At 56.0% G+C, this 115,343-nt stretch carries 95 protein-coding genes, 1 tRNA gene and 1 pseudogene (1 of these 97 running past the window's edge); 56 read left to right on the top strand and 41 right to left on the bottom strand.

Translation table 11 applies throughout. The annotated features are described in order from the left end of the window. Both HPC62_RS00490 and HPC62_RS00485 read right to left on the bottom strand, forming a co-directional pair. On the bottom strand, positions 1-1,507 hold the 5' portion of the coding sequence (locus tag HPC62_RS00490; RefSeq protein ID WP_172353280.1) for a YcjF family protein. The gene continues 2 nt to the left of window position 1, outside the view; only the first 1,507 of its 1,509 coding nucleotides appear in the window; its start codon is at positions 1,505-1,507; only part of the stop codon is in view: it crosses the left edge, with 1 base visible at position 1. A 446-nt stretch (positions 1,508-1,953) separates the two neighbouring features. After that, complete coding sequence (locus HPC62_RS00485; protein ID WP_068508672.1) at positions 1,954-2,241, bottom strand: RNA recognition motif domain-containing protein; 288 nt, start codon at positions 2,239-2,241, stop codon at positions 1,954-1,956. A gap of 39 nt (positions 2,242-2,280) precedes the next feature. Here HPC62_RS00485 and HPC62_RS00480 point away from each other — a divergent pair, with 39 nt between their 5' ends. Further along, on the top strand, positions 2,281-2,619 hold the full coding sequence (locus HPC62_RS00480; protein WP_172353279.1) for a hypothetical protein: 339 nt from the start codon (positions 2,281-2,283) through the stop codon (positions 2,617-2,619). A 165-nt stretch (positions 2,620-2,784) separates the two neighbouring features. Here HPC62_RS00480 and HPC62_RS00475 read toward each other — a convergent pair whose 3' ends face one another. Together HPC62_RS00475 and HPC62_RS00470 are read right to left on the bottom strand one after the other, a co-directional pair. After that, complete coding sequence (locus HPC62_RS00475; protein WP_172353278.1) at positions 2,785-3,867, bottom strand: DUF1517 domain-containing protein; 1,083 nt, start codon at positions 3,865-3,867, stop codon at positions 2,785-2,787. Between the two features lie 158 nt (positions 3,868-4,025). Then, positions 4,026-5,210 (bottom strand): aminotransferase class V-fold PLP-dependent enzyme, encoded by a 1,185-nt coding sequence (locus tag HPC62_RS00470; RefSeq protein WP_172353277.1) that lies wholly within the window; start codon positions 5,208-5,210, stop codon positions 4,026-4,028. A 1,375-nt stretch (positions 5,211-6,585) separates the two neighbouring features. Here HPC62_RS00470 and HPC62_RS00465 point away from each other — a divergent pair. From HPC62_RS00465 to HPC62_RS00445, 5 genes are all read left to right on the top strand, one after another. Continuing rightward, a complete protein-coding gene (locus HPC62_RS00465) occupies positions 6,586-7,296 on the top strand; it encodes a DUF1995 family protein (RefSeq protein ID WP_172353276.1) in 711 nt (236 codons plus the stop codon). A gap of 508 nt (positions 7,297-7,804) precedes the next feature. Next, complete coding sequence (locus tag HPC62_RS00460; protein ID WP_172353275.1) at positions 7,805-8,581, top strand: metallophosphoesterase family protein; 777 nt, start codon at positions 7,805-7,807, stop codon at positions 8,579-8,581. A 232-nt stretch (positions 8,582-8,813) separates the two neighbouring features. Continuing rightward, positions 8,814-10,466: an ArnT family glycosyltransferase gene (locus HPC62_RS00455; RefSeq protein WP_172353274.1), complete on the top strand. Its 1,653-nt coding sequence runs from the start codon at positions 8,814-8,816 to the stop codon at positions 10,464-10,466. A gap of 291 nt (positions 10,467-10,757) precedes the next feature. Further along, positions 10,758-11,291: a cyclic nucleotide-binding domain-containing protein gene (locus tag HPC62_RS00450; RefSeq protein ID WP_172353273.1), complete on the top strand. Its 534-nt coding sequence runs from the start codon at positions 10,758-10,760 to the stop codon at positions 11,289-11,291. 61 nt (positions 11,292-11,352) lie between these two features. Further along, positions 11,353-12,174, top strand: a complete 822-nt coding sequence (locus HPC62_RS00445; RefSeq protein ID WP_172353272.1) for a SirB1 family protein — start codon at positions 11,353-11,355, stop codon at positions 12,172-12,174. Here HPC62_RS00445 and HPC62_RS00440 read toward each other — a convergent pair. After that, complete coding sequence (locus HPC62_RS00440) at positions 12,171-12,707, bottom strand: cyclic nucleotide-binding domain-containing protein (RefSeq protein ID WP_172353271.1); 537 nt, start codon at positions 12,705-12,707, stop codon at positions 12,171-12,173. The genes HPC62_RS00445 and HPC62_RS00440 overlap by 4 nt on opposite strands. A gap of 572 nt (positions 12,708-13,279) precedes the next feature. Between HPC62_RS00440 and HPC62_RS00435 the strand changes: the two genes are divergently transcribed. The 3 genes from HPC62_RS00435 to eno all read left to right on the top strand — a co-directional run bounded on the left by HPC62_RS00435 (position 13,280) and on the right by eno (position 17,920). Then, positions 13,280-14,716, top strand: coding sequence for a TldD/PmbA family protein (locus HPC62_RS00435; RefSeq protein WP_172353270.1), 1,437 nt, complete (start codon positions 13,280-13,282; stop codon positions 14,714-14,716). A 179-nt stretch (positions 14,717-14,895) separates the two neighbouring features. Then, positions 14,896-16,233, top strand: a complete 1,338-nt coding sequence (locus HPC62_RS00430; RefSeq protein ID WP_390820400.1) for a TldD/PmbA family protein — start codon at positions 14,896-14,898, stop codon at positions 16,231-16,233. Positions 16,234-16,636: 403 nt separating this feature from the next. Further along, the gene (gene eno, locus HPC62_RS00425; protein WP_172353268.1) at positions 16,637-17,920 is read left to right on the top strand and encodes a phosphopyruvate hydratase; all 1,284 of its coding nucleotides are present in this window, start codon (positions 16,637-16,639) and stop codon (positions 17,918-17,920) included. 75 nt (positions 17,921-17,995) lie between these two features. Here eno and HPC62_RS00420 read toward each other — a convergent pair whose 3' ends face one another. Continuing rightward, a complete protein-coding gene (locus HPC62_RS00420) occupies positions 17,996-18,883 on the bottom strand; it encodes a tRNA (5-methylaminomethyl-2-thiouridine)(34)-methyltransferase MnmD (protein ID WP_228721679.1) in 888 nt (295 codons plus the stop codon). Between the two features lie 65 nt (positions 18,884-18,948). After that, complete coding sequence (ilvN, locus tag HPC62_RS00415) at positions 18,949-19,473, bottom strand: acetolactate synthase small subunit (RefSeq protein WP_172353267.1); 525 nt, start codon at positions 19,471-19,473, stop codon at positions 18,949-18,951. Between the two features lie 384 nt (positions 19,474-19,857). Here ilvN and HPC62_RS00410 point away from each other — a divergent pair, with 384 nt between their 5' ends. Beyond that, positions 19,858-22,554: a putative PEP-binding protein gene (locus HPC62_RS00410; RefSeq protein ID WP_172353266.1), complete on the top strand. Its 2,697-nt coding sequence runs from the start codon at positions 19,858-19,860 to the stop codon at positions 22,552-22,554. A gap of 209 nt (positions 22,555-22,763) precedes the next feature. Here the strand turns inward: HPC62_RS00410 and HPC62_RS00405 are convergent, their stop codons facing one another. Continuing rightward, complete coding sequence (locus HPC62_RS00405; RefSeq protein ID WP_068508908.1) at positions 22,764-22,946, bottom strand: YqaE/Pmp3 family membrane protein; 183 nt, start codon at positions 22,944-22,946, stop codon at positions 22,764-22,766. Between the two features lie 842 nt (positions 22,947-23,788). On the opposite strand from HPC62_RS00405, the gene HPC62_RS00400 reads away from it, so the two are divergent. Beyond that, positions 23,789-24,208 (top strand): phage holin family protein, encoded by a 420-nt coding sequence (locus tag HPC62_RS00400; RefSeq protein ID WP_172353265.1) that lies wholly within the window; start codon positions 23,789-23,791, stop codon positions 24,206-24,208. Positions 24,209-24,373: 165 nt separating this feature from the next. On the opposite strand, the gene HPC62_RS00395 is transcribed toward HPC62_RS00400, so the two are convergent. From HPC62_RS00395 to HPC62_RS00375, 5 genes are all read right to left on the bottom strand, one after another. Further along, the gene (locus HPC62_RS00395; RefSeq protein WP_172353264.1) at positions 24,374-26,173 is read right to left on the bottom strand and encodes a GMC oxidoreductase; all 1,800 of its coding nucleotides are present in this window, start codon (positions 26,171-26,173) and stop codon (positions 24,374-24,376) included. Between the two features lie 728 nt (positions 26,174-26,901). Beyond that, positions 26,902-27,588 carry a 5'/3'-nucleotidase SurE gene (gene surE / locus HPC62_RS00390; RefSeq protein ID WP_172353263.1) on the bottom strand — a complete coding sequence of 229 codons (687 nt, stop codon included), beginning with the start codon at positions 27,586-27,588 and terminating at the stop codon, positions 26,902-26,904. 24 nt (positions 27,589-27,612) lie between these two features. Continuing rightward, the gene (locus HPC62_RS00385; RefSeq protein ID WP_172353262.1) at positions 27,613-28,332 is read right to left on the bottom strand and encodes a hypothetical protein; all 720 of its coding nucleotides are present in this window, start codon (positions 28,330-28,332) and stop codon (positions 27,613-27,615) included. A gap of 93 nt (positions 28,333-28,425) precedes the next feature. Further along, positions 28,426-29,043 carry an SRPBCC family protein gene (locus HPC62_RS00380; protein ID WP_225906784.1) on the bottom strand — a complete coding sequence of 206 codons (618 nt, stop codon included), beginning with the start codon at positions 29,041-29,043 and terminating at the stop codon, positions 28,426-28,428. A gap of 317 nt (positions 29,044-29,360) precedes the next feature. After that, positions 29,361-29,600 (bottom strand): hypothetical protein, encoded by a 240-nt coding sequence (locus tag HPC62_RS00375; protein ID WP_205370842.1) that lies wholly within the window; start codon positions 29,598-29,600, stop codon positions 29,361-29,363. Between the two features lie 183 nt (positions 29,601-29,783). Between HPC62_RS00375 and HPC62_RS00370 the strand changes: the two genes are divergently transcribed. The 3 genes from HPC62_RS00370 to HPC62_RS00360 all read left to right on the top strand — a co-directional run bounded on the left by HPC62_RS00370 (position 29,784) and on the right by HPC62_RS00360 (position 33,222). Beyond that, entirely contained in the window at positions 29,784-30,023 is a 240-nt protein-coding gene (locus HPC62_RS00370) for a helix-turn-helix domain-containing protein (RefSeq protein WP_172353261.1), read from the top strand. Between the two features lie 251 nt (positions 30,024-30,274). Next, positions 30,275-30,475 (top strand): helix-turn-helix domain-containing protein, encoded by a 201-nt coding sequence (locus HPC62_RS00365; protein ID WP_205370843.1) that lies wholly within the window; start codon positions 30,275-30,277, stop codon positions 30,473-30,475. A gap of 548 nt (positions 30,476-31,023) precedes the next feature. Beyond that, a complete protein-coding gene (locus tag HPC62_RS00360) occupies positions 31,024-33,222 on the top strand; it encodes a hypothetical protein (protein ID WP_172353260.1) in 2,199 nt (732 codons plus the stop codon). 180 nt (positions 33,223-33,402) lie between these two features. Here HPC62_RS00360 and HPC62_RS00355 read toward each other — a convergent pair whose 3' ends face one another. Next, entirely contained in the window at positions 33,403-33,846 is a 444-nt protein-coding gene (locus HPC62_RS00355; protein ID WP_172353259.1) for a DUF1269 domain-containing protein, read from the bottom strand. Between the two features lie 189 nt (positions 33,847-34,035). Here HPC62_RS00355 and HPC62_RS00350 point away from each other — a divergent pair, with 189 nt between their 5' ends. Then, positions 34,036-34,512, top strand: coding sequence for a methylmalonic aciduria and homocystinuria type D protein (locus HPC62_RS00350; protein WP_172353258.1), 477 nt, complete (start codon positions 34,036-34,038; stop codon positions 34,510-34,512). 19 nt (positions 34,513-34,531) lie between these two features. Here the strand turns inward: HPC62_RS00350 and HPC62_RS00345 are convergent, their stop codons facing one another. The 3 genes from HPC62_RS00345 to HPC62_RS00335 form a co-directional block, all read right to left on the bottom strand. Continuing rightward, on the bottom strand, positions 34,532-34,909 hold the full coding sequence (locus HPC62_RS00345; RefSeq protein ID WP_172353257.1) for a hypothetical protein: 378 nt from the start codon (positions 34,907-34,909) through the stop codon (positions 34,532-34,534). Between the two features lie 124 nt (positions 34,910-35,033). Continuing rightward, positions 35,034-35,336, bottom strand: a complete 303-nt coding sequence (gene rpsN, locus HPC62_RS00340; protein ID WP_172353256.1) for a 30S ribosomal protein S14 — start codon at positions 35,334-35,336, stop codon at positions 35,034-35,036. A 103-nt stretch (positions 35,337-35,439) separates the two neighbouring features. Next, on the bottom strand, positions 35,440-35,943 hold the full coding sequence (locus HPC62_RS00335; RefSeq protein WP_172353255.1) for a hypothetical protein: 504 nt from the start codon (positions 35,941-35,943) through the stop codon (positions 35,440-35,442). Between the two features lie 248 nt (positions 35,944-36,191). On the opposite strand from HPC62_RS00335, the gene HPC62_RS00330 reads away from it, so the two are divergent. After that, positions 36,192-36,875, top strand: a complete 684-nt coding sequence (locus tag HPC62_RS00330; protein WP_225906785.1) for a TraX family protein — start codon at positions 36,192-36,194, stop codon at positions 36,873-36,875. 33 nt (positions 36,876-36,908) lie between these two features. On the opposite strand, the gene HPC62_RS00325 is transcribed toward HPC62_RS00330, so the two are convergent. Further along, on the bottom strand, positions 36,909-38,324 hold the full coding sequence (locus tag HPC62_RS00325; RefSeq protein WP_172353254.1) for a tetratricopeptide repeat protein: 1,416 nt from the start codon (positions 38,322-38,324) through the stop codon (positions 36,909-36,911). A 675-nt stretch (positions 38,325-38,999) separates the two neighbouring features. On the opposite strand from HPC62_RS00325, the gene HPC62_RS00320 reads away from it, so the two are divergent. Further along, positions 39,000-39,713: a MotA/TolQ/ExbB proton channel family protein gene (locus HPC62_RS00320; RefSeq protein ID WP_172353253.1), complete on the top strand. Its 714-nt coding sequence runs from the start codon at positions 39,000-39,002 to the stop codon at positions 39,711-39,713. Positions 39,714-39,787: 74 nt separating this feature from the next. Next, positions 39,788-40,459, top strand: coding sequence for an ExbD/TolR family protein (locus HPC62_RS00315; protein WP_172353252.1), 672 nt, complete (start codon positions 39,788-39,790; stop codon positions 40,457-40,459). A gap of 41 nt (positions 40,460-40,500) precedes the next feature. Here HPC62_RS00315 and HPC62_RS00310 read toward each other — a convergent pair whose 3' ends face one another. Together HPC62_RS00310 and HPC62_RS00305 are read right to left on the bottom strand one after the other, a co-directional pair. Further along, a complete protein-coding gene (locus tag HPC62_RS00310; protein WP_172353251.1) occupies positions 40,501-42,759 on the bottom strand; it encodes an AAA family ATPase in 2,259 nt (752 codons plus the stop codon). A gap of 169 nt (positions 42,760-42,928) precedes the next feature. Beyond that, on the bottom strand, positions 42,929-44,956 hold the full coding sequence (locus HPC62_RS00305; protein ID WP_255548889.1) for a DNA phosphorothioation-associated putative methyltransferase: 2,028 nt from the start codon (positions 44,954-44,956) through the stop codon (positions 42,929-42,931). A gap of 497 nt (positions 44,957-45,453) precedes the next feature. Between HPC62_RS00305 and HPC62_RS00300 the strand changes: the two genes are divergently transcribed. Together HPC62_RS00300 and HPC62_RS00295 are read left to right on the top strand one after the other, a co-directional pair. Continuing rightward, complete coding sequence (locus HPC62_RS00300; RefSeq protein WP_172353250.1) at positions 45,454-46,650, top strand: phosphoadenosine phosphosulfate reductase domain-containing protein; 1,197 nt, start codon at positions 45,454-45,456, stop codon at positions 46,648-46,650. A gap of 412 nt (positions 46,651-47,062) precedes the next feature. After that, positions 47,063-47,614, top strand: coding sequence for an IS5 family transposase (locus HPC62_RS00295; protein ID WP_172353249.1), 552 nt, complete (start codon positions 47,063-47,065; stop codon positions 47,612-47,614). A 446-nt stretch (positions 47,615-48,060) separates the two neighbouring features. On the opposite strand, the gene HPC62_RS00290 is transcribed toward HPC62_RS00295, so the two are convergent. After that, positions 48,061-49,121, bottom strand: a protein-coding gene (locus HPC62_RS00290) for an ISKra4 family transposase (protein ID WP_172353248.1) whose coding sequence is annotated in 2 segments (ribosomal slippage) — positions 48,061-48,965 and positions 48,965-49,121 — 1,062 coding nt in all. Because the reading frame shifts where the segments join, the coding sequence is not laid out codon by codon here. A gap of 181 nt (positions 49,122-49,302) precedes the next feature. Between HPC62_RS00290 and HPC62_RS00285 the strand changes: the two genes are divergently transcribed. From HPC62_RS00285 to HPC62_RS00275, 3 genes are all read left to right on the top strand, one after another. Next, positions 49,303-50,841, top strand: coding sequence for a polysaccharide biosynthesis protein (locus tag HPC62_RS00285; protein ID WP_172353247.1), 1,539 nt, complete (start codon positions 49,303-49,305; stop codon positions 50,839-50,841). Between the two features lie 370 nt (positions 50,842-51,211). Next, positions 51,212-51,646: a VOC family protein gene (locus HPC62_RS00280; RefSeq protein WP_172353246.1), complete on the top strand. Its 435-nt coding sequence runs from the start codon at positions 51,212-51,214 to the stop codon at positions 51,644-51,646. A gap of 158 nt (positions 51,647-51,804) precedes the next feature. Further along, positions 51,805-52,002: a hypothetical protein gene (locus tag HPC62_RS00275; protein ID WP_172353245.1), complete on the top strand. Its 198-nt coding sequence runs from the start codon at positions 51,805-51,807 to the stop codon at positions 52,000-52,002. A 39-nt stretch (positions 52,003-52,041) separates the two neighbouring features. On the opposite strand, the gene HPC62_RS00270 is transcribed toward HPC62_RS00275, so the two are convergent. Then, positions 52,042-53,355 carry an NF041680 family putative transposase gene (locus HPC62_RS00270; protein WP_172353244.1) on the bottom strand — a complete coding sequence of 438 codons (1,314 nt, stop codon included), beginning with the start codon at positions 53,353-53,355 and terminating at the stop codon, positions 52,042-52,044. 497 nt (positions 53,356-53,852) lie between these two features. On the opposite strand from HPC62_RS00270, the gene HPC62_RS00265 reads away from it, so the two are divergent. After that, the gene (locus tag HPC62_RS00265; RefSeq protein WP_172353243.1) at positions 53,853-56,489 is read left to right on the top strand and encodes a tetratricopeptide repeat protein; all 2,637 of its coding nucleotides are present in this window, start codon (positions 53,853-53,855) and stop codon (positions 56,487-56,489) included. 284 nt (positions 56,490-56,773) lie between these two features. On the opposite strand, the gene fabI is transcribed toward HPC62_RS00265, so the two are convergent. Next, positions 56,774-57,550, bottom strand: coding sequence for an enoyl-ACP reductase FabI (gene fabI / locus HPC62_RS00260; protein WP_172353242.1), 777 nt, complete (start codon positions 57,548-57,550; stop codon positions 56,774-56,776). A 571-nt stretch (positions 57,551-58,121) separates the two neighbouring features. Here fabI and ntcA point away from each other — a divergent pair. The 10 genes and pseudogenes from ntcA to HPC62_RS00205 all read left to right on the top strand — a co-directional run bounded on the left by ntcA (position 58,122) and on the right by HPC62_RS00205 (position 69,337). Further along, positions 58,122-58,793, top strand: a complete 672-nt coding sequence (gene ntcA, locus HPC62_RS00255; RefSeq protein WP_172353241.1) for a global nitrogen regulator NtcA — start codon at positions 58,122-58,124, stop codon at positions 58,791-58,793. 220 nt (positions 58,794-59,013) lie between these two features. Then, positions 59,014-60,438 carry a DUF3084 domain-containing protein gene (locus tag HPC62_RS00250; RefSeq protein ID WP_172353240.1) on the top strand — a complete coding sequence of 475 codons (1,425 nt, stop codon included), beginning with the start codon at positions 59,014-59,016 and terminating at the stop codon, positions 60,436-60,438. Between the two features lie 42 nt (positions 60,439-60,480). After that, positions 60,481-60,930, top strand: a complete 450-nt coding sequence (locus HPC62_RS00245) for a pre-16S rRNA-processing nuclease YqgF (RefSeq protein ID WP_172353239.1) — start codon at positions 60,481-60,483, stop codon at positions 60,928-60,930. A gap of 738 nt (positions 60,931-61,668) precedes the next feature. Then, positions 61,669-62,736: pseudogene (locus tag HPC62_RS23265) on the top strand (site-specific DNA-methyltransferase); the annotation flags it as partial. Positions 62,737-62,946: 210 nt separating this feature from the next. Further along, a complete protein-coding gene (locus HPC62_RS23260) occupies positions 62,947-64,761 on the top strand; it encodes a DUF559 domain-containing protein (RefSeq protein ID WP_225910659.1) in 1,815 nt (604 codons plus the stop codon). Between the two features lie 11 nt (positions 64,762-64,772). After that, positions 64,773-65,000 (top strand): type II toxin-antitoxin system Phd/YefM family antitoxin, encoded by a 228-nt coding sequence (locus HPC62_RS00225; RefSeq protein WP_172353238.1) that lies wholly within the window; start codon positions 64,773-64,775, stop codon positions 64,998-65,000. Continuing rightward, the gene (locus tag HPC62_RS00220; protein ID WP_172353237.1) at positions 64,997-65,380 is read left to right on the top strand and encodes a type II toxin-antitoxin system VapC family toxin; all 384 of its coding nucleotides are present in this window, start codon (positions 64,997-64,999) and stop codon (positions 65,378-65,380) included. The genes HPC62_RS00225 and HPC62_RS00220 overlap by 4 nt, the downstream gene beginning before the upstream one ends. 45 nt (positions 65,381-65,425) lie before the next feature. Continuing rightward, the gene (locus tag HPC62_RS00215) at positions 65,426-65,650 is read left to right on the top strand and encodes a DUF2283 domain-containing protein (protein WP_172353236.1); all 225 of its coding nucleotides are present in this window, start codon (positions 65,426-65,428) and stop codon (positions 65,648-65,650) included. A gap of 65 nt (positions 65,651-65,715) precedes the next feature. Further along, the gene (locus HPC62_RS00210) at positions 65,716-65,910 is read left to right on the top strand and encodes a hypothetical protein (protein WP_225906786.1); all 195 of its coding nucleotides are present in this window, start codon (positions 65,716-65,718) and stop codon (positions 65,908-65,910) included. A gap of 19 nt (positions 65,911-65,929) precedes the next feature. Next, positions 65,930-69,337, top strand: a complete 3,408-nt coding sequence (locus HPC62_RS00205) for a DEAD/DEAH box helicase (protein WP_172353235.1) — start codon at positions 65,930-65,932, stop codon at positions 69,335-69,337. 184 nt (positions 69,338-69,521) lie between these two features. On the opposite strand, the gene HPC62_RS00200 is transcribed toward HPC62_RS00205, so the two are convergent. Continuing rightward, the gene (locus tag HPC62_RS00200; protein ID WP_225910590.1) at positions 69,522-70,847 is read right to left on the bottom strand and encodes an IS110 family RNA-guided transposase; all 1,326 of its coding nucleotides are present in this window, start codon (positions 70,845-70,847) and stop codon (positions 69,522-69,524) included. 361 nt (positions 70,848-71,208) lie between these two features. Between HPC62_RS00200 and HPC62_RS00195 the strand changes: the two genes are divergently transcribed. Together HPC62_RS00195 and HPC62_RS00190 are read left to right on the top strand one after the other, a co-directional pair. Next, the gene (locus HPC62_RS00195; RefSeq protein ID WP_216655309.1) at positions 71,209-72,501 is read left to right on the top strand and encodes a site-specific DNA-methyltransferase; all 1,293 of its coding nucleotides are present in this window, start codon (positions 71,209-71,211) and stop codon (positions 72,499-72,501) included. A 5-nt stretch (positions 72,502-72,506) separates the two neighbouring features. Then, a complete protein-coding gene (locus HPC62_RS00190) occupies positions 72,507-73,379 on the top strand; it encodes a DNA methylase (RefSeq protein ID WP_172353234.1) in 873 nt (290 codons plus the stop codon). 63 nt (positions 73,380-73,442) lie between these two features. Here the strand turns inward: HPC62_RS00190 and HPC62_RS00185 are convergent, their stop codons facing one another. Together HPC62_RS00185 and HPC62_RS00180 are read right to left on the bottom strand one after the other, a co-directional pair. Further along, positions 73,443-73,703: a DUF3146 family protein gene (locus HPC62_RS00185; protein WP_068508581.1), complete on the bottom strand. Its 261-nt coding sequence runs from the start codon at positions 73,701-73,703 to the stop codon at positions 73,443-73,445. 461 nt (positions 73,704-74,164) lie between these two features. Continuing rightward, entirely contained in the window at positions 74,165-75,709 is a 1,545-nt protein-coding gene (locus HPC62_RS00180; protein WP_172353233.1) for a calcium-binding protein, read from the bottom strand. Between the two features lie 920 nt (positions 75,710-76,629). On the opposite strand from HPC62_RS00180, the gene HPC62_RS00175 reads away from it, so the two are divergent. From HPC62_RS00175 to HPC62_RS00160, 4 genes are all read left to right on the top strand, one after another. Then, positions 76,630-78,387 carry an ABC transporter ATP-binding protein gene (locus HPC62_RS00175; protein WP_225906788.1) on the top strand — a complete coding sequence of 586 codons (1,758 nt, stop codon included), beginning with the start codon at positions 76,630-76,632 and terminating at the stop codon, positions 78,385-78,387. Positions 78,388-78,933: 546 nt separating this feature from the next. Further along, positions 78,934-79,986: a peptidylprolyl isomerase gene (locus tag HPC62_RS00170; protein ID WP_172353231.1), complete on the top strand. Its 1,053-nt coding sequence runs from the start codon at positions 78,934-78,936 to the stop codon at positions 79,984-79,986. After that, positions 79,983-82,967, top strand: coding sequence for a type I secretion system permease/ATPase (locus HPC62_RS00165; protein WP_172353230.1), 2,985 nt, complete (start codon positions 79,983-79,985; stop codon positions 82,965-82,967). Before HPC62_RS00170 ends, HPC62_RS00165 begins: the two co-directional genes overlap by 4 nt. A 68-nt stretch (positions 82,968-83,035) precedes the next feature. After that, on the top strand, positions 83,036-84,616 hold the full coding sequence (locus HPC62_RS00160; RefSeq protein ID WP_172353229.1) for an HlyD family efflux transporter periplasmic adaptor subunit: 1,581 nt from the start codon (positions 83,036-83,038) through the stop codon (positions 84,614-84,616). On the opposite strand, the gene HPC62_RS00155 is transcribed toward HPC62_RS00160, so the two are convergent. The 3 genes from HPC62_RS00155 to HPC62_RS00145 all read right to left on the bottom strand — a co-directional run bounded on the left by HPC62_RS00155 (position 84,613) and on the right by HPC62_RS00145 (position 87,748). After that, a complete protein-coding gene (locus HPC62_RS00155) occupies positions 84,613-85,536 on the bottom strand; it encodes an Npun_R2821/Npun_R2822 family protein (protein WP_172353228.1) in 924 nt (307 codons plus the stop codon). The two genes, HPC62_RS00160 and HPC62_RS00155, sit on opposite strands and share 4 nt — an antisense overlap. A gap of 31 nt (positions 85,537-85,567) precedes the next feature. Next, positions 85,568-86,584, bottom strand: a complete 1,017-nt coding sequence (locus HPC62_RS00150) for an Npun_R2821/Npun_R2822 family protein (RefSeq protein ID WP_172353227.1) — start codon at positions 86,582-86,584, stop codon at positions 85,568-85,570. Between the two features lie 144 nt (positions 86,585-86,728). After that, positions 86,729-87,748: a glycosyltransferase family 10 domain-containing protein gene (locus HPC62_RS00145; RefSeq protein ID WP_172353226.1), complete on the bottom strand. Its 1,020-nt coding sequence runs from the start codon at positions 87,746-87,748 to the stop codon at positions 86,729-86,731. A gap of 489 nt (positions 87,749-88,237) precedes the next feature. Between HPC62_RS00145 and HPC62_RS00140 the strand changes: the two genes are divergently transcribed. The 5 genes from HPC62_RS00140 (at position 88,238) to HPC62_RS00120 (ending at position 92,520) form a co-directional block, all read left to right on the top strand. Further along, entirely contained in the window at positions 88,238-88,468 is a 231-nt protein-coding gene (locus HPC62_RS00140; protein ID WP_172353225.1) for a hypothetical protein, read from the top strand. Continuing rightward, positions 88,441-89,034, top strand: coding sequence for a DUF1643 domain-containing protein (locus tag HPC62_RS00135; RefSeq protein WP_172353224.1), 594 nt, complete (start codon positions 88,441-88,443; stop codon positions 89,032-89,034). The genes HPC62_RS00140 and HPC62_RS00135 overlap by 28 nt, the downstream gene beginning before the upstream one ends. Positions 89,035-89,230: 196 nt before the next feature. Beyond that, entirely contained in the window at positions 89,231-90,271 is a 1,041-nt protein-coding gene (locus tag HPC62_RS00130) for an adenylate/guanylate cyclase domain-containing protein (protein WP_172353223.1), read from the top strand. 179 nt (positions 90,272-90,450) lie between these two features. Continuing rightward, positions 90,451-92,082: a SpoIIE family protein phosphatase gene (locus HPC62_RS00125; RefSeq protein ID WP_172358687.1), complete on the top strand. Its 1,632-nt coding sequence runs from the start codon at positions 90,451-90,453 to the stop codon at positions 92,080-92,082. Between the two features lie 3 nt (positions 92,083-92,085). After that, positions 92,086-92,520, top strand: a complete 435-nt coding sequence (locus HPC62_RS00120; RefSeq protein WP_172353222.1) for an ATP-binding protein — start codon at positions 92,086-92,088, stop codon at positions 92,518-92,520. Here the strand turns inward: HPC62_RS00120 and HPC62_RS00115 are convergent. Together HPC62_RS00115 and HPC62_RS00110 are read right to left on the bottom strand one after the other, a co-directional pair. After that, positions 92,491-92,670: a hypothetical protein gene (locus HPC62_RS00115; RefSeq protein ID WP_172353221.1), complete on the bottom strand. Its 180-nt coding sequence runs from the start codon at positions 92,668-92,670 to the stop codon at positions 92,491-92,493. The genes HPC62_RS00120 and HPC62_RS00115 overlap by 30 nt on opposite strands. A 60-nt stretch (positions 92,671-92,730) precedes the next feature. Continuing rightward, positions 92,731-93,666: a ferritin-like domain-containing protein gene (locus HPC62_RS00110; protein WP_172353220.1), complete on the bottom strand. Its 936-nt coding sequence runs from the start codon at positions 93,664-93,666 to the stop codon at positions 92,731-92,733. Positions 93,667-93,925: 259 nt separating this feature from the next. Between HPC62_RS00110 and cax the strand changes: the two genes are divergently transcribed. Continuing rightward, a complete protein-coding gene (cax, locus tag HPC62_RS00105) occupies positions 93,926-95,044 on the top strand; it encodes a calcium/proton exchanger (protein ID WP_172353219.1) in 1,119 nt (372 codons plus the stop codon). Positions 95,045-95,049: 5 nt separating this feature from the next. Here cax and HPC62_RS00100 read toward each other — a convergent pair whose 3' ends face one another. Further along, positions 95,050-95,718: an ABC transporter permease gene (locus HPC62_RS00100; RefSeq protein ID WP_172358686.1), complete on the bottom strand. Its 669-nt coding sequence runs from the start codon at positions 95,716-95,718 to the stop codon at positions 95,050-95,052. Positions 95,719-96,241: 523 nt separating this feature from the next. Here HPC62_RS00100 and HPC62_RS00095 point away from each other — a divergent pair. After that, on the top strand, positions 96,242-97,756 hold the full coding sequence (locus tag HPC62_RS00095) for an alpha-amylase (protein ID WP_225906842.1): 1,515 nt from the start codon (positions 96,242-96,244) through the stop codon (positions 97,754-97,756). Between the two features lie 1,034 nt (positions 97,757-98,790). On the opposite strand, the gene HPC62_RS00090 is transcribed toward HPC62_RS00095, so the two are convergent. The 3 genes from HPC62_RS00090 to HPC62_RS00080 form a co-directional block, all read right to left on the bottom strand. Next, positions 98,791-98,863, bottom strand: a tRNA-Ala gene (locus HPC62_RS00090). A 123-nt stretch (positions 98,864-98,986) separates the two neighbouring features. Beyond that, positions 98,987-100,339 (bottom strand): pentapeptide repeat-containing protein, encoded by a 1,353-nt coding sequence (locus HPC62_RS00085; protein ID WP_172358685.1) that lies wholly within the window; start codon positions 100,337-100,339, stop codon positions 98,987-98,989. 134 nt (positions 100,340-100,473) lie between these two features. Beyond that, complete coding sequence (locus HPC62_RS00080; RefSeq protein ID WP_216655307.1) at positions 100,474-100,689, bottom strand: hypothetical protein; 216 nt, start codon at positions 100,687-100,689, stop codon at positions 100,474-100,476. A gap of 396 nt (positions 100,690-101,085) precedes the next feature. Between HPC62_RS00080 and HPC62_RS00075 the strand changes: the two genes are divergently transcribed. Together HPC62_RS00075 and HPC62_RS00070 are read left to right on the top strand one after the other, a co-directional pair. Next, complete coding sequence (locus HPC62_RS00075) at positions 101,086-103,503, top strand: CapA family protein (RefSeq protein WP_172353217.1); 2,418 nt, start codon at positions 101,086-101,088, stop codon at positions 103,501-103,503. A gap of 144 nt (positions 103,504-103,647) precedes the next feature. After that, the gene (locus HPC62_RS00070; protein ID WP_172353216.1) at positions 103,648-105,090 is read left to right on the top strand and encodes a carotenoid oxygenase family protein; all 1,443 of its coding nucleotides are present in this window, start codon (positions 103,648-103,650) and stop codon (positions 105,088-105,090) included. A 202-nt stretch (positions 105,091-105,292) separates the two neighbouring features. Here the strand turns inward: HPC62_RS00070 and HPC62_RS00065 are convergent, their stop codons facing one another. From HPC62_RS00065 to HPC62_RS00045, 5 genes are all read right to left on the bottom strand, one after another. Continuing rightward, positions 105,293-106,453, bottom strand: coding sequence for an IS110 family transposase (locus HPC62_RS00065; protein ID WP_172353215.1), 1,161 nt, complete (start codon positions 106,451-106,453; stop codon positions 105,293-105,295). 300 nt (positions 106,454-106,753) lie between these two features. Beyond that, positions 106,754-106,984, bottom strand: a complete 231-nt coding sequence (locus HPC62_RS00060; protein ID WP_172353214.1) for a hypothetical protein — start codon at positions 106,982-106,984, stop codon at positions 106,754-106,756. A 3-nt stretch (positions 106,985-106,987) separates the two neighbouring features. Then, positions 106,988-107,257 carry a hypothetical protein gene (locus HPC62_RS00055; protein ID WP_172353213.1) on the bottom strand — a complete coding sequence of 90 codons (270 nt, stop codon included), beginning with the start codon at positions 107,255-107,257 and terminating at the stop codon, positions 106,988-106,990. A 243-nt stretch (positions 107,258-107,500) separates the two neighbouring features. After that, a complete protein-coding gene (locus HPC62_RS00050) occupies positions 107,501-107,698 on the bottom strand; it encodes a hypothetical protein (protein WP_172353212.1) in 198 nt (65 codons plus the stop codon). After that, positions 107,667-107,858 (bottom strand): hypothetical protein, encoded by a 192-nt coding sequence (locus HPC62_RS00045; RefSeq protein ID WP_172353211.1) that lies wholly within the window; start codon positions 107,856-107,858, stop codon positions 107,667-107,669. The genes HPC62_RS00050 and HPC62_RS00045 overlap by 32 nt, the downstream gene beginning before the upstream one ends. A gap of 702 nt (positions 107,859-108,560) precedes the next feature. Here HPC62_RS00045 and HPC62_RS00040 point away from each other — a divergent pair. Continuing rightward, positions 108,561-108,839, top strand: coding sequence for a hypothetical protein (locus HPC62_RS00040; RefSeq protein WP_172353210.1), 279 nt, complete (start codon positions 108,561-108,563; stop codon positions 108,837-108,839). A 180-nt stretch (positions 108,840-109,019) separates the two neighbouring features. On the opposite strand, the gene HPC62_RS00035 is transcribed toward HPC62_RS00040, so the two are convergent. Further along, a complete protein-coding gene (locus HPC62_RS00035) occupies positions 109,020-109,583 on the bottom strand; it encodes a tyrosine-type recombinase/integrase (protein WP_225910658.1) in 564 nt (187 codons plus the stop codon). Positions 109,584-109,783: 200 nt separating this feature from the next. Here HPC62_RS00035 and HPC62_RS00030 point away from each other — a divergent pair, with 200 nt between their 5' ends. The 6 genes from HPC62_RS00030 (at position 109,784) to HPC62_RS00005 (ending at position 115,330) form a co-directional block, all read left to right on the top strand. Beyond that, positions 109,784-110,089: a glucose-6-phosphate dehydrogenase gene (locus HPC62_RS00030; protein ID WP_172353208.1), complete on the top strand. Its 306-nt coding sequence runs from the start codon at positions 109,784-109,786 to the stop codon at positions 110,087-110,089. Between the two features lie 4 nt (positions 110,090-110,093). After that, complete coding sequence (locus HPC62_RS00025) at positions 110,094-112,946, top strand: hypothetical protein (RefSeq protein ID WP_172353207.1); 2,853 nt, start codon at positions 110,094-110,096, stop codon at positions 112,944-112,946. Beyond that, positions 112,933-113,772 carry a hypothetical protein gene (locus tag HPC62_RS00020; protein ID WP_172353206.1) on the top strand — a complete coding sequence of 280 codons (840 nt, stop codon included), beginning with the start codon at positions 112,933-112,935 and terminating at the stop codon, positions 113,770-113,772. Before HPC62_RS00025 ends, HPC62_RS00020 begins: the two co-directional genes overlap by 14 nt. A gap of 96 nt (positions 113,773-113,868) precedes the next feature. Next, positions 113,869-114,393 carry a hypothetical protein gene (locus HPC62_RS00015; protein ID WP_172353205.1) on the top strand — a complete coding sequence of 175 codons (525 nt, stop codon included), beginning with the start codon at positions 113,869-113,871 and terminating at the stop codon, positions 114,391-114,393. A 9-nt stretch (positions 114,394-114,402) separates the two neighbouring features. Beyond that, positions 114,403-114,657 carry a hypothetical protein gene (locus HPC62_RS00010; RefSeq protein WP_172353204.1) on the top strand — a complete coding sequence of 85 codons (255 nt, stop codon included), beginning with the start codon at positions 114,403-114,405 and terminating at the stop codon, positions 114,655-114,657. A 364-nt stretch (positions 114,658-115,021) separates the two neighbouring features. Beyond that, the gene (locus HPC62_RS00005; RefSeq protein ID WP_172353203.1) at positions 115,022-115,330 is read left to right on the top strand and encodes a hypothetical protein; all 309 of its coding nucleotides are present in this window, start codon (positions 115,022-115,024) and stop codon (positions 115,328-115,330) included. Positions 115,331-115,343 lie beyond the last annotated feature (13 nt).

Raw genomic sequence — 115,343 nt, 5'->3', positions numbered from 1 at the left:
AGCCCTCCTTGTTTTGCAGCGGCTCTACCACACGGGCGATCGCCTCTTTGACGAAGCCCTTCATAAACTCGTCGCGGCGGTTAAGCTGGAACTGTTCCTGCACGACTTCGCTGATGCCGCCGTCGCCCCAGGTCTGATTGCGGCGAAAGTATTCGATAAAGCTTTTGCCTGCGATGCGAGTCAGGTAGGCGGCAGTCGCTCCCTGGATGGCGCGGCCAATGACAAAGGTTCCGGCATTGGTTTGCAGCGCCAGCGAAAAAATTTCCACTGTGCCCCGCACCACGCCCAAGCTGATGAGCGTTTTGGCGAGCGATCGCGCCAGTTCTTTGCCCTGGTCAAGATTCATCTCACAGCCATAGACCCGACCTAGTTCCACCACCATTTGCGCGTTGACAGCGGCGGCGGCCAGCAAGTCCACCATTGGCAACGGCGTGACCGACACCACTCCTGCACTAATCCACTGGAAGCGTTCCACCACTTTTTCTGCCTGGCGCAGCCGCTGCTGGTCGAGAATCTGGCGGGCTTCGTCGCCCAACTGCTGAGATTGCAGCAGGATATTGTCGGCAATCAGGTCTTCGCCCTCTTCGCGCAGCACGGCCGACAGACGGCGCAGCAGCGGCAAGATATCAGGCTGGGGCTGCACTCGTTCGCCGTTGGGCAGGGTAAACGGCTGCGGGCTGGCGGCTACCGCTACGATATCGGCAGGCGACAGCACCGACCGGAGGCGATCGCGCAACTGCTGCAAAATCGCCTGCAAATCTGCATCGCTGTACAAATCTGCTTTGTTCAATACTAGGATCGACCGCTTGCCAATGCTGGAGAGCGATCGCAGCGGGTCATATTCCGAGCGGCGCAGGTCGCCGTCGATGACAAACAGCAGCAGGTCGGCGCTGGCTGCCAGTTGTCGCGCCTGCTGTTCACGCGCCGTGCCCGCGATGCCTGCTTCCAAAATGCCTGGGGTGTCGGTGATCCAAATTTCTCGATCGACCCCCCGCAGCAAAAATCGAGCCGTCTTTTCCTGGGTCGTAGTGCCCATGGCTGCCCCGATATCCCCCACGCCCAGCCCCAAAATTGCGTTGATCAGCGACGTTTTGCCCGCAGATCCTGTCCCAAAGACCACCACCCGAAATTCGCCTCGCGCCATATTTTGCGCGATTTCGCGAGAGCGGTCGATCAGCGCTTGACGAGTTACCTCATCCTGAATCTGCTCGACTTGTTGCTGCACGGCTTGCAGGTTTACTTCGGCAGCTTCGGTGCGGTCGAGGGGCACTTTGACGTGCGATCGCACCGTTTTTGCCGGACGCAAGAATAGGTAAGCATAATAGCCCAACGCCACCAGCAGCCCCACCAGCAGCGCTACCACGCTCCCCACCACCAGATTTGCCAACGTCGCCGACACTGCCGCAAGCTGGGTGTAAAGCTGCGTCAGCGACGTGACCAGCCACAGCGCAAACCCCAGCCCTATCAAGAGGGCAAGAATGATGAGCAACAAGCGCGATCGCGTCATGGCAGCCAGTGCAAGAGAGACAGCAGCGGAGAATTGAGCGAAGTGGCGAAAATTGCGCCCGGTAGACCATTCAGGGTGTCTTGATTCTAGCCTCCGGGGAGGTGCAGCGAGGAAACGGCAAATGGCAAACGAGCAACGCCAAGGCGTGGGTTAAGCCCGGCAAAAAAATTGCTGCATGGCATTGCCATGCAGCAAGCTATACCTATGAAACACTCATGAAACCAAGCCCGAATTCAAGTTGCCGACAGAGCCTTCACCGGACGGAGAGTAGCCTCTTGGCAAAGGTGTCTGAAGCCATTGCAGCAAACCAGTGCCCAAGTCTTTCAAAAGCCAAAGACTCAAAGCTCTAGGCTGACGGAAACAGACTACACCTATGAAAAAACTCCAGAAGACCTGAAGTTGAAAACCGATCTATAGGTATAGAGAGAATTAAGAATTAGAAGAACCTACATTCCACCGTTGCGGGGTCGTCCGCCACCGCCACCGCCGCCTTCGCGAGGCTTGGCCTTGTTGACTCGAATCTCACGACCGAGCCACTCAGCACCGTCTAGATCGGCGATCGCCTTGTCTTCCTGTTCCTCGTCTTCCATTTCTACAAAAGCAAAACCTCTTTTTCTGCCAGTTTCGCGGTCGGTCGGCAAGCTCACGCGACTCACCTTCCCATACTCGGCAAACACTTCACGCAAATCTTCTTCGGTAGCCTGAAAAGACAGGTTTCCAACGTAAATAGTCACAATCCTCTCCAAACCTAATAACGCGGGGGGGCTCGTTCGATGGATAAACCCGCAACAGCAAAGCTGACACGCCTTAGTCTTCCATTAATCGAACGCTACTTCGCTGTCATCATAGCTGATCTATTAGTAAATGGCAGTAGCATGTCAGCAAAACGTATATATCTTTTGCCAAAAATTCCTAATGGGTGCTATGAGTACAACACCACTTTGTTTTTATCAGACTCTAGGAGTTGGGTCGGGCTTGCCCTGCATTGGCTACAGTCCTCTATCAGTAGGGCTGATGAAGATGTTACAGAAAGTTTTTCTGTGCCAAATTGGGCGATCGCATTTTGTATTCTAGGCAACATTAAAAACCGTCAAACTTTGGAGGCTGCTTGACAAATCAGGGCTGATTCTTTGTCGAGCGATGTAATCTTAGAACCCAGCTTCAACCCCGTTTCCTAGTTTTTCCGCTCGGCTAACCTAGCTAGGCGTTCGGGTGAGCGATCGCCTTTTCTGCCACTGTCTTGTTACTGTCTTACTTGTTATTGTCTTATCTCCCTCCTAAATCTGCATCAGATCAGGATAGCTAGCCACAAGTTCATCGCGGCTGAGACTAGAAGACTCGTCCTGCGGGGCCCATAGCAACTCATAGATCAGCAGGTAACTGGGCGGCAGGCTACCCAGGCGGCGTAGTGCAGCCGCTAGGGCTTCGGTCGAGCGGATTTCGCCAAACAGGGGGCGATCGTCTGCTGTGCCCACCAGCAGCGTCACCACGATATAGGCAGCGGGATCGCTATCAAGCGGCTGAGACGTGGCCTGCTGGCGCACCCGCCCGCCAATGTTCACCAGCGTTTCGGCGCTCAGCTTGCTGCGCTCAGCCAGCGACAGTTGCTCAAACAGGCGCGACCCCGCTTCTCGGCTCTGGACGGTTTGAGAGGTGGCGCGAACGTGCGTCCAATATTCGGGCGATCGCAGCAGCGCCAGCACCGTTTCTCGCAGCAGTTCTGACAAGCTCTCCTGATTGCCCCAGTTGGCCTGTTGCGCCAGCGCATTTAGGTCTCGCTGCAAGTCCCGTGCCCCCGCCAGCAGCCCGATTTGAATTTGGGACACCGTTACGATGTCGTTGTATAGCTCACGGGTTGACCCGGCTGGGGCGGCTGTGCTGTTGCCGCTCGACCCTGCCCGCACGTAGTTCAGCACCACAGGCAGCAGCGCAAACCCGACGATCGCCAGAATAAACACAAAGCCCAGATCAAACCCGCCGCCGCCCACAGGCACGACCACCGTTGGCGATGGGCGGTAGCCATAGTCGGGAATCGGCACGAACACGGGCCCCGGAATAGGCGTGGGATAGTAGCCGCCACCAGAGGGCGATCGCGGCATGGGGCGAGGGGCAGAAGGGGCAGGTGACGACCCAAATCCGCCACCCCGGGCCCGTCCACCTGCCACGGCTCCTTCCATGAGTGCCTCTGCAGTCAGCGCCGACCCGCTCGATTCCACCTGACTCAGCGCAGGCGGGTGGAGTATCTGACTGTGGGCATAGCGCGGATGGGGACGGCTAACGCTGTAGAGAAAGGCGACACTAACGACCAAAAGCAGGGCAGTGGTCAATAACAGGGCACGCAGAGGACGATTCTGCTGCATGGCAAATCTCCGGGAAATCGAGCAATTTCAAGGCTCTGGGGCATTAGAACTGGAGCATGGCTAGGATAGCACGCCCTCTATTCTGGCTGGTGTGCCCCCGGACTGAACTACAGCATTTGTAATAGATGTAATAGATCCCCTGGGAATGAGCTTGGGAATTAGCGAACTAGATGGGCGATCGCCCCTAACAGCCGCTCAATTTCCGACTCTAGCGTGAAATAGTGAACGCAGGCGCGAATGCAATCCGGATACAGCAGCATTCTCAGCAGGAATCCATTTTGCTCCAAAGTCTGAACTGCCTGAGCATGGCCACCATCTGCAAGCTGGAACGAAACCAGACCTGCTTCTGGGGGGGCAGTCCGCAGGCAGGAAACCTGCGGCAGTTTGGCCAGACCTTCCCACAGGAGCCGACTGAGATGACAGATGCGACGATAGCGATCAGCAGTGCTGCCCCAGCGTTGATGAGTGGCGATCGCCTCACTCATCGCTCCGTACAGGGGAACATCCGAAGTCGCCACTTCAAACCGCCGCCCGTCCGGCAGCCAGTCGATGGGGTTGCCCTGTGCATCTTTCGTCACGCCGCGCCAGCCGATGAAGGTGGGGCGCAGGTCGGCCAGCGCGTTGGGTGAAACGTATAGCCCTCCTATCCCTGCTGGGCCGCACAGCCACTTGTGCCCCGTAAAGGCGTAAAAATCAGCGGCGATCGCCCCCAAATCCAGCGGCAACACACCGACGGACTGCGCCGCATCCACCAGCACGCGCACCTGCCCGCGCCGCCCTGCATAGCCATGACACAGGGCCACAATCTCTGCCAGTGGTAACACCTGACCCGTGTTCCACAAAATGTGGCTGATCACAACCAGCCGGGTTTCGGGGCGGAGGTGTTGGGCGATCGCCTGCACCGGATCGCCATGATTGAGGGTGGACAACAGCGGGCAGATCGACACTGCCAGGTCAAACCGTCGGGCCAGTTCCCGCACAATACCCACCACGCCGGGATGCTCACAGTCCGACAGCAAGATGTGGTCGCCTGCCTGCCAGTCCAGCCCCCACAGGGCAATGTTGCAGCCGACGGTCACATTTTCAGTCAGCGTGAGCGTGGTGGGGGAAATCTGGAGTTCAGCGGCGATCGCCCCCCGCACCTGCTGCATCTGCTGATGAGCCCAGGCATTGACCGTGTTGGAAAACGGCCCGTGGGTTTGCATATATTCATGCCCAGACGAAATTTCGGCGATCGCCCCCTGAGGCATCGGGCCCTGTCCGCCATAGTTGAAATAGCACTGGGTAGACAATGCCGGAAACTGCTGCCGATGTTGTGCTAGGGATGAGTCCAGATTCAGCATTTCAGTTGTGTTGAGAGCCTTTTGTAAAGACTAGGACTGGAAAAAACGAAGGCGTGAGAGTCACCCTCCCACGCCGCGCATCTTCAAAACTATAATGACCTCACTAGTCATGCAACTATGCCTGCGATCGCCGTATTCTAGCCATCGCGATCGGCTATCCAAAAATCTGCTTTCAGGGCAGCCGATAATCTCTACAAGTTCTGACCGATGCTTGAGAGGGTTTTACACTCCAGGATGTGCTTTTAGGCTGACTGAAGGGAGGCTTTTTCCTGGTGCGAAACCTGGAAAAAAGATGCTAGAGCCTGTCCTAACCCTGGTTTCGATAGCGTTCTTCTGGCTGATATTGCCGACAAAGGCATCGCTCTAGATGCTGCACTCGATAAAAGCGTGAGAATCGATGAATGTCTAAGATAATAGGGCTATTCCGATCGAATACGCGCTGATTCAGGTAATGCCAGAGAACGGAGGAGAAGAAAGATCTGGAAGTCATAGGTCAGCAAACAGCTAAAAGAACTAGGGGTTTAGCAGACGAATGGAGAAACGTCAGGGAATAACGTCACCGAGGGAAAGTTCACCAGACCTCATTCGGCAAGCTGTTGCCAACACTGGAACCGCGACGGTCTAGCGGTTCTAGGGCAGCAAACAATTGCCTATCTGGTGCCTATCTGGTGCCTATCTGGTGATTGAGCGTTGCATACTTTAAGCGTTCCCACATCACTGGAGGAATCTCCCACGTCACAGAAGTTCACAAGTGGATACTTGTTTTCGTGCGATCGCAGCAAAAATCCGCCTGGCTATTCCAGCCGCACGGTCTGCTAGAACTGGGTTCCAGCCCTCCTACAAACCGATTGTGTTGAATAGCCTTGGCGCACACATCCTCCACCACGTAAATCTTAAAGAAGCCTTAAGACTCAATAAAACTGTCGCCAGACGGAGAATGCCCATCCCTTCAGTTACCTTTTCATCAGCTTAGGAGAGATTTCGGGACGGGACAGGGACAGATCTTTCACCGTCCGCTGACTACCACTTGCCATCGCTTTCGCTATACACTGGGGCTTCTGCCAACGATTTTGTGAATTTTCGTATATGTTCATTTTGTTGATTGGCTTGGATCGGCATTGATTGGCTTTGATTCGCTAGATCGTTCCTGCGTTGATCTGAACTTGTTTCTAAGGCGGGATGTGCAACTTTGCCGTCCTCCTCACCCTTTTCTGGTATGCCGAAGGCTTTAAGCCTGCTCCCAGAGCGGGAGAGGGGCTTCGAGCCTCTTTTGCTCCCCTTCTCCTGACTTGGGAGAAGGGGGTGGGGGATGAGGGTAGATTAGAAAGTCGCACATTGTGTTTCTAAAGCAACCGACTTGTTTCTAAAGCAACCTATGACCCAGCTTCCAGATTCTCTAGACGAGGCGATCGCCCAAGCGGTGCAATCGACCGAAGCCGCGATCGCCGATGGGCTGACTCGCCTTCAGGTAGAGCTATTGTTTCCCGAATTGCCTATGATGCCTGTGGCGCAAGCGTTTGTGGCCGGTTTTGCAGAACGAGGCAGCGGGCTACGGGTGTTTTTCCCCGATGCAGGGGCGGCTGCCCTGGCCCGGCGCGACTGGGGCGAGGTGCCCTACGCGGTTCGTGGCATTGAGGATGTAAAAACCGAGATTCAGCCGGAGGAAACGCTGATTCTCTTTATTCAGCCGTCTTCGGTGGAGGTGGGGAAGGTCGAGGCGCTGTGTCAGCAGGCGGGCGATCGCCCGGTGGTGTTCTTCAACCCCCGGCTAGAGGATGTAGCAACCATCGGCATTGGCTATGCCGGACGGCAACTCCGGGAGCGATTCCTGAACCAGTTCCAGCCCTGCTACTCGATTCGTCCGCTAGAGAACGCCGCCGTGTTTCGCGCGTATCCCGCACTGTGGCAGGTTTGGCTAGAGCAGGACGAGACGTATCAGCTTGTGGCTGAAGAGGCGCAGCGCCCTGCTGGAGAAGCGCTAGATACGATTCTGCTGCGAGCGATGGGGCAGGAACCCAGTTCGCCCGTCCCCAATCGGGGGTTGTTTGCGGAGTTGCAGCGGTTTTTGCGGGCCCTGAGTCAGTAGCGCCTCTGGAAATCACTGGGCAAGCTTCATGGGAACTTGTCAAAAAATTCACGGGCGATCGCGGCGAAAGATTAGCCTCTCTGGGCATAATGAAAGAAATACCCCCATTTTCCACCCATTTGGGATGCGCTGGGTATCGCTCTGATAGCAGCCTCACTCATCAGAGCGGGTCAAAAATTCCTTGCCCATCTCTGGTTCAGTTCTGGTTTAGTTTAAGTCTGTGAATCGCTGTGGTACGAAGGCTGGGCGGAGTGCTGATCTGCTGAGCGTGTTTCTGGCTCCGGAGGAAGATCGGTTTAGGCTGTATCTGTCTTTATGGAGCGTTTTTAGAAGTCCTTGCTTTGCCTCGCTGATCGCTTGGATTCAGATGAATGCTGAGTCAAAACGAAGAGTTCTTAGCGTTCAGCGCGTTCAGCATTGCCATCAGGGTGTGTCAGGGCGTATCAGGCAAATTCGAGCTTTGGTTTGAGCTTTGGGTGGTCTAGCCAATAGATTAGGAAGGTTTGCGGTGGGCAATCGGCGCATTTTTATTGGAGACGTACACGGGCACTATGATGGCTTGATGCGCCTGCTAGAGGTGATCGCCCCAGACGCAAGGGATCAGGTCTACTTTCTTGGAGATCTGATCGATCGAGGGCCCAAAAGCGCGCAGGTGGTTTCCTTTGTGCGGCGGCAGGGCTACGTTTCGCTGCTGGGAAACCACGAGCAAATGCTGCTAGAGGTCATGCCCCACGGCAAGCTCTCCTATCAGGCGCTACAGGCGTGGCTATTTAGCGGTGGACAGACCACGATGCAGAGCTATGGCAAATCTGACGACCTGCTGATGGAACATGTGACCTGGATGCGATCGCTCCCCACCCACCTCGACTTGGGCGACATCTGGCTGTCTCATGCAGGAATGCACCCCGCCCTGTCCGTCGCCGACCATACTGCCCAAGAATATTGCTGGGTGCGCGACGAGTTTCATAGCATGACCCGTCCCTATTTCCCCGACAAGCTCATTATTACTGGGCACACGATTACCTTTACGTTGCCCAACGTGCCGCCAGGGGCGATCGCCCAAGGGCAGGGCTGGCTTGATATCGACACTGGAGCCTACCATCCCCGCAGCGGCTGGCTCACCGGGCTGGACCATACCCACCAGCGGGTGTACCAGGTGAACGTGCAAACTCAGGAATCGCGAGTGCTGCCCCTAGCAGAAGCCTCTGTGCAAATTGACCCAGCCCGCGTGATGGCTCGCCGCCGCCAGCCGATGACCCTGGAGGCGCTGACTAAGCCTGTATAGCGCCGTTGTGTAGTCCGTTTGTAACCCGTTTGTAACCCGGAGCCAGCAGCGTTTTGCAAGCCCCGCCTGTCTGGAATTTCCGTAGGACTTACGCAGTTGGGCAATTTCTCGCGGGCGCAGCCCGCGAGAAATTGCCCAACACCCAGAGAGCTTATCGCAAGTGCGTAAGTCCTGTTCCGATTTGGGACAATCTCGGTGTCCGAGGGCGTGCCAATGTTGCGATAATGCTGGCATGTCTATTCTGAGCCACTCCGGTGCCAAAGCCAGTGCCTATCCCATCCGGCAAGATTGGGTATGGATAACTGCGCTGCTCATTGTGGCGCTGCTGCTGATGACGGTCAACCTGGGTAGCGTGCCGCTGCGCGATTGGGACGAAGGCACCGTCGCACAAGTGGCGCGGGAGATTTGGCGATCGCCCCCAGAAGCGCGGGCCTGGCTGTTTCCGACTCTGGGCGGTGAACCCTACCTGAATAAGCCGCCGCTGATGCACTGCCTGATGGCGATCGCCTATGGCATCGGCGGGGTTAATGAGTGGACTTCTCGGCTGCCGGGGGCGATCCTGACCGCGCTTTCGGTTCCGCTGCTGTACGCCATTGGGCGCGAACTGTTTCCTGGTCGCTTGCCCTCGCTGCTGTCGGCGCTGGTGTATCTTACCTGGCTGCCCGTTGTTCGCAACGGTCGGCTGGCAATGCTGGACGGGGCGGTGCTGTGCTGGCTGCTGCTGCTGGTGTGGTGCGGACTGCGATCGCGTCGAGACACGCGCTTTGCCCTGGGGATCGGCCTCAGCTTGGGGCTGATTTGCCTGACCAAAGGACTGATGCTAGGGCTGCTGCTGGGGAGTATTCTGCTCGTTTTCTTGATTTGGGACACGCCGCGTCTGTTGCAGCAGCCCTATCTGTGGGCGGGTATTGCCCTGGGCAGCGCTCCGGTCGCCTTCTGGTATGCAGCCCAGTGGGGGCACTATGGCAGGGAGTTTCTGGGGCGAAACCTGGTGCAGCAGTCCGCCAGCCGCATCTGGAAGCCCGTCGAGCAAAATGACGGCCCGCCCTGGTATTACCTCCTAGAAATTGTGAAGTATGGCGTGCCGTGGGTGGTGTTTTTGCCAGCGGGGATTCGCCTAGCGCAGAATAATCTGATTTTTGGCTGGGCAAAGCTGGCGCTGGTGTGGAGCGGTCTCTATTTTGCCGCCATTTCCCTCATGTCTACTAAGCTGCCGTGGTACGTGCTGCCGCTGTATCCGGCGCTGGCGCTGCTGGTGGGGGGCAAACTGGCTGACCTGTGGCGGGAGGGACGGCAGGTGGGCGTGCGGCAAATGCCAGGAGAGGGCTATTCGCCTCTCTGGTGGCAAGTTTTGGGCGGGCTGGGGCTGTTGGGCTGGATTGGGGCGGTGTATCTGGGATGGATTCAGCAGCCGCGCGAGGTGGATGTGGGGATTGTGATGGCTACGCTGGCGGCGGCGCTCACGGTGGCGGCGATGCTGGTAAGGCGGCAAAATCCGCAGTTTATCGGCGTGCTGATCTGGGGGATGTACCTGTCGCTGCTGCTGCTCATGCTGACTCCCCACTGGCTATGGGAGTTGGCGGAGGCGTTTCCGGTTCAGCCTGTGGCGGCGCTGGTGCGATCGCACACCCCGGCTGGAGAAACGGTTTATAGCTCCTATGGCGATCGCCGCCCGTCTTTGGAGTTTTATAGCGATCGCCGGGTTTTGCCGGCCAATGCCGAGCGGCTGCAAAAGCTATGGACGAACGAACCGCAGGTTTATCTACTGCTAGACGAGGCGGCGCTGAAGTCTTTGGAATTGCCCCAGAAACGGGTTTTGGGGCAGGCAGAGGGATTTACGCTGGTGCAGCGGGTGCGCCCGCCTGTGCAAACGCCGCCCCTATGATATTCGGCGATATTCAGCGATATTCGGCATCGCATTAGGGAATCGCCCAAAGAAAATCTCCAGAAAAATTCCCCGAAGAAATTCCCCAAAGAAATTCCCCAAAGTCGCTATGCTGAGGGAATATGGCTGAAAACGGGTTTATTCGTTCGTTCAACAGGTTTAGGACTCACGAAGTGGAACGATTTTTCGAGGTGTCGCCCGTGAAAAATCGTTCAAAATCCAAAAAACTTATCGCAAGTGCGTAAGTCCTGAGGTTAATTTTTAACAGGATTCTATTAGAAACTGAAGGGTATGAAAAAAGCGTTATATCTACTGGCGGCAATTAGCGATCGCGACTTTGAGTGGCTATTGCAGGCAGGGAAGCGGCAGGGCGTGCCCAAGGGATCGGTGCTGATTTCTGAAGGACAGCCGATCGACGCGCTGTATGTGGTGCTGAGTGGGCGATTTGTGGTGTCGGTGGCTTCGCCAGATGGCGATCGCCCCATTGCTGTGCTGTCCTCTGGTGAGGTGTTGGGGGAAATTTCCTTCATCGACTCGCGCCCGCCCACAGCGACGGTGAGAGCGGTTGAAAATTCGGTGGTTTGGTCAATTCCCCGGATGCAGTTGACGGCTAAACTGTCGCAAGATGTCGCCTTTTCGTCTAACTTCTATCGGGCGCTGGCGGCCTTTTTGAGCGATCGCCTGCGAACGACGGTCAGCCGATTGGGCTATGGGGGCGACTCGCCCAACGTGCCCGATGATGAATCGCCCGACCACCACAATCCCCAGGTGTTCGATAACCTGGATCTGGCAAAAGCCCGCCTAGAGTGGCTAGTGACGCATTAGCCCAGTGATGCATTAGCCCAGTGACGCATTAGCCCAAATGTGACCTTCCCGGCGTTGCCCTATGGATTTCCCGCCAGCGCGACAGCGGTTCTACCAAGAGATTCACCAGCCCGATGAAGCCATCGACTTGGCACGGGCCGCACTGTATATCGCACAAGAAGAATATCCCCCGCTCGACCCGGAAGAATATCTCAACGCGCTGGACGTGATGGCCGCAGAGGTTGAAGAGCGCTTGCCACCCGAACGCTATCCGCTGCGGGTCATCCAAGCGCTGAACCGCTATCTATACGAAGACCTGGGCTATGTGGGCAATGCCGCGCAATATTATGACCCGCGCAACAGCTACCTGAATGACGTAATTGAGCGGCGGCGGGGCATTCCGATTACGCTGTCGCTGGTGTATCTGGAAGTTGCAAAACGAGTTGGCTTCCCGATGGCGGGTGTGGGGATGCCCGGTCACTTTCTAATTCGCCCGACCGTGGCAGATATGGATATACTGATCGACCCATTTCATCAGGGTGCAGTGATGTTTGCTGAGGACTGTCAGGAGCGGCTGAGCCAGGTGTATGGGCGGTCTGTGGAACTGCGCCCAGAGTTTTTGCAGCCAGTCAGCAATCGTCAGTTTTTGGCGCGGATGCTGACCAATCTAAAGATGATTTATTTGAACCAGGAAGATCTGCCGCGATCGCTCTCTATGGTCGAACGTATCCTGATGCTGTTTCCCGATGCGCCCCAAGAACAGCGCGATCGCGGCATTTTGTACTATCACCTGGGTCGCTGGCCGGAGGCATCGCTGGATCTAGAAGCCTATCTTGACCAGGTTCCCACCGCCAGAGATGCCAAGTTGATTCGTAATCTGCTGGCGCAAATGAGCGGTTCTTAGGTCTGCCCCGCTGACTGAACCTGAAGCTGATTCAGCAGGCGCTCGAACCGCAGTTGGGCGATCGCCACGCCGTCTTCCTGGGAAACATGACCGTTGGCGGTGGGTTTTGCGCCCTCGTCGCCTAGCTGCTTCACCGTGCCCCGCAGTCGCTGCGACAGCAAAATCGCCAGCGCTCGATAAAAACGGCAGCCAAAGCCTTCATCCTGCTGGAGCTTTTCGGCGAGTTGGGCGCGAGGAATCGCCAGCACCGTAGAATCTTCCAGCGTTTGCACCGTCGCCGAAGGTGGGCGCGAGTCGATAAACGACATTTCTCCCACCAGCTCGCCACTCGATAGGCGAGCGATCTGTCGGCCGTCCAGCGCCGAAATCGACACCACCAGCGTCCCATCCAACAAGATATAGAGCGTGTCTACCGGATGCCCCTCGTAAATCAGGACGCTGCCCGCGGGCACCTGTTGCTTGCGACCGACCTGCACGAGCCAGTCAATATCGCGATCGCTCAACTCACCCAGAATACACAGAACCTTTTGCATGGGCTGCTTCCTTGATAATCTTCAATCCCAAATCGCGGTCATTTACAACAGATGATCAGAGCCATCGCTCTGCCACCAGTAGAAGCACCCAAACCGAACTCGGCATCGAACCTTGAATAGCTGTGTGCGACTGGTCAAAACAGCCTTAATCTGCTGGTTTGACCTCAGGACTTGGCTGGCTCCAGGGTTGTTGCCCTAACCAAACTCTGTAGTCGAGAGAGGCTTGTGAGTATCAATTTCTCACGTGTTTCTACATCTTATACTGAGGTGGCAGGGTGAAATCCGCAGAAGACCTTAAGGTTCTTCGTAAGGGCTTGACGAATCGAGCCATGCTGGTGCGAGAAATTACATGAATCTTGCTGTGCTGAACCCAGGTGTGGGCTGAGAAACATTCAGCTAGAAAATTCAGCTACTATGCAGTCAGATATGCTGTCAGATATGCAGCCAGACGCTTTCCTTCCCCTCTAGGCTGTCTAAATGGTTCGCTGGGCAGCGGGGCATTTCGGCGCGGGTCGAGCCTTCTGTCCCTTGACTGCATCAATCCTAATGAATCCTGAAACCCTGACAATTCTATGATTTCTGATCTGCAACATCTGCTCTCTACCCTAGACCTGGATGCAGACTGGATTGGACTCCGGGCAGTCAGGGAAACCGCTGCCAGTTGCTATGTCCGCGATGGGCTGCCAGAGGGCAATGCCAAGTCGCTGAATCAGGGCGTGATGGTGGAGGTCATGGCGCAGGGGCAGATTGGCTATGGAGCAGTCAATTCCTTTCAGCCGGAACAGATCCGCGCGGCCGCTAAAACCGCCTATCAGCAGGCGATCGTCGCCAGCCGCTGGGGCATTTATCCCGCTACGCCCGCCATTCGTCCCAAAGTGGTGGGGCAATATGCCTCGCCGTTTCAAAAGCCGCTGAATGCCCTCTCGCCAGGAGAGATCAACGAGCTGCTTGTGCGCCTCTGCAAGACGCTGAAGGTTTCGGAGCAAATTGTGCAGACGCTCGCCGTTGCCCGTCACGAAACCGTGGATTCCTGGTTTGTCAGCAGCAACGGCTCTGAGGTGTATCAGCAGTTGTCACTGATTGAAACGCACTATGGGGCGATCGCCCAAGACGGCCCCATCGTGCAGCAGCGCAGCAACAACGGCCACCTGGCGCACTGCTATCAGGGCGGCTGGGAGCTATTTCTAGATGACCAGCTTTGGAGCCGCGCCCAGCACATTGGCCAGCAGACGGTCGAACTGCTGACGGCCGAGGAATGCCCCACCACCCGCACCACGCTCGTCCTCGCTCCCGACCAGATGATGTTGCAAATTCACGAAAGCGTTGGCCATCCGCTAGAGCTAGACCGCATTCTGGGGGATGAGCGCAACTACGCGGGCGGCAGCTTCGTGAAGCCGTCAGACTTTGGCAGCCTCTCCTATGGCTCCCGGCTGATGAATGTTACCTTTAACCCTGCCGTGCCGAATGAATTTGCCAGCTACCGATTTGACGACACGGGCGCACCCGCCAGTCGGGAATACCTGATTCGTGAAGGCGTGTTGCAGCGGGGGCTAGGCAGCCTGGAAAGTCAGGCGCGGCTGGGGGTTCCGGGGGTGTCTTGTGCCCGTGCCTCGTCCTGGAACCGCCCACCCATCGACCGCATGGCCAATTTGAACCTAGAGCCAGGAGAAGATTCGCCCGCCGCGATTATCGCCGACATCGAAGAGGGCGTGTATATGGAGGCAAACCGCTCCTGGTCTATCGACGATCAGCGCTACAAGTTTCAGTTTGGCTGCGAATATGCCAAGCGCATCGAAAACGGCAAGCTGACCAAAACGCTGCGAAATCCCAACTATCGCGGCACGACGCTCGACTTCTGGCATCGGCTGAGCCGCATTGGTAATTCAGAAACCTGGGAAATCTACGGCACGCCCTATTGCGGCAAAGGAGAACCCAACCAAGCGATTCGCGTGGGTCACGGCTCTCCGGTATGTGCCTTTGAAGAGGTGGAAGTGTTTGGCGGTGGCTGATTTGACGTTGGACAGTTTCGTGAATGAGCAATTTTGCAGGGCTTTTGAACAGTTGGCCTTTAGATGGCTTTTGAATGGCTGTTAAACGGTCAAACTTGGACGGTACTACGCTAGAGGTTAACGTGACGCATCTCAACCTTGAAACCACACCTGAAACCACACCTGAAACTGGAGCGGCGATCGCCCTAGATGCGTTAGAAGCTGAGTTTTCTGACCTAGCAGCGGCGATCGCCGAGCGGCTATTGCCAGAGGAACAGTTCACGCTGGGGCTAAATGCTGAACAGAGCCAATTTGTGCGGTTTAACCACGCCCGCGTGCGGCAGACGGGCGGCATTGTGGATTGCCAAGTGGGGCTGACGCTGATGGCAAACCAGCGCACTGCGTCCTGGCGGTTTCCGCTGACGGGCAATTGGGACACAGACTGGGCGATCGCCGCCGATGCGCTGGCCGACCTGCGGGCCGACCTGCCTCATTTGCCGATCGATCCCTATCAAGTGTTGCCGTCGGGCGATGCCACCAGCCGCGACGTGCATCACGGTTGCCTGCTCGATCCAAATGCCGTGGTGGATGCTGTGCTGCCGGAGGTCGATGGGCTGGACTTTACGGGCATCTACGCGGGTGGGCGAATGCTGCAAGCCTACGCCGACTCGGTGGGGCAGCGGCACTGGTTCGCCACGGACTCCTTCTCGCTGGATTATTCGCTGTTTACCGCCGACGGGCAGGCTGTGAAGGGCACCCTAGCAGGCAGCGAGTGGGATGCGGCTGCCTACGCCGCCAAACTGGCGGATTCCAAACAGCAGCTTGAGCGCCTCGCCCTCACCCCCAAACCCATTCCCAAAGGCGGCTATCGGGTTTATCTGGCTCCGGCGGCGCTGGCTGATATTGTGGCGATGTTCTCCTGGGGCGGGGTCAGTGAGGCATCGCTCCAGCAGGGCGAAAGTGCCCTGGGCGCGTTGCAGCGGGGCGATCGCACGCTGTCTTCTCAATTCACCCTGCGCGAAAACTTTGCCTCTGGTCTGGTGCCCCGGTTCAACCACCTGGGCGAAATTGCCCCAATGGAGTTGACGATTATCGACCAGGGCAAGCTTGTTAACACGCTGGTCAACTCGCGCACCGCTAAGGAATATGGCAAAACCGCCAATGGGGCAAACAGCGCCGAATCGCTGCGATCGCCCGAAGTGTGTCCCGGCAGTCTGCCTGCTGCCGACGTGCTGACGGCGCTGGAGACGGGGCTGTACCTGTCTAATCTGCATTACCTGAACTGGAGCGATCGCCCAACCGGCCGCATCACGGGCATGACCCGCTACGCCTGCTTTTGGGTGGAGCAAGGCGAGATTGTGGCCCCGATTGAAAACCTCCGCTTTGACGAAAGCCTCTATCGCTGCCTCGGCGACAACCTGATTGCCCTGACGCAGCAAATTGAATTTATCGCCACTGTGGACACCTATGAGCGCCGTCGCCTCGGCGGAATGTGGGTTCCCGGTGCGCTGGTGGAGGACTTTACCTTCACGCTCTAGCGGGCGGTCGATCCAGCATCAAACGCTGAAGGGGTCGGCAAGTCTTTCCGGGCGGGGCCGCCGCCAGCGACCGTTTGGACGAAGCTTAGACCTTTCTGACTCGTATCTTTCACAACATGGCAAACTCAGCGCTCTGGCTTAGACTAGGCGCTAGTTTTTGCACCGTTTCACAGCAGTAGGACTTACGCAGTTGGGCGATTTCTCGCAGGCTGCGCCCGCGAGAAATCGCCCAAGACCCAGAAAGTTTATTGCCAGTGCATAGGTCCTGAGCAGATTAAAACACTCCAAAAGCTTTGAGAGAAATTCGGCTTCTTCTGGTTCAATGCTATGGGAAGCGCAACGTGTAACCTTCACGTCCATTTACGAATTGCGAATTCACGAAATTATTTGAGGATTAATCATCATGGCGGCGATCGCATCCATTAAAGCCCGCGAAATTCTCGACTCTCGCGGCAACCCGACGGTAGAAGTAGACGTGACGCTGGACGATGGCGGCTTTGGGCGGGCGGCAGTGCCTTCTGGCGCTTCGACGGGAACCCGTGAGGCCCTGGAACTGCGCGACGGGGACAAGGGCCGCTATGGGGGCAAGGGCGTGCTGAAGGCGGTGGCAAACGTGAACGGGGCGATCGCCGACAAGCTCAAGGGAGCCGATGCGTCGGATCAGAAGGCGATCGACCAGACCATGCTGGATATGGACGGCACCGAGTACAAGAGCAATCTGGGCGCGAATGCCATCCTGGGCGTGTCGATGGCGGTGGCGCGGGCCGCGGCCGATTCGGCAAACCTGCCCCTCTATCGCTATCTGGGCGGTGAAGCCGCTGTGCTGCTTCCTGTGCCCTGCTTCAATGTGCTAAACGGCGGGGCCCACGCCGACAACAGCGTAGACTTTCAGGAGTTTATGATTGCGCCTGTGGGTGCCCCCAATTTCCGCACGGCGCTGGAAATGGGGGCAGAAACCTATCACGCCCTCAAGTCGATCCTCAAGGGCAAGGGCTATAGCACGGGCGTTGGGGACGAAGGCGGCTTTGCGCCCAACCTGAAGGCAAATGTCGAGGCGGTGGATTTGATTCTAGAAGCCATTACGAAGGTGGGCCTAAAGCCCGGTGACGACATTGCGCTGGCGCTCGATCCCGCCGTTAGCGAGATGTGGCAGGAGGACGGCACCTACATCAACTTCAAGTCCGACAAGGCCATCCGCACCACAGAAGACCTGATTGCGATGTGGGAAAGCTGGGTAGCGCAGTATCCCATCGTGTCTCTAGAGGACGGTCTGGGTGAGCAAGATTGGGAAGGCTGGAAGGAACTCACCAAGCGTCTGGGCGACAAGATTCGGCTAGTCGGCGATGATGCCTTTGTGACCAATCCCACCATCATCAAGCAGGCGATCGCCGACGGCGTAGGCAACTCGTCATTGATCAAGGTCAACCAGATCGGCAGCGTCACAGAAACGCTAGATGCCATTGAGCTGTCTCGAAGTGCTGACTACACAGTCATGATCAGCCACCGCTCTGGCGAAACTCCGGACGACTTCATTGCTGACCTGGCCGTTGCAACCAATGCGGGTCAGATGAAAACGGGCGCACCCTGCCGGGGCGAGCGCCTGTCGAAATATAACCAGCTTCTGCGGATTGAGGAAGATCTGGGCGATCGCGCTCAGTATCCTGGGCTTGCGGCCTTCAAGAAGTAGGCAAAAGGGGCATTTTTCGGGTGTGACACGCCTGAAAAATGCCTGGAAAATGCCTGGAAGATGCCTGGAAAATTCCTAGACAATGCCCCATCGCCGCCGCCAGCTTGTGGTTGATTCCAGCGGAGCCTGCTGTTGCTCTTGCTGATGTCGCGTCAGGATGGCGGCGGCGCTGTCGCTGAGGCTGGGGTCGCGGTAGGGCACGGCGGCGCGGGTGTGCAGATGCTCTTGCTCCATTGGCGAGAGGGGCAGCAAGCCATCGGACGACCAGGCGGCCACCGTGCCCTGGGACCATTCGTGGGGTCGGCGTGCGGCTCCGGCGGGCAGAGGAATATTGCCAAGGTGTAGTCCCGCTGCCTGCATTGCCGCCCGCACCGAGGCCGAACGCGAATAGGTGGCTAGAACTCCCGTCGGACTGAGGCATGTCGCCACCTGCGCGAAAAACTCCACCGTCCACAACTGGGGGCAGCGGCGCGGCGAAAACGGGTCAAAGAAGATTGCGTCCGCCTGGAAGTGTTGTGCCACCACCTGCCGAATGGTCTGTCGTGCGTCGCCGATCAGCAGGCGGGCGCTGAGTTGGAAATCTTGGAATTCGGACTTTTGGGCGATCGCCCTCAGCACGTTTTGCACCGGGGGCGACCAGGCGGCGAGTAGATCCGGGGCGATCGCTGCCTGGGGAACAGTCGGGTCTAGCTCTAGGGCGATCGCCTCCACTCGACAGGTCGGATTTTCTGCCCACACCGTTTCCAGCGCAGCGGCCGTGTTGTACCCCAGCCCGTAGCACACGTCGAGCAGGCGGATCGGCGGCGAATCGGATTCCGTAAACTGCCGGGCCAACGCCGCCAGCCGCGTCACCTGGGCAAACTTTTCAAACGCCTCGGCTCGTGCCCCCAGCCGACTGTGAAACGCTTCGCCAAACGCTTCCGAAAAAAAAGTAAAAGAACCGTCTTCGGTGCGCTGGGGCACCCAAGCTAGTTCGTTTGGCAGTCTGTCATTCGGCTGCAACGCTCGTCAACCTAGCAAAACGACCGCTAGACCCGCGCTTCCATCGACTGGAGCTTGAGAAACTCGGTATTCACACCCGACTCGCGCACCAGCGCAATCTTGCCCGTGCGGGCCACTTCGCGGATGCCAAAACGACCAAGCTGCTGCACGATCGCCACCATTTTGCCGGGATCGCCCACCACTTCTAGCGTCAGCGAGTCTTCGCCCACGTCCACCACCCGCGCTCGGAAAATCTGCGACAGTTCAATAATTTCTGACCGGGTGACGCTAGTGGCGTTGACCTTGAGCAGCATTAGCTCTCGCTCGACGCAGGGCGTTTCGGTAATATCCTGCACTTTGAGGACATTGACCAGCTTGTATAGCTGCTTGGTCAACTGCTCGATAATCGAGTCGTCTCCGGGGACGACCATCGTGATCCGCGAAATGCCAGACTGTTCCGCCGGGCCAACCGCCAAACTTTCGATGTTGAACCCCCGTCGGGCAAACAGGCCCGCAATCCGGGTCAACACGCCCGCTTCATCTTCGACCAACACAGAGATAGTATGCTTCATGGGATGCGATGGGACTGCGAACCGCCGCCGGGGTTAGCGTTCGGGACTTGGATTAAACCGGGACTTGGATTAAACGTAGTATTTATCAATGGATTTGTGCTTATCAATTTTAGCCCGACCCATGCGCCCTATTCCTGTCTGAAAGTTAAGGGATTGCGAGAATTTTTGCACCAGTCTATCCAGAGCGAATTCAGAGCGTATGATGAAAAGATGTTAAGAAACACGGGAACGCAGTCTCATCCGCGTTCTAGATCACCCGTCTTAAATCACTTGTCTTAAATCACTCGCTTAAGTAACCCGTCTTAAGTAACCCGTCTTAAATAGGTTGACAGACCCCTCTACCAAGCCTTTTTCGCAACTACTCATCTCAAATGGCGACGGCGTATGCATGGGGACGCACTCAAAGACCTCTACGGGTTGGGGCAGATCCAGCCGGCTGACCGAACAGAGGTCGGAGACAAAGCCTATTATTTAGGACTGCTGGAGCAGCGGGGATTTCCTGTCGTGCCGGGGTTTGTGGTAGGGGCGCGAGTGCTGCGGCAGTTTCTGTCAAGTTTGGACTGGCAGGAGCCGCTATTTGCGGATTTGCCGGATTCGTCGCTGCATGTGGATGTCGATCGGCCGCAGCAGCTTCAGGCGATCGCCCAAAAGATCCGTCAGTCCATCCTCTCTGGGCCGCTCTGGGACGACTGGCTGGCGGAGGTCGAGGCGCGAGCGCAGCAGTGGCAGTCGCCGATGGTCGTTTTGCGACCGTCGCTCGGTCTGGCGGCAGGACTCGACCCGACCTTTAGCGGGCGGATGCGGGGGCTATTGGGGTCGCAAATTTGTGAGGCAAGTCGAGGGGCGATCGCCCTGGCGTTGCGGCTGGTGTGGGCAGATTTGTTTCGGGCCAAAAGCCTATTCGTCTGGCAGCGATCGCGCCTCCAGCTTCATCAGCTTCATCTGGGCGTGCTGGTGCAGCCGATTCAGGATGCGATCGCTGCGGGAACGGCTTGCGTGAGTCCAACAAGCTGCGAAACTCAGTCGATTTGGGGGCTGGGGGCCGCTCTAGCGTGGGGAGAACTGGCTCCCGACCGCTTTTTGTTCACTCATCCCCCTGCCATCCACATGCCTCCAGCCAGCCAGGAACCTGCCGCAGCGGAGCCTGCCCCTCGAAACCTGCTTCCGGTGGTTCGGCAGGTGCATCCCAAGCCCTATTGCTATCGGCTGTGTCAGGAGTCGTCTGCTTCTGCCCACAATGGCCTGCGGAGTTCTGTTTCGGGTTTGCGGATCGAACTGCTAGAACCGTCCCAACAGCAGCAGCCCAGCCTGAGCGAAGCGCAACTTCAGACATTGCTCGCACTGTCGCGCCAGGTTCAGCAAACCCTTGGCAGCAGCGTCGATCTAGAGTGGATGCTGGGGCCGCTTGAGTCCAGTGAACCGCCTCAGTTTCAACTGACTCAGCTCAATGTGCTGTTTCCTCGTTCGGTGGCGGCGGCTCCGGGGTCATCCGCTATCGCAACGGTTCCGGTGAATAACGCTCCAGCGAATAATGCTCCGGCGAATAACGCTCCGGCGAATAATGCTCCGGCGACTGAACCATTGCCATTGCGTGGGCTGGCAGCAGCAACGGGTCAGGTTTCGGCTCAGGTCTGGGTGGTGGAGGATCTGAGCCAGGTGCCGCCAGACTTTCCAGCAGGGCAACTGCTGGTGATGTCGCATGTGCCACCGAGGTGGCTGGGGCTGGTGCAGCGGGCGGGTGGCATTGTGACAGAGCAGGGTGGCATGACCAGTCACGGCGCAATTTTGGCGCGGGAAATGGGGATTCCGGCAGTGGTGGGCGTAGCGGGGGCGACGCAGATCTTGCGGACAGGCGAATGGGTAACGGTAGATGGCGATCGCGGCTTGGTGCATCGCCTGCGAACTTCGCCAGAGGGGGGGCGGGGGGCACTCCATCCAGAAATATCCCCAGAAGTATCCCCAGAAGTATCCCCAGGAATATCTCCAGAAATATCCCTAGACAGGGTTCCAGAAATTGCCCCAGACATGGCTCCAGTGTCTAGGGTTGGACTGGATTCTCCAGCGACCGACCCCCCGCCGCCCCGCACCCGCACGCAACTGCTGCTGGCGTTGGGGCAGGCTGCCGATCTCGATGCGATCGCAAACTTGCCCAGCGAGGGGGTTGGGCTGCTGCGGGCAGAGCATCTGCTGATGCCGCTGTTGCATCAATTGGCGAGCCAGACCAACCGCGGGAGAACGATTCCGCCGATTCCTCAAGCTGAGATAGAGATAGCTGAGATATCCGCGATATCCGCAAACTGGACTGGCCCGTTTCCGGCAGAATTCGGCAAGGAAGCGGCCAAGGAAGTGGCAGAGGCGATCGCCCAAAAAATCCTTCCCGTTGCCGCCGCCTTTGCGCCCCGCCCGGTGTTTTATCGGTCGCTCGACGTGCGATCGCAGGACTTGCTGGGTGCTTTCTCCAGTTCCCAGCCCGGTTCTCCGGAGCCAAACCCAACCCTGGGAATGCACGGTGCCTTTAGCTACAAAAACAGCCCCGCCTGGTTTGACGCGGAGCTTTTGGCGCTGCGACAGGTGCAGCAAGCTGGCTATGTCAATCTTCGACTCATTTTGCCCTTTGTGCGCGGGGTCGAAGAGGTGCGCTTTTGCCGTCAGCGGGCGCTGGCGACCGGGCTAGGGGATACCCCCGACTTTCAGCTTTGGATCATGGCAGAGGTGCCATCGGTGCTGTTCTTGCTGCCGGAGCTAGTGCAAGCAGGGGTGCAGGGCATCGCCATTGGCAGCAATGACCTAGCGCAACTGCTGCTGGCGGCCGATCGCGACCTGCCGCACTTCTCCGAGGCGTTTCCGCCGCGCCACCCTGCTGTGCAGCGTGCTATCCGGCACTTGGTTCAGACGGCTCGCCACCTCGGCATTCCCTGCACCCTCTGCGGCGAATTGCCCGGTCAGCACCTTGATTTGGTAGAAGAATGGGTGCGCTGCGGAATCACCGCGCTCTGCGTTGCGCCCGGTGCAGCCCGCAGCGTGCAATGGGCGATCGCCCGCGCCGAAACCGTCATCGCAGAGCGCGAACTGCTGGGATGAGCGCGAACTGGAGTAATTAACTGGGGCGATCAGAAGTTGCAATCAGACGAGATGCAGGCAGACGGTGCAATTCGGTGCAATTCGGTGCGATTAGTAAAGTGCAGCTAGAAAGCGACGGAGTGACGGAGGCGCAAAATCGCTTCAGCAACTTGCTCTAGCCCTCCAACACTCCAATCACTCCAATCACCCAACGCTACTCTTGCGTTCGACTACACTTCCTGATTTAGCTTTTCCTCATGCTTCATCACGGCCCAGAGTCCGTGAATTGCACCCGGCACAAAGCCTAGAAGCGTCAACAGGATATTGATCAGTAGCGTGGAGCTGAAGCCATAGGTCAGATACACGCCGACGGGGGGCAGCAGAACCGATAGGAGAATGCGTACTAATTTCATAAGCCACCTACTCAATCAAGGGAAACGGGAACGTTGCTAGAGCAGTTGTATGAACCTGTGGCCCATGATTTTAGAGCCAAGTTCAAGACTTCAGAAATCTAAAGAACTTTGAACAACAGGTGCAGTGAACTGTACTTTTCTATAGTAGCGAACTATTATCTTTGGAAACGATTCCAAAAGTAGATTTAGTGGGTAAAATCCGAACCTGAATGTTACGGAGATCACATTCATTGATTTCGTGCTTATTCGTTTCTATTTCTTTTCTATTTCTTTAGAAATGGACAAGAAATAGAAGGTCAGTATTCTCTTATGTCAAAGGTATGTCGAAGGTCGGAAATTACCCTTTTTGGCAGTTCGGCTGCGAATGATGAATGTGCTGAGTTTTACATTGTGGAGTTTTAAGTGGGGTTTTAATATCTGTCGAGATTCATCGAGCGATCGCCCAAAAAACTCTAAACTGCTTGACTGGAAAGCTTTTTGAGCTTTGCTCGACAGGCGGAGCGCAGAGAGTTAAGGGCGATAAGCATAAATTTTGACCGCGTGTAATTTAAAACAGGTCGTATTTTCTAAATCAGTTGAGTAGAGATGTCCATAAAGACAGGTGCTTTAGTGTGAAATTAATCGGTACTATACTGAATCTATGGGATGAAGTGACGTGAATGGAGTGAATCAAACGTTCACTAGTCAATGGTTATCTACGCCAGTTATCTGTTTAGTGATTCATCCTGTTGAACTATTGCGATCGCAGGATGTATGAGATAACAAAAAGCATTAGTGAAACGACGGTTCACAGATTCGATGAAGGCTTCAAGTTGTTTTGATTCAACCTGGATGGAACTGCTATGTTGGGATACTTGTTGACGACTCTGATTACAGCCCTGAGCCTGCTGGTGGTAGACATCGTAGTGCCAGGGGTGACTTTGGCGAACTTTCCCGCTGCCCTACTCGCTGGGGTGTCGATTGGTGTGGTGAATACGCTGGTAAAGCCTGTGCTGTCGCTGCTGTCGCTGCCGATTAACTTCCTGACGCTGGGCCTATTTGGCTTTGTGGTCAATGGGTTCTGCTTCTGGCTGGCATCGCTGTTTGTGCCTGGATTTGCGGTCAGTGGGCTGCTGGCCTTCCTGCTGGGGCCCGTGGTACTCACCTTCGCCAGCACCTTCCTAAACCGCTACTTTGCTGAGAAGGAAGCTGCTAAGACGCTGAATGCTGGCTCTACGCCTGCGGTGAAGCTGGAAACGAAAGAAGTTGAGAAGGCAAGCTAGACTGCTGTTCTGGCAAGGGGTGAAGCGATGAGTGGGGGCGATCGCCCTCCCTGCCTCCCCAATTCGAGGATTCGCGATAAAGCTGAAAAGCGGGATGGTTTGAGGCGCTGTGCCTGGCTGTCCCGCTTTTCGTTCCCAACTGTATTAAGTCTCCAACTCGAATCGCTAAACCAGCGTCACCTGCTTCAGATGCTCCGCCAAACGGATGGCCATTGCTGCCAGCGTCAGCGTTGGGTTGGCGGCGGGCGATGAGGGAAACACCGACAGATCGCAAACATAGAGATTGTCGTACCCCAGAAACTTGAGGTTGGTATCCACCACGCCATCGTTGAGCGCTATACCATCCTGTGTTTCGCCACTCATTCGCAGCGTGCCAACTTCATGGGCAACGCCGCCCAGTCCGGCGGGCTTGAGGCTGAGGTCGTTGCCCACTAGCGGCTGTCCTCCCAGCGCGGCAATCAGCTGATCTTTGAGCCGATTCATCTCGGCAAACAGCGCCCCCTCCACCGGGCAGGGCTGCATCTGCACCACAGGTCTGACGTAGGACGGGCCCAACTGCTGCACAGTATTTTGCTCCATCAGCGGCGCATCCAGCAAAAACACGATTTCGCAGAGCATGACGTTGCCCCGCTCGCGCCGATGTCGCTCCAGCAGTTCCAGATCTACATAGCGCCCCTGGTTAAAGTCGGCCCCAAACTCCAGAACAATGTTGAACGGATTGGGCCCTTCGCGATACTGACACAGCACCTTGCTGGAAGACGTGGGGTCGTAAAGTTCTGCGGTGGCAGGCAGGACAAAATGCGTGAAGAAAATGGGATGGTCGGTGATGCCAACGCCGATTTTGCCGTTTGGGTCGCTGAGCCTGCTGAGTTGGGCGATTTTGGCGCTTTCGATCGTCCCTGCGGCAAGCACCACCTGCTTTGCCTGATAGCGGCGCTCTTGCTGAGCAATCAGGTCGTAGGCAACCACCTGCGTCACCGATGTGCCCGCCGTTTCCACCCGCACCACGGGATGGTTGAGGTTGATCGAAAGGTTTTGGTTGCCTTGGGGGCCATTGGTCAGCATCGACTCCATCAGCAAATCCGCCGTGGAAAACATGCCCGTGGGAATGGTGCTTAGGTCTTGCGTGTTGGAATATTGCACCGCCATTGGCGCATCGAAGTGGTTGAATTGGTCGAGGGTCTGCTGCAAAAAGCGCTTGACCCGGCGGCGATAGGGCGTGGGGGGCAAGGGCACGCGGTTCATCAGGTCTTCGGCCTTTTGATAGCCGCCGTCTTCTAGGAACCAGCGGACGCTACGGGGCCAGGACTCCATTTCCCAGGTGGTCATGCGCGGAATCAGCCCGCCCCAAAAGAGCGATCGCCCACCCAGGCTAAAGGCTTGCCCACCGTCGAACTGAGAGCCATAGCCGTTGGCGTAATTGGTGACTTTGAATTCGTCGTAGAGGCTCCAGACGTGCTTGTCAAACTGACCAATGCGGTGCTGGCGCGGCAGGTTGGCGGTGTGGGTGGGAAATAGGTAGCTGCCCGCCTCCAGCACCAGCACGTCCATTCCCCGGTTTGAAAGCTGATCCGCTAGGATGCCGCCGCCAATGCCAGAGCCAATCACAATCACGTCAAACAGGTGCGCCTCGTCCAGGTTGGGCGGAAAGAACATCTGCTGGACGTGCCCATTTTCCACCACCATTTCCTGAATCGGCGGAAACTGGATATCCGGCTCTTGATAGAAAAAGTTGCTGCCTGCTTGGGGCTGAATAAACCGATCGGCTCCGGTCATCCAGTAGGTGCGCTCCAGCACAAACTTGAACGTGAGACCGTTGGGATACCGGGCTTCGGGCAGTTCAAACCGCCATTCGCCGCCGTCGTAGATGCCAGGGAGGTCTTTGTCCCAGCCGTCGATGTTATTTCGCAACGTGACCAGGCGATCGGGGCGATAGTTGACGGTTCTAAAGCGGATGGTAAACATGGGGGCTTGTTTCCTCCAGAGAGATTGCGTAAAAAGAGAGCGCTAGCCAGCGATGAACCCTTTCATGCAGATCTCCAGCGCGATCGCCCCACAATCCCGAAAGATAAGATAACTCTATGTCAAAAAGCAAAGACATTGGACCTGCTTGACTGACAAAACAGGTTAAAGCTGGAACGAAAGCCAGGAGGGAAGCAGAGCTTGATTTAGCTGAGAAGTAACTACAAAATAGTCAAATCAATGTCACCTACTTCCCGTCTTTATGATGCGTTGAATGTATGATGCGTTGAGTGATTTTCTGCGTCTATGTGACATTCAGTGGCAGGATGCTCGCCATCTGCAAACACTTTGCTGGATGATCATTGGCATGATTGGAAGCCAAAACGTTCATCTCAATGGATTTGGGGTGTATGTGAGTAGTCGCGCTCAAATGGCTCAATCCCACCAACGCCGGTTTCGCCGAAGGTCAAGCACGGGAAAATTGTCAACATTCATGCTCCCGATAAGTATGTTTTTGGTCAAAATGTTCATGAAGCCGTCAGCCTGCTGCTGAATAGTCTCGTCGTCTCCAAACCCGGAAAGCTAGAATTTTTGGTCTGTCGAAATCTGGGCTGGCCGGTTGAAACCCTGGAGGTTGCTTTATACAAGATCCTGCAATCTGGAAAGAACATTCCAATTAGCCTGCATCCTGTCCCAATCCAAAATCGCCAATCTAAATTCTAAAATCGCCATCACCCTTCCCACAGCCGGAGCTGCGTAATGGCGATATTGCCTGCAAAGCACACGTCCACATCTGCACCTGTATCGCGCTGGCGCTGGTTGTAGTTACCTGCGTAAATGAACGTGTCGCCCTCTATGCGATAATCCGTCGGCAAGGGCTGTGTACAGAGCGGGCAAAATACTAGCGTGGGGTCGGGTGCGCCCGGTTCCAGGTGGGGCAGGTTCACATTCCAAAACGTTCCCGGCAGCGTGCGAGCATTTAGCAAGCGATCCAGCACCAGCCGCACCAGTCGCGTAGACATCTCCCAGTCGATCTCCAGCCCGCGCCGCTTGTATTGCGAAAAGGCAATGCCCGGAACGCGATGCAGCGCCGCCTCGCGTACGGCTGCCACCGTCCCCGATACATAGATATCTGCGCCCAAGTTGCCACCTGCATTCACCCCTGATAGCACCAGCGATCCCTCTGGGCAGAGATGCCGCAGGGCAAGACGGGTGCAATCTGCGGGCGTACCGCCGACGGCAAAGGCGTGGGGCGATCGCCTCTCCACCGAAATTGGGCGATCGCTCGTCACCTGATGGCTACAGCCTGAATAGGGCTGCTGCGGTGCGACAATCACGCACTTCTGATCCAGCGCCCGCTGCAATGCCAACAGCCCCGGTGCGTCAATCCCGTCGTCATTGGTCAACACCACCGTCATGCTTGTCTACCCAGCCTCCAAGCCCTATCGGCCGCCAAGCCGCAGCACTTCGTCGGCCACGCCCGACTCCTGAATGCAAATGGCATAAAGCTGGAGTTCATTCAGCGGCAAGCGCGATTTCGCCTGTTCGACCGACATCCCCGGAGCCGTGCAAAACTCCCGCACCACCTGGCTATATTGCTCTGGGGTGCCCAGCAGCGTGTCAAGCGTTGTGGGGTCTTGCAGGCTGGGCAATAGCCGCGTCAGGACGGCATCGGTGAGGATGTCGGTAGATGCGGTCGCCGTGGCAGGCAGCAGTTCGCTCTGGGTAATTGCAGTTTGCACGGCCTGACGCAGCACGATTCCACCCTGGGGGCTGTTCACAAACATCCGCAGCATCTCCGGAGACACGCCCGAATTGGACTGCAAAACTGCCCGAAACCCAACCAGGCTGCTGGCCGTCAGCACGTCCGACACGGTGGCGACATAGGCAGCATAGGGAACGCTGGTTGTTGACCCATCGCCACAGCGCACCGCGCCGCTGCTGGTCGGCCCGGCGGCCACATCGACCTTGCCCTGCTCCAGACAGGCTCCAATGGTGGACTGGATTTCCGGCGAAAACATTTGCTCCAGGCGTTGCAGGGCGTTGCTGCGCTGGGGCGAGGGCGGATCGGCTGCAAATCCGGGTCGGAGAGCCAGACTGGGCAGCGCGAGGGCGCTCAAAACCGTCAGTGCGGGGAAAATCTTGGGAAGAGTCCAGGGCATGGTTCAGGAAGGTTGAGAAATATCTAGGAATATTGGGGTCTGTGCGGGAACTGTTTCATATCCAACTTCCCAAACGTAGCACATGGGCTAGAGCTAGGCGGCCGGGCGATCGCCCAACGCCCCGCCCCGGACATCGCCACACAGCACCCGCCGCATTTGCTGCATATTGCGCGGCAGGTCGAGACGCACGGCCTCCTGAATCAGCGGGGCCGGAATGGGGAGCGAGGGCGCGGCCTCAACGCTATAGGAAAGCAGCGCGCCAAAGCCCAGCGGCTCGATCACCAACTCCGCCAGAAAGTGCTTAAAACTGCCCCGTTCCTTCTGAAAGCGAATCTGACGGCGATCGCCCTGCATCCGCTCGATCACGTTCAAATACACCTCCACCTGCACCGACAGCATCAGAAACGTCTTGCTGGCCGCCTGAAACAGCGTTTTCATGCGCGACTCGGCACATTCGTGCAAGACCTGGCTCTGGGAGATGTCTGGAAAGTACTCTACCCAGCGGGGATATTGGGTCAACTGGCTCCAGGCGCAGTCGGGCGACAGGGGCAGGTGCATCTGTGCCGTCACGCCCGTGCCCCACAGGTCAATGGGATGCGGCGTAATCAAAATCTCGCCTCGCAGCAGGCGATCGCGCTCGGTCTTGGGGAGATGTTGGAAGTTGGTAGCCGCTAGCCCAGCCATCGAGTCCGAAAAGGGAAGAGTATTCAAAAGTCTGAGCCTCCTATTGAGTCTCCTTGAGTCTCCTGGAGCCTGCTATGCTATGCCTCCTAGCCAAACTCGAAACCCATCATGGCTCGAAATCTGTTGTAGAAAGCGTTTGTAGAAAGCGTTTTTCCAGCAGGCAGCACACATCATTCACACATCATCAATAGTGTGCAATGGGGATCATCAGGATTCCAGGGGGTAAACCCTGAAGATTGCAAGAAGATTTGGGCAGGTTTTCGCCCGTTGCGGTTGCAGGGACTAGGGGGCGGAGCGTGGGAGGGGCGATCGCGCTTCTCATTCCAGTCTCATTCCGGCTTGTCTCATTCCGGCTTGAAGTATCGCACCAAAATCCGAATCACCTCACCCTCCACAGGCGACGGCAGCGGCGGACTCCACTCGCCCGCTTGGGCAAAGCGCAGGACATGTAGCTCATGCACAATCCGGTTTACGCCCGCCGGAGCGCCGCAGATCAGCAGGCGAATGGGGATCCGATCCGCAGGCGCGTTGGGGATAGGCGCACGAATGAGATCGGGAACGGTGTTTTTGTTTTTCATCATCATGGTTTCTCACTAAGATTGTTTCTGCGTGTCAATTGAAATGACTAGTGAAATGACAAACTGAAGGAAAAGGCAGTCCTTTTCCCCAGAGCGACGCTGGAACTCTTGAATTAAGCAATGTGACTAATCATATTGTTTAGAAAGAGGCCGGTCAAGATGTCTAAACAACTTGTTTAGCTTTCGTCCATGCCCAAAAAGCCAGACCCCCCATCCCCTACAGAGATTTCACCCCTAAAACAACTCCGGGAAGAGTTGGGAATGAGTCAAGAAGATTTTGCTCGCGCTTTGGGCATCTCTGGACAAACCGTTAGCCGCTGGGAACTCAGGAAAAATGTCCCCACCTTTACGGTGCAGCAGATGAAGGCACTAGAGCGGTTGCTCCAGACCATTGGTAAGACGATTCTGGATTTGCCAGATCAGCTTTAGAGTCGCTGGGACGGCACACCTCATCCGCTTGGCGATCGCCCTTCAGGTTGTAGATCCGTAGGGGCGATCGCGTTTCAGGTTTGTCTGAGTGTAGAGCAAGTCTTTTAGAAAGTAAACCGCTAACGCTATTAAAATAGATTCTAAAGCCAAGAAAGCAGTGCCGGACGAAACCGAGTGATAGCATCACCGCAGACAGCGTGTGTTTGGGCAAAGCGGTAAAGGGCGTGATTCATTGGCGGTTAGCAGTCATCATGGCTGAACGGAATATCAGCAACAATGAATTGGCTGAGATGCTGGGGATGCATCCAACATCTATTTCTCGCATGAAAACTCGACGCCAGTTCACCCGCATTGACGAACCAACCCTGAACGCTCTCTGCGAAGCGCTCCAGTGTCAGCCTGGTGATCTCATGGTTTACGAACCCGACGATTCCAGACCAAACAAGACATAGCAATGTTCGATTTGTCTCTCCTTCTCCTACGAAAGGAGAGTCTGGGGGATGAGGGCAATTTGCAAAAATGACATGCTCCTTACTCTCGATAGAGGGCACCTCGAAAAATTCAGATCCTCTTGAGAATGGCTAGGAGAAAACAAGGGTTTCAGGCTCCTAAAATTCTCAATAAGGCAATTAATTGAGGTGCTCTCAGGAACGTTTCGTTGAACTACTTGAAAGATAGTGTCTAGGTCAATTCGGTGGGTGTATCCCACTTTTGTAACCCTCACCCTAAATCCCTCTCCCAAAGCGGGAGAGGGACTTCCAATCCGGCTCCCCTTCTCCCTTTTTTGGGAGAAGGGGCTGGGGGATGAGGGCAAACGTGCATAACTGGGATGCGCCCAATTCGGTCATATTGGTGAACAATGATATCTCGGATTCCAGCGATATCACTCCAGGGAAGTATTCTGGCGCTAACCTGGTAAAAAAAATCGTTCTCAACTCCGATTTCTGTGTTAACAAGAGTAAGTCTGACTTAATGCCTCCCGCCCTGCCAGGTCAAATCGATGAGCGAGCCAAACTCTTCTCAAAACGAACAAGCCCAAAACTCGGTAAATCCGCCCTCCCCTTCGAGCTGGTTTGCGGGCTGGGCAGAGTTTTCGACGGATCCGCCCGTAGAAGCCGCACCGGAATCCGTGCCCGCAGACCCGGACGTTCCGAATCGTGTTCATCATGTTCCGAGTAATGTTCCGACTGTTTCTAACCCTGAGGCGGCATCATCCCCGGTCGGGTCTTGGGAAGAGTGGCAGCCTGTGAATTTTCCAAACGCTATCAGCGCAGACGCGATCGAGCGGCAGTCTGTGTACTGCGAGGCGGCATACGGCGAGGCAGCGAGTCCGCAGGTGGGTCAGCCGCAGTCGGGGCGATCGCAGCCGGGGCGATCGCATTTTATCCAGCCCCAGCGCAATACCGAATCGCGCAATCCTAGTTCGCCCAATACTTCGCCCAATGCAGCGCCTCAATCGGGTCAATCAGTGCCGCCGACCACGCGCCGCATTGTTCCAGAGCGCCCCAGTTGGGATGTAGTGGCTCCAGCCGCCAGCGAACCGGAGGCCGCTTCTCCCAGCGTTGCCGATTTGATTAGCCTGATTCAAGAACTGAACCAGTGCAACAACGCGCTGCTGGATCGCGTGTCGATGCTGGAGGATGCCCTGGAGCAGCAGCAGGCTCGTGCGGCAACGGCGATCGCCGCTGATCAGGTGCAGACCACCATTCAGCCCTTGGAGCAGCAAATTGTTCAGCTTACGGAGCAACTGGAAGCGACCCAGCAGCTTAGCCATCGACAGCAGGTGTTGGCAGAAACCGTAACCCAGGAGCTAGCGCTGAGCCGAGAGCGAATTATGCAGCTTGAGCAAGAGAATCAGCTAGCCCAGCAGCGCTACGAAGAGCAGGCGCAGCGGCTGGCTCATAGCGAGGCTCTGGTACGAGATTTGCAAACGCGGCTCCAGCGGCAACAGCGCTATACGCTCCAGTTCAAGGCGGCGTTGGAGCGTTGTTTGGAGGTTCCGGCAGCCCTGCTGGATACACCCGGCGAGGCGATCGCCCAGCCCACGCCACAGTCCACGCCCCAGCCCTGGCAGTCCCCTCCTGCCGCCGAACTGCTCTCGGCTCCGTCGCTGTTGCCCAAAGCGGCGACGATCCGCCCGTGGTCAGCAGAATCCGCTGAGTCAACGGTTCCCCCCAAGCTGGTCAATGTATTAGCCAACCAGCCTGAAAATGCGGAGGAAACGGCGGCGTGGCTGGGTGATGTGGTTTCCGCAGATGCCCTTTTGCCCAATGCCCTTTTGTCTAACGAAGCGGAACAGGGCCGTGTGTCCCTGCCAGGTTCTAGCCTTGCTCAAGGAGGGATTGCTCAAGAGGGGACTGATCCAGACCTGATTAATGCCGAGGGGACGGAATCTGTCGCTCCTCTGGACGAAGGTAGCGATGCTGCAACGGTGACGACGAACGTCATTGCGTTTCAATTTGGAGCAGGAGCAAGCCACTCAAGGCCAGCGGCGGCCGGTGCGTCGCCAGCGCTAGACCCCACGAACGCGGCTGCTTTGGAACTGAACCCACAAGCCAGTGCGGAACTGCGGGCGGCTGACCTTTCGGCGGCTGAACTTTCGGCGGCTGAACTTTCGGTTGCGGACAATGTGCGCTCTCTGTTCCGAGAGTTCACCGACCTGGTAAACGAAGTCGGCAGCGCTCCCAGCACTGACCCAAATGCAGAAACGAGCCTCTGGCAAGACCTGGCAAAGCTGGTGGAAGTCTCTGCCGAAGACCTGGTGCAAGCAGGGCTGATCGACCAGTTGGCGGCGCTTTCGACCGAGGCGATCGCCCCCGATGGCGAAATTCACCCCACGCAGCCAGCAGGCGACCCCTCCCCAAACACGCCACCCCCCGCGCTGCATGGCGCTGAGGAATCCCAACTCCAGCCCCCGTCGGACAATTCGGTATCTCGATCTGCTGCTTCGGCACCGATTCCCCCCATGCCGCCCCGACCGGTGCCCGTGCAGCCCAAATTGCTGACCATGCCCTTTGAAGCCCATCGCTGGGCTGCTACGGCAGCAGAGTCTGCGGCTCCGGCTCGCCCGGATCGCAGCAATCCTGAAGCGACAGGTTCCGAAGCCGCAGCGAACCTCGCGCCCGTGGTTTACCCCACGCGCCCATCCAAGAAACTGTCGTCCCTGGCCGCCATTGACCTGCCTAACTTCCCCAAGTAAATCGATTAGGACTTACGCAGTTGGATGATTTCTCGCGGGCTGCGCCCGCGAGAAATCATCCAAAACCCAGAAAACTTAATCGAAAGTGCGTCAGTCCTATCGATTTTGGGATTTTGGATTTTGGATTGGCGATGTTGGATGGCTCGTCAAGCGTCTACGGGGTTTCTAGAGATAAAACCCTTAGGACACTGCCTGCTTGAGGGCTTCGCGTTTGGCATCCGGCAGCGGCGTTCTGATAACGATGGGGCTGAACGCAAACAGTTCTTCGACGACACGCTCTGCGGCTTCGGCGTGAACCAGTACCAGCAGCGCAGACGAATTGGGTTGGAGTGCCTCTTCAACCTGGATGAGGAAATCGGGGTTAAAGATTTCCTGGGCGATCGTCAGCGAGCGATGAAACACCACTGCGCTCAGGATGCCGCCCCACAGGTCGTTGCTCAGTTCGCCCACAGGCTCCAGCAGGTCGTGGTAGGCTTTGACCCGGATTTTTCCCTGTGCATTTTTGGTTACGACCACCGCATCTTCAAAATCTGCCAGATGGGACTGCTCGCGCCCCAGCAGATCCAGCAGCGCATGGTCGGCTGCCAGCTTTTGGTCAAACACCACGACAATTAATTCGCTCATAAGTTAGTAGTTCACTTGTAGCTTGGTAGCTTGGTAGCTTGTTCTCTGGCCGTTAAGGAGGCTCAGCCCGTGCTTTTGGGGGACCCGTGCAATAGGGTGAGTGATTCGCCTAAAATGGCGTAGCCCAGCGTTCTGAATCCTAACGGGTTTGTCTGACCCTTTTGGTAAAGACGGGTTTAAGAAAGTCTTGTGCAGTATTCCATCCATCCGCCCAGCGACTATATTTTGCAGCACCAGTCGCGGCTGCTGCCTGCCTGGCCGCAGGCGATTGCGTCGGTGCTAGTAATGCTGCAACCCAGCCAGTTTGCGCTGCTAGCGCGGACGCTCGACACAGAGCAAGAAAAGGAAAAGCTGCGATCGCACTTCCTGAACCAAGGGAGGGCGATCGCCCTGGCACTCCAGCAGCAGGGGTACCTGGCAGACCTGTTCGACCCGCGTACGGGCTGGCCGATTCTCTCTGCCAGGGGCACACTGCCGCTGGACGATGTGGCCGTAGTGCGAGCGGCCCTGGGCTACTCGACGGATCGCTGCGGCAACTGTCGCGTGATTTTGCATCCCTGCCTGGGGACAGCAGTTTATCCCTCTACGTTGGTGTCGTCGGCTCCGGTAGAGGTGCTAGGGGCGATCGCCCAGCAGGTCTTGGGAATTACGGCTCCACAGCGCTAGCACGAGGGGAGACTCGCAGCTAGGGAGAGCCAGAGAGATTGTTTTGCGCCGCCAATTCCTCAGGATTTGGAGATTTTAACTTTCGCGAATACCACCACTCGCGCTGCTCCGGCGACAGCTTAAGCCAGTACAAGGTCACCACAAACGGTTCATTGGCGTGTTCCTGACCCAGGATTTCCACCACGTAGGAGGGCGAAGAGCGGGCCCCCACGTCGGGCACTAGCCGCCGACCAATGCGCCGCCAGCTTGGCTCTTTGCCGCGCCACTCTAGCCGACAACAGGGGTAGGGCAACTCTTCCCGGTCAAACAGGCGACAGCAGGGCCCCAGAATGCGATAGGTATAGCAACAGCCCGGACTCGAAAAGACTTGTCCGGGCTGGAGTGGATGCTGATTCAAGACTTGTGCGACGAAATCTTAATGTCGTGTAACCTGACGGCAACGAGCCGCCAGCTATTAAGCCAAACAGTTCAGTGAAGCAGTCAAGCTAGAAAGAGTTGTCCGGGAAATATTCCCAAATGCTCTACCAGCTAGACTTCACCACGCCAGGGAGCAAACCCTGGTGCGCCATTTCTCGAATGACGTGACGCGACAAGCCAAAGTCACGGTAGTAGCCCCGGGGCCGGCCGGTCATCCAGCAGCGGTTGCGCTGGCGGGTGGGGGCGCTGTTGCGAGGAAGCTGCTGGATCTTCCGGTGAATTTCGAGCTTTTCTTGCTGCGATTCAGCCTTTGAAAATTCTTCCAAAAGGGCTTCCCGCTTAGCAGCATACTTTGCCGCTAGCTTTTCACGCCTTTTCTCACGCTCGATCATGCTCTTCTTAGCCATGAATACTCACATTCACCTTTTGATTTAGACAGCGTTCTCCATTGTAACAGCTTAAATCCCAGTCCTGCCAGAAAAATTTGAAGCAGCAAGCGATTCTGATGCCCTACTCTTCGGTAGAGGCGATCGCCGCAGGTGGCTTACTTTCGGCAGAGGCGACACTCTCAGCCGAAACCACAACAGGCGACGGAGCAACCACCGAGGGCCCACTAGACTCAGCAACAGGCGGGCTAGGCGGCGCTACAGGTTCGGGCGGCTTTTCGGACAACCCCAACTGCTTGCGGGCTGCGGCGACCACTGAATCCAGCGTTGATTTGCCCGAATCCAGCAGTTTTTTGCCTGTCTCAGGGGTCAAAAGCTGCTCTGGCGAGGGTTTTTCGGCGGTTAGGTCGTTCACCCAGGCGCGAGTTTTGCGACCAGCCGCGATGGAATTCTCCAAAAACCAATCAGTGCCGACTAGCGCTAGGCACAACACTAGCCAAAGAAAATTCCCAGTTTCCCTTAAAATTTTCCAGGAAACCTCTAGGGCTTCTCGATAGGTTTTTGCGGTGCTGGGTTCCGTAATCAACGTCCAGAGTTTGTTAGCCTGATTAGAAAGTTGTTTGCTCATGATTGCTCTAGGGGCGCATTAAGGGCGCATTGTCAAACCAGAAGGGGTCAGACAGAAGGGTGCGTTCAGGTCAAAATCGGGTCGAACTTAGGGTCTCCCCTAACTTAGGGTTTATAGGGTTTCACTATCGCTCCTCAAGTCCACGTATACACTAGCAGCCTTGTTTGAGGTTGCCTAGTAGCGAAACCCCTAATTTCCTGGCCAGACTTTCAGATTGGAAACTCTCAGGTAAATCTAGATTTAGCACTGTGTCTTCAGACCTTTCGGCACGTTTTGCAACGCTGACCAATTACCAGATCAAGCTGCTGGCGGCGGGGCTGATGGTGATCGATCACGTCGGTTACGTCTTTTTGCGCGAGACGGACTGGGCCATGCTCTGCTATGGCTTGGGACGGCTCAGTTTTCCGCTGTTTGCATGGCTGCTGGTGCAGGGCGAGTCCCACACGCAAAATTTTCGCCAGTATGCGCTGCGGCTGCTGGGGATGGCAATCCTGTCGCAGCCGATTTATCAACTCACCTTTGGGATTGCGCTATTTGAGGATTTCAATATTTTATTTACGCTGCTGCTGGGCTTGCTGTGTTTGCGGGCGGCGCGGCAGTGGCCCCGTTGGGCAGTGCTGATCTGGCTGGTGGGGGCGATCGCCGCTGAGTTGGCGACCTTTAACTACGATGCCTATGGCATTGCTTTGATTGCGCTGCTCGGCAACTACAAGCCAACGCCGCTGTGGTGGACGGTGTGGTGCATTTTCACCGCCCTGACGGTGGTGGTCATGCCGGGAAATCTTCAGTTTCTCGCGGGGTTTGCTGCCCTGATCTTCGCCTGTGCGAACCACGAGCGCGGCCCCAAGGCGCGATGGTTTTACTGGTTTTATCCCGCCCATATTGGACTGATTGGGCTAGCTGCGTTTGGGCTGAACCGTCCAGCAGGCTAGCCCCCAGCCCATCGCCTCCACCCCAGACCCAGCTCATTGGAGAGCTGACATTTCGGCGATCGCATTTCGGTAGCCCTCGGCGCGGCTCTGCTGGCGATATAGCTCGGCAGACTGGCGCAGGTCGGCCAGTGCCCCAGCGCGATCGCCCAGCCGCCGTTTGGCAATCCCCCGGTGATAGAAACTGTCGGCATCTTGCGGGTTGAGCCGGGTTGCCTGGTTGAGGTCGTTGAGGGCACTGCGGGCATCGCCTAGCCGCAGCCGCACTGCGCCGCGTTTGCCATAGACCTGGGCGTTATTGGGTTCGAGGGCGATCGCCTGAGTCAAGTCTTGGGCGGCCCCAGCAAAATCGCTCTGGGACAGACGGGCCTCGGCGCGGGCCATCATCAGGCTGGCACTGTTGGGCTGACGCTCGATGGCGCGGGTATAGTCGGCGATCGCCCGCTGCGGTTCGCCCATCTGCATCAGCACGTCGGCGCGGGCTTTGTAGGCGGGGGCATAGTCTGGCGACAGCGACACGGCCTGGTTGAGGTCGCTCATGGCTCCGTCCAGGTCGCCACCTGCAGCCCGCAGCACGCCCCGGTTCATATAGGCAGCCGTATAGCCCGGATCAAGCCGAATTGCCTGGTTAAAGTCGGACAGGGCAGCGCGGCGATCGCCCAGGGTTCCCGCCGCATAGCCCCGGTTGAAATAGGCCACGGCGGAGGTATTGTCTTTGGCGACGGCCTCGTTAAAGTCCCGCAGGGCCGCTTCTAGGTCGCCCTGGGCAAAGCGGGAACTGCCCCGGTTGAGGTAGGCATCGGCATAGTTCGAGCGCTGGCGGATCGCCTGGTCATAGTCGGCGATCGCGGCATCGTGGTTGCCCTGTCGCGCCCGCACCACGCCGCGATTCAGGTAGGCTTCGGGATAATTTGCCTGGAGCGCGATGGCCTGATTCAAGGCGGCGATCGCCCCGTCGAGGTCGCCCGTTGCCGCCCGGGCCCGCCCCTGGAAGAGAGATACCTCAGCCCGGTTTGGCGTAAGCTGGGCTGCCTGGTTAAAGTCGCTGAGGGCGGCGCTGGCATTGCCGACGCTGTAATATGCCACGCCGCGATTGAAATAGACATCGGCGTAGGTGGGGTTGAGTTGTAGGGCAGTGGTGTAGTCGGCGATCGCCGGTTCAAACTGACCCAACCCAGCGTAGGCCGCGCCCCGCATGGCATAGATGGCGGCGCTGCTGGGGCTAAAGCTGAGGGCCTGGGTAAAGTCGGCGATGCTGCCGCTGTAGTCGCGATTGTTGAGCTTGGCAACGCCGCTGTCGTAGGCCCGCTGCGCCGCCTGGGGCACGGGTTGGGCGATCGCCCCTGCCAGTCCCAGTCCGCCCAGCCACAGCGCCGCCAGCCCTGCAACCAGAGAACCGCGCACCCCTGACCGCTGGGTGGAAGGGCAGCTTCGATGGGGCGATCGCGTCAAAGCTGGTTGGAAGAATCGAGGCTGAGACGGGAGAGGTTGGGACGGTAGATGAGCAGGATAAAGTCGTTGCGCTCGATGCATCGCGGTTTTCCCCATGATATTTCCCCATGATTCAGTAGTGGCGAGTTCAGTTCAGGAGCGAGTCCAGTGAGCAAATTACCGCTTCCGGTCTGGCAATTGTCAAGCAGAAGCAGAAATGGTCAGGCAGGAATGGTCAGGCAGAAATTGTGAGGCAGAAATGGTTAAGCAGGAATGGTCAAATTCAGTCAGGCTGCACCCATACCCCAAGTTTTCTGCCCAAAGTTTCTGCCCAAAGTTTCTGCCCAAAGCTTCTGCCCAAAGCCTTCTGCCCAAAGTTTTCTCCAGAGTGCCCAGCTTTGCCCAAAATCTTAAAGGGTCGTCTAACCCAGAACTCAAGCCCCTTGCGTTACGTCTTGCTGCCAGGAGGGGGCAAAAGGGAGCGGTCGAAAGCCATCTTTGAAGGATGCCAGACTGAGAAAATCTCTGGAAAATCAAGCCCTTCAGCGCTTTTCATCGACTCTCTTGAAACCGGATTGGGAAAGGTTGCTAAAAATTCTCTAAAATTGAGACGGCCTGGAGCGGATACCGGATTTTAAGCCAGAACCCCTCCCGATTCGCGTACCCACCAGTCATGGATGGAGGACAAAAAATACTGTGAACATTGGTGAGCTTTTTTCTAAGGGCGGCTTTGTGATGTGGCCGCTGCTGCTGCTCTCGATCCTGTCGCTAACGGTGGTGATCGAGCGCGTCCTCTTTTGGTGGAAAATTTTGACCCGTGAACGAGAAACTGCCGGACGGGTGCTAGAAGCAGCCCAGCGCGACTGGCGATCGGCGGGAGATTTGGCCCGCAGCGCCATCGATCAGCCGATTGGGCGCTTTTTGAATGCGGGTCTGGAGCTAAAAGACCAGGAGCCGGACGTGGTGCAGTTGGCGATGGAAGCCAGCGCCCAGGAAGAACTCGCCGCCATGCACAAGGGCGACAAGATTTTGGAAGCCGTGATTGCGATCGCCCCGCTGCTGGGTCTGCTGGGAACGGTGCTGGGGCTGATCAACTCCCTCGGCTCGATTCGGCTGGGCGATCTGGGCACGACGGCGACAGAAAACGTGACGCTGGGCATTTCTGAAGCGCTGATTACCACCGCCACGGGGCTGATTATCGCGATTCTGTCGCTGGCTTTCTATCGCGTGTTTCAAGGGCTGATTGCTCAACAGGCCAAGATTTTCCAAAAGGCGGGCAACGAGCTAGAACTGCTCTATCGCAAAACCTGGAGTAGTCAGGATGCCGGACGCATCGCCAAACGGGTCAACTCCAGCGCGATCGCCCCAGACCCTTCGGGCACCAGCGCCGAAGCCGCAGAGCCGTCCTGAGGGTTTTAGCCCGCCCGTTTCAGCACAGGGGCTGTCTCACCCCATCTCCCTAACGTTTCTCCAAACCGCTGGCTATGAAAATCCTCAACCCCGGATCGCAGCAAGACGACGTGCGGATCGAGCTAATTCCGCTGATCGACGTGATCTTTTGTATCCTCACTTTCTTTATCTTGGCGGCGGTGTCGCTGACGCGCCAGTTTGCGATTAACACCGATTTGCCCAGGGCTTCTACGGGTGTCGCCCAGATGCGACAAACCAAAATTGTGACGATCGACCCAGTGGGCACGCTGTACTGGGATGAAGACCCGGTGGACGAGGCGCGCTTGGTGCAGTTGGTGCAGCAGTTTCAGCAAGAGTCGCCCGATGGAACGATCGTGCTGAATGCGCCGCCCTACGCCAGCTACGACAGCGTGGTGCGGGTGCTGGACTTGCTGCGGGCCGTGGGGGGCGATCGCGTGGCGCTGGCCGTCACGCCCAGTACCCAAGAGCCAACCGACCAGTTTGCACCGGGTCAACCTGGCTTTTCAACGCCCGGTGGAGCGTCAGGGTTGAATAATCCTGGTCTGGGAAATCCAGGAACGCCGCTCGATCCCTTTGGCTTGCCGACCGTGCCGGGTGATCCGCTGGGAACGCCTGCTGCACCGCTGCCCCGCAGCAATGGCGGCGGTCCTGCCCAACCGGGTGGCGCTGGCGCAGGTCAGACCACTCCTCGCACTCCGACGCTACCGCCTGCGGGTCAGCCCTAGATTTAGCCCTAGACACTTTAAATACACTTTAAATGTTTAGATTAGGGCTTGGGCTGGACTTGGGCAGGGCTTGGGCTGGGCTTTGACTGGGCTTTGACGAAGGCGATCGCTCCCTGCCACTGCACTGTCTGGTGGCTCAAGCATTGGCGTAATAGCGTCTGAATTTGGTTCAGATCTGCATCCGAGAGGAATTCGCGGATCTGTTCCGCATAGGTGGGCTTGGCACTGGCAGATGCAAACCAGCGGTCAATCAGCGCGGGTGAAATCAGCAGTTCCGTTTGCGTGTGTTCCAGCGCAATCTCTGCGGTGAACCCTGCTTGATCAAATAGCGTTTCCAGGTCTTGTACATTCCAGGTCATGCTCCAGACCGCGGCGCTTTCGTAAAGCTGTTCCTCCGCCTTGCGCCAGCGATTCAGTAGCCTGGATGGAATGCGGTCTGAGGGAATGAGCTGGTGCAGGCGCTGCGTATGACGAGGTATTGTCTCTGCCAGGAGCAGATACCCTTCAGGTTGCAGCAGCAATTTCCAGGCTTGGAGCCAGGTGTCGGGAGGGGCGATCGCATTCAAAAACACGTTCCGACCCATGAGCCGCTCGAAACGCAGGCTTGGACACTCGGCGTGTAGCACAGCGGGTAAATCGGCGATCGCGCTGTGCAGCACAACGGGACGCAGCAGTTCCGGCAGCGCGGCCGACTGTTCTTGCAGCGCGGCTGCATCCTGCTGCTGGGGCGCACAGGCGTAGACTCCGCCTTCGGGAACGAGCCGCACTGCCTCCCACGTCAACAAGCCACTGCCCGCATTCAGGTCGAGAATCAGGTGATGCCGCTGGGGCGGAGCCAGCGCAAAGAGGCGATCGCGCACCTGGGCCAGCCGTTCCCCAGACTGGCTCAGCGTCCGTTGCAGCCACCGCTCTACGCCCGCATCGGCCGGGCCAAAGGTCAGCACCTCCGGCAGCGCCACGCCCACACCCTCCACCAGCGCCGCCAATTGCGCCTCGCGCCGCCGCGCCACGTCCTGCTGAATGCGCCCCTCGTAGCCCTGCTCCGACGGTTGATAGAAGACTTGCCCCTGCAAGCTGCCTGGAAGATACTGCTGCGCCACCCAATGCTCCCGATAGGAATGGGGATAGAGATAGCCCTTGCCATGTCCAAAACCGTCTTTGTCTCGGTTGGCATCGCGCAGGTGGGTCGGCACTTCGGCTTCGCGTTCGCGTTCCACCGCCGCCAGCGCATCAAAAAACGCCATGACGCTGTTGGATTTGGGGCAGGTCGCCAGATACAACGCCGCCTGGGCCAGCGGATAGCGACCCTCCGGCATCCCCACCCGGTCAAAGGCTTCGGCGCAGGCATGGACAACGACCACGGCATTGGGGTCGGCCATGCCCACATCTTCGCCCGCCAGGATCAGCATCCGCCGAAAGATAAAGCGCGGATCTTCGCCTGCGTAGACCATGCGGGCCAGCCAATAGAGGGCCGCGTCCGGGTCGGAACCGCGCAGGCTTTTGATAAAGGCACTGATGGTGTCGAAGTGGGCATCGCCTTCCTTATCGTATAAAACCGCCCGTTTCTGAATCGATTCTTCAGCAACCTCCAGCGTGACGTGAATCGTCCCCTCTGAATTCGCAGGCGTGGTTTCAACGGCGAGTTCCAGCGCGTTCAGCAATGTGCGAGCATCGCCATTGGCAACGTTGATCAGATGCGTGCGAGCGTCTGGATCAATCTGAACCTGTCGCGTTCCATAGCCGCGATCGCCCTCCTGTAATGCCTGATCCAGCACTCGTTCCAAGTCCTGTTCCGTTAGCGGCTTGAGTTGAAACACCCGCGAACGGCTGACTAGCGCCTTATTCACCTCAAAGTAGGGATTCTCGGTCGTTGCGCCGATCAGGATCACCGTGCCGTTTTCCACCCAAGGTAGCAGCGCATCTTGCTGAGATTTGTTAAATCGATGCACCTCGTCCACAAACAGAATCGTGCGCTGACCGTACATGCCACGGGTCTCCTGGGCAAGGGCGATCGCCTCTCGAATCTCCTTCACCCCCGCTAGCACTGCGTTAATCGACAGAAAGCGGGCGCGGGTCGTGTTAGCAATCACCATCGCCAGCGTCGTTTTACCCGTTCCCGGCGGCCCGTAGAAAATCAGCGACGAAAGCTGGTCTGCCTGAATAGCACGGCGCAGCAGTCGCCCCTCGCCCAAGATATGCTCCTGCCCAATGTATTCTGCTAGGGTGCGCGGCCGCATTCGAGCCGCTAGGGGCGCTTCGGCGGCGGTGATCTGCTGTCGATGCTGCTCAAACAAGTCCATCGTCTACTGCGCCGAGGGCGATTAGTGCGGTTTTTTGGGGTGTTGGTCGCTTAGATCTGAGCTTTGTGATTGCGATCGTAAGTCAGGCTAGAATTTGCCATGCGACTGCGATCGCCTGACTCTAGACATGAGAATGCGCTCCACTTGCTCCGTCCTCTGTTCCAATTGATCATACTTCGCGGAATTGCCGTCTAGCAGACTGCATCAGCTTCACCCGATATGGATCAGCATCCTTCCGCCACACGACCCGATGACCCTTCAACGCCGCACAGTGTTCTTCCAGGCATTTCTGCCATCCCCAGCGATCTCGGATCTTACTCAAATCATCCAATAGCCCCCAATCTGCCTCCTGCTGACTCAGTTTGGCAAACTTTTCATAGAGCGGATAGTCGGGCTGCACCAGCAACTCCTTTTGATGCAACACAGGTGGGTTATCTTCTGGATCGTAATCCCGATAGCTGACGTGTAGATCTTGCAAGTCAATCTGCATACTGGTGCGGAGACAGGGGTGCGGGTCGCGATCGAAGTCTGGATAGAACAGGTAAGAAATTTTGGGCTTGCGAGTATGAAACTTGACCAATGTTGCTTCTTCGGGGCGACCAATCGTGCGAGAGGCACAGCCCTCGTAAAGCCGAAGCAGGGGATCGAGCGCATCCAAGGCAGAGACATGAACCCAGAGGGAGTTCGATAGCTTTTTGCCAATCGCGCTGGACTGACACCGCTCTGCCATCACTTCCCAATTCCCCAAGCGCAGCAGCATCAAATCTGCTGCGGTACAGGCTTGCTGGTAGCTGCCAAATAATGCCTTAATATCGTGCTGAACGATGGGGGCGAGATGGCGCAGTTTTGGGCGCGTGCCAAAATGACTGAGGGCAAGATAAACCAGCAAATCCTGGCGGCGCTTCTCGCTGATGGCATCCCATTCCTGACGCTCTGTTGCCTGAAGAACCAACTGGAAGGCGCGTCGTAGCGTTCCAAATTCCGATTGCAGCGCCGCAAACTCCTGAAGTTCCTCCTCAATGGGCAACCGTCCCCGGTCGGTGAAAAATGCCATCAGGGGAGCCAGCATTTCCTTATACTGCTCAAATCGCTTGACGCTGGCTTTGACTCTGGGAGTCGTGGCACGCGATCGCCATCGGGAAACCCGGAACGTCTGCGCCTGAGCCTCGTCCCGAAACACCAGGTAGATGCCCAGCGCAACCGGGATTGCGTCCACGCCCAGCACCTGGTCGATATAACTTTTCAGTTCCTCCTGACTGTAATTCTTCTGGAACGTATTGCGGCGGGTAATCACCCCATCCCCGTAGGCCATCATGCCGCGTGTCGAGTCTTCAATCAGCACTTGCGCGGCGACAATCAGCACCTTCCTGGTCAGTTCCCAGGCTTTGAGCAATGCCTCTCGTCGTTCTGCCGGGTCTTCGATGACGTTGATGACATAACCCAGGTTGACGATATCAGCCGATGTACAGGCAGAATCAGGACGATAGTAGGGGTCCCAGCCAGAACTGGTGTAGCCGCGATCGCCCACGCGCTCTACGTCGCTCCCATGCCCACAGCCATAGTCAAAGAAGGTCGCGCCAGGGGTAAATAATCCCGCCTCTAGCGCAATCCTCACGGGCTTGGAAAGCTCGTTGCGGACGAGGGCAGCTTTGTGGCGCTCGATTTTGGGCTGAGCAACTCCAGGGATTTGAGCAACCGGACAAGCTAGGACATGGCCATGAATCTCGATCCGGCAGTCCAGCAGACGCTTTGCCCAGCCCTCACGGGTGCCAATTTCCCGCGATTGATTGAGTAGCCCGAGTGCCTCTTCCTGACGAGTCAGTTCTACAAAACGCTCGTACAGCGGATAGTCAGCGGTGACAAAAGTCTCCTTGCGATGCAGCACTGGCGGGTTATCAGTGCGGCTATAGTTACGAATCGTGACTTGCGCTGTAGCTAGATCAACCTGAATGCTCCAGGATAAGGCGGGATGGGCATCGGTCTCAAACTCAGGGTAAGCCAGATAAGATACCTTGGGTTGGTCAGTATTGAACTTGACGAGCGTTGCCCCGTCTAGCTGAGTTTGGGGTTGCACCTGCTGACGCGCCAGGGTTTCATAATTTTGGAGCGATCGCTCTAGGGCTGGGAGCGCCGAGAGATGAACGTAGAGCGAAGTCGGAAGCCGCTTGCCAATTGGGCTGCGATTTACGCAATTCACAATTTCGGCAAAATCTGAAGCAATCGCCTGATCTGCTGGCTTTGAAACGTTTGGCTTTGGGGCGTTTGACTTTGGGGGGTATAGTGCTGACTCTAAGCGGTTCATGAAGCTCACCCAGTCGCTAAACCCAGCATAGGGCATTCCTTAGAGCTAATTTGTAAAGGAGCCTGAAAGCCTTGTTAATCAAGGATTTCCGAGAAACCGCTTTTCCTGGGCAAACATGACCTCAAAGCCACACATGCCAAGAGTTTCAGGCTTCTTAAGATTTGCTTCATAAATTAGCTCTTAACTTGAGGCGCAGTGCTTGCAGCGAATAACTGGCGAATGAGTTGGAAGGCACTTGAAATGCACGATGAATTTGAGTATACTTATACTTAAAACGTTCAGACTCCTCTAGCGCTTCAGAATTCATATTTAGTCTTCCGGACTCTATATCTAGCGCAAAGCTTCCAGTTTTTGCTATGGTTAGGGGGACAGAGGATGCAAAAGCGTGGTTGATGAACCCCCTGAGTCTATTTGAAGAAGAACGCCTGACCCTGTCGAAAAGCATTGCGCTATCGGTAGAGTCGCTGTGTCATTGCGGTTCGCTGTACAAGCACTGGGCAGTATCTTTTTCGGGCGGCAAAGATTCTTCTGCAACCGTCACCCTGATCGCCCACCTGATAGAGACAGGGCAAATCCCTCGCCCCAAAACCCTCACCATCCTCTACGCCGACACGCGCCAAGAGCTACCGCCATTACACTTGGCGGCACTGGAAATTCTGAAGGAACTGGAGCGGCGCGGGTTCGCGACTCGCGTGGTCTTGCCGGCTCTAGACTATCGCTACTTTGTCTATATGCTGGGTCGGGGAGTGCCACCGCCGTCGAACACGTTCCGCTGGTGTACGCCCAAGCTCAAGGTGATGAGCATGGAGCGGGAGCTAGAGGTGCTGCGACAGGAACGGGGCGAAAAGTTCCTAATGATGACGGGAGTGCGGATTGGCGAGAGCGCCGCCCGTGACCAACGCATCGCCCTTAGCTGCACCAAAGATGGTGGTGAGTGCGGACAGGGCTGGTTTCAGCAGAGTACGTCAGAGGCGATCGCCGATATGCTGGCTCCCATTGTTCACTGGCGCGTCTGCCACGTTTGGGACTGGCTGGTGAAGGCAGATGTCGAGCTAGGCTTTCCCACGTTTGAAATTGCCAAGGTGTATGGGCAAGATGTGAGTGATGGCGAGGAGCCGATCAATGCCCGTACGGGCTGTATTGGCTGTCCACTGGTGCAAAAGGATGCCGCCCTCGACCGCGTGGTGGCCCAGCCGGAATGGGCCTATCTCGCCCCCCTGCAACGGCTCCGCCCCCTGTATTGGGAAATCAAAAAGCCGCAATATCGCCATCGTAAGCATGGGGAGGTCAACAAAGACGGGTCGCTGGCGGCCAAGCAAAATCGGCTGGGGCCACTGACGCTAGAGGCGCGACGCTGGATGCTGGCGCAGGTGCTTGGCATTCAGGCTGAGGTGAACCAGACCGCAGAACGACTGGGGCGACCGACCCTTAGCCTCATTAACGATGAGGAACTGACACGGATTGAAGAACTGATCGCAGCGGGCACATACCCCGACAAGTGGGACGGCACAGAACCCCACGGTGATGCGTGGCTGCCGGAAATCCTGCCCGACGGCAGTGTTCAGCCCCTCCTTTTTGATCGGCTTTAGAATATGGGCTAGTGAAAGCCGCTATTGCAGTATGTCCTGGATGATATTGCTCAGATGACTTACAGGAGAAGACAATGCAAGAACACAAGTTTAAAGCGGGAACCTCGAAAAATTGGTTAAGTAGTGTCTTGAGTTGAGACAGGCATGAGGTCATAGTCAGAGAGGGAGTGAGGGTGACGACTGATAAGCCAAGCCGGATTTTGGGAGGGGGAAGAACGCCAAGCCAAACTGAGGCAGAAAAAAGATCTAAAGATCTATTGGTGCGGCTCAACTGGTGCGGCTCAACCAAATTGTTCCTTGGGAGAACTTTCGACCCACATTGGAGCAAATCCATAACAAAGCTCGAAAGAGCAATGCGGGACGCAAAGCAATCGATGTCGTGGTGATGTTCAAACGCCTGGTTGTGTAACAGTTGTGCAACATCAGCGATGAGGAACTGGAAGATCAAGTCAGTGACCGTCTGTCGTTCATGCAGTTCACGGGGTTTAGTTTGTCCGATGAAGTGCCTGATGCAACAACCGTCTGGTTATTTCGCAAACAACTGATTGAGCAGGGGTTGATTGAGGCGTTATTCGAGCAATTCGATGGTTACTTAATCAAGCAGGGCTATGCTGCCAAAGGAGGGCAGATTGTAGATGCGACCTTAATTCCTGTGCCCCAGCAACACAACAGCGACTCAGAGAACCAGCAACTCAAGCAGGGCGAAATCCCTCAAGATTGGCAGGACAAGCCGCATCGATTGGCGCAAAAAGACACGGACGCTCGATGGACGAAGAAACGAGGTGTGTACCATTTTGGGTACAAAAACCACGTCAGTATCGATGCTGAGTATGGTTTGATCCGGCAGTATCAAGTCACCGATGCAGCAGTGCATGATTCGCAAGTGTTGGGACATTTATTGGACGACGACAATGAGGCAGATAGCTTATGGGCAGACAGCGCGCCCACGCAGCGAGGCGATTGAGCAGGTGCTACCCAATTGTAAAAGCTTTATGATTCCGGCTTTTTTCAGCCTTTTATTTACTTGTATTACATGAATTTTTGTTAAGACAGGCAATCACTGAAGCTTCATAATTTCAGTTTTCTCCGTAAAGATTCGCATTCACTTGCACCACACGGATGCGTTTAGCAAATAGTGAAGCTAATAATTTTTGAACAAGGAGCTTTGTTCTCACTCCTCAAAGTATCTCCACGATGCCTCTTTATTAGATAAGCATCTTCAGAATTACATTTGGTCACTTCGATTAATTGCCTTATTGAGAATTTTAGGAGCCTGAAACCTTTGTTTTCTCGTAGCCATTCAAGAGGATCTGAATTTTTCGAGGTGCTCATTTTTATATTGTCAGATCTAAGTTATCGGATCTGCGTCGTCGGACGGCGGCATGTGGGTGCATCCCAGTCTTACAAGACTCAGGATGAGAATTGACCATTGAGATAAGCGCAGCGATGGCGAAGGACTTGTGGAACGTTGTCTTCCTTCCACTGAGCGCCTGAAATTTTCACCCGCCTACCAATTTGCTTGATAGTCGACTCCACGGCACCCGAGCCAATTGAAATCCCCTCAGCTTGGTAGTAGCTGTAGTTAACGATACGGAGCCGATGCTTAGCCAGATAGCCGATAAACTGGTCTACCCGCTCATGGGACCAGTCGTCGAATAGCCTAACCGCCCCATCCACATCCCCTTGCCACAAGCAGGCTTCGACGGCATCAAGACGCTGTTGAGACCCACCCACGTTACCCAAATTCTCCATCAGGTGGTACCAGTCCAAGATCTCAAGGCGCTCGCTGCGATGCCCGATCTGTGAAAACAGGTTCCAGATGCCGTCGTGACCATCCCCAAGACAAACGAGGGGATGCGCTAAGGGCTGCTGGTTGAGCCAGTTGACCAAGCTGTCGTTGTCTTTGTAGAAGGCGCTAATGCTGCACTGATGCAGGTTTACCCCCTTGTAATCGCGCCACTGGCAGGGCTGCCCCTGAGGAGTCCGCAGACGGACTTTGCCCCCGTCTAAGCTCATTTCCTTAACCCCGCTGTCCACCGCTGGTGGCTCTAGGTCTTGACGATGCACCAGCCGTTGCTGGGTACTCCCTGACACGCACACCCCGGTGAGCACAGCGATATCGTCGGCAGCTCGCGCATAGGCTTCGTTGGCACTCAGCAGCAAGCAGCACGTCTCAACCTGAGGACTCCACTGGGTGCGGGCCTTGACCTTAAGCCGCTGGCTCTGGCGCTGACTCAGACTTAAGCGTCCGACGATACTCTGGATGTGCCGCTTTCGCCCAGAGCTTGTGCCGCTGCTTGTGCAGATAAAAAATTTCCGATCTCAGGCCCCACATACTCCAGTAGGTGGTCACGAACGGCGACTTCGATCCCGGCCAATGTTTTGACTTGTTCAGGGTCTGTCTCGTCGTAAAGCAACTCCGCTAACGCCAGTGCATGGGCTTTGATTTGGGCTTCCTTGGTGGCATCCATCGCTTCAACTATCCTTAGAGCAACTGCTCTGAGCCTACGGCGTCTGCCCTTAATCTGCACTAAGCACTTCTACTCATTGCATAACTGGGATGCACCCGCGGCATGTCTGTTGCGAGGAACGTCCGAGGTCAAGAAGACAGGGAATCTACGCTTAACCACTCATTCAAGGAACTCTTTGACCATGCTGACATCGGTAGATCAGGGTTTCGCTTTGGGAACGAATGAAGCACCCGAAAAATGCCCGAATTCAGGCAACAATACAAAACCTTCTTTAAGATCAAGAATTGAGATTATCCATGACATTAAGATGCTTGTCCCTGCTGGTTCTCCTGAGCCAGAGGATGAACAAGTCTTGAGCCAGCTAGCAAACTTGACCCAGGAACTCACGAAGGTCTATCAAGCGGCTGGACAACTGAGGGAAGATCCCTTTGCAGATGCCTGGAACCGTCGGGTTCACTGCTACCGAGATTTGGTCGCAGAGCAGGTCAAGGGTCGGCGTATTCTGGTGACGGGTGGAAATGGTTGCGTCGGCAGTCAACTGATTCAGGAATTGAAGACCTTTGAGCCTGAGAAGATTATTTGCCTGGACTTATGGCTAGATGAATCGTCTTCTCTGAACGAAGATCATGATTCGGTTGAGCAATTCACATTCTATAACATCGACATCAGAGATCAGAATGAACTAGAGAAGGTTTTCCTCCAAGAAAAGCCCGACCTCGTATTTCATCTGGCAGCCATACGCCTTCCTGGAATGGCAGAGCAGCGCGTTAGAGATGCTGTTTTGACGAATATTATGGGAACTCATAATGTGATTCGATTCTGCGAAAAATATGGGGTCAAAAAGTGCATATTCTCCTCAACAGGGAAGGCATCGCGCTATGTTACTGGAGAAGTCTATGCAGCCACCAAAAAGGTGTGTGAGTGGCTCTTTGATCAGGCGGCTCGGTCAGGCTTAACCGTGTATGGCATGGTGAGATTTACCCACATGCTGGACAATAGCGCCGCCTGTGAACAGTTTGATCAAAAGGTCAGGCACGGGAAAATTGTCAACATTCATGCTCCTGATAAGTATGTTTGTGGTCAAAATGTTCATGAAGCCGTCAGCCTGCTGCTGAATAGTCTCGTCGTCTCCAAACCCGGAGAGCTAGAATTTTTGGTCTGTCGAAATCTGGGCTGGCCGGTTGAAACCCTAGAGGTTGCTTTATACAAGATCCTGCAATCTGGAAAGAACATCCCAATTTATTTTCAGGGTTCGCCGGTTGGCTATGAAGAGGGTTTCTTTCGGGGCAATGTAGACTGGGATGATCCGTCGGCGTTTAACTTATTAGTCAACGCGATCGAAAAAGTTTCAAGTCGAGTTGATGCGTCCGGCGACTTTATCGTTACGCCTGTTTTGCCCTGCTGTTTTGAGCGTCTAGAAGCTGAGTTGGCGGCTGTGCGGAAGGTTCTCAATGATCCTACAAGTGCCGATAGCCAAATCAAGCAAGCCCTTGCTGAATGCATTATGAAGGTTGCTTGCTCCATCTATTCTCAAGCACCGATTGAGTTGCTCTCGAAGGTGCTGAACTGGGGCACTGATCCTGAGTACCTTCAGTTGGACGGGGCAACGCTAGATAGCCATCAGCCCACGATTCGCTTGTTTATTGAAAGCCTATCTGCCAAGTATCGAAACAGCGCCAGTCATAGTGTTGGTCACAGCGGCAGTCTCAGCACTCGTTGAAGCGATCGCCAAGATTAAGCCTATAGTGAGCGCGCTTTAGTATGTCTGCGCCTTGATCAGGCTGAGTTTGACGTGTGCTGTGGGTGGGGCGAACGAGGCGTTTTGCAGTTGGCTCCGAGTGTTGGCAATTTCAACCGCGCTTTCAATCTGCGTTGAGATTGCCAACAGCCAAGGGGCGATCGCCTTTCCGTATTGGAAAGATAAAAGCAGTGGGGTTATGGTAAAGCGCTAACCGGACGGAGCTTTGAGCAAGATGTTAATTTAGCATCTGAGATTAAAGTTCAGTGTCTCAGCGTCAGTGATCGCATCAGTGATTGCGTTCCAACCCTGGCGCTGTCTCCTACCGTTTGCAACTCCCCCGCAAAGCACTATGGCAACCACTCTCTTTCACCTGGCGTTTCCCGTGAGTGATCTGGCCGAAGCCAAAGCCTATTATGCCGATGGGCTGGGCTGCGAGATCGGCCGCGAAAACGCCAGCTCGGTGATTATGAACCTCTACGGACATCAGATTGTAGCGCACCTGGCCCATGAACCGCTGATGCCCCAGCGCGGCGTGTATCCCCGGCATTTTGGCGTAATTTTTATCGACGAGGCCGATTGGGAAGCCCTTTTAGAGCGATCGCAGCGATTGGGACTTCGCTTTTATCAGCCGCCCAAGGAGCGCTTTGTTGGCACGCCGCTAGAACACCGCACATTTTTCCTGGAAGATCCGTTCTATAACCTGATGGAGTTTAAGTTTTATCGCCATGCCAGCGCGATTTTTGGGCAGGCAGCGTTTGCCCAGATTGGAGATACCGCAGGCTGAAGGCAGGCAAGCAGAAGGCAGGCAAACAGTAGTTTAGGCAAACAGTAGTTTAGGCAAACAGTAGTTTACTTTAGTTTGGACTAATGGTGAAGAGGAAGGCAGTCAATGAGAAGCACCGACTGCCGTAAGGTCAATGAAGTACAACCAACATTGACCCCATGATTTTCAACGAACTTCAGCAATTTCGCCAAACGTTGTATGCCAGCTTGGGAAACGCCAGAGATGCCCTGTTTGATCTGATGGATGCCGTGTTAGTGAGTGCGTGCATCGTGTCGTTTGTGACTTTAGTTTGGACTAACTGGCATCACAATAATGCTCAACAGGATGCCATAAAGAATCTGCTCAACCGTTCATAACAGTTGAACTTAAGGAATTGGATACAATCCTGCTCGCAGTTAAGCTGCTGTTGCAACCGGACTGTTCAGGGATTGTTCGGATGTCTTGCGTTTCGAGGCTCGTTTTTTGACCATCGGATAGCAGGGACGAGGAGTTGGCTTGTGCCCCTTGCCTCGTCCTGGCGATTTACCACGAGGTTTAGGCGCAGGAGCAGGGGTGCCAATCGCTGCCAAAATGCCTGCAAACGCTTGTGCGACCCGACCCGGAGTCAACGTTTCTTGCGGTGCCTGCCAGGGCAAGGGGTGGTCAGTACAGTCCTTTCGCGCTAACCACAACTGCCAACTGAGCAACGGCATCAGGCTGCTCCACTGTTCGGTTGCCGATACAGAACTGAACTGGGGATGTGTCCAATATAGCCTCTGCTTGGCAAAGCGATACCAGTGTTCAATGGCAAAGCGACGGAGGTAGTGCAACCACAGGGTTTCTAACGGAGGCATCTGCTCACCCAGCCAAACTAACCACAAAGGAGCCAAGCGTCGCGTGCTGCTCTGTGTCTCCAGCACCTCCACGCGCAACACTTCCATTGCCCGTTTGGGGGATTTGCGGAAATGGTATGCACTCCAACGACTGACCCGCACTCGTCCCCAGTTGGGATCATCGACTTCAACGGTTTCGACCGGGACACTCCAAGTGTCAGGGTCATTGAGTTTCATCTTATGTCCATGCTTGGCAGGTGCGCCTCGCCCTCGATACGCTGGGGGCGCGCCATAGACACATCGATTGGATGTAACCCGCAGCAGCAAGTCTGCCTCAATCCCTGCCGTTTGGTTGACAAAACTGGCATTGCCGTACCCTCGGTCGTAGATCGCCAACGGACGCACCGCTAACTGCCGAGTCACTTGTTTGAGTTGGAATGCCGCTTTACTGGCGGGTGTTTCAAAGCTGGTGATGCGCTCATGCCGCAATGGTAATGCCCAACTGCCCCTGTCTTCAGCAATCCAGGCTAAGGTACTGTAGTTTTGTCCGGCTATCGGGGCATGTCCTGTTCTGCCTGATAAGGTGCGGTCTTTCAAACGCCTGGCAGCAGGACGGTTCCACCGACTCGCATCACCTGCCAACAACGGTTGCTGCTGAGTCGGTATCTGCTGCACCAACAGCTTCAGCACCTTTGATCGGGGTAGGCGGCTATCGCGCAACGCTTCATAGGTGCTCGACCACTGGCGACGAAAGACAGGACTCTGCGATAGCCTCACAAACGACACGATGCACGCACTCACTAACACGGCATCCATCAGATCAAACAGGGCATCTCTGGCGTTTCCCAAGCTGGCATACAACGTTTGGCGAAATTGCTGAAGTTCGTTGAAAATCATGGGGTCAATGTTGGTTGTACTTCATTGACCTTACGGCAGTCGGTGCTTCTCATTGACTGCCTTCCTCTTCACCATTAGTCCAAACTAAAGAGTTTAGGCAAACAGTAGTTTAGGCAAACAGTAGTTTAGGCAAACAGAAATTCGGGCAAGCAGGAATTGAGGAAAATCGGTTTACCGCTTGCCTCGTCGAGAGGTGGCATTCAAGAGAATCGCGCCCCTCTCCCGCCTACACCAGTTCCAGCACCTCAAGACTCGCGAATCCCTAACGCGAATCCCTAAATTGCTTCAAGGTGTGTCAGGTTTCCTGATCCCAGCGACCCACAGCGGAAGAAGGAAAATATTACACACTGTTTTGGGACGATTCGCCTTGTGACGGCTGATCGCGGCTGATCACGACAGTTTAGCTGAAGGGCGATCGCCCCAAATTGGCAAGGTTTTCTGGCAGGATTTTCTGGCAGGATCTCCTGGCAAGATTTCACAGCATTGAGGGGCAAAGCGTGAGTAAACAATATCACTGGCTGGATCTGGCGGAGTATGCATCGCTGGTGGGCTTGGGCGTGGGTTCCGTCGCCTCTTTCACTACGTCGCAACTGGTCTACACCTCCGCACCCATTTCGCTGCTGGTATTGCTTAACCTGGCTAACCGCAGCCGATTCGAGCAATCCATGCAAAATCAGGTCGGCGTTGCCATCGACGAAATTGAAAAGCGCCTCTCGATGCATGTGGAGTTGCTGAATCAGCAGATTGGATCGCTGCCCACGCCAGAGATGATGGGCAGTTTGAAAAAGTCCATGCTGGTGAAAAGCCGGGAAGCGTCGGAGTCCTTTGCGGCTGACCTAAAAACCTTGCAGCGAGATCTGCAAATTCGGCTGGATGCGCTGGAAGCGGGCGATCTGGGCAGCGTGCGCGGCGAGGTGCGGCGGCTGCGCGACCAATATAGCCAGCTTTGCGACGACATGGTGCATATCACCGAGCGGCTGCACGACCTGTCGAGTTCCCGCCAGGTGGAGGAGTTGGAGACGGCGATCGCCCAGATTCGCTCTGACACGGCCCATCTGCAAACCAGCCTGCAAGTCTTCAGCGACCAAACGCGCCCTGCCCTCAACACGCTGCAAGAGCAAATCACTCGGCTGAATCGCCAGCTTCAAGCCCTGCCACCGCCCTTCGATGCCAGCACCCTGCGCCAGGATGTGTCGGAACTGATTCGCGTGGTGTCTGATCTGGTTCCCCGGCGCGACTGGACGGCGCTGGTGACCGAGATGCAGTCACTCCATGAACAGCAGGACTCGCAGGCGCGGGCAGAGGAACTGCTGCGGCGCAAGGTGCAAGACCTGACCCAACAACTGCGCGACCAGCCTAGCCGCGAAACGCTGCACTCGCTCCAGCAGCAGGTCAATTCCTTGAGCCAGCAGGTAGAAAACCTGCCGCCGCCCTTTGACCCCACCTCTTTGCGGCGGGAAATTGCCCGGTTGCTGCGAGTGGTGGGCGATCTGGTTCCCCAGCGAGATTTCAGCGGCCTCGTAGGACAGGTCAGCGCCTTGCAGCAGCAGCAGGAATTTCAAATGCAGATCGAGCAGGCGCTGCAAGCGGAACTTCAGATCATCAGCCAGCAGTTGCAAGATTTGATGGCTGAAACTCGTGGGGAGACGGGCGATCGCCCCCCTGCTTTAGCTCCCAGCGCCGACTCGACCGACTCGATCGAAACCGCCGAAGCGCTATTTGAGGCTCAAGTTGAAGCGATGCTGCGGCAAGAGCTACAGCGCATCAGCCAGCAGTTGCGATCGCTCCCCACGGGCGGCACCTTCCAGATGCAGGTCGAGGCAACAGTGCTGGGCGTGCTGCAAGAGCTAAACCAGCACCTCCGCACCTATCCAACGGGGCCGCGCTACGAGTTTGTTCTAGATTTTCGCGGTGGCCCGCCCGCCGAAGTCGAGGCCGCCACAGCCCTTCATCCGGCACTGTATGACGAGTTCACGGCGGCGGCGCTGCTCGATGTGCCTAGCAGTCGTCTGGTGCTGGAGCAAGCGCTAGATACCACGGGCGATCGCCTGCTGGTGACGTTGCCTTGGTCGAGCCAGTGCCCCATCGATCGCCCGATGGTGCGCCGCCTGCATGAGTTTTTGTCCCAGGGTCGGCAGTTGGCAATTGGCTGGTGCTATAGCGCTGACCAGGATTTGCCCCGCTTCCTCAGCGCAATGGTGCAGCGGTGGCACGCCCCGTCTGAGCAAGCCCGTAGCCTGCAAGAAACGCTGCAAAACCTGCTGGAACTCAAGCGGCAGTTTCCCAACCAGTTTCAGTTCAAGATTTTGGGAACGCGGGAGAACTTCCTCGTGTCGGACGACCGCTACGCCGTGCTGGGGCTGGACGAGTCGCTGGTGGACGATCTGGGCATTCCCCGGCTGGAACTCAAACTGCGGACGAGCGACCCCGCCACCGTGCAGCAGTTGACGCAGCGGTTTGAAAACCCAGTGCTGCACCCGACCGATGTGCAATCTCACTGGAACCGGGCCATGACGCGCTATGAATTGGGCGACCCGCAGGGGGCCCTCAGCGACGTAGAGCAAATCTTACGCATCCGCCCAGATCAGGCACTGGCATGGAATCTGCGTGGGCTGTGTCATGACGACTTGGGAGAGCGGCAGCAGGCGATCGCCGACTTTAGCACCGCCCTCCAGCTAGACCGCAACCAAATGGATGCCCACTGCAACCGGGGCTATCTGCGCTCGGAGCAGGGCGACCTGATCGGGGCGATCGCCGACTTTACCAATGCTCTGACGATCCAGCCCAACTGCGCCATGATCTACTTTTTCCGGGGGCTGGCCGCGCAAAAATTGGGCGAAATCAAGTCCGCGTTTCGCGACTATGCCGCCGCCATCCAGCTTGCGCCCGATGTGCCCACGCCCTACTACTACCGGGGGCTGGCTCGTTCCGGCAACCCCGCTGGGGCGATCGCCGATTTGCAGCAAGCCCTAGAACTCTTCGCCCAGCAGGGCAACGAAACCAACGCCCGCAAGGTCTTTAGCCACCTCCAGCGGCTCACCAAAACTCGCAACGGCAACTTGCCCATCTTTGACCCTGATGCAGTGCCCGATGCTGCGCCGATTCCCGTGGCGATCGCCTTTGAGGAGAACTAAAGACGGGCTATTATGATTGATTTTGGATTTGCGATTTTGGATTTGCGATCAGGACTTACGCACTTGCAATAAGCTCTTTGGGTTTTGGACAATTTCTCGCGGGCGCAGCCCGCGAGAAATTGTCCAACTGCGTAAATCCTGTTGCGATTTTGGATCTGCGATTTTGGATTGCTACAAGCGTCTACGAGGCTTCTGGCACTCTCGTTCGCAAGATGGGTTGATTGTGCTGCACGGCGCACCCCAAGAGCCAACCTCCAAAATACCGTCAAAACAAACCCTAGTCCTCACATTCCCATAATCTCGTAGCCCGCGTCCACGTACAGCACTTGACCCGTGATGCCCGTAGACAGGTCGCTACACAAAAACGCCGCCGCGTTGCCCACTTCGGTCTGAGTCACGGTGCGGCGCAGGGGGGCGACCTCTTCAACATGGTGAATCATGTCCAAAATGCCGCCGACAGCGGAGGAAGCCAGCGTCCGAATCGGCCCGGCGGAGATGGCATTGACTCGAATGTTTTGCGGGCCCAGTTCCGCCGCCAGATACCTCACGTTCATCTCTAGCGCTGCCTTGGCAATGCCCATGACGTTATAGTTTGGCACGACGCGCACACCGCCCAGATAGGTCAGCGTCACCACCGAGCCGCCCTCGGTCATCAGCGGCTTGGCGGCGCGGCAAAGCTGCACCAGCGAGTAGGCGCTCACGTCCAGCGCTAGGTTAAAGCCCTCACGGGAAACATCGCTGAAGTTGCCGCTGAGGTCATCGCGATTGGCAAAGGCGAGACAGTGGATCAGCACGTCCAGCCGCCCCCACTTTTCGCGCACGGTGGCAAACGCCGCCTCGACTTGCTCATCATTTTGCACATCGCAGGGCACAAACAGGCTGGGTTGGAGCGGCTCAACCAATTCCGCCACTTTCTTCTCTAGCTTGCCTTTGTCGTCGGGCAGGTAGGTGATGCCCAGGTTTGCCCCGGCTTTGTGGAGCTGTTGGGCGATGCCCCAGGCAATTGAGCGATTGTTGGCAATGCCTGTGACGAGCGCATTTTTTCCGGTGAGGTCAAGCATGGGTAACGGCATCCAAATTTCGAGGGCAATTCACAAAATACTCAAAAACGGGGCAGGACGGATAGGGGAGAGTGGGATAGGGAGGAAGGGAAGAGATGGGGGTGAAAGATGAGGGCGAGACGGGAAAATTTTTTCCTAAATTGTATCTCTTAGATACAATTGCGATATGCTGTCTGGAACGCAGGATTGAGGGCGATCGCCCAGTTTCCAGAACAGAGTCTGGGTTCTCTCATCCGGGTCTACCGATAGAGCAAACGCAGAAATTGGTATCAAAACGATCATTCTTCTTATGGAAGCGTGTTTTTAGATACAAAAAGCGGCCCCAAACTTAGTTTAAGTGTTCTAAGACTGCATTTATCCCGGTTTTTCGCCTCTTGGGCAAAATCTGGGTCTTGCTTTCATCTTTTGTTTCAGTTCGGACTTACGCAGTTGGACGATGTCTCGCGGGCACAGCCCGCGAGACATCGTCCAAAACACAGGAAACTTATCGCAAGTGCGTAGATCCTGTCAGTCATGTCTCGGTCATATTTCGGTCATATTCGCTCCCTGAGGGCGCTGGGAATCGGACGGTATGGTTGCCTCACATGAAAAGCCTTTAGCAGATGTGTTTCGCCAATTGAGCGGCGGTGCGTTTCCGCCGATGGTAGAAACCTTTGACCGGGGAAAGACCATTTTCTTTCCGGGCGATCCGGCTGAGCGGGTTTATTTCTTGCTCAAGGGCGCGGTGAAGCTGTCGCGAGTCTATGAGGCGGGCGAAGAAATCACCGTGGCGCTGCTAAGAGAGAATAGCGTGTTTGGCGTGCTGTCGCTGATTACGGGGCAAAAGGCAGACCGATTCTATCATTCCGTGGCGTTTACCCCGGTGGAGTTGCTGTCGGTGCCGATTGAGCAAGTCGAAAAGGCGCTGAAGGAAAATCCCGACCTGTCAATGCTGATGCTGAAGGGGCTGTCGTCGCGGATTCTGCAAACCGAAATGATGATTGAAACATTGGCCCACCGAGATATGGGGTCGCGTTTGGTCAGCTTTTTGCTGATTTTGTGCCGCGATTTTGGTGTCCCCACGTCTGAAGGCATCACCATCGACCTGAAACTGTCTCATCAGGCGATCGCCGAAGCAATTGGCTCGACCCGCGTGACGGTGACGCGACTGCTGGGCGATCTGCGCCAGGATCGGATGATCTCCATTCACAAGAAAAAGATCACGGTCTACAACCCCGTAGCGCTGAGCCAGCAGTTTACATAAAAAGCACGAATCAGGGGGCTGAGCTAAGGGAAACTGCTTCGCTCTGGGGTGCTTGGGAAACAGGGAGCAGGGGCGATAGCTAACCTAGTGGGGCGACTATCTATCTGGGCTGAGCCTGTCGGAGCATTTTTACGGTGTTGCGGTATCCGGGCAACTGCGAGCTACGCCGTTCAACGGCACAATTGCAGTATGGTGTAGCTGAGTGTGAGTTTTATCGGCGATGACCACCGGGCTGGTCTTGATTGCGGCAATTTTGGTGCTGGGGGCTGTGGTGGCCACGGTGGGCGATCGCCTTGGGATGAAGGTGGGCAAGGCTCGTCTCAGTTTGTTTGGCCTGCGTCCCCGCCAAACTGCCACGCTGATCACCGTGATGACGGGGATTCTCATCTCGGCAATGACCTTTGGCATTTTGTTTGCCGTAGATGACCAGTTGCGGACGGGGGTGTTTGAGCTAGAAGACGTGCAGCAGGAGCGAGACGCAGCGCTAGCAGAACTAAACCAAGCGCAGCAGCAAACCGCCGAAGTGCAGCGACAGCGCGATCGCGCTGAACGAGAACAACAAGCCGCCCAGCGCCGTCTGCGCCGCACCAACGAGTCCTTGCAAGCGGCGATCGCCCAGGAAACCCGCACCCGTGAGGAATTGCAAAGCACCCAGTCGCAGCTCAGCAGCGTCGCTGCCAACTATCAGCAGGCGCAGACTTTGCTAACAGACGTGTCTCAGCAGGCCACCCAGCTTCGCGCCGAGATTCAGCAGCTCCAGGCTGATCGCCAGCGCCAGCTTGCCCAGCGCGACCGAGATGTAGCCGAGCGCGATCGCCAGATTGCCGAACGCACCGCCCAAATCCGCGAAAAAGAATTGCAGTTGGATGACCTAGAAGCCCAGCGTAGCGCTCTGCTGGCAGAAGTGCAAACCCTGGAGCGCGAATTTCAAGGGCTGCGCCAGGGCAGTGTGGCAGTGTTGAGAAACCAGCCGATGGCCTCCGGTGTGGTGCGCGTGATTACCCCAGAGGCTGCTCCCAGCGCTGTCAATCGCCTCCTACTAGAGGCCAACCGCTTCGCCAGCCAGCGCATTCAACCGGGCACGGTGAATGTAGACAAGCAGGTGATTCAAATTACCAATGCCCAAGTAGAGCAATTGATCAATCAAATCCAGGACGGCAAAGATTATGTTGTGCGGATTTTGTCGGCAGGCAATTACATCATTGGCGAACCCTGCGTCTTGGCGGGCGAGGCTTGCATCCAGGTTTATGTCAACGCTGCGCCCAATCAGGTGGTGTTTCGAGAGGGCGATCTGGTGGTCACGATTGCGCTCGATCCCACCCGGATGCGAGATGAAGAATTGGTGGAGCGTGTCAATCTCCTGATTGCTAACGCTCAGTTTCGCTCGCGACAGGCTGGGGTGCTGGGCGATGTGCTGCAAATTGCGGACGGACAGACCGAGGCTGTGGTTAGGTTATTGCAAGATATTCGAGCCTACGGTCGCCCGGTAGAACTCCATGCGATCGCCTCTGAAACCATCTTCACCGCTGGGCCTGTCCGGCTCGACCTGGCCGCCGTACAAAATGGGCGGGTTCTGTTCAGTACGGACAGCAGAGTCAACACCACACCGCCCCCGCAGCGATCGCCCTTCGCGCCAACGAACTAAACCGCCCTGCTGCCGTTTGCCTTTCACCCCTGCCGTTTGCCCATGTCCTATTCCACTTCTGCACCTGAAGCCCTGGGGCAGCCCGTTATTCTGGGGTTCGATCCGGGTCGGCAAAAGTGTGGGCTAGCCGTGATGGGGGTCGATCGCAACCTGTTTATGCATCAAGTCGTCGCAGCAGAGCGGGCGATCGCCACAATTCAGGCGCTCCGCCAGCAATACCCGATTTCGCTGCTGGTCATGGGCGATCAAACCAGTGCCCGCCAGTGGAAACAATCGCTGAGCGAAGCCCTTATCGACCCAATCCGCGTGGTCATGGTTGATGAACGCTACTCGACGCTGGAAGCCCGCAATCGCTACTGGCAAATGTATCCACCCAAGGGACTCCAGCGCCTGTTGCCCCAGGGAATGCGAACGCCGCCACGCCCCATCGACGATATTGTGGCAATCTTGCTGATTGAGCGCTACCTCGATCGCCTGTCTGAGCCAGTTTAGACGCGGCCGGGCCAGGCAGCCTACGTACTGACCATGAAGATTTGCTGAGGCTATCGGCATAACATCCCTTGGCAAGCATATTATGCAGAACAAGATCCAGATAAACACCTCTATGAGGGTCATCATCACTACTTAATTCAGCATAACTGCCGAATTCGGGTAGATAGCCCGGCAGATTTCTGTATAAGACTCCGATCTGGTTAGTTATGCGGATAATATTCTGTATAACTGCTCCGAGAGGAGGTGATATGCCAGAAGTGTTGAATCTTGATAGTAAAACTTTACAAAAAGCACTCTCAAGAGGCGGATTATTGAGGATGGAAGCAATAAGTAGGTCATTACAGGCAGAATCATAGACCTTTTGTACTGGATTCAGCTATGAACTTGCCCTGCTAACATTGCGTTCAACACTTCTGGTGATATGCAACTTTGTTTTTGGCTAACTACTCTGCTACGGGGTGTTAGGCGGAATTTAGGAAGGAAAGTCAGTATAAGCAGTAGTTATCTCGCTTTAGTCCTGGGTTGGGGCAGTGCTTTAAGCCACTCATCCAAAGTGAAGACTCTCTACGATCGCCCCTGTCCCTTCCGCTAGAACGTTCGCCTTAGCGTGTCTGCCAGGACAATCGCCCCTATCACCTTACTCATCACACCCATTCCACCCTACAAAGAGCTTGATTTGGCGGCATTTTAGGCAGCGACTATAATTGAGCGCAGTCGTTTGCGCCTTCATGCCTTTCTATGACCCAGCAACCCACCTACGGCCCCCACAACCCCCACCCCCTCTCCCAAATGCGCACGGAACTGGTGTGGGAGGGCAAGTATGACGAGTATGGCCATCGGCGGGAGGTGGATATTGCCGGGTGTGCGATGCCGATGCAGAAGATTGAGAGTATTGATGAACCGCGACGGGCAGCGGCGGCGACGGGGCAGTTGGAGCTATTTGAACAGCAGAATCCCCGTGTGGATGACTTTAGGAATCGGCTGATTTGGGGCGATAACAAGCTGGTGATGGCTTCGCTGATGCGGTCGTTTAAGGGCAAGGTGGATCTGATTTATATTGATCCACCGTTTGATGTGGGCGCAGATTTTTCGATGCAGGTGCAGATTGGAGATGAGAAAGATTCTGTTCAAAAGGAACAGTCAACCTTAGAAATGGTTGCCTATCGAGACATTTGGGGTAAGGGATCAGATTCCTACCTGCAAATGATTTACGAACGTCTAGCTTTAATCAAAGAGTTACTGTCTGATAATGGCAGTGTTTTGGTGCATTTAGATGATTCAGTAGCTAGCCACGTCAAGATAATTCTTGATGAACTTTTTGATTCAGAAAATTTTCGTTCTCAGATTATCTGGCAGCGCGTCACAAGCCACAGTGATAGAAAAGGATTCGCGTTTAACTATGATGTAATTTTTCACTATACAAAGTCCCAAAACTTTGTCTGGAATCCTCAGTATCAAGCCTACGATGAAAACTATCTAAAATCTCACTACCGAAGTGTAGATCAGGATGGTAGGCGTTATGAGTTAGCAGATATAAGTGCTGCTGGTGCTGGAGAACCGCGCTTTTTTTTCGGAAAGTTGATTGCTCCACCTCCAGGAACCCACTGGCGTTGGTCACAGGAAAGAATTGACAAATTAATTGCAGAAAATAGAATTGAACTTACAAAAAATGGTACTCCTCGTTACAAGCGATATTTAGATGAAATGCCTGGGAAAGCTGTGCAAGCAATCTGGACAGATATTCCACCTGTCAATTCTCAGGCTCATCAGGATACAGGTTATGACACTCAAAAACCAGAAGGCCTCTTAGAAAGAATCATCCAAGCCTCTTCCAACGAAGGCGATCTGGTTGCCGATTTCTTTTGTGTCCGGCAAGGTACGCGGGTGTGGCGGGTGAATAGCCCCCCTAGCCCCCCGCGCACGGGGGGGAATGACTTCAACTCCCTCCCCGCACGCGGGGAGGGCCGGGGAGGGGCTAATTCCCCTGCTGCGTGGCAGGAGGGCTGGGGTACGCAAATGGAGCAGTTTAGCCCCCCTGGCCCCCCGCACACGGGGGGGGATGACTTCAACTCCCTCCCCGCACGCGGGGAGGGCTGGGGAGAGGCCAACACCGCTCTCGTTCCCATCGAGACCATCCAACCCGGAGACCTCGTACTCGCCCATGACGGCAAAGCCCATCGTGTGCTTCGCACCATTCATCACCCCTATCAGGGTCAAATGATTGGCTTGCAGCATTCCCGTTCAGACAAAACCCTCTGGCTCACCGCCGATCACAAAGTTCTCGCTAAAACAGCCCCCCGTACCCTGGGCGGCAACTGTGACTGGTCAGGCATTCCCAGACATATGCGCGGGCGCAGTCGTGAATTGCGGCAAAACATGACCCCGCCAGAGCGCAAACTGTGGAGTGCCTTACGGAACAAGCAGCTAGGGATTTCCTTTCGCCGTCAACACCCGATCGGTTCCTACATTGCCGATTTTTACTCCCGTGAAGCACACCTTGTTGTCGAAGTGGATGGTGCAATTGCCCACAGCAGTCCAGAGGCGATCGCCCATGATGCCAACCGCGATGCTTACTTGCGATCGCTGGGATTACGGACAATGCGTATCCCTGCTAAGGAAGTCATGACCAACCTGGAGGGAGTCGCAGCCTGGATTCAAACGATTAGTGCCGAACAATTTAGCCCCCAAGGGGCTGAGTGGATTGCGGCAAGCGATCTCAAAGCGGGTGATATCGTCTTTTGGGGTTCTACGCTAGAGGGCGTGCATTTGACCAGCGTAGAAACCGTCTCCAGCGAAGAAGAAGTTTATGATCTAGAAGTGGAAGCAGTCCATTCTTATCTCACAGAGGTTTGCGCCATCCATAACTGTGGCAGTGGCACCACCGGCGCGGTGGCGGAGCGGTTGGGGCGCAGGTGGTTGCTGTGTGATTTGGGGCGGTTTGCCATCCATACCTCGCGCAAGCGGCTGATTGAGCTTCAGCGCAAGCTGCACAGTGAGGGCAAACCCTATCGCGCCTTTGATGTCTATAACCTGGGGCGCTACGAGCGGCAGTGGTGGCAAAAAGACCGCTTGCAGGGGGCGGATGAAGAACATCGGCGGGTGATTTTGGAGTTCTTCAAAGCCGAGGTGCTGACCAATCCGCCGTCACCGCTGCTGCATGGGCGCAAAGCGGGGGCCTTTTGCCATGTGGATGGCATCGACTCGATATTTACCCGCGAAGAAGCGAAACAGGTGGCGCAGGCCGTGGCCGCAGCGGGCGGGCGGGAGTGTTACTGCCTTGCCTGGGAGTTTGAGATGGATTTGCATCTGCTGGTGAATGCCCTGGTGCAAGAGTTGGGCGTAAAGCTGAAGCTGGTGCAGATTCCCCGCGAGATTATGGAGAAGAATCGCAAGTCGCCGCCGCCGTTTTTGGAAGTGGCTGTCCTCGCCGCCGAACCCGTCTACCGTAAAGCAACGACTGAAGTCGTTACTACAAACAAAAAGGCTCGTAATGAGGACTTTAGTCCTCAAACCCACACGGTAGACATCAAACTCACCCAGTTCCTCCCCTCCTTGGCGGAAGTGCCCACCAAAGAACTGGAAGCCATCAAAGAACGGGCGATCAAAAGCGGCTTTGACTTTATTGATTTTTGGGCGATCGATTTCAACTGGCATCCCGGCAAACCCTTCACCCACGACTGGCAAGACTATCGCACCCGCAAAGATCGTTCCCTCAAAACCATCAGCGATGCGGGCTACACCTACCCCGCGCCCGGTAAATACACTGCCTGCGTCAAAGTCGTCGATACCTTCGGCTGCGATACCTCGATTACTGTGGAAGTGGAAGTTTAGGAGGTCAGACCATGCACCAAGTTGATATTACTGATGCTCAGACTCAAATCACTCAACTTCTGGAATCTGCTCTGCAAGGCGAAGAAGTGGTTATCACTCGTAATAACCAGCCGATTCTGAAGTTGATTCAGATTCTACCCGTTACCAAACGACGACAACGCGGTAGTGCAAAAGGTCAAATTTGGATAGCTCCAGACTTTGATGCACCCCTCGAAGATTTTAAGGAGTACATGGAATGAAAATACTCCTGGATACGCATACCTTTCTTTGGTTCATTAACGATAGTCCCGAACTGAGTAGCTCCGCCGCTGATCTGCTGGAATCTGATGTTGATTTGCTCCTCAGTACAGCTAGCCTCTGGGAAATCGCTATCAAAGTCAGCCTGAATAAATTGACGTTACCCGATGATTATGAGCGGTTTATCCCTCAGCAGATCACCCTTAACAACATTGAGATTCTGACTATTACCTTTGAACACTTGACGGTTGTATCAAGGCTACCTTTCCATCATCGTGATCCCTTCGATCGCTTACTGATTGCTCAATCCATGTCTGAAAAGCTTCAAATTGTTAGTGCTGATACAAAGCTTGATAGTTATGAGGTCGATCGGAAATGGTAATCCTCGAATTGGTTCACGAATAAACTCAAAGAAAGGAGAAACCCTATGGCAGAGCGAGTAAAGGTTTGGTTTGACCCAGAGGCTGACTTTCTAGAAGTCACCTTTTCTGAAGCTCCCGGTTATCTGCGGGAAACCGAAAACGATGCCGTTATGGAGCGTGTCGATTTAGATGGCAACCTGCTTGGCTTCTCCATTCTGGCGGTTAGTCAGCTTGCCAAATCAAAACCATTGATGGCTGAGTTGCTTTCAGGAAAAGGAAATGCAGCTTGAGGATTATGTTGAGATGCCTTTTGTTGTAATGCTCAGCCTCACCCCCTATGAAGGAGACAACACTGATGATGACACCCCTTGAACTCAATCGCCTTGGCTATCGAGCATTACTAGATGCCTTCGGTTTTGATGGCATGATCCGTTTCTTGCGGCAGTTTGAACCAGGGCAAGGAGACTACACGGCTGAACGTCAGCAACGCCTACAAAACATTTCGTTAGACGATATTTTTGCTGAGATCGAACATCACAAACCATCTTGAACTGGCTGCTGCCTTACCCATGACCTCCTCCTCCTCTACCCTCAATCCCACCGTTCTCGAACCCCTATTTGCCCCCTGGCAAGAACCCAACGCCCATCGCGTTCGGGCAGAAAAATCTGGCGACCCCGCCGTGGTAAAACAGGGACGCAGAGCATCCCCGATTGAGGTGGTCAATAACCTGCGGGCAGCGGTGCGGGAGTGGCGAGAAGCTTTCTACATCGGAGCCAGCGACACCACGATTCAATTGCTCAACCACTGGTTTAACCGCGCCCACCGCAAAACTACCCCAGACGGTGAAGAATTTGAGTTTCGTTACTACTTCTGTCAGCGAGAAGCGGCAGAAACCCTGATTTACCTCAAGGAAGTGCGGCGGATCGAATGCCTATCCCAAATCATTGCCGAATTTGGTGGCGCGAATGCCGAATTACAGGCATTGGGCATCACTGAAGACGAAGATGCCTGGAGCCGCTACGCCTTCAAACTGGCAACGGGGGCAGGCAAAACTAAGGTCATGAGCCTGTGTATTGTCTGGAGTTACTTTCACGCCCTGCGAGAATCCGACTCGGAGATGGCACGGCATTTTGTTGTCATTGCCCCGAACCTGACGGTCTACGAACGGCTCAAAGAAGACTTTGGCAATGGGCGCATCTTCGACGAAGACCCCCTGATTCCCCCTGAATGGCGCGGCGATTGGAACCTCTCTGTGGTGCTACAGGACGAAGCCAGTGGTGCCGCTACGGGTGGGACGCTCTATCTCACCAATATTCATCGTCTCTACGACACGGCCAAACGCAAAAAGAAAGCCGAGGAAGATACCTATGCCTGGATGGGGCCAGCCGTCTCAAAAACCAAAGCGCTGGATACAGGAGCAGCATTGCGGGATCGGATCACGGCCCATCGTCGGGTCATGGTGCTGAACGACGAAGCCCACCATGTCTGGGATCCCGGCTCGGCCTGGAACGAAGCCATCCGCACCCTGCACGAAACCATCCTGGCTCGCAGCAGTTGCAACCTGGTAGCCCAACTGGATTTTTCCGCCACCCCCAAAGACAACAAAGGGCTACTGTTCAAGCACATCGTCTGCGATACACCCTTGGGTGAAGCGGTGGATGCCGGAATTGTCAAAACTCCCATTATCGGACAAGCCAACCGCAAGTTAGTCGAACAAGCCGACGACAACGCCGCCTACCGCTGGGAACAGCATTTGCTCCTGGGTTACGAACGCTGGAAAGCCAGCCAAGCAGAATGGCAAGCCAGCGGCAAAAAGCCTTTACTGTTCATCATGTGCGATGACACCGAAGCGGCGGATCAAATTACCCAACGCTTCAACACCGACCCGTTATTTGAGCAACTCAACGGCAAAACCATCAACCTGCACACCAACCTGAAGGGCAAGCTCAAAAAAGTGGGACGAGGCAAGGATGCCCGCTATGAATTTGTCGAAGACGAAAAAGCCATCAGCGACGATGACCTGAAGGCACTGCGAAAACTCAGCCGCGAACTGGATAGCAACGCCAGTCCCTATTTCTGCATTGTTTCCGTGCTAATGCTACGGGAAGGTTGGGATGTGCGAAACGTGACCACGATCGTGCCTTTGCGTCCCTACAGCTCTAAAGCCAATATTTTGCCCGAACAAACCCTGGGTCGAGGCTTGCGTCGCATGACTCCCCCCGGTCAAGCCAATGAACTGGTGACAGTAGTGGAACATCCCGCCTTTGCCAGCCTCTATCAGCAAGAACTTGCTCAAGAAGGCTTGCCGCTGGAAATTGTGGAACTCGATCGCGTTCCTGCCACAACGATTTCCATCTTCCCCGATGAAGCCCACAAAGATGTCAATGCGCTGAATATCCAGATTCCTTCCCTTTCCGCTGGCTTTCGCATTGTGCCCAAACTGGAAGGCTTGACGATTCAGGATGTGAAAAAAGCGTTTAAGCCCTACCGTCCTTTACCGTTGGGCAAACAGGGCAACAACGAAATTCAGTACGAAGGACGACACCTGTTTACGGGCGAAGTGGTTGAGAAACTGCAACTTAATCTACCGCTGTTGGCATCGGGAGTTGGTGCCGTCTCCTACTACGTCAAGCAACTGGAAACCATTTGCAAATTACGGGGATTGCATCCCATTCTGGCTCCTCTGATTCAGACCTTTCTCGAAGAAATCCTGTTTGAGCAGAAAACCACCCTATTCGATCCAGCTCTGGTGGCTCGGTTAGCTGACTCCGATGTAGGTGAACACTTGCGGGCGGTGTTTGTGCCCTTGATCCGTAGCCGCACCACCACTACCGAAGAACGGTTAATGGTTGAACCACCCAAATCCCTCAATGCCTGGAAACCCTATCAGGTAACCCTGAGTGAACGCCGTCCCGCCCTGGAAGCGGCAAAAACCCTGTTCAACCTGGTTACCTGTAATCGTGAGTTAGAAGTAGCAGTGGCGAAGTTTTGCGATCGTGCCCCTGATGTGGCTGCCTTTGCCAAAAACGCTGGATCACAATGTCTGCGAGTTGACTATCTGGCAAATGGCGATCGCCTTGCCTTCTATACCCCCGATTTCTTCATTCGTACTCTCGATGGTCACTACTACCTGGTCGAAACCAAAGGGCGAGAAGATCGGGATGTACCCTTGAAAGCCAAAGCAGCGATCGCTTGGTGTGAGGCTGCTTCGAGTGAAACAACTCAATGGCACTACCTCTACATTCCCCAAGACGTGTTTGAGCGCATGGCAGGCGATACCATTGCTGAATTGGCTCGTGCCTGTGCCCCTGCCCTGCAAAACCTGCTCCAATCTGAGGAATTCCAGGACTTGCCTCTGTTTGTAAATTTGGGGCAGGTGGATGAAGAAGCTTCTGAGGTCGATAGCCTGATTGATCCAGCGATTCTCAATGCTCTGCCTTCTCGCTATCGCCGTGCCGCCGATCAATCTGTCATGCTCTACCGCTTCTTCGAGAACAAAGAGGGGATGAATTACGCCCCTGTTTTCACCGCTCTGTTGGGTTCGATCGATGAAGTGGCGAAAGGCTTTCTGGTACGGCGACTGCAACCAGAAATGCCCGTCACCGTAGAAGACCAAAAAGCCTGGTTTGCTCCCTATCTGGGCGGTGTAGACCGTAAATCTGAAGACTATTACCGCAAACTGGCACAAAATCTGAAACGAACGCTGGTGTTTAATAACGGGCTGTCACTGATTGGCTTACTGCGATCGTGTTTAGACTATGCTCTCAACGACACAACAAAAATTGGTGGTGTGTTTGAAGCCTTACAAACTCAGTTGCGATTTCAGGGTGGGCGTAAGTTTTTGGAAACTGTCACCCGCATCAACGACTTTCGGAACACCTACATTGCCCACCAGGAACAAGAATTAACCGATAAGAACTTAGCTGAGCAAGAACTCAAAATCTGGATTGAGGCATTGCATATGATTGGAAAGTAAGCAAGATGTAGTTGCCAAGCGAGATAACATAGGCCCTGAGGGAGACGGAGTCAATAGATAGCCGTGAAGAAACATTGAGTCAATGGATACACAAAATCTAAACGCAGCAGATTATAAGTCAGCCTCATGCTGACTGCATCACATTCATCGCCACATTCCCAAAAGCGTTCCGTTCGTTGAATTGTTACGTGTGTTTTAGCGTAACTTGAACCCTAGAATTACCGCACTCACCTCCTGCACTCGTCATCCCCTCAAGCGGACTTTGGACTAGCATCGCCGCTAGCGGCGACCTCTTCCGCTGGAGCGCCGCCAGATAGCGGTCTTCGTCATAGGGCACTCGGTCTTGCCAGCAGCGCCAGAGAATCCGTCCCCACTTATACGCCAGAGCGCGAATCGCTTTGGGATGACTTTTGCCCGATCGCCGCTGCTGCTGATAGAACGCATTGGCCCACGATGAGTGCCGCCGCGACTGGTCAGCCCACTCTACAAAGGACTGCCGCAAGAACTTTGGACAACTCCAGCGCCAATGCGTCCAGCGTTTCTTGCCACTCTCCTCTTTGACCGGTGCAATGCCGATATAGCTCATAAACGCCTGGGCGCTGCCGAAGCGACTGCGGTCATCGCCAAACGCAATCAGTAGCCGGGGCGCAAGATGGGGTCCTGCTCCGGGTAAAGCATCGAAAAACGCCGCATCTGGCAAAGACTGAAACAATTGCTCAATCGTTTGATTTAACTCATCGAGTCGATGCAACAGCGCCTTGAGCTGAATCACCAGCGTTTGCACCAGCCATTGCATCGGTTCAACAATCCCTGGGTCTTCTGTCAGGGGTATGCCAGCGGTTTGGATTTGGTGAATGCGCCGCTCAATGGCGCTCCGGCGGATGACTCGATGAGACTGGAAGAACAGAGTCAATTCCTCAGCCGAAACCGCTTGGGCAGAGTGGAGGTCAGGGTATTGAGTGATAAAGTCACAAAACACTTGGGTGTCTTTATCCTCAAACCACTCCAGCACTTGAGGATAAAAGTTCTTCAAAGCAGCGGTGATGCGATTGGTCAGTCGTACCTTCTCTCCCACCAGCATGCGGCGGGATTCACTCCACTGCCGCAACGCTCGCAGTTCACAAGATGCGGCTTGCCACGGGGGGATCTTGTCTGGGTGCTTGAGCAGCAGCTCAATCAAAATCTGGGCATCTACGGGGTCTGATTTTGCTCGTGAGGGCTGAAAGGCTCGTCGATAGTTAGAAACCGTGCGCGGATTGATGGGAAACAGCACTAGGTTGTCGTACTGGCACAGCGCGTAAATCAGGGGTCCTCGCTTTTGCTCCAGGCAGATGGCAATTGGGCTGTTGCCGTATCGCTGTTGCAAGGTCGCAACCCAGTTGGCAATCTCTTGCGGTTGAGCGCCAATCACGCTGTATTCTCGCTGTGCGCTCTCGGGGTCGTACAGACAGATGTCGTGTTTGCGATCTGACCAGTCAATGCCGATGTAGGCGACAAAGGTTCTTTCCATCAGCTAAGTTGGGGATAGTTTGTTGTCTGGAACTGGGCTGCCTGCTTCTGAGCGAAGAGATTATGGAAGGTGTCTGTCACCACTCCCTGAGAATTCGTTGAAGGAAGCTGGTCAAGGTTGAGGCGATGCAATATGTTAGTAGACATCGAGATGTCTGACGTTGGATGGTCGTCCTCAATCCCTAGCCCAGTTCCTTTTCCTATTACCATTTCTCTGGCTCTTAGTGAGCTGTATGAGAGGAGCGAAGCGATATGTTAGTAGACATCTGACTGTCGCTCAATGCATGGTCGTCTCCTCTCTGTTGCGGTTCTGTCTCCCCATAAATCGTTGGGCGGACACTAGGAATAGCGGGAACTGACGGATGCTGAAATCACACCAAACCGCACTATTTCCCGAGATGGACCTGCCTCACTTTAGTGAGGGTGCGTCGGGAACCTTCGCCGACAACGCGAGACTGCCCGTGCATCGGTGGTTCCGGTACAGCGCCGGGTTCAGCGGAGCGTGGGCCGCGGACGTGATTAGGCGGGAGGGCAAAGAACGAGACGTTCGGGTATTCGATCCGTTCGCAGGCAGCGGTACCACGCTCATCGCCGCCGAGCAATGCGGCGCGGAATGTTGGGGAATCGACCCCCATCCATTTGTGGCTCGCGTCGCTCAAGGCAAGCTGGCCTATCGAACATCTCCCGACGTGTTCGTAGATCGCGCGAAGCGCGTGCTTGCAAGCGCACGACGGCGGACGCCCGCGCTTGACTCGTATGCGCCGCTCATCCGCAAATGTTACACGGACGACGCCCTCGCTCAGCTAGATTGCCTCCGGCGTGCAGTCGAGGCCCAAGCGGACGACTCGGAGGCTTCTCTGCTCGTGTGGCTTGCGCTCGCCGCGATCCTCCGCCCAACTTCGCACGTCGGGACTGCGAACTGGCAGTACCTCCTTCCGAGCCGTCGAAAGGCGCGCGTTCAAGAGCCCTTCGCAGCCTTTGACGACATGACGAGCACGATGCTCCAGGACATGCGCGCGACCAACGGCCTCGATACGCCGCGGGCAAAGTTCACTGTGGACGATGCTCGCTCGTGCGAGAGCGTCCCAGCGGACACATTCAACCTCGTCGTCACATCGCCGCCGTACCCGAACAACTACGACTACGCCGATGCGACCCGCCTGGAACTGACCTTCTTCGGCGAGATCAAGGGCTGGGGCGACTTGCAGGACAACATACGCCAGCACCTTCTCCGATCCTGCACGCAGCACGTTCCCGATCACGCGGTGGACCTTCCGGCCATACTCTCACGTGCCGACTTGGACCCGATCCGTGACGAGCTCACTTCCGTGTGCAAGGAACTTGGAGAGGTTCGACTTACTCGCGGAGGCAAGAAGACCTACCACAACCTGGTCGCATGTTACTTCCTCGACCTGGCTGAAGTTTGGCACGCCCTGCGGCGCATGTGCAGCTCCCCGTCCAGGGTGTGCTTCGTAATCGGTGACTCGGCTCCCTACGGTGTCTACGTCCCCGTGATCGAATGGCTTGGAAAACTGGCCCTTTCCGCGGGCTTCAAGAGCTTCCACTTCGAAAAGACCCGCGACCGCAATACCAAGTGGAAGAACCGAAAACATCGCGTCCCGCTCTGCGAAGGCCGCCTGTGGGTTGAGGGGTAGCTCGCATGGCACAATCACCTGCACATAGGCTTGGGCAGATCATCGGTGAGGAGTTGGAGCGGGCGATTCACAAACCGCTGCAAGAAATCGCCGAAGAGTTTGGACTCTATCTCGACTACAAACACCCACGCCCGGCACGTGGCGGCAAGAGAAAGGTCGCTTGGACGGACTCGCGTGGGAACGTGCACGACCTCGACTATGTGCTGGAGGAGGGCGGAAGCGAGGAATCCCTTGGGCGCCCGCGCGCCTTCATCGAGTCGGCGTGGTGCCGATACACAAAGCACTCTCGGAATAAGGCGCAGGAGATCCAAGGTGCTATCGCGCCTTTGTCCGAGACCTATCACGATTGCCACCCGTTCCTCGGCGCCGTGTTGGCGGGCGTCTTTACCGACGGCTCGCTCGCGCAGTTCCGCTCGCACAAGTTCAATCTCGTCTACTGCCAGTACGACACCATCGTCCAGGCGTTCGCGAGCGAGGGCGTGGATGTGGCCACCGACGAGAGAACGAGCGAAGGCGATTTGCAGCGGAAGGTAGATGCTCTCGACCGACTCACTGAAGCCCAGCGCGAACGGATCGCCGAAGAAATCCGAAGGCTTCACGCAGACCAATTCGATCAATTCTTCTACGAGCTGAGGACTTGTCTGAACCGCATGATCGAGCACGTTTTCGTCCTAACCCTTTCGGGTCTGTCGCGACAGCTCGCTTCAATTGAGGATGCAGTTCGTTTCGTTGAGGAGCACGACGAAGCGGCTCCGGCAAGCGAGTTCGTTCGCTACGAGTTAAACATCAGGTACACGAACGGGGACGAGATTAGAGGCAGCTTCCGAGAGAAAGCTAAGGCAATCGATTTTCTTCGGTCATTCGCACGGAGCGTCTGATGGAATCACCGCACAGCCGCCCAACAACCGGTTGCAGCGTTGCAGCGTTGCAGGGGCCAGGCTTCAAATTTCTGCCCGAATGGTAAATGAATAGTCGCCGCCCAGTTCTAGCTGATAGTCACTGCGCTCCAAAAAGCGCTCCAGAGGGTCTTTGATCAGCGCCCGCCCCAGCGACGGCTGCACAATCAGTTGCCCCTGCCGAAAGCACCACTGGAACTGCCACTCGTAGGCATTCGCCCGCACTTCGCCTTCAATTTTGCCCTGCTGCCAGGATTGATGGGTAATCCGAACGTAGGCGGTGGTTTCAGGAAGGCGCTTGCTCATCGAAGAAGGAAGGGGTCAAATGCTTTCCACTATAGGCACGGGGTCGGCGCAAGTTCAAGGGCGATCGCCATCAACCTCAAAAAACATTTAGGACTTACGCAGTTGGACAATTTCTCGCGGGCGCAGCCCGCGAGAAATTGTCCAAAATCCAGAAAGCTTATTGCAAGTGCGTAAGTCCTGACATTCTCAGAAAACACTGACAACCCCAATCCACACAAAAATCGCCCCACAGACCTTACGCACTTGCGATATGCGTCTAGGTTTTGGACGATTTCTAGCAGGCTGCACTCAGAAGAAATCGCCCAACTGTATCAGTCCCATACCCCAAAAGAATGCTGCACAAACCCATCACATAGGGTTTATGCAGCAGTTTTAGTGAATTCGCGTCGTCAACATCTAACGCAAGAGACAAAAGACTTAACGAACGATGAAAAGGGCGGGCATGAACGGGCGATCGCCCCTTACACCACAAAATCGCAGGAGCTAAGCTGGCTCACGGCGATTCCTTCTAAAACCGCCAGCGTATTGAAGAACTTACCTGCTTGCTTGCCATTCCTATCAATTTGAACCAGCGTATTTCCCTCACGTTCGATCAACCGCACAAACGTGTTGAGCCGCTGATAGTTGCTGCGTCCTGCAACCTGGAAAGGAGCGCGGGCAAAGATGCGCCGCAGGTCAATCACGTCAACCCCTGGCTGATAGTTTTGGATCAAATCCGTTCCGTGATTAACCCGGCGATAAACAAACATATCGCGGTCTAGACCGCCGATGAGCGTGTCATTTCCTGCACCGCCAACAATCGTGTTCTTGCCGCCGCCGCCATTGATCACGTCGTCGCCTCGTCCGCCCACCAGAAAATCTCGCCGTGGGCCACCCGTCAGGCTGTCATTACCCTGTTGACCGCGGAGGATGTTCTGCCGCTGACGCACCTGCAATACATCATTCCCCCCACCACCAAACATCTCAAAACCGCCACCGGGTCTGTAGTCTGCCCGGTTAAACTTGCGGGCCCTTGCAGGGGAACCTGCGGCTGCGGCTCGCCAACTGCGAGGACGGCCAGGCTGTGTAGACACCAGTTCTACCGTCAGCGTGTTGGGCCCACCTGTCAACGTCAGCGGCTGCAAGCGACGCTGCCCTCTGAGGGTGAGGAAAGGGACAGGCGTGCCGTTTCGGCATCTCAGCGGAATCGCCGCAAGACCCGTTTGACCATCCCCCACAATCACATCACCAGGAAGCGTCCCTGGACCGCCGGGGCCGGTACCACCGCCGCCACCGCCAGGGCCGCCGGGGTCAGTACCACCGCCGCCACCGCCAGGGCCGCCGGGGTCAGTACCACCGCCGCCACCGCCAGGGCCGCCGGGGTCAGTACCACCGCCGCCACCGCCAGGGCCACCAGGATCGATGATGGGGCCGCCGCCACCGCCGCCACCGCCAATCAAACTACTATCCAGACCTTGTTTGAAATCTAGGAAGTTTTCTGCGGGGGTATTGTCTACGAAGGTGTAATCAACCTGCTGGCCGGAGACCAACGAGTTGTAGAAGTTTGCGAGAAATGTGGGGTCTTGAGTGAAAAACCAGCCTGTGTCTAGCTCTTCATTGGCAAAACCAAAATTGGGGCGGTTAGAGCTAACTGGATTTCCCAGACCGTCTGTGGTGATGGTTTCAACATCGCTCCAGTTGCCGATGTCGAAACCGTTGAGGAGGAGTCGGTTTTGGTTAAAGTCAAAGTCTGAGGGCGCGTTATCCCCGTCGAACAGGGTAACGCGCACTGCAACCCGACTTAGCCCGCCGCCGAGCGTATTGATAAAGGTGGGGGTTAGCTCAGTCTGGGTGCCGATGAGTTGCTGGCTAGTGGTAACTGTACCTTCGTACAGATCAGACGCAGCAAGCTGTGCAACAAGGCGCTGACCATTGGCACCAACAAGGTCGAGAACGATACCACCGATGATGGTGACACCGCTGGGCAGAGCACCGCCTGCGGGAGAAACATTAGGATCGATTGCCATGAAATTTTAAACCCTGGTAACAAAAAACAAACGTCAATAGAGCATGACTCAAATGCTGAGGTCAATCGCTGAGGTCAATCTCAGAGGGAACGATGTCTGTTTCGTTTGACCCTGGGGTTACGACACCAGACATTGGGGAGACAGCAAACTTGGCATGAGCGCAGTTTTCGCGAACTCGCTCTAGTTTTCTCATGCTGCTTTTCGATCGTGAATCGCCAGTAGATTGCCTGATTTTTTGAAAACGCGAAACTGAAAATGCGAGAGAGGAGCGCCTAATCCTCTGTTTTTTCGCGGCCTGCGTCTATCACAGGCTCTTGAAACAACTCAAACAGTTTATATTGCCAGTACCCGGTCATAATAGAGCTATATCCGTATATTCTAGGAGACTTTGTTCTTTTTTCTTTACATTTCAGTTTGATTTCGGTATGAGTTGCTAGTTTTTACAGAGGTATCCCAACTAGAACATCTCTACTCCAGGAAGTTTAGAGAAGGGCTGCAATGCCCGATTTGCGAGCGCTCTCTGTGGATGCAGGTAGAAATTCTTCGAGCGACTCTGAATGCTTGACAGGCTTGATAGGTTAGGAAAGTCTGAAGGGATTAGCCTACTCAGCCATTTGTCAACCGTAATTTGCCTGATGTGTGGATCTGGAACTGGGGGGCGATCGCCCTTAGAATACTCTTCCGAAAGTCTCCAACGTTTTTCCTTTTGCGGCTGTAAGCCTGGGGCGATCGCCTCTATCGCCACGTCGTTGCTTCCTGCCCCCGGTTTCTGGTTCATTGGAGTCAGGACTAACGCACTTGCGACAAGCTCCTTGGATTTTGGACAATTTCTTGCGGGCGCAGTCTGCAAGAAATTGTCCAACTGCGTCAGTCCCAGGATTATTCGGGATATTCGGAATATTGATTTGGCTAGATTTGCTTTGGATTCTCGGTCTGGCTATCGGCGACTGCTGCCCTATCTCAAACCCCACTGGGGAACTGTGGTGCGGGCGTTTTGCTGCACGCTAATTTTTACGGCGGCGTGGCCGCTGCTGGCATGGCTGGCGGGGCGGCTGCTGAGCTTTTTGGTGGCGGGGGACGTGCGATCGCTGGCGCAAATGGCGGGCATCGTAGCGGGCGTGTTTTTGGTGCAAAAGATTGCTCAGTACGGGCAGGATGCGCTGATGGCCAAGGCTGCTTTGGCGATCGCCCTCGACCTCCGCACCCGCACCTACGCCCACCTGCAAACCCTCAGCCTTGGATATTTTGAGCGGGCCCAGACGGGCGACCTGTCCTATCGCCTCACGGAAGACATCGACCGCATCGGCGAAGTGGTCAACAAAGTGTTTCACGACTTTACGCCCTGCGTCCTGCAACTGGTTTTCGTGTTCGGCTACATGGTGTATCTCAACTGGCAGTTGACCCTGGCCAGCCTAGTGATGGTGCCGCTGATGGGGCTGCTGATTAGCTGGTTTGGCGATCGCATGTTGAAGATTTCGCGCCGCAGCCAGTCCCTCGTCTCCGACCTATCTTCCCTGCTCACGGAAGTGTTTAGCGGCATCCGCCTGGTGCGGGCCTTTGCCGCCGAAGATTATGAAATTCGCCGCTTTGCCCGCGAAGCCGAGCGCAACCGTCGGGCAAAATACGCCGCCGCCTGGCTCAAGGCAGTGCAATATCCCGTGGTGGGCTTTATGTACGCCGTCAGCGTGCTGCTGCTGCTGCTGCTGGGGGGCTGGCAAATTTCGCGGGGCAACCTGACGGGCGCACAGTTTGGCAGCTACGTCTTTGCAGTGGCGATGCTGGTAGACCCGATCGCCCACCTCACTGACAACTACAACGAGTTCAAACAGGGGCAAGCCTCGGTCGATCGCATTTTTGAACTGCTGGACGTGGAACCTGCTGTCTACGAAGCCCCAAACGCCCTCGTGCTGCCGCCCGTCACAGGCAAAGTGGAATACCGCAACGTCAGCTTTGCCTATCCCCAGCCAGGGGTTGGGAACCAGGATTCTGCTCCCGCTCCATCACCCGTCCTCCACCAACTCAGCCTGCTGGCCTTCCCTGGCGAGGCGATCGCCCTGGTCGGCCCCTCCGGCGCAGGCAAAACGACGCTGGTGAACCTGCTGCCGCGCTTTTATGACCCGCAGCAGGGGCAAATCTTAATCGACGGCGTGGATATCCGCACCGTAACGCTGTACAGCCTGCGGCGGCAGATCGGCATCGTTCCCCAGGAAACGGTGCTGTTTTCCGGCACGATCGCCCAAAACATCGCCTTTGGCCAGACCGATTACGAGCGGCAAGCAGTGGTCGAAGCTGCAAAAATCGCCAACGCCCACGCCTTTATCTCCCAATGTCCCGATGGCTATGACTCGTGGGTGGGTGAGCGCGGTGTAAACCTGTCGGGCGGACAGCGCCAGCGAATTGCGATCGCCCGAGCCGTGCTGCTCAACCCGCGCATTCTGATCCTGGACGAAGCCACCTCTGCCCTCGATTCCGAATCCGAAGCACTGGTACAGGAAGCGCTGGAGCGGCTGATGCAGGGGCGCACTGTGTTCATCATTGCCCATCGGCTGGCCACCGTCCGCCGCGCCGATCGCATCCTTGTGTTAGAACAGGGGCGCTTGGTGGAATCCGGCACGCATACAGAACTCTTGGCGCAAGACGGACGCTATGCCCAGTTCTATGCCCAGCAGTTTGCATAGCGTGCGTCGCAGTTTGCATAATCAGCTTCACAGTTGGACTTACGCAGTTGGACGATTTCTCGTGGGCTGCGCCCACGAGAAACCGTCCAAAACCCAGAAAACTTATCGCAAGTGCGTAAGTCCTGAACGGTTTGGCTTAAGGGGTCGTATACTTTAGCAGCTTGCCCATCCTCTGAACAAACCGTGCAAAAAACCTGCGAGCAACCATCCTGCTGGATAAATCTTCTGACTGAATACTCAAAAGTAGAGAATCGTCCAAGATTTGGGAATGCTATGCCTAGCAACGCGCTGTGTCCGTAAATATTCGTCCAGAGATTCACCGAAGGTTCATGGGTCAAAGCTAAAAGTTTTCGTAACTGTCCTTTGATTTCTAACTCTGGAAACCCATAATTTAGTTTGGGGCTGTGTGACTGGGATTATAAAACTGGAATTGCATGACTGGAATTGTATTACTGGGCTGGGGCTAAGGATTCGTAGCTAGACACCAAGTGCCTGATAGTTAACCATGACGCATCAGGATTTTCCGCTGTTGATGGATGGATTTGCATGGGACACGTATTGCAGATTGGGAATCGGTCGGTCACATCGGAAGAATTGCCGTCGCTGCTGGCAGGCTATCAAATGCTGCCGCAGTTGGTGCAGGAAGTGTTGATTGATGAGGCGATCGCCCCCATCACCTGCGCCGAAGAAGAACTCATCGGGGCCCGCGAACAGTTCTACGCCCAGCACCAGATCGTAGACGAAGCCACCCGTCAGCAATGGCTAAACCGACACGGCATGACCCTGGCTCAGCTCGATGCCCTGGCCACGCGATCGCTCCGCATCGAGAAGTTCAAAGAAGCCACTTGGGGAGCCAAGCTCGAATCCTATTTCCTGGAGCGCAAGAGCAAGCTAGATAAAGTCATCTACTCGCTCATCCGTACCCAGGACATGGGCATCGCTCAAGAAATCTACTTTCGGGTTATGGAAGGCGAACAGAGCTTCGCCGAACTTGCCCGCACCTATTCTCAAGGGCCCGAATCCCAGACCGACGGGCTGATTGGCCCGGTGGAGCTAAGTGTGCCCCATCCCCAACTGGCTCATATGCTCTCTATTAGCCAGCCGGGGCAACTCTGGCCGCCCCACCGCATTGGCGAGTGGATTGTGATCATTCGTCTGGAAAAATTCATCCCTGCCCAGATGGATGAGCAAATGCGCCGCCGCCTGCTCAACGAGTCGTTTAACCAGTGGCTCCAGCAGCAGTTGGATGACGTGTCGCTGAGTCCTCTGGCGGATGCGCTACCGGCGGATGCGCTTGCTACCGAATCCCTGCCCACCGTCGAACCCAGCGAGCCTCCTGCGGCAGACACATCCTCCCAGCCACCAGCCTCCTCGTCAACTGCCCCACCCGCAGAGCCACCTGCCAAGCCCGGAGCGCCCAAGCCGCCCTCTGGTGCAGCAGGCGGACAAGGCAACGGCGGACATCCCCCCGCTGCCCAACCCCAGCTCGTGCCGACCTCGATTTTGCTGAGTGTGCCCGATCCAAAAGCCGTAAAACCAACCACGTTATCGTCTTCCCCGCCTGCCGCCCCCACCGTTGCCCCCATTGTTGAATCATGACGTTTACCCAAAACCTTCCCAAAGAGACGGTTCAAGAATTTCTGGCAACGGTCTTTCCGTTTACCCAGCTTTCTAGCGCGGTCCTGGCTCGTCTGCTCGAACAGGTTCAACCCTTCCGCTACAAGATGGGGCAGGCAATTTTGGTGCGCGAAAAAATGCCCGCCCAGGTGACGATTTTGTATGAGGGGCAGGCGCGATCGCTCGGCTATGACCCCCGCACCGACAAGCCCACCACGCTGGGGCTGTTGCAACCGGGCGCGGTGCTGGGGGCGGTCAGCCTGATGCGCGGCGTGGCCTGCGAAACGGCGATCGCCTCCGAGGAATCTATCTGCCTGACGCTGCCCGCCCGCGTCTTCCTAGATCTGCTGGAAAAAGAGCCAGCCGTCGCCAGCGCCCTGTCTGCTCAGGCTGCGCCGATTGAGGTGTTTGATCTGCTGGGGGAAGAACTGTCGCGCCAGGCCGACGGCACGCTGGATCTGAAGGAGTTGACCCACGCAGGGCTATCTCAGGCAGAGGTGCGCTGCATTCCGCCGGGAACCTTTGCCACGCACTCGCTCCAGCGCGATCGCCTGTGGCTGGTCAGCAGCGGCGAAATCACGGGCTACCCTGTTGGCAGTCGGCTCAATCTGGGGCTACTCGACGAAATCGAGGTGGCGGGCGAGAAACCCGCGCGGCTGGTCAGCTTTCCGCTATCTCTGTTCCGCCGTTCTGCCCCAGAAGACCCGCAAGACACCAATCAGGCAGACGCAACCCTTGGAGCGCTCGATATTCCCTACGCGCCCGAACGCCCAGAGGAACTGGAACCCGTCATCATCGACAGCAAGGGCAAGGCAAAGGAATACCCCATCGTGCGCGGGCGGGGGCAGCTAGAAGCGACGATGGCCTGCTTCCAGATGCTTTGCCAGCACTTGAATCTGCCCTTCCGCCGCGATGTGGTGCGCCGCATTTTGGTGAACCAGATGGAGCGCACGGGAGGGCTGCCGCTGGATCTGTGTGGGGCGATCGCCGAATTCATGGGCCTCAGCGCCCAGTTGGTTACCGTGCCGGCCCAATCCGTCGGTCGCCTGGAAGCCCCCGCAATGGTGCGCTGGCAAGATCGCCCCGTGCTGCTCTACAGCGTCAGCGAACGGGAAATGGTGATCGCCGATCCAGAACTGGGGCTACTGCGCCGCAAGCCGTCGGAGTTTGCCGCCACTTGGGGCGAACAGGGCGACGTGCTGCTGCTGCGAGCCACCAAGCAAACGCCGCAAAAGCGCTTTAACCTCAGTTGGTTTTTGCCCTCGGTGGCGAAGTATCGCGGCGTGCTGCTGCTGGTGTTTCTCGCCTCCTTCTTTGTGCAGCTTTTTGCCCTGGCAAACCCGCTGATGATCCAGGTGATCATCGACAAGGTGATCGTGCAAAACAGCCCCGACACGCTGCAAGTGCTGGGCATTTTGCTGCTGCTGCTGGCATTCTTTGAGGCGCTGCTGGGGGCGTTGCGAACCTACCTGTTCGTAGACACCACCAACCGCATCGACATGACGCTGGGGTCGCAAATTATCGATCACCTACTGCGGCTGCCGCTGCGGTATTTCGAGAAACGTCCTGTGGGCGAACTCTCCACCCGCATTGGGGAACTGGAAAATATCCGCTCTTTTATGACGGGCACGGCGCTGACGGTGGTGCTGGATGCCTTCTTCTCCGTTGTCTACATCGTTGTCATGCTGTTCTATAGCCCGCTGCTGACGCTGGTGGCGCTGGCGACGATTCCTTTCTTCATTGCGCTGGCGGTGATCTTTTCGCCGATTATCCGCAACCAATTGCGGGTCAAGGCGGAACGCAACGCCGAAACCCAGTCCTATCTGGTGGAAGTGCTGGGCGGCATCCAGACCGTGAAAGCGCAGAATATGGAACTGCGATCGCGCTGGCAGTGGCAACAGCGCTACGCCCGCTACGTCAGCGCCGGATTCACCACGGTGCAAACTTCCACCTTTGCAGGCTCCCTCAGCAACTTCCTAAATCAGCTTTCGGGCTTGCTGGTTCTCTGGGTGGGCGCGTATCTGGTGCTAAAGCAGGAGCTTAGCCTGGGGCAACTGATCGCCTTCCGCATCATCGCAGGTTATGTGACGAGTCCTCTCTTGCGCTTAGCCCAGCTCTGGCAAAACTTCCAGGAAGTGGGCCTGTCGATTGAGCGCCTCAGCGATATCGTGGACTCCGCCCCTGAAGCCGACGAGCTAGATAGGCTCAATATTCCCATGCCGCCGATTCAGGGCGAAGTCGCCTACGAAAACGTGTCTTTCCGATTTGGCACGACCGGCCCGCTCCAACTCAGCAATATCAACCTGGAATTTGCCCCCGGCTCCTTCGTCGGCGTTGTCGGCCAGAGCGGTTCCGGCAAGAGTACCCTGATGAAACTGCTGCCTCGCCTCTATGACCTGGAATCGGGGCGCATCCTGATTGACGGCTACGACATTACCAAGGTAGAACTCTATTCTCTGCGACAGCAAATTGGCATTGTGCCCCAGGACACGCTGCTGTTTGACGGCACGGTGCAGGAAAACATCGCGCTGAATGCCCCGGATGCCTCCGCTGAGGAAATTATCGAAGCGGCCAAAGTAGCGGCGGCCCATGAGTTCATTATGGGTTTGCCGAATGGCTATAACACCCGTGTTGGTGAACGGGGTGCGTCGCTTTCGGGCGGTCAGCGCCAGCGGATTGCGATCGCCCGCACGGTCATGCAGAATCCGCGCCTGCTAATCATGGATGAAGCCACCAGCGCCCTCGACTACGACTCCGAGCGTCGCGTCTGTATGAACCTGGCGGAGCATTTTCGCGGCCGCACCGTCTTCTTCATCACTCACCGCCTCAGCACCATCCGCCACGCCGATCTAATTCTTATGATGGATCAAGGCTCTGTTGTGGAGCAGGGCACCCACGAAGACCTGATGGCCATGCGCGGCCGCTACTATTGCCTCTATCAGCAGCAGGAAGCGCAGCTTTAGAGATAGCCAGTTCCCAGCTTTCTGCTAGCGCTCTTGCACCCCACCCCTTCTCCCCTTTCCCCCACCCCATGACTCAGACCTCCCCCAGACACAACGGAAACGGAGCCGCCAACGGTTCTGCCAAGACTCCGATTCAGCCGGAGGAGACGGAACTGGTGCTGGTATCCCCGGACGAAGAAACAGGAACCCAGTTGCCATCGCAAAAGCAGGTACGGGCCCAGGCGTTTGACCAGCCCGTGATCTTGCAGCAGACCTCGCTGTGGTCAAAGCTGGTGGTCGGCGGCATCATCGGCGTGACTTCGGCAGTGCTGCTGTGGGCCGCCGTGGCGCGGATTGAGGAAGCAGTGCCTGCGACGGGCAAGCTAGAACCGGGCGATCGCGTTCAGGAGATACAGGCTCCTGTGGGCGGCGTGGTTCAGGAAATTTTGGTAGAAGAAGGCGAGCGAGTCCGGCAAGGACAGGTTCTCATCCGCTTTGACCCGACGGCCGCCGCAGCCCAGCGCCGTTCGTTGGAGCAGGTGCGCGATTCCTACTTAGCCGAAAACCAGTTCTACCGTAGCGCCCTCAGTGGCATCTCTCTAGAGCCATCCAACCAGCCCCAGAGCATTCCCCCCGAAATGCGGGCGCTGCTGACCAACCGCGCTACCCTTGCCTCGGAGACAGCGCTCTTTCGGGCGCAGGTCTATGGCGGAAATGGCAGCTTTTCTGACGAAGAGCGGATTCGCCTGTCGGCAAGCCAGCTTGAGGCACAGTCTCGCGCCGCCGCCGCCCAGCTTGAAGTGGCCCAGCTCCAGCAGCAGTTAATCCAAACCCAGGAGCAGCTTTCCACCGCCCGCCAAACGCTGGCCATCGACGAAGGCATTTTGCGCGATATCGAGCCGCTTGCGGAACAAGGGGCACTCTCACGGATTCAAATGCTGCGACAGCGCCAGCAGATGATGGATCGTAGGGCAGAGGTGAATCGGCTCACGCTAGAACAGCAGCGGTTGAGTTTAGCAGTGGATCAGGCTCGTCAGCGCCTTTCCAACACCGTCGCCACGACTAGCACCGACCTGCTTGCCCGAGTTGCCGACAACGAAAAGCGGATTGCAGATATTGACAGCCAGATTAACCGGGCGATCGTAGACAACGAGCGCCGCATCGCCGAAATCAACAGCCAGCTTAGCCAGACCGAACTCACGCTGAAATATCAGGAGCTTCGCGCCCCCATTGATGGGGTGGTGTTTGACCTGAAGGCGCGGGGCATTGGCTTTGTGGCTAATACGAGCGAGCCGATCCTGAAAGTCGTGCCCACAGATAACCTGCTGGCTGAGGTCTATATCACCAACAAAGACATTGGCTTTGTTAGCGAGGGGCTGCCTGTAGACGTGCGAATCGACTCTTTCCCCTTCAGCGAATTTGGCGACATCAAGGGAGAAGTGGTGAATATCGGCGAAGATGCGCTGCCTCCAGACCAGATTTACCCCTTCTATCGGTTTCCTGCCAAGATTCGGCTGGATAGCCAGACCTTGAAGGTGAATGGCAGAGAAATTCCGCTCCAGTCGGGGATGGCGGTAACGGCTAACATCATTACGCGCGATCGCACGGTGTTGAGCATCTTCACTGACCTGTTCTCGCGCCGCATCGAGAGCATCAAAACCGTCCGCTAGGATTGCCAGGGCAGGCGGAACCGAAATTTGGGCGATCTGGGCGATCGCAGTTTCGACTCATTCCAGTCATTCAAGTCGCGGTAGTGCTGCCACAGCGCCCAGTAGGGACACCCCGGCTGGAGTCGGAAGCCAGCCCAGTGCAAATATTGCAGCGGCTGATTCATGTTCGGGTCGAACAGCCGCCAATCCCGCTGGCGAAACTTGCTGCCGGCCCAGTTTCCCGGTGCGCCGCCGGATCGATGCACCAGGTTAAACCGATTGGAAATTTGCTTTAGCACTAGATAATTAATAATCGGCTGATCGGACGTTTTTTGGCTAAAGTCGAAATAATCAGGATGAGCCGCACATTCTGCAAAGACAGCTTCCAAGTCTGAGGCAGAAATCAGCCCGGTTTTGCTGCCCCAGAAGCCACAATTAAAGATTTCCGCCAGGACGCTTTCGCTAAACCCTGGAGCCTCTAGAATCGCCGGAGTAAACACATTTTGAATGCCGCCGCGATGCTGATAGTCGCAGCAGATAAAGTCGTAAGTCTGCAAATGCTCTAAAACCGCAATAATGCGTTCAAACACCACAATATCGGTGTCGATATAGAGAAATCGACCGGGTTTTCCAAACCATGCCGCCTGCTTGCGAAACTGCTGCGGCCGTGTAAAAAAATCGCTGCCAAAGGTTTCCTCAATCGTGGCATCCAGCCATTCCAAAATGGTCAAATCGGGAAACAGCGTCACTCCAAAGCGATCGCCCAAAACCGCCGCTGCCTCTTTATATTTGTCGTTGTAGGGAATCAGCACGACGGGCGTTTCAGGATCATAGAGCCGAATGCTGTTGAGCAGGGCGATCGCCTGATCCAGCACGCGATCATTGCCCAAAATATAAACTTGATCCTGATGATCCTGATCTTGCTCCTTTGGTTTATTCATCCGCCCACCGAATTCAGACTCCTCATCTTCTCTATCCAAACGCTAGCCGCAACTTTTTCAAGATTCGTTTCACGACCCCAGGCTTTGCCAAAACCCTCTTACCACGGGACTCCGGCTGCTTTTCTGGTTCATACAAATAGCGATAGTGCAAGAAGGTTTCTCGGTAGGGAAAATCCACATTTCTGCCGCTACAAAGTTGATTGAACAGATCGGCAGGTAGCCCAATGTAATGCAAGTAAGTCAGCGGATGTCCGCGATCGTAAACCCGGCCCGCTTGCTCAACAAAATGGCTGGAGGTGACGGAATTTCCTGTTGCCTGTTCAGGGGGCAAATGCAGTGCCAGGTTATGAATTGAAAACGATGCGCTTTCACGCTGAGCAAGCCGCATGGCCATGTAGTTCAAAACTGACTGATTGGGCGCATTGGGATAGAGGATTTCTGCTTCTCCTGCGGCAAGGTGCTGCAATAGCCAGTCGCGCTGTTCTGCCGAAAATGCACCCCGTCTACCCGCAAAGCACCCTGCACAAAAGATAGCGCGATGAATCTCAGCGGGGCTAAACACTTCTGGCAATTTTGAAGCAGTCACATCAAAAATGTGTGACGGATCTTTGTGCTGAAAGTCGTAGGTGACAAGCGAATGGGAATCGAGCGCTGCAAAGAAGATTTGGGGTGAATTGAGCAGCAGCGTATCGGCATCTAGATAAAGAAATCGGTCGAACGGCGCACGCCCATCAAACGCCGCATAGCGTCGGTTGGAGGTGAGTCGATAGACATCAGCAATGCCCTTCTTGCGCCAGGTGGCGATCGCCGTTGGATGCCTCTGCCACACCTGTCGCGAAAACGCCTCCCACGGGGCAAACAGCGCCGGATCATCCAGCAGCATCACCTGCGGACGAGGGGCGATCGCCGCCTGCACATTCGTCAGACGGTTGTCGTAGGCAATCACCGCCACGGGCATCTCGCGCCCTGCATGAACCTCAATGCTGTTCAGCAGCGCCACCAGTTGGTTGCACACGACATCATTCGCCAGCGTATAAATGCCGTCCATTCAGCCCCTTGATATCAGTTTTCCCCAAGCGGAGCGACGAATGCAATGACTGGAAGCCCCACAGACGATTGACTGGCACTTGACTGGCACTTGACTGGCACTCCAAAACCGCAAATCCAAAATCGAGCATCGATATGATTCTCTCTAAGCCCGAATCCCTAACGCTTCTGCCCTCACTGCCAGCCAGTTTAACAAGTTCAACTCATGCAGAATAACCTGACGCGCTTCGGCGATCGCCTCCTTTGCAGCGTACCAAGCTTCCGGCGTGGCAGTGATGTTGCGGATGTAGGCAATGCCACGCTCATCCAGGCTGGGCAGCCGCAAAAAACTGCCAGAGGGCAGCAGCCGATCTGCCGCGCTACCGCCGTAATAAATCGGCAAACTCCAAGCTAGCAGGGCATCCCACAGCTTCTCGCTCACGTACCACTCGTTGTCGGCAAAGTTTTCAATCGCCAGGTTGTAGGTGTAAGGGGCGATCGCGTGCCATTTATCCGCCACCGGGCCAAACGTGCGGATCTGCCCCCGGTTCACCTGCGCCCAGTCTGGCAAGCCCCGCCCGTACAGGTCAAAGGGCACGTCACTGGCTTGCAGCCGCCGCAGGAAATCTAGCCGATGGCGATGATTGGCTGTGCGGTCGATGCCCGACGTGATCCAGCTACAGGGGCGGAGCTTTGCGGGCGGCGGCGCGGCTTGCAAATAGTCAAACGGCTGCGACACATACCAGATAGCAGGCATAGGTTCCGACACGGGTGCAAAGTCGTCGGGCCCAGACACCACGCCGCACCACTGCTGCGCCCGTCGATAGGTGTCGATTCGCGCCTGTTGCTTTTCGGGAAAGGGCGGCTCCCGGTAGGAAAACAGAATTTGTTCGGGGGAGAGCGATCGCACTTTCTGCTGAAATTCTCTGACCTGCCCCGCATTGCTGGACTGCGCCTTCCGCCACGGCCAGCGAAACCTTCCTGCTGGTGCAGCGTCGTCAGCCGCGTCGCGGGGAAAGTCGTGGAAGTTATACAGCAGCAGCCCGTCGGGATTGGGGCAATTCGCCAACACCTGAATTCCCTTCCACAGCCCAAAGGGGTGCGGACTCTGCCGCCACAGCCAGTCCCACGGCGGCGGACGGAGGTCAGCATAGCTGCTGATCATGCCAATGGTGACACTGCCCATAGAAATCAGCCCCTTTGGGGTGTCCAGAGAATGACTGTGCTACAACACAGTGCGTCAAATCGTACAGCAGGGTCGGGCGTGCCGTCCGCTTCAGAGCGACTTATACGCTGCTCCATGCAGAAGCTCCGTAGCAGAGGCTCCGTAGCAGAGGCTCCATACTGCGTAGCAGAGGTTCACATAGCATAGGTTCCACAGCACAGGTTGCATACATAGGAGTTGCTTATATCCCGTATAAGGGTTAAGTATGTTTTCAATTCAAGACCACGCCATTTTCAGGAAGATAGAGTGGGATCAGGGAACTCCATAGGGATTCCCCACCGTCAGACAAAACAACTGTCAGACAAAACAACTGTCAGGTATAACAACCGTCAGGCACAGCAGAAGCGGAACGCTCCCTGAGAACATCCTTCTAGGAGACTCCCTTCTAAAGCGTTCCTCGACGTTTGTGAGGATTTTTCCGTTTTTGATATCGAGTGTTTGATTTGGATCATGTTGCAGCAAACTGAAAATTTTGTCTCTCGCGATCTCCAGTCCACGCTAGACCAGATCGCCTCCGGTGCCAAAGACCGCAAAGATGAAATCGTAGATCTGCTCAGTAGCGAACAGCCCAAAAAGAGCCGTCAGATTGATGCCGTCTTTGATCGCTGCATCTGGTGGGAAGGCTGCTACTATTGCCAGGACGAGCAGGGGCAATGGCAGCGCGTCAAGTGTTTTATGTAAAAGATGTAAAAGACGCTCACACACTGCAAACCACTCAGCCAGCCGTTCAGCCATCTGTCCAGCCAGAGATTCAGCCAGCAGGGGCAACCTTTGACCCGTCGGGGCGCTATCGCTACGCGCTGTGGCGTATGTGGGATTTTGCTGCTCCTCGCGTGGTGTTTGTCATGCTCAATCCCAGCACGGCCGATGCCGAGCGCAACGACCCAACGATTCGCCGCTGCATTGGGCTGGCAAAAGCTTGGGGCCATGGCGGGCTGGAGGTGGTGAATCTGTTTGCCTATCGGACAACGCGGCCCCAAGACCTGAAGCAGGTGGATGATCCGATTGGGGAGGCGGGCGATCGCCCCCTCATCACCGCTGCCGAACGAGCAGCTCAGATTATTCTCGCTTGGGGCAACGGGGGATCGCTCTATCAGCGCGATCGCGCTGTGCTGGCACTGTTGTCGGGCTATCCGCTTCATTGCCTGGGCCTCACCCAGCAGCAACAGCCCCGCCACCCGCTCTACGTACCCGGCGGAACCCTCCCCATCTGCTATTCGCCACCCAGCGAATGTACCAAAGACTGACGTAGCAGCCCGTGAGAAATCGTCCAACTGCGTAAGTCCTATCCAAAATCGACATGGGCAAACCAGCAACCCAGCAATGCTGTTACGAACTGCGTGGCTGTTACGAACTGCGTGGATTCTGCTGAATTCCTGTGGACGTGCTTGTAGAACAGGGAAAGGTAGAGTAAATCCGCCCTCTTCCTAAAGCGCATCCCCTATGCCCCTGCTCTACTATCTCCCCGACGAGCGCTGCGTCGAAACCGAGGAAACCGACACGATCCTCGCCTCCTCGCTCTATGCAGGTATTCCGCATATCCATGTGTGCGGCGGCAGTGCCCGCTGCTCCACTTGTCGAGTGTGGGTACTGGAAGGTCTGGAATACTGTTCCCCGCGCAACGATGCCGAAGATGGTCTGGCCAAGCGCCTTTGCTTTGACCCGAAGATGCGCCTGGCCTGCCAAACCCAAGTCCTGGGCGAGGGCAAGGTCACGGTGCGGCGACTGGTAGTGGATGCCGAAGACATGTCGCTGGTCGAGCAGCAGCTAAGCGGGCAGCGCAGCGCTATTGGCGAGGAGCAAATGCTGGCGGTTCTCTTTGCGGACTTGCGGGGCTTTACTGCTTTTGCGGAAGTATTGCCCGCCTACGACGTGATTTACGTGCTGAACCGCTATTTCAGCCGCATGGGGCAAATCATCGAACGCTACGGTGGCATCATCAATAACTACATGGGCGATGGATTCATGGCGCTATTTGGCTGGAACTGTCCTGATCGCCCGGTGGAGCGAGCCGTCCGCGCCGCGTTAGACATGCAAACTGCAATGGAAGCATTTAACGCCTACCTGGAAACGCTCTATCAGCGCCAGCTCAAAATTGGCATTGGCATTCACTACGGCTCGGTGGTGGTGGGTGCGGTGGGCGCGTCTCCCAAGAGCCAGCAAATTACCGCCATTGGCGACACGGTGAATCTGGCCAGCCGGATTGAAGCCGCCAACAAAGCGGTGGGGACTAGTCTCCTCGTTTCCGAGGCAGTCTATCAACAGGTGCAGCCGCTGGTCAGCTTGGGTCGCCAGTGCGACATGTCGCTCCCTGGCAAGAGCGGCGAATATCGACTGTATGAAGTGATCGACATTGCGCCCGATGCCACCGGGGCGATCGCCCTCCTGGCGCAATCCTGCCAACCCCAAAAGCCCTCCCGCTTCCGACGGGTATGGGTCTGGCTGCGTCAGCTAGGGAGACGGATGATCGGCGTGGGAGAATAGGATGAAGAGACTGTAATGAGCCAGAATGAGCCAGCCACTCCTCTGATAGCGATCGCCTTCCTCTGGGTACTTTGGGTGTAAGAGCGTGAACCCTGGAGAATGGCGATTTGGCGATCGCATACGACCTACAACAACCCGTGCAAAACAAATCCCCGGTAGAGCGAAACAAGTTGCGGCTGATGGTGGTAGACGACGAAGCCGACAACCTGGATCTGCTATACCGCACGTTTCGGCGCGACTTTCAGGTGTTTCGAGCAGACAGCGCCCTGGATGCGCTCAACCTGCTGGATCAGGTGGGTGAAATGGGCATCATTATTTCCGACCAGCGGATGCCCAAGATGAACGGCACCGAGTTTCTCAGCCATGTCGCCCGCCAGTTTCCCGATACGATTCGGATTCTGCTTACGGGCTATACCGATGTCGAGGATTTGGTAAACGCGATCAACGCGGGCAAGGTGTTCAAATATATCACCAAACCCTGGAACCCAGAAGACCTGATGACCGTGGTGCAGCAGGCCGCCGATACCTATCGCGTGGTCAAACAACGCACCAACGAGCTGCATCGCGCCCTGCGGCGGGAGTCCATTTTCAATAAAGTTTCCACGGCAACCCGCGAATCGCTGGACTACCAGAGCATGATGCAGCGGATCGTAGAGGTGCTGGGGCAAACCTTTGGGGCAACCTGCGTGCTGCATCCGGTAGAGCAGGACACAGAGGGCGTAATAGGCGACGACGGCAACACCTATCGCCTGCTGCCCAACCTATTCAGCTTTGGCCATGCCTCTGGCGAGGTCGCAAAAGCCCCGGTTCTGCCAAATGATGCGCTGCTGGCCGCTTTGCAGAGCCGTCGGGTGCAGCTTTCGGAATCAGACGAGCAAGAGACCCGGCTGGCGCTGCCGCTGATCTATCAGCAGGAATTGTTGGCGATCGCCAGCCTCCACCGCCAGGGACAGGCGATCGCCTGGTCAGAAGAAGATCTTGACCTAATTCAGGAAGTGGCAGAACGAGTCGCCCTGGCTATTTCCCAGGCCAAGCTGTATCAGCGCATCCAGCGACAAACCGAGCAAATGCAGGCAGAACTGGCCGTCGCTCGTCAAATCCAGACCAACCTGCTGCGCCAGAGCTTGCCCGAACTGGACACCGCCAAAATTCAGGCTTGTTGCCACCCAGCGCGGGAGGTCGGCGGCGACTTTTTCGAGGTTTACGAGCATCCCCAGGGCGACCTCTGGCTGGGCGTAGGAGATGTGTCGGGCAAGGGCGTTCCGGCAGCTCTGTTTATGGCTAGCGCTATTTCGGTGCTGCGGCGCGAAATTTATCAGGAAAGCCCGCCCGATCCGGCTCAGGTCATGCAAAACCTAAACCGCAGCCTGATGGATGATCTGGTGAGCAACAACTGCTTTATCACGATGGCGCTGGCCCGCTACAGCCCCGCCACGCAAGAATTGGTGTATGCCAATGCAGGGCACATCTACCCGATGGTTTGGTCGGTTAACAAGCCATCGGCTGAACCGCTATATCTAAAAGAAAGGGGGGTGCCGTTGGGCATCTTGCCCGTGTGGAAGGCGATCGCCGGCCGGCTGACGCTAAACCCAGGCGACCTGCTGCTCCTCACCAGCGACGGCATCACCGAAGCCACCCTCGCTCACCCACACGCTGCTGGCAACAGCCTGATGCTCGGCCAGCCAGGTCTTTGGGAACTGCTAAAACAACAGCCCCAACCACTTGATTTATCCAAACTGCTTTCCTGCATACAGTCACAAAGCCATGCCCAGGAAGATGACCAAACCATACTCTCGCTGGAGGTTCTGTAGTCCATGAAAACCGAGTTGCATATTCCCAGCGACCTGAAGTTTTTGCAAGTAGTCGAAAACTGGCTGCTCAATTCGCTGGAGCTAGAACTGGGCGATTTGGTGGACTGGAGCCATCAGTCGAATCGGCTGCGGCTGGTGCTAGTGGAGGCCTACTCCAACGTCGTGCGCCACGCCCACCGCAACCAGCCCAATCTGCCCGTACTGATTCGCCTAGAGCTAATCGATCGAGATATCCACCTGGAAATCTGGGATCATGGCCAGGGCTACGACCTTTCCACCTATCTGCCGCCTGCCCCAGATGATATGCAGGATGGCGGCTATGGCTGGCTGATTTTGAATCGCCTGATGGACAAGGTAGAATACCGCCTCCAGGTAAGCGGGCGCAATTGCCTAAAGTTGCAAGCGACCCTACCAGAAAAAGCGGGGGTGGAAGGGTAGGTGGTTGGGGATTAGGGGGCGATCGCCCCGCCTGGCAACAAAACTAAAGACGAAGCGCTGGACACCGTTTCTCAGGGATTCATCCAAGCGCTTGCCCAGAGAGGGCAGTCCAAACGCTTCGTCCGCATCGCCCAAATTATGCCGGTTCACTGTACTAGTCACTGTGCTTGGACTTCCGCGCTTGCGATAAGTCCTGTGTGCCCAACGGCACTAATTGGCCGCAGCGTTGGCAGCACTAGCCTTGTTAGGCTGCGGCTTCTTGCCATTGACATCCCGCGTCAGCCCGCTCAGGAACATCGGCACAAACCGTTCCACAAATGCCTGCGGATCGCGGTTCCAGACTCGCTGGATCGCGTCGAGGCGGGTGCGCTGGAGGTCGGGCGACAGCAGGCTTTGGGGCAGGCGCTCCATCAGATATTGCGGGCGCTGCCACGCGGGCAGGGTGTTGGCAATATCCAGCAAATGACCCACCCGACGCAGCTCAGCCCCGGCGGTAATGTCCATGCCCGACTCAAACGCAGCTTGCTCAATCGCGGCGTGTTTGCGTTTGGCGTGTTCGACCTTGGCGCGATGCTCCGGGCTTTTGTCAGCCATTTGGGCTAGCCAGCGGTTGCCCCAGCGGACGTGGGCGGCTTCTTCAGGCAGAATGCGCTCCAGGGTTTCCCGAATCTTGACGTTTTCCTCGGTCTGCGGTGCTTGCTTGAGGGCGTGGATATGACCCGAAAAGTATTCACAGCCGCGCTTTTCGGTCACGTTAATGGCCGCCAACGATGAAATCACAAAGTCATCCAGGCTCTCAGGGCTAGGCGACTCCTGATCGAGCAACCGCTCAAATTCTTCGATGTAGGACATACCGGGGGGCGTGCCTACGCTGCTGCCCAGGTCTACCAGCAAATCTGTCAGCCACATGGCGTGGCGAGCTTCGTCCGACACATGCCGCGATAGGTCTTTGACCAGTTCGGCGGGCTTCCCATCCAGTTGTTCGATCAAGGTAGTCAGGTCTTTGCAACTCCGCTGTTCGCTGTAGCGATAGCGATTGAGCGTGATCAGGTGTATGTCGCGATCTCGAACCACTTGTTTCATCACGTCACGGGCGCTGAGGCTGCCCAGGGAGCTTTGCAGCTTGCGGGGGTAAACGACTGTCATAGCGAAGAGTGAAAGATTGTTGACTTTTGTAAAAACTGCCTAGATCCTAACCCAGGTTCCCAAAATGCGGAAAACCCCTATGATTCTGGGAGGACGAGTTCAGTCATGGTTTAATCACAGTTTGCTCGCTACGGTTTGCTCGCCTTGAGTGTGACCTAATGCCGTGGCTGAATGCCGCTTGATTGGGTCGAGCGATCGCCCTCTTATCTCTTGTTATCTCTCTTGTTATCCTTTGTCAAAAGCCGTCCAGGACGCTTGCATGAGTACTAAAAATTTAATCTTTTCAGTTTTGCTCATTTTCGTGCCAATCTCGCTGCTCTCGCATTACGTGTTTCATTGGGGAGAACTGGTGCAATTCGCGCTGGCGTGTCTGGCCATTTTGCCGCTGGCGGCCTGGATGGGCACGGCGACCGAAGAACTGGCAGTGGTGGTAGGGCCATCGCTAGGCGGCTTGCTGAATGCGACGTTTGGCAATGCAGCAGAATTAATTATTGCGATCGCCGCCTTGCGGTCTGGTCTGGTAGAAGTCGTCAAAGCCAGCCTCACAGGTTCGATTATTGGCAACCTGCTGCTAGTCATGGGGCTATCCATGCTGCTGGGCGGACTGCGGTACAAGGAGCAGAGCTTTCAACCCGTGCTGGCGCGGGTGAATGCGTCAGCCATGAACCTAGCGGTGATCGCGCTGCTGCTGCCAACGGCGGTGAACTATACCTCGTCGGGTATTTCAGAGCCGCTGATGCAGAAGCTATCCGTCGCGGTGGCAATTGTGTTGATGGTGGTCTACGTGCTGACGCTGCTGTTTTCCATGAAAACGCACAGCTATCTGTATGACGTAGGCGTGGCAGATCTCAAAGGTGAAGCGGGAACCACCCACGACGAAGAACACAGCGACCACAAGCCCAACCCGGTGCTGTGGACGGCAGTGCTGCTGGGCGCAACGACCTTTATCGCGCTGGAATCAGAAATTTTGGTGGGGTCGCTGGAGGTGGCAACCAGCAAGCTGGGACTCACGGAATTATTTACAGGCGTGATTTTGCTGCCGATTATTGGCAACGCCGCTGAGAACGTGGCAGCGGTCGTCGTGGCCATCAAAAACAAGATGGATTTGTCCGTTTCCGTGTCGCTGGGGGCCAGTATGCAGGTTGCCCTATTTGTCGCGCCGATCCTGGTGCTGGCGGGGCTGATTTTGCATCAGCCGATGGATTTAAACTTCAACCCGTTTGAGGTCGTCGCGGTGGCCGTGGCTGTGCTGATCGCCAACTCGATTAGCTCCGATGGCAAGTCCAACTGGCTGGAAGGCGTGCTGCTGCTGGCGACCTACGCCATTCTCGGCATCGCCTTTTTCTATCATCCGGTGATCGAAGCAGCCGTGAGCTAAGGGGCCTAGTTCCGAACCCCGAACCCTGCTTTCAGCCGCCCGATGCGGCGCTGGAGTCGGCGCGTGGGGCTGGTGGCCCATTCCAGCGAGAGCAGTAGGGCGTTGATGGCAAAGGCCAACAGGGAAACGGCGATCGCCCCTGCCCAAATCTTGTCGTAGCGGCTCTGGGCAATGCCGTCGAACAGCAGCGTCCCCAGTCCGCCTGCACCAAACTTTGCGCCAATGGTCGCAATGGCGATCGCCACAATGGCCGCCAGCCGCAGCCCCGCCAGAAAAATTGGCAAAATCAGCGGTACTTGCACCCGCCACCAGCGCTGCCAAGGACTCATGCCCATACCCCGTGCCGCCTCCAGCACCGACGGCTTAATCCCCTCCAACCCTACGACCAGGTTTCGCACCAATATCACCTGCGTATATAGCACCATCGCCACAATGACCGACCGCGCATTTAGCCCAAACACAGGCACCAGAAAGATAATCAGCGCCAGACTCGGAATCGTATACAAAATGCCCAGTCCGCCCAGCACAGGCACCGACAGCCAGCGATAGTGCGTCACCAAGAGCGCCACGGGTAGGGCAACCAGAACGGCGATCGCCAGCGCTGCCAGCGTCATCTGCAAATGTTCCAGTGTCAGGTTCCAGATCAGGCTTGGGTTCCGCAGCAGGTAGAGCATCAGGAGTTGGAAGGAAGAGTTGGGAGTGAGGGAGACGAGCCGATGATATCGAGCCGATGATATAACAAAAGGCACTGGGAAAAGGGCGTATTGGAGTGTTGGAATTTTGGGGAATATTGGTAGCCGCTTCCCTCTCTCTACCGCCCCAACCCCCGCACCGTGCTGACCATCACAACCGACAGGCTCCGGCTCACGATAGTATTCTTTAATCCTGTTAGAGCTTTTCCAAAGCCAGCAAGGTTTGTGGGGAGTCCGCAACCCCCTTATTCTTTTAGCCCAGCGCTGACCTCACCCCGCAAGGAAATGCCGTATCTAAAAAACCGCCCCTTTCGCAGAGGTTCAATCGGGATGCCCTATGAGTAACAGCACATTTCAGCAACTCCGTGAACAGTTTAAGGCTCTGGGTACGCAGCTTAGCAAGGAGATTCTCGAAGAAGCCAAGCGCTCCGTCATCGATTGGCTAAACCAGAACGCTGCGGAGCTATCCCATAAAAACCCCAGCACTGAGTACAACGGGGTTTTCATGCAATATTTCCACTGGTATTTGCCACCCGATGGCACCCTCTGGAAAACGCTGCAACAAGACGCAGGGGCGATCGCCAAAGCAGGTTTTACGGCTCTCTGGCTGCCGCCAGCCTACAAAGCAAACGGCGGCGGCTACGATGTCGGCTATGGCGTATACGACCTGTTTGATCTGGGTGAGTTTGACCAGAAAGGCAGCATCCGCACCAAATACGGCACAAAAGACGAATACCTGGCCGCCGTCAAAGCAGCCAAAGAGGCCGGACTGCAAATCTACGCCGATGTTGTGTTTAACCACAAAATGGGCGGCGATGCAGAAGAAGAAGTAGAAGCGGTGCCTGTAGATTCCGACAACCGCCTAGCGGCCGTCGGCGGCGTTGAAAAAATTAAAGTGTGGACACAGTTCGATTTTCCCGGTCGAGGCGACAAATACTCCAGCATGAAGTGGCGCTGGTGGCACTTCGACTCGGTGGATCACAATATGTATCAGCCAGGGCGCTATCAGATCTATCGCTTTAAGGACAAAAGTTTCCAGGACAAAGTAGAGCTAGCTCACGGCAACTACGACTATCTCATGGGCTGCGACCTGGACATGACCCACCCAGAAGTGCGCGGCGAACTCAAGTATTGGGGCGAGTGGACGCTGGACACCGTAGGCGTAGACGGCTTCCGCCTAGACGCAATCAAGCACATCCACGGCGACTTTTTCAACGACTGGCTGGATCATCTAGAGGCCTACGCCAAGCGCAGCCTCTTTGCCGTGGGTGAATATTGGACCAAAGACCTGGGCACACTGCACTGGTATCTGGCCAACACCGAAGGTCGGCTCTCGCTGTTTGATGTGCCGCTGCACTACAACTTTTACGAAGCGAGCAAGGCAGGTGGCTATTATGACATGCGGAAAATCTTGGACAACACCTTAATGCAGCAGGTGCCGCTGCTGGCTGCCACTTTTGTAGACAATCACGATACACAGCCGCTCCAAGCGCTAGAATCTCCTGTTGAAAACTGGTTCAAGCCGTTGGCCTACGCGCTGATCTTGCTGCGGGCGGAGGGCTATCCCTGCGTGTTTTATGCCGACTACTACGGTGCCCATTACAAAGACAAAGGGCGCGACGGCAACGAGTATGAAATCTGGATGGATTGCCACAAAGACATTCTGGATAAGCTGCTGTTTGCCCGCAAGCACTTTGCCTACGGCGAGCAGTATACCTATTTTGACCATGAAGACGTAATCGGCTGGACTCGTCTAGGAAACGAAGCGCATCCCCGCGCCCTGGCCGTAATCATGAGCGATGGCCCAGGTGGCAGCAAATGGATGGAAGTGGGTAAATCTAATGCCGTGTTTTACGACATTACCGAACATGTGAAAGAGCCAGTGCAGACGAATGCGGATGGCTGGGGCGAGTTTCGCTGCAACGGTGGGTCAGTGTCGGTATGGGTGCAGGCGGATTCGCTGGTGGATAAGGTATCGACTCTGCTGGCGAACTTGGGACTGCTCTCGTCAGGGAGCTAAGGGGCGATCGCTGCGGATGTAGCCTTTGCGAATGCAACCTTGATGAAGGCAGCCCCGATTCGGATTGCTTAGGGCCGCAGCGATCGCCACCGAGCAAATATAAAAGCAAATATTAAATAGAAAATATCAAAGCACGTAAAAGGGGACTAGACATTTGTGACTAGCCCCCTCTTTCTGGATTCAACTTAACTTGAACACTGAACCAAATTGAACGGTTCCAATTGAACTTGAACTCGATTTGAACTTAGATCTCGATCAGATTGATCGGATCAAAACTGAATGAACTCTCCTAGCTGAACAGCATCAGCCACTAGTTGAAAACTATACGAAGTAGTTGTCAGTGAAGCTCAGTTCGATTTACTAAGGGTTGACCAGAAGCCATCACAAAGCTCCTGCTTATTAGCCTTTCACCCAACCTCTATAGAAGGTGTTGAAGCTATGGAGTGACATTGACTTGCTGCTGACCTTCGGACTGTAGATAGCGGTCTAGCAACTTGAAATGTACGACTCGCTCTGACTGTAGGATGTAAAGACTAATCGCATCGAGTGTGATGCCGGAGATTAAGCCGGAGGCACAACGCTCATCTCCAAAAAGTTTTGTTTCTCTGGGTTCTTAACCAGATTTGTGCCTGCATTTAAACTAACACTAACCTATTTAGATTTGGAAACCCTTTTACCAAAGTTGAAATCGGTTTACATCGCTCAATATCTTGGTGACAAAGCGAAAGGTAAGGCAGAACGAACCGGGCAACCCCAGGCAGCGGGCGATCGCCTACCAGTCCTTGCCCTATGCCTCCAAGCCCTAGGGCGTGTTTTAAAACCCTTTGATCCCCCTAGCCCCCCTTAACAAGGGGGGAACCGAGCCGAGCCACTCCGGAAGTCCCCCTTTTGAAGGAGGGAGATTGACTCAGGGCAATCAATGACCTAGAGAGCTTTAAAGCAGTGCCTAGGTCTACAGGCCCTATGCCTCCAAGCTCTCCTGCAAAACGCCTCTGAATCGGCCATGCAGTAGTCTTGGAATTGCGTTTCGGGAATGGAGAGTAGGGAACTCGAATCCCTGGCCTCTGCGGTGCGATCGCAGCGCTCTACCAACTGAGCTAACTCCCCGACAGGCATCATTCGTATTGATGATTTGCTATTTTAGCAGGGAAGCAGGGAGGTGAAGATCTTCTCAAAAAATCTGCCGCTTGAGCGCGGAGGGCGATCGCCCCGGTTTCAGTCCCCCTGCTACTAGCGGGACGCATCCAGCAGATTGGGAATCCCTTCGCAGCCACCGGGAATCGTAGCGCGGGTTTTTTCGCTGCCCCAGGTGCAGCAATACCATCGCAATTCCTCAGACATGCGGGTGGCATTGGTGAAATCGGCATCTTCGATTACTGCGCCCGTGTAGGCTCCTGTCGTGTAGTCGGGCGGGTGTGTGCGGCTGCGGGGGGTAGCAGTTTTGGCAGAACCGTAGAAGAATCGAGTGCTTTGCAAGTCTGCTCCTGCCAAACTCGCTTCGCAGAGAATGGTTCGGGAAAAGTTTGCCTTTACCAAGTCACAATCGCTGAGGTTGGCGCGGATTAGGTTTGCGTCGCTGAGATCAGTCCAGCGCAGGTCGGTGCCCGCCAAGTTCGCCCCCGCCAGCATCACCCCCAAATCAATCACGCGCACGCCGAAGGTGCGGTCTTCTTCGTAGCCGCCAGCCCCGTCCAGGATGGCGCGGCCCAGCAGGCGATCGCGCTTTAACGGGGTCAACAGGCGCGATCGCGATAGAAACCGAATCACCTTGGCTTTGCCGCCCGCATCAACGCTGCTGAGAATCGCGGCGGTGCGTCCAGCGGCGATCGCCCGCTCTTGGGGCCAATCTTCCAGCAACCCCTCAGAGTCCAGCACCAGTTCAGAGATGCCCTGAAAGTAGGAGTCGATAGTCTGTTGCTGGGTGATTAGGTTTTGCTGAATCGTCAGGTCTTTGGAAATCACATACTGCCGCCAGGCCACATAGACCGCAATCACGGCAATTAAGATCTGCCCGATCGCTCCAAAAACCTCGCCCAGCGCACCCACAGCATCCCAATCTAGCTGCGCCGCCCAGGCACTCATCCAGGTTCCCAGGGGGCTAAACCGCACTAGCCCGACCAGCCCAACACTCAGCCCCACCAGGGCGATCGCCAACACCTGCTGTCGAGCCGACAGCATTTCTCGAAAGACCGCATAGAGATCTTCCCAAACCACCTGAACTGACAGCAGCAGCGCCACTAGCGACCCAACAATACCTAGCCAGCCCAGGTTAAAGACTAGTCCCACTAGCGTTACGGCGATTGCCACAGCCAGCGCGATCAGCACAGGCTTTTGCTGTCCGGCGGGCAGCGCTTCTAGCTCCTCAGCCCGCATGGGGGCATATTGATTGCCCCGGTCAACCGTGATTAGCCCGCGCTCTCTGGGACTGGCCAGCCGTGTAACCGTGCGGGGGAGCTTGGCCACCTCGTCTTCGTCGTTGCTGGCAGCAGAAGCAAGAGAAACCGTCAAATCAGGCGCAGCATCGGACGATAGAGGACGCTCTGGCGGGCGCGGCGATGAGTTGGAGTCGGGCATCGGGGACATCGGAGGCATCAGGGCGATCGCAGCTAAAACTTACCGCAGATTCTAGACGCAAACACCAAGACATGGCGTATCGCTCGCGCTAAAACCGCTCTAAAGCCAGCGCCAAGAGTCTGCCAGAACTGGATGGGCGATCGCTACAGCCCCGGCGGTGCAACAGATTCCGGCGCTTCCCGCTGCACTCGCCCCTGCTGCACGGCACTATGGAGCAGTTGTAGCGCTTTCAGGTCTACTTCGCTCTGCAACTGGCTATTCAGCAATTGGCGAATCAAGCCTTCGGATTCGACGCTCAAGCAGCCAGTCTGGAGCGCGGAGCGGACGAGCCGATCAATCATAGAACCACGATTAGCCATGACGAGTTCTTGGTAGCTGAGTAGGGGGACTTGGGCGGATACCCTGAGCGCAACCTGAGGTGCAATTTGACATGAAACTTGAAATGAGTTCAAGTTCAACTGTACTAGGGCGTAACTAGTGCGCTTCACCAAAATCTTCTAGAAACGGGAAAATCTATTCTTAAGTATCTTAATGTTAAGGACTTCAGTATTTCTTGGCTTGACGGCGATCGCTCCTAGCCCGTGATGCTAAACGCAGACTATGGGTGATATTGATCACAGACAAAATTCGTTAAGTTTCCGCTTCTTTCGATACACTGTGGGTACTCTTGTTCGATGAAACAAGCGATCTGCTAAACCGGGCTTCGGTCGGCGCGGCGGGCGGTTATTTGGTTGAACCCTCAAAGATGTTTTGAAATGGCTATGGACTTGGATACCTTATCTCAACCGTCTGTATTGCAACTGGCGCGAGCCGGAGATTTTCGGGCGATCGCCTACTGGTTGAACACCTACCTTGTGCCACAAAATATCTACGCCCGGGTTGCGCTGGATCGGCCCGGCTGGCTGCTGGTGATGGTGGAGTTTTTCCGCGAGCCAGAGCGCGATCGCCTCAATCGCTTCATTTGCAGCCGCCTCGTTCGGCTCAACTCCAACTTGATCGAAGGCGTGCGCGTGCTGGGGCGCGTCATGGGGTCTGCCGATATCCGCTGGGATCAGTCCTTTCGGCTGGCCGCTGCGCCCGCGCCAAATCCTGCCCCCCCTCTGGCAAGTGCGCCGCGCCGCAGGACTCAGCGACAACCGATGGGGCGATCGCCATACCGCACATCTTCTTCGCGCCGCCGAACCCTTGCCCCCGTGCAGCCTACCCCTGTGCAGCCTACCCCCGTGCAGCTTGCCCCTGAGCAGGTTGCCGAACGTCTGGTGGCACGGCCCGCTCGCCCGCGTCGTCCGGCAACCGTTCCCCCAAACGCGCTGGTGGTTCATCCCAGTCGCGCAGTCCGCCCGCACCGCCGCAAGGCTGCTCAGCGTCGACCGCTCCGTCCCGTCGAAGCAACGCTGCCACGGGTGGCGCTGCCCGTTGTTCATCTTCCAACCGTGCAAATTCCAGCCGTTCACATTCCAACGGTTCACATTCCGCCCATTTCGGTAGAAATGCCCCGCATAGACTGGCCGACGGTGACGCTGATCCTGCCCGACTGGCAGGCGTGGGGTCTGGCCACCGTGCAAACCTTCGATGCGGCAATGGATGCCACGGTGCAGGCGTTTAATACCACAGTCGATCGGCTGGTGGACATGGCAGAACGGGTCAGCCCGTCTCAGGTCGGCCGCATGGCAACCACAGCCGCCGCCATCTTTTTAGTGGGCTGTGGTGTAGAACTGATGCGCCGACTCGATCCGGTGTCCCTGCTGACGGGCACGCCCACGATTGCCACGTCCACCGGTCGGATTCCCGTGCTGCGGCCCGCGTCTGACCTCTCTACCGTGCCCGACCCCACCACAGTAACGCTGGCCTTTAGCAGCGAGTCGCCTTTCCGCGTGCCCTCGCTGTATGGCCCCGTGCCAGACGCGGCTCCTACGCCCTATCCCTATCCCGATGTGCTGCTGACGCGGCTCGATCCGCCTATGTTAGAAGACGTTGCGGCGGAACCGTCGCCCTTGCCCAATGCGGGGCTGACGATGGTGAACGTGGCAGCGGTGAATGCGGCGGCGGGAAATCGCGTTGCGGGAACCGGGTCGGCAGATACGCCTGCTGCTCAGATCAGGCAGGCGATTCAAACCCTGGAGCAGCAGGGGCTACGTCCGGTCGGTGCGGGGCGAAACCGCCGCGAAGCCCGCCAGCCCGAAATTGTGGAGGTGCGGGGCAAGCGTATTGCCTACCTGGGCTACAGCGATTCAGACTTGCAGGCGGCGAGCTTCTGGCGGGCGGGCACCAATCCGGCGCTGGAGGAGCAAATTGCCGAAGATATTGACGCGATTCGCAGCCAGGTCGATTGGGTGGTCGTGAACTATCACTGGGGCGAGGCGTTGGCCAGCTTTCCGAGCGATCGCCAGGTGCGGCTCTGTCGGTTTGCAATTGACCACGGTGCCGATCTCGTTGTGGGCTATCATCCCACCGTGCTGCAAGGGGCAGAAATTTACAAAGGACGGGCGATCGCCTACTCCCTGGGGGATTTTATTTTTCAGACAGAAAATCCCGACCAATCTACGAGTACTGAGCCAGCCGACTATAACACCGCCATGCTGAAGGTGTCGCTGCGGGAAGAACAGATGCGACTGGAGTTTTTGCCTGTGCAGGTGAAGCAAAACAAAGCGGCGATCGCCCCCGCAGACAAAGGCCAGGAGATCTTGCGCTATCTGGAGCAAGCCTCGGCTCTATTTGACCAGCCGCTCAAGACACCAATTATTCTGGATCGTCAGGCTCCCCTCCCGGCATCTCCTGACGCTTCGCCCTCCGACGCGCCCGCCAAGTCCTTCACCGACACGCCCGCCGATCCGGGTAACACGCCTAGCGATAGCTTTATCGACTATTCCACCGAGGAACCCCTCTCGCCCACCATCTTGCCCAGCGGAGCCGAGGCATCTCCAACCCGCAAAGCTCCTGAACCTGCCAAGGCGATTTCCGGCCCCATCGTTCAGCCAGACGTGACTCCGCCCATGACTCCGGCCCCCCCTGCTGAAGGGGCGATCGCCCCAGTCGAAGCGCCTGTTCCTGCGGCGGATGCCAACCTGAGCGAACCCGCCCCAGACGCAGCACCAGCCGCGATTGGGGATGATCCAGATGACGCGCCTGCGGACTCAGCGGACTTGGTGGAGGAACCCTGGGTTGAATACTAAAAATAATAAAGGGGAATCTCCGTAGAGGATGATCAAGGGAGGGCATCATCAAGGGCAGTAGCGGGCGATCGCCCGTTGGGCAGCCTGCCAGTCGCCCCGTATCCCACGAGTACGCTACGCTATCGCTAGCAGCCTTCAGCGATTATGCGTTCCGTTTCTCCCAGTCTCCACTCCCCAACCTCCTCACCCGCTTGGGCCGCAGCGGTTCTGCACACGGCCCAGGAATTCTTGCCCACGCCTCTGCCCGTTCTGGAGGGGCGGGTTCCTGGCGGACTGCGAGGCACGCTCTATCGCAACGGGCCAGGGCGGTTGGAGCGCGGCGGGCAGCGCATGGGGCACTGGTTCGACGGCGATGGTGCGATTCTGGCAGTGCGGTTTGCCAAGGGCGCGGCTACGGCCACCTATCGCTATGTGCAAACGGCGGGCTATCGGGCAGAGGAAGCGGCGGGACGGCTGCTGTTTGGGAATTATGGCATGACCCCGCCAGGGCCGCTGTGGACTCGATTTGGCAAGCTGCCCAAAAACGTGGCGAATACCTCCGTCTTGGCGCTGGGCGATCGCCTCTTGGCGCTGTGGGAAGCCGGACTGCCCCACGCGCTCGACCTGGAAACCCTGGAAACCCTCGGCGCGGAGAACCTCCACGGACTGGACGGGCTGCCCTTTTCGGCCCATCCTAAGCGCGACGGCCGCACGGGAGAAATTTTTAACTTTGGCGTGTCCTTTGGGCGCAGCGCCGTGCTAAATCTCTATCGCTGTGCAGCAGATGGCACGGTGAGGCGGCGGGCGGCGATTCCGCTAGAGGGCATTCCGCTGGTGCATGACTTTGTGCTGGCGGGACGATACCTCGTGTTTTTGGTGAATCCGGTGCGGATTCGGGCGCTGCCGCTGTTGCTGAATCTACAAAGCGCCAGCGATGCCTTTGCCTGGAAGCCGGAGATGGGGACACAGATTTGGATTTTTGACCGGGAACGCTTGAGCCTGATCAGCCGGGGCGAGGCGGAACCCTGGTTTCAGTGGCACTTGGGCAACGGCGCAGAAACGGCAGCGGGAGACATCCTGCTGAATCTGGTGCGCTATCCCGATTTTTCAACGAATCAGTTCCTCAAGGAAGTCGCCACAGGCTGCACCACCACCCGCACCACGGGCACCCTATGGGAACTGCGCCTCGATCCACAGTCCGCCAAAGTATTGGGCATGAGCGCCGTGGTGGAGCGGGGCTGCGAGTTTCCCACCGTTGCGCCGAGAGACGTGGGGCAGCCCTGGCAGCACACCTACCTCACGGTTCACCTGCCGAAAGCGGAGGAGCAAGGAGAGCTATTTGGGGCGATCGCCCGCTATGACCACACCACCGACACGCTCACTGTCGCCGCCGCCGGGCCCCGTCGCTACGTCGTGGAGCCAATTTTTGCGCCCGATCCAGAGCATCCCACTCAGGGCTGGCTGCTGACGGTGGTCTACGATGGCGATTGCCACCAGAGCGAGGTCTGGATCTACGCGGGCGATCGTCTAGAAGCGGGCCCTATCTGTCGGCTGGGGCTGCCCAGCGTCGTCCCCATCGGCTTCCACGGCACTTGGCGATCGGTATAGTTGCAGCCTGATCCTCCAGCCAACGCGATACGATTGGAGGGAACTCGATCGCTGATCCTGCGTGTCTGGTTTCAAGACCTGTAACCGAGTCTCCTTCGCGTTACGCCTGCCTTAGTCTACGGTTTGTAGAAATCTAATGTAAACAAGAGGGCGATCGCATATAAACAAGAGGGCGATCGCATTCCGATCGCCCTCTTGTTTTCTAAGCTCCGAACTCTATAACCAGGGCTTTATAGTATCGCTCTATCCAGCGGCGGGCGATCGCCATATACCCCTTATTGTCGTATTTGTGTTTCACCAGCTTGAAGTCTGAATCACCCTCACCCCCTTGTTTTTGCGCCTTTTTATCAAGCAAATAGGCGCTGGCTACTGAATTCCTTAGAGCCGTCCGCGCCGCGCCGTTGCCGCCCGCTACGTACCCTTCCCAGTCGCCAGACTGAACCCAGACTAAACCCATTCCGCAAGCTAGCTTAAACGCCCTCAGGGACTCATCCTTTCTCACCCTGACGTTGTTTTCTCTGGTGTGCTGGTGAACAATCCGCCGCCGCCCGCCTTCCAAGAATTGCTCAAAAGGATAAATCGAGCCGATTAGGTTTGCAGAGAGCCACAAACTAAATCCGCAGCCTGCTGCTGCTCGCATGTAGCGGTCGTATTGAGGTTTTTCTAACTCAGCTTCAATCGCCTGCTCTACGGCGATTTCTTCCACCTCTATGGCGATCAGAATTCTGGCCAGCGCCGCCGCGTCAACTCCTATTCCCGTCCCCACGCTTTCGCTCAATTCTCTTTCCCACTTTGGCGTGGGTTCTCCAGCGATCGCCCGCAAAGCTCCAGGAACTCCGCCGCCCCAATTCCTTGCCCAGCGCCGCCCCGCCAGCTCCGGCGCTTCGTAGGTCAAGCGTTGCCTCAAATTGTTCTGAAACCCGTTTTTTTGACGGTTTAAGTGACTGTGCAAAAGCACCAAGTCGGAGAGCGTGGTATCTCGCTCTAAAAGGAACGCGCCTGGGCGATCGCGCCTCTCCAGTCCATACATTGCCAGAGCGATCGCGTCTAGCTTGTCGGTCTTACTGGCAAACTTCCAGCCTTCACGGTAGCTTTTCAGCTCCCAGTGACCCACTAAACGGTATTCCCGCCCCGCCTGGCGCAACCAGTGCCGCCAAATTCGCGAATAGGCCCCGGTCGGTTCCAAAATAGCAACTTCAAACTTTAAAGCAAGCAATTCAGCCCGCCCCGCTTCCGTCGCCTCAATTTTTTTGGGACGCTGCCGACTGGCAAACGTCTTGGGATTCTCCGGTAGTTCGGAAAGTAAACAATAGGTCGCGCTAGACTTGGAAACATCCAAGCCCAAGGTGATGAATCGGTTCATTCTGCAATTGCCTGCTAGTGTCTAAGGGTGCCCTAACGGGTTCCCACTTTGGTTTCAAGGTAGGCAGAATGAGAGCGTGAAAGGGTGCCCTTTAGACTAAAAGGGTGCCCTTTTGCTTGGCTGCCTACTAGTGTCTTAAGGTTCCAAGCGGGTTCCCGCTAGACTTAAAAGGCTTCCACTTTCACGGCGGATACTTTGGACGTATGCCGCGACGCAAGCCGGTTGGCTTACGTTTCGTCCGCTACGTCAAGCGGACTCGTCAGGCGTTTCTATTTGTGCAAACTGAAAGTCTCGAAATTGTCATTTCATCTGCCAAAAATCATCTGGTGGCCCTGGTGCAATCGGATCGGCGTGATAGTCTACCAGTCCGCTATATTGCTCTCTGATTGCCTTTTCTGTGTTCTGAAGCCGATCGCATAGATCGGCTGTTGTTTCAAACACACCAGAACTGAGCAAAAACTGAATCTCTGCCAGTTCCCTAGCGACGGCGCGTTCCCAGTCGTGAAAATAGGGCAGTCTCTTCTCACCCATCACCTAACCTCCAACCCCTGATACTCTCTCAAGCCCTGGAAAGAACCGATCGGCCAGACGGGTAATATACTCAAACCGCATATTTTCCGGCAGTTTATCAAGCCGCTCGATCGCCTCAGCAGTCCAGAGATTTAGCAGCAGATAGCGCGGGTCTATGCCCTTGCGCTGGCAGTCTGCCAGCACGCTATTGGCTATTTCTTCAATCAGCGCTGAATTATCAAACAAGTCGGTCTGTATGTAATTTGGGGCGATCGCCCTTTTTAAACCAGTCATAATTCTCCTAGTGTCTGCTTTGTAGTCGCTAGGGCTGGTTTGGGGCGATCGCCCGGCGCAATTGGTGCGATCGCCCTTTCCAGCCTGGATAGTGTCAGCTTTTTTTTAGTAGTCGCTTTGTGAGCTTTAGTACGGGATTTCAAACGGCCAACACTTCGGGCGATCGCCATGCACCAGGCGATACTTCAAACCCGTAGGGGAGAGGCTACCCGTAGAGCATCAATCCTTTGCCCCGCCGTTTTTTTAAGCGTAGTGAATCCTGATTTTCAGGTCAGGCAGTAGCTTTTCAAGCCAGTCAGCCACCCGCTCTGCTTGACCCAAAAACACAAAATGACGAATTGACAGATATTCGCCTTCAATCCAGACGCTCAAAATCCAAGCGCCGCCGGGATAAATGAACGGTGGAAAATCAACCCGACGCATCACACCACGCCAGAACATAGGAGCAATACGGCGTTACTCGGTTCAGAAAGCGCAAGGTTCGCTCTGCATCGGCCCGCCACACGTAAGACCCGATCTCAATCCAGCGACCGTCAATCACCCGGTATATCCTCCAGCCGGGCGGCAGCACTTCCACCGCCTGGCGCTTAATTTTGGGCATTGGTCAAAACCCCCATTTCAAGCCGAACGATTCAATCGTGAAGCGGAATAAATCCCACTCCAATAGCGGAACATATACTAGTAAATAGCACAATACTCTAGCTTTATACTAGTATAAAGCTAGAGTTATCCTGGGAAATATTTACAATTAGGGTTGTATTCAAGTGGTTAAAAGCGATGGCTGGCCGCAGAAAGACCGAACACCTGAAAAGAGGGGAACCCAAAAGCGCTCAAATCAGTACGGGGATAACTCCGACCGGGAAAAAGGGATTAGAGGAAGTGGCAGAATCCCTGAATCTGTCGGTGGGGGAATTGCTGGAGCAGGTTGGGAGGGGGGAAATCAAACTGGAGTCGCCAATTCAGGGGGAATCCTTAAGCGACTCCTAAGCCGTCTCAAGTCGCATGAGAGGATGCTGGAAACCCAGCTTTTAGATGTTCGGACGGAGATTCAAGCCCTAGAAAATTGGCTAAGGGTCACTGATTCAAATGCCCCATAGGGGAACCGAAGAAAGCCCGACGGGTTGCCGTCGGGCTTTGGTGTTTCTATATGCCATGCTGTGGCAGGCCGCTTCCCGACACTAGGCGGCGGCCGCCGCCGCGGGTCGCCCATCGAGACTTGGTGACTGCCTCGATCTGATCGTAAACGCGCTATAGCTGGTTTACGATCAGATCGTTTACGATCAAATCGAGTACCGCCGCTATCATGCCCCGCAATAAGCGCAAACCCTTGTACAGCCGTGTTTACGATCACGGTTTCCATGACGCGGTTTATATCGTGCCGGGGCGATCGCCCCATTTGTACTACCGCTATCTATGCAATGGCGGCCGCCATGTTGCCTACTCGCTGCATATTCCTGGCGGCAACACTAACAGCCCCATCGCGACGGGGCGGGCGATCGAAGTGTGCCGGTGGATGCGCCGGGGCGAATCCCCGACGGCGATCGCTGCGCTCATTAACACTTGGAGCAACGCCCCAGCGTGACCCTACTCAAACAAAGCGCCGGGCACTGATCAATCAGTCCCGGCGGGGTTAGACTCTTGTTCTCCAGAAAGGGCCCCCCTTGCTGGACTTTTCAAACATAGCAGACAGCACACCAGACAGCGCCGCCCCGCCTGGTGTTGCTCTGGCTTAGTCCAGCAATGGTCAAGGCAGCGATCGGGTTCACAGAAGAGCGATCGCTCGGACGGTAACTCTGGGATCAACTTCTATATACCTCTGCAAGCTTTGAAGACTCCGGTGCCCTGACACTTGCTGAATCACCCTTGTACTCAGCCCCGCCCGCGCCAGCTCCGTAATCGAACCGCGCCGCGTTGAATAAGTGGAGTATCCGCGCAGCCCCAGGCTGGCGTAAGTGCGCGCCAGCGCTTTGTAGTAAGCCGAAAAGCTGAGATGCCCCTCTGCACCAGCGCCGGGAAAGAGAAATCCGTCCGGCGGCGGCGTATAAGCTTTCAATTCCTGACGCAGGGCCACCGATACCGGACACTCGCGCGTAACCCTATCCTTTCTGCTGCTGCTGGGTAGCACCAGCACCGACAGCGGCAGCTGCCTCGCCGCGTCGCTATAAACCTGATCGACTCGCAAGCGCAAAATTGTGATCGGTCGCTCGCATGTATACCAACACATTGCAAAAATCAGGCGGTGTGTCGGGTTTGCGATTGCCGCTAACACAGTTTGGAAATCACTCTTAGAAAGTGCCTCAGCTTGCCCATACCGATTTATTTTCATATCCCACTTTTCTGTGGTTAAAATAGTGAAAACGGGATGCCTAAAATCAGTGCCGTAAAATAACACGCCGCAAACGCTGAACCCCTATAGGTTTGGCGTTTTTTCTTGTTTCCATCTTTTATCTAAAACTGTGCAATTGAACTGCTTTAGCTAATAGCTTATTAATAGCTTGTGTAGCAATTCAATTAACACAAACTAGTATGACCTCGATCAATCTAGCAAGCGATATTCCTTCACAGATCAACACGGTAGAAAAACTTGCTGCCTGGTGTTCTCAACTGTTGGCAACCTTGAATCCCAGCGCCACCGCTATTGAAGGGGTGGGATATACCGAGCGGGTCGCCCAATCTGGTGTTTTTTACGTCGCAGCGGATAACAAATACCGTCGCCTCATCCGCCTATCGCTGGAAGTTTCACCGGATCATGAAGCGGGCGGCCTCAAGCCCTGGCAATACGTCCAGGAGATCAGTAATACCCCAATCCCCGCAGCGTTCAAGTCTAATTAACTAAATGGACATTGCGCTATTGTCGCCCGGCCAGCAATATGACTTGCTGGCCCAATCAGCGGAGGCAGAAAGGGCGATCGCCGCCTATCAGACTCGCGAGGGCATTCCCAGCACAATCGACACGCCCTCCTGGATGCGGCCGCCCCCGCCGGGAACGCGAGGCTTAGAAATTCCTCTCGCGCCCTTGCCGCCTGACCCCAACGCAGAGCCACCGCGCCCGGATCTGCTTGCGTCTCAGCGCTCTCAAGCGCTGCAAGAGATTGCTAGGAATACCCGGCGACGGAACTACGCTGATTTCAAACAAACCCTTTCTGAGGCTACCCCGTCGCAGCTTCGGCTGATTGAGCGCTACGTCCAGGAGTCTAAAACGCCCGATTTCGTTAGAAACCGCGTTTTTCAAGAACTCCAAACGCGAGGACTTTCCCCTGAAAGCTTCCAGGGATCCCCTCGCCCCAACCCAACCCCGCCGAATCGCCCGCCCAGATCCACCGCCGCCCGACCCACGCCAACCTCCCTGGATAACTCCCCGGCGCTGCGAACTCAGGCGACCTCCGGGGCCAGAGCGGCGATCACAGCAACCGCCCCGCCCCGCCCCGCGCTACCTTCCCACTGGAACCTTTTTCAGCCGCCCGGATCACCGCCGCCGCCGCCCGCCGCCCGCAATATCCCGGCCCCACCCGGATCGCCGCCGCCGTCTCTGCCTCAAGCCGCCGCCCGCGGCCGCCTAGCCTACGGGGCGGCGGGCGGCGCTGCCGATTTTGGTTTGCGCCTTGCGGCGGGCCAAGATATTGGTCAAGCTGCCTACGGCGCGGCGGCGGGCTTCGCGGGCAGCCTTGCAGGCCAGGGATTAGGCCAGGCGATCGGCACTGGTTTGGGATTCGCGTTTGGCGGCCCACCTGGGGCTGCCGTAGGTGGAACTCTGGGTGGTTTAGTCGGTGGGCTTGCAGGGGGATACGCGGCGGGCGCTACCGCCGATCGCTACTACCCCGGCAATAACGCCCCGCTGCCGGGAACCCCGCTGCCTGGCCAAATAGAAGAACTGCCGATTCCCCGCCCCCTAGCGCCGCCGGGGAACGGCAATGGCGGCGGTAGGGGATTCCCCGCCCCGGCCGTGCCATTCCAGTCGCGCCCCCTAAACTCTCCCCCTGTATTGGGTCAAGACGGGCGGATTGGGCAAGAGGTTGGGCCCTACCGGATCAGATACCAGGCCCCGGCAGGAAATTGGGTCAATACTCAAGCCGTCTACGCAACGGTAGAGAGCGAAATTTGGGGCCCCGTAACCTACAGCATCAGTTATGGAAACCTAGAGAACCATTGGACTGTTAGCGTGCGGTATCACGGCGACGCAAGTGGCGGCAGATCGGAAAACGTGATAGTCAGCAACACAAATTATTTTGTTGGACTGGCCGCCCAAAACGCCCCGCCTCGTGGTTTCACGATTCAAAATCTGTCTATTCCCGGAAGCGTCCCCCAACCCGCCCTAGTCCCAAATCCTTTCGCTCCAACCCCGCAAAACGCCCCTAACTCTAACCCCAACAATTCACCCTCAGATCAATATCACCCCAACCCAATCCCCCAAACCCCGCCCAGCCCGACCGGGCAACCCACCGGGGAACCCGGCCCCGGCAACCTTGGCGGAAACGAACCGGAACTACAACCAGCGCGATCGCCCGATCGTGCGCAGCAACCAACGGCGGGCGATCGCGCCTATCCACCCGGCAACGCTACCCCTAGCGGCGTAGGGCCAGGACGCAGCAACTTTCCCACTATTCCCGTTCTACCTGGTGCCGCTCCCAGCGCACTTCCCCGGCAGCAGCGGGCCCGCGTCACCGCAAGCGCCCAGCGCCCCACCCCAGTCACCCAACCTCGTGGGTCAGGCCTGCCCAACCCGCCGCCGCCGCCCACTACCCCTGGGGAACCGTGCCGGGGCAATCGTTGCGCCCAGCGCCAGTTAGAGGGAATCAATAACGCCAATAGCCGCCTATTGCGATTGGAGCAAGCCCTATTGGGCGGCGCTGACTTAGGCGGTAACGCGGCGATCCTTCGCAAGCTCGAAGAAATCGATCAGAAGCTTGGGCCGCAAATCCCCAACGGCGGAATTGGAAACTTTCTCAAGCGTCTGTGGGACAACCTGGGCCTCGGCAAAATCCTAAACGTCTTAACGTTTTTGACAACGCTGCACAACGCCCGAATGTTGAGCGTTGATATCATCGAAACCCTGTTTGCAGGGTTCGATCAAATACTTGCTGTTGCACGGTTCGACGATTTTCTGAAGAATAGCGACGGTGAAAAAATCAGCACCTCTGAGTGGGTTGGAAATGCGATAGAAGACTTTTTCAAGTCAGTTTTAGGAGATGAGACGGTAGAAGAGATCAAACTCAAATATCAGAAGTTCAACCGCATTTATCAAGCAACCGCGAACCTCCTAAACGCCTTCCAATCAATAACCTGGTCGATTCTAGAAGCGTTAGAAGTGCTTGGACAGTGGATTGCCAAAATCGGAAACGCGCTCAAAAAGTATGGTGTCGTTTTCGAGCGGGCTTACGCCTGGATGAATCCCACACCCGACTTCCACAACAAGCTGTTTACCAAGCTTGAGAGAGCAGAAAACCTGGTTAACAGCTTGGTGCAAGTCACCAGCTCTATCCAGGAAGTGGATGAATCGATTCAGTATTTCAACCAAGCGCGAACCGAGCTGAAAAATCAACTCGAATTATCCGCCCCTGACATTGAGCGAGATCTACCAAATAACAGAGCGGTTTCAGGCAGCGAACTTCTAAGAGCGAGGCAGAGCGCCGCGCCGCCGATCGAAGAAACAGACCTTAACCGTCCGGAGGAAGACGATGCCCCTACCTGAAGAATTTAGCGAGTGGGAATTCCTACAATCCACCCTGCGTCAGGTTTACAACCGGGAAGTGAACGCTGAATTCCGAGACCTCAGTGAAGAAGACTCGATCGCCACGCCCAGAGCTGCGCTGAGAACAGCTTGCAGGCTGACGGACAACGACAGCGCTTTGCAAACGATTCTCCGAATGCTTCTTTTTTATTTTGTCCTCCGTAAAGCCCGTGATCTCCAACGCCCTGTCTACGGAGTTCCACTTGACGATTATCAAAGCCTTCACAAGTTTGCACCTTGTGTTCACCTCTACTTTCGTCAGGACTCCAGCGGAGTGCCCCCTGGACGTGCGCCCGTTCGTGCCCGAATTTCCTACCGAATTCGCAACGAAACCAGCCTGACCCTCACTGAGGCAGATCTCCGGAATCATGCCCTCAGAATCCGAACTGAATTTGCGCCCAGCTCCAGCGGTTGGGTGTGGACTAAAGGAAAAGTCTTGGTGACTTACAAAGACGTAGAACGCGGGCTAAATCTGCAAATTTACGCACTTAACCAATCCGAAGCAATTGGCTTGATTCGCAAAGTTTGCGATTGTGCCCAAGCCCCTTACGACTCAGATTTAGTGGTTACTCACAATTCAGAGCGCAGTTTTCCCGCTAACCCTGGCACTACGGTAATTTTGGGGCGATCGCGCCGCCGCCCCGTAATTCGTCCTACCGCCCGCGTTCGGTTTCAGCGCGCTACTGCCTCAGTCTGGGGTCTGCCGCAAGATATCGCGCTTGTTGATACGCCCTTTGCCCGCAATAACCCGCTGGTGTCTGTGCCAAACCTGGGAGGCGACGATTAGTTATTTGCAGCCCACAACCCCTTAAGGGTTTGTTAACTGTGTGCAGCGCCCGACGGATAAGGCAAGCTTGGATCAACTATTTGGAGAAGAATTCACATGTCCCGCCGCCGTTCTCGCTATATCGGTATTTTTCGCGGAGGCCGCGCCGAAGAAATCGATCGGTTAATTGGTTATCTCCGAGGCACTAACCGCGCTGTTTATCCAGAGCGACAAGGCAACCGGCCAGACCAGCAAAGAACGTTTGCACGTCCCTTCTTGGAGGGCGTTGGCAGTAATTTCTATCTGGAAGCTGCCAGTAATTTAAACCGCTGGGGTACGATTTCTGGCGCGTTGGGAACCCGTGTAAAAACCACAATTACCGGAAGTGAAACCGCGTTCAAAATTCCCAATTTCTACAATCCTCGCGCCGTGTTCACTTACGGAATTTCTGGGACTGGCGCTCCTAGAGTTAGCCAGATCACAGGTAGGAGTTATAAGTCTTACGGCGGCGATTCCGCTGTGAGCCAGTTTGGGTTGGTGGCGGCTGGGGACACGCCCGAATCTGAATTCGCCGCAATTAAGACCGCTTTCACGACTGGTCAAACTAACCGTCGGGTTTCCTACATTCCACCGTCCTACTAAGATGCCGCCGTGTTTTTGTGGAACCCGTTTTTGAATTTTCAAGTCCACCCCGACGATTTAACGCCGGGGTGTGATTTGTGCCCAGATGTGCCCGACGGACTGACGGCGATCGCTCAGTATTGCGCTCGTCAAGCCGTCTTGCGTGACGTTTTTTTAGGAAAGCTTCACCCAGACGACTACCTGGATTGCCTGATTGAGCAAGGTCTGAGCGCTGATTCCTACCTGTCCTCAATCGACGGCGTTTTAACCGATTTGGACTTGTGACCCCGTGCCCTGGAATAGCGCCGGAACAATCAACCTTGCCCCGCTGGAATTTGTCTTTTTTCCTGAAACCTTTGTGGGAGATCCGGCGGGCGACACATTGCGGTTAACTCACTCCGGGCCACTCCGTTATCGCAGCTGCTTGCTGAGGCTCTACACCACTGGCGGGCCGGGACAAACAGTAATTTTGCTGTCTTGCCGTGTTTGGCAAACAGCAGAACCCCGCTTGATTCGCGTTGAATATCCCCGGGCCTTTTCAGCCTCAGAAGGTGGGCTTCTGCTGTTAGCAGCTGCCCGTCCCTGGCGGTGGAACGTTGCCGATCCGCCCTGGTCTATCACGCTTGAGTATTTTTCTTGAGTCCTAACCGTGCTGGAAACTTTTGCAACTATCGTCGGTCTAGCGCTTTCAATAGGGGGAACCTTTCTAGGGGTTTCTCGTTTCTACGCCAATAAGCTGAAAGAGATTATTGAAAGGCAGAAAGAGGCCGCGCGCAAAGAATACGCGGCTGAGCGTGATTTTGCTCACTTACAGCGCAGTTATCAGCAGTTGCAAGTGAGCTTCGACCAATTGAGTAGGGACTTTGACCTCAAAATTGATCGCCTAGAGCTAAGATTTGCCCGTATAGAGATGTTAATTAAAATCATGAGCAAAGACAATCTACTGGACAAAGAGTGAGTTTCTACAGACA

This window comes from Thermoleptolyngbya sichuanensis A183, from assembly GCF_013177315.1.
GTDB classification, from domain to species: domain Bacteria; phylum Cyanobacteriota; class Cyanobacteriia; order Elainellales; family Elainellaceae; genus Thermoleptolyngbya; species Thermoleptolyngbya sichuanensis.
Note: the sequence above shows the minus strand (reverse complement) of the source record. Positions and strands in the feature narration are given on the sequence as shown.

Bases quoted from the DNA above. Each gene is read 5' to 3' on its own strand.
- HPC62_RS00480 (WP_172353279.1), top strand. From the start codon at position 2,281: ATGGATAAACCCGCAACAGCAAAGCTGACACGCCTTAGTCTTCCATTA.
- HPC62_RS00475 (WP_172353278.1), bottom strand. From the start codon at position 3,867: ATGCAGCAGAATCGTCCTCTGCGTGCCCTGTTATTGACCACTGCCCTG.
- HPC62_RS00470 (WP_172353277.1), bottom strand. From the start codon at position 5,210: ATGCTGAATCTGGACTCATCCCTAGCACAACATCGGCAGCAGTTTCCG.
- HPC62_RS00465 (WP_172353276.1), top strand. From the start codon at position 6,586: ATGACCCAGCTTCCAGATTCTCTAGACGAGGCGATCGCCCAAGCGGTG.
- HPC62_RS00455 (WP_172353274.1), top strand. From the start codon at position 8,814: ATGTCTATTCTGAGCCACTCCGGTGCCAAAGCCAGTGCCTATCCCATC.
- HPC62_RS00450 (WP_172353273.1), top strand. From the start codon at position 10,758: ATGAAAAAAGCGTTATATCTACTGGCGGCAATTAGCGATCGCGACTTT.
- HPC62_RS00445 (WP_172353272.1), top strand. From the start codon at position 11,353: ATGGATTTCCCGCCAGCGCGACAGCGGTTCTACCAAGAGATTCACCAG.
- HPC62_RS00440 (WP_172353271.1), bottom strand. From the start codon at position 12,707: ATGCAAAAGGTTCTGTGTATTCTGGGTGAGTTGAGCGATCGCGATATT.
- HPC62_RS00435 (WP_172353270.1), top strand. From the start codon at position 13,280: ATGATTTCTGATCTGCAACATCTGCTCTCTACCCTAGACCTGGATGCA.
- eno (WP_172353268.1), top strand. From the start codon at position 16,637: ATGGCGGCGATCGCATCCATTAAAGCCCGCGAAATTCTCGACTCTCGC.
- ilvN (WP_172353267.1), bottom strand. From the start codon at position 19,473: ATGAAGCATACTATCTCTGTGTTGGTCGAAGATGAAGCGGGCGTGTTG.
- HPC62_RS00410 (WP_172353266.1), top strand. From the start codon at position 19,858: ATGCATGGGGACGCACTCAAAGACCTCTACGGGTTGGGGCAGATCCAG.
- HPC62_RS00405 (WP_068508908.1), bottom strand. From the start codon at position 22,946: ATGAAATTAGTACGCATTCTCCTATCGGTTCTGCTGCCCCCCGTCGGC.
- HPC62_RS00400 (WP_172353265.1), top strand. From the start codon at position 23,789: ATGTTGGGATACTTGTTGACGACTCTGATTACAGCCCTGAGCCTGCTG.
- HPC62_RS00395 (WP_172353264.1), bottom strand. From the start codon at position 26,173: ATGTTTACCATCCGCTTTAGAACCGTCAACTATCGCCCCGATCGCCTG.
- surE (WP_172353263.1), bottom strand. From the start codon at position 27,588: ATGACGGTGGTGTTGACCAATGACGACGGGATTGACGCACCGGGGCTG.
- HPC62_RS00385 (WP_172353262.1), bottom strand. From the start codon at position 28,332: ATGCCCTGGACTCTTCCCAAGATTTTCCCCGCACTGACGGTTTTGAGC.
- HPC62_RS00375 (WP_205370842.1), bottom strand. From the start codon at position 29,600: ATGATGATGAAAAACAAAAACACCGTTCCCGATCTCATTCGTGCGCCT.
- HPC62_RS00370 (WP_172353261.1), top strand. From the start codon at position 29,784: ATGCCCAAAAAGCCAGACCCCCCATCCCCTACAGAGATTTCACCCCTA.
- HPC62_RS00365 (WP_205370843.1), top strand. From the start codon at position 30,275: ATGGCTGAACGGAATATCAGCAACAATGAATTGGCTGAGATGCTGGGG.
- HPC62_RS00360 (WP_172353260.1), top strand. From the start codon at position 31,024: ATGAGCGAGCCAAACTCTTCTCAAAACGAACAAGCCCAAAACTCGGTA.
- HPC62_RS00355 (WP_172353259.1), bottom strand. From the start codon at position 33,846: ATGAGCGAATTAATTGTCGTGGTGTTTGACCAAAAGCTGGCAGCCGAC.
- rpsN (WP_172353256.1), bottom strand. From the start codon at position 35,336: ATGGCTAAGAAGAGCATGATCGAGCGTGAGAAAAGGCGTGAAAAGCTA.
- HPC62_RS00335 (WP_172353255.1), bottom strand. From the start codon at position 35,943: ATGAGCAAACAACTTTCTAATCAGGCTAACAAACTCTGGACGTTGATT.
- HPC62_RS00315 (WP_172353252.1), top strand. From the start codon at position 39,788: ATGAAAATCCTCAACCCCGGATCGCAGCAAGACGACGTGCGGATCGAG.
- HPC62_RS00310 (WP_172353251.1), bottom strand. From the start codon at position 42,759: ATGGACTTGTTTGAGCAGCATCGACAGCAGATCACCGCCGCCGAAGCG.
- HPC62_RS00300 (WP_172353250.1), top strand. From the start codon at position 45,454: ATGAACCCCCTGAGTCTATTTGAAGAAGAACGCCTGACCCTGTCGAAA.
- HPC62_RS00285 (WP_172353247.1), top strand. From the start codon at position 49,303: ATGCTGACATCGGTAGATCAGGGTTTCGCTTTGGGAACGAATGAAGCA.
- HPC62_RS00280 (WP_172353246.1), top strand. From the start codon at position 51,212: ATGGCAACCACTCTCTTTCACCTGGCGTTTCCCGTGAGTGATCTGGCC.
- HPC62_RS00275 (WP_172353245.1), top strand. From the start codon at position 51,805: ATGATTTTCAACGAACTTCAGCAATTTCGCCAAACGTTGTATGCCAGC.
- HPC62_RS00270 (WP_172353244.1), bottom strand. From the start codon at position 53,355: ATGATTTTCAACGAACTTCAGCAATTTCGCCAAACGTTGTATGCCAGC.
- fabI (WP_172353242.1), bottom strand. From the start codon at position 57,550: ATGCTTGACCTCACCGGAAAAAATGCGCTCGTCACAGGCATTGCCAAC.
- ntcA (WP_172353241.1), top strand. From the start codon at position 58,122: ATGGTTGCCTCACATGAAAAGCCTTTAGCAGATGTGTTTCGCCAATTG.
- HPC62_RS00250 (WP_172353240.1), top strand. From the start codon at position 59,014: ATGACCACCGGGCTGGTCTTGATTGCGGCAATTTTGGTGCTGGGGGCT.
- HPC62_RS00245 (WP_172353239.1), top strand. From the start codon at position 60,481: ATGTCCTATTCCACTTCTGCACCTGAAGCCCTGGGGCAGCCCGTTATT.
- HPC62_RS23260 (WP_225910659.1), top strand. From the start codon at position 62,947: ATGGAGCAGTTTAGCCCCCCTGGCCCCCCGCACACGGGGGGGGATGAC.
- HPC62_RS00225 (WP_172353238.1), top strand. From the start codon at position 64,773: ATGCACCAAGTTGATATTACTGATGCTCAGACTCAAATCACTCAACTT.
- HPC62_RS00220 (WP_172353237.1), top strand. From the start codon at position 64,997: ATGAAAATACTCCTGGATACGCATACCTTTCTTTGGTTCATTAACGAT.
- HPC62_RS00215 (WP_172353236.1), top strand. From the start codon at position 65,426: ATGGCAGAGCGAGTAAAGGTTTGGTTTGACCCAGAGGCTGACTTTCTA.
- HPC62_RS00210 (WP_225906786.1), top strand. From the start codon at position 65,716: ATGATGACACCCCTTGAACTCAATCGCCTTGGCTATCGAGCATTACTA.
- HPC62_RS00205 (WP_172353235.1), top strand. From the start codon at position 65,930: ATGACCTCCTCCTCCTCTACCCTCAATCCCACCGTTCTCGAACCCCTA.
- HPC62_RS00200 (WP_225910590.1), bottom strand. From the start codon at position 70,847: ATGGAAAGAACCTTTGTCGCCTACATCGGCATTGACTGGTCAGATCGC.
- HPC62_RS00195 (WP_216655309.1), top strand. From the start codon at position 71,209: ATGCTGAAATCACACCAAACCGCACTATTTCCCGAGATGGACCTGCCT.
- HPC62_RS00190 (WP_172353234.1), top strand. From the start codon at position 72,507: ATGGCACAATCACCTGCACATAGGCTTGGGCAGATCATCGGTGAGGAG.
- HPC62_RS00185 (WP_068508581.1), bottom strand. From the start codon at position 73,703: ATGAGCAAGCGCCTTCCTGAAACCACCGCCTACGTTCGGATTACCCAT.
- HPC62_RS00180 (WP_172353233.1), bottom strand. From the start codon at position 75,709: ATGGCAATCGATCCTAATGTTTCTCCCGCAGGCGGTGCTCTGCCCAGC.
- HPC62_RS00170 (WP_172353231.1), top strand. From the start codon at position 78,934: ATGGGACACGTATTGCAGATTGGGAATCGGTCGGTCACATCGGAAGAA.
- HPC62_RS00165 (WP_172353230.1), top strand. From the start codon at position 79,983: ATGACGTTTACCCAAAACCTTCCCAAAGAGACGGTTCAAGAATTTCTG.
- HPC62_RS00160 (WP_172353229.1), top strand. From the start codon at position 83,036: ATGACTCAGACCTCCCCCAGACACAACGGAAACGGAGCCGCCAACGGT.
- HPC62_RS00155 (WP_172353228.1), bottom strand. From the start codon at position 85,536: ATGAATAAACCAAAGGAGCAAGATCAGGATCATCAGGATCAAGTTTAT.
- HPC62_RS00150 (WP_172353227.1), bottom strand. From the start codon at position 86,584: ATGGACGGCATTTATACGCTGGCGAATGATGTCGTGTGCAACCAACTG.
- HPC62_RS00145 (WP_172353226.1), bottom strand. From the start codon at position 87,748: ATGGGCAGTGTCACCATTGGCATGATCAGCAGCTATGCTGACCTCCGT.
- HPC62_RS00140 (WP_172353225.1), top strand. From the start codon at position 88,238: ATGTTGCAGCAAACTGAAAATTTTGTCTCTCGCGATCTCCAGTCCACG.
- HPC62_RS00135 (WP_172353224.1), top strand. From the start codon at position 88,441: ATGGCAGCGCGTCAAGTGTTTTATGTAAAAGATGTAAAAGACGCTCAC.
- HPC62_RS00130 (WP_172353223.1), top strand. From the start codon at position 89,231: ATGCCCCTGCTCTACTATCTCCCCGACGAGCGCTGCGTCGAAACCGAG.
- HPC62_RS00125 (WP_172358687.1), top strand. From the start codon at position 90,451: ATGGTGGTAGACGACGAAGCCGACAACCTGGATCTGCTATACCGCACG.
- HPC62_RS00120 (WP_172353222.1), top strand. From the start codon at position 92,086: ATGAAAACCGAGTTGCATATTCCCAGCGACCTGAAGTTTTTGCAAGTA.
- HPC62_RS00110 (WP_172353220.1), bottom strand. From the start codon at position 93,666: ATGACAGTCGTTTACCCCCGCAAGCTGCAAAGCTCCCTGGGCAGCCTC.
- cax (WP_172353219.1), top strand. From the start codon at position 93,926: ATGAGTACTAAAAATTTAATCTTTTCAGTTTTGCTCATTTTCGTGCCA.
- HPC62_RS00100 (WP_172358686.1), bottom strand. From the start codon at position 95,718: ATGCTCTACCTGCTGCGGAACCCAAGCCTGATCTGGAACCTGACACTG.
- HPC62_RS00095 (WP_225906842.1), top strand. From the start codon at position 96,242: ATGCAATATTTCCACTGGTATTTGCCACCCGATGGCACCCTCTGGAAA.
- HPC62_RS00085 (WP_172358685.1), bottom strand. From the start codon at position 100,339: ATGTCCCCGATGCCCGACTCCAACTCATCGCCGCGCCCGCCAGAGCGT.
- HPC62_RS00080 (WP_216655307.1), bottom strand. From the start codon at position 100,689: ATGGCTAATCGTGGTTCTATGATTGATCGGCTCGTCCGCTCCGCGCTC.
- HPC62_RS00075 (WP_172353217.1), top strand. From the start codon at position 101,086: ATGGCTATGGACTTGGATACCTTATCTCAACCGTCTGTATTGCAACTG.
- HPC62_RS00070 (WP_172353216.1), top strand. From the start codon at position 103,648: ATGCGTTCCGTTTCTCCCAGTCTCCACTCCCCAACCTCCTCACCCGCT.
- HPC62_RS00065 (WP_172353215.1), bottom strand. From the start codon at position 106,453: ATGAACCGATTCATCACCTTGGGCTTGGATGTTTCCAAGTCTAGCGCG.
- HPC62_RS00060 (WP_172353214.1), bottom strand. From the start codon at position 106,984: ATGGGTGAGAAGAGACTGCCCTATTTTCACGACTGGGAACGCGCCGTC.
- HPC62_RS00055 (WP_172353213.1), bottom strand. From the start codon at position 107,257: ATGACTGGTTTAAAAAGGGCGATCGCCCCAAATTACATACAGACCGAC.
- HPC62_RS00050 (WP_172353212.1), bottom strand. From the start codon at position 107,698: ATGTTCTGGCGTGGTGTGATGCGTCGGGTTGATTTTCCACCGTTCATT.
- HPC62_RS00045 (WP_172353211.1), bottom strand. From the start codon at position 107,858: ATGCCCAAAATTAAGCGCCAGGCGGTGGAAGTGCTGCCGCCCGGCTGG.
- HPC62_RS00040 (WP_172353210.1), top strand. From the start codon at position 108,561: ATGCCCCGCAATAAGCGCAAACCCTTGTACAGCCGTGTTTACGATCAC.
- HPC62_RS00035 (WP_225910658.1), bottom strand. From the start codon at position 109,583: ATGAAAATAAATCGGTATGGGCAAGCTGAGGCACTTTCTAAGAGTGAT.
- HPC62_RS00030 (WP_172353208.1), top strand. From the start codon at position 109,784: ATGACCTCGATCAATCTAGCAAGCGATATTCCTTCACAGATCAACACG.
- HPC62_RS00025 (WP_172353207.1), top strand. From the start codon at position 110,094: ATGGACATTGCGCTATTGTCGCCCGGCCAGCAATATGACTTGCTGGCC.
- HPC62_RS00020 (WP_172353206.1), top strand. From the start codon at position 112,933: ATGCCCCTACCTGAAGAATTTAGCGAGTGGGAATTCCTACAATCCACC.
- HPC62_RS00015 (WP_172353205.1), top strand. From the start codon at position 113,869: ATGTCCCGCCGCCGTTCTCGCTATATCGGTATTTTTCGCGGAGGCCGC.